The 115343-nt window shown below is 62.5% G+C and carries 98 protein-coding genes and 1 pseudogene (1 of these 99 only partly in view); 50 read left to right on the forward strand and 49 right to left on the reverse strand.

Annotation, left to right across the window (positions count from 1 at the left end):
* Positions 1–272 precede the first annotated feature (272 nt).
* Entirely contained in the window at positions 273–563 is a 291-nt protein-coding gene (locus tag AC5WNI_RS08630; RefSeq protein WP_175088793.1) for a hypothetical protein, read from the reverse strand.
* A 463-nt stretch (positions 564–1026) separates the two neighbouring features.
* On the opposite strand from AC5WNI_RS08630, the gene AC5WNI_RS08635 reads away from it, so the two are divergent.
* From AC5WNI_RS08635 to AC5WNI_RS08680, 10 genes are all read left to right on the forward strand, one after another.
* Positions 1027–3480, forward strand: a complete 2454-nt coding sequence (locus AC5WNI_RS08635) for a cache domain-containing protein (protein ID WP_495929142.1) — start codon at positions 1027–1029, stop codon at positions 3478–3480.
* A 361-nt stretch (positions 3481–3841) separates the two neighbouring features.
* A complete protein-coding gene (locus AC5WNI_RS08640; RefSeq protein ID WP_225346689.1) occupies positions 3842–4639 on the forward strand; it encodes a FadR/GntR family transcriptional regulator in 798 nt (265 codons plus the stop codon).
* 97 nt (positions 4640–4736) lie between these two features.
* Positions 4737–5885, forward strand: coding sequence for a galactonate dehydratase (gene dgoD, locus AC5WNI_RS08645; protein ID WP_175088795.1), 1149 nt, complete (start codon positions 4737–4739; stop codon positions 5883–5885).
* 96 nt (positions 5886–5981) lie between these two features.
* Entirely contained in the window at positions 5982–6779 is a 798-nt protein-coding gene (locus AC5WNI_RS08650; RefSeq protein WP_175088796.1) for an SDR family NAD(P)-dependent oxidoreductase, read from the forward strand.
* Complete coding sequence (locus tag AC5WNI_RS08655) at positions 6776–7810, forward strand: 2-dehydro-3-deoxygalactonokinase (protein ID WP_175088797.1); 1035 nt, start codon at positions 6776–6778, stop codon at positions 7808–7810. Before AC5WNI_RS08650 ends, AC5WNI_RS08655 begins: the two co-directional genes overlap by 4 nt.
* 96 nt (positions 7811–7906) lie before the next feature.
* Complete coding sequence (locus tag AC5WNI_RS08660) at positions 7907–8521, forward strand: 2-dehydro-3-deoxy-6-phosphogalactonate aldolase (RefSeq protein ID WP_175088798.1); 615 nt, start codon at positions 7907–7909, stop codon at positions 8519–8521.
* Between the two features lie 72 nt (positions 8522–8593).
* Positions 8594–9520, forward strand: coding sequence for an SMP-30/gluconolactonase/LRE family protein (locus tag AC5WNI_RS08665; protein WP_225346691.1), 927 nt, complete (start codon positions 8594–8596; stop codon positions 9518–9520).
* A gap of 44 nt (positions 9521–9564) precedes the next feature.
* The gene (locus AC5WNI_RS08670) at positions 9565–11787 is read left to right on the forward strand and encodes an alpha-galactosidase (protein ID WP_175088799.1); all 2223 of its coding nucleotides are present in this window, start codon (positions 9565–9567) and stop codon (positions 11785–11787) included.
* Between the two features lie 70 nt (positions 11788–11857).
* Complete coding sequence (locus tag AC5WNI_RS08675) at positions 11858–13846, forward strand: beta-galactosidase (RefSeq protein ID WP_175088800.1); 1989 nt, start codon at positions 11858–11860, stop codon at positions 13844–13846.
* A 506-nt stretch (positions 13847–14352) separates the two neighbouring features.
* Positions 14353–15741: a GntP family permease gene (locus AC5WNI_RS08680; protein WP_175088801.1), complete on the forward strand. Its 1389-nt coding sequence runs from the start codon at positions 14353–14355 to the stop codon at positions 15739–15741.
* Positions 15742–15873: 132 nt separating this feature from the next.
* On the opposite strand, the gene AC5WNI_RS08685 is transcribed toward AC5WNI_RS08680, so the two are convergent.
* The 7 genes from AC5WNI_RS08685 to AC5WNI_RS08715 all read right to left on the reverse strand — a co-directional run bounded on the left by AC5WNI_RS08685 (position 15874) and on the right by AC5WNI_RS08715 (position 23377).
* Positions 15874–16197, reverse strand: coding sequence for a hypothetical protein (locus AC5WNI_RS08685; RefSeq protein ID WP_175088802.1), 324 nt, complete (start codon positions 16195–16197; stop codon positions 15874–15876).
* 184 nt (positions 16198–16381) lie between these two features.
* Positions 16382–18592 carry an FUSC family protein gene (locus AC5WNI_RS08690; protein WP_495928335.1) on the reverse strand — a complete coding sequence of 737 codons (2211 nt, stop codon included), beginning with the start codon at positions 18590–18592 and terminating at the stop codon, positions 16382–16384.
* Positions 18593–18595: 3 nt separating this feature from the next.
* On the reverse strand, positions 18596–19576 hold the full coding sequence (locus AC5WNI_RS08695; protein WP_175088804.1) for an efflux RND transporter periplasmic adaptor subunit: 981 nt from the start codon (positions 19574–19576) through the stop codon (positions 18596–18598).
* Between the two features lie 105 nt (positions 19577–19681).
* Entirely contained in the window at positions 19682–19924 is a 243-nt protein-coding gene (locus AC5WNI_RS08700) for a DUF1656 domain-containing protein (RefSeq protein WP_225346692.1), read from the reverse strand.
* Between the two features lie 427 nt (positions 19925–20351).
* On the reverse strand, positions 20352–21647 hold the full coding sequence (locus tag AC5WNI_RS08705; protein ID WP_175088805.1) for a TRAP transporter large permease: 1296 nt from the start codon (positions 21645–21647) through the stop codon (positions 20352–20354).
* Positions 21637–22143, reverse strand: a complete 507-nt coding sequence (locus AC5WNI_RS08710; protein ID WP_495928336.1) for a TRAP transporter small permease — start codon at positions 22141–22143, stop codon at positions 21637–21639. The genes AC5WNI_RS08705 and AC5WNI_RS08710 overlap by 11 nt, the downstream gene beginning before the upstream one ends.
* A 244-nt stretch (positions 22144–22387) precedes the next feature.
* Positions 22388–23377, reverse strand: a complete 990-nt coding sequence (locus tag AC5WNI_RS08715; protein WP_284726058.1) for a DctP family TRAP transporter solute-binding subunit — start codon at positions 23375–23377, stop codon at positions 22388–22390.
* Positions 23378–24104: 727 nt separating this feature from the next.
* On the opposite strand from AC5WNI_RS08715, the gene AC5WNI_RS08720 reads away from it, so the two are divergent.
* Positions 24105–25706 (forward strand): MFS transporter, encoded by a 1602-nt coding sequence (locus AC5WNI_RS08720; RefSeq protein ID WP_284726057.1) that lies wholly within the window; start codon positions 24105–24107, stop codon positions 25704–25706.
* Between the two features lie 201 nt (positions 25707–25907).
* Here AC5WNI_RS08720 and AC5WNI_RS08725 read toward each other — a convergent pair whose 3' ends face one another.
* A complete protein-coding gene (locus AC5WNI_RS08725; RefSeq protein WP_279838461.1) occupies positions 25908–26666 on the reverse strand; it encodes an RNA polymerase sigma factor FliA in 759 nt (252 codons plus the stop codon).
* Positions 26667–27102: 436 nt separating this feature from the next.
* Between AC5WNI_RS08725 and AC5WNI_RS08730 the strand changes: the two genes are divergently transcribed.
* Positions 27103–28953: a flagellin N-terminal helical domain-containing protein gene (locus tag AC5WNI_RS08730; protein ID WP_284726056.1), complete on the forward strand. Its 1851-nt coding sequence runs from the start codon at positions 27103–27105 to the stop codon at positions 28951–28953.
* Positions 28954–29160: 207 nt separating this feature from the next.
* On the opposite strand, the gene fliE is transcribed toward AC5WNI_RS08730, so the two are convergent.
* Complete coding sequence (gene fliE / locus AC5WNI_RS08735; RefSeq protein ID WP_234368176.1) at positions 29161–29523, reverse strand: flagellar hook-basal body complex protein FliE; 363 nt, start codon at positions 29521–29523, stop codon at positions 29161–29163.
* Between the two features lie 269 nt (positions 29524–29792).
* Here fliE and fliF point away from each other — a divergent pair, with 269 nt between their 5' ends.
* The 13 genes from fliF to fliR all read left to right on the forward strand — a co-directional run bounded on the left by fliF (position 29793) and on the right by fliR (position 41641).
* Positions 29793–31571 carry a flagellar basal-body MS-ring/collar protein FliF gene (gene fliF, locus AC5WNI_RS08740; RefSeq protein WP_495928337.1) on the forward strand — a complete coding sequence of 593 codons (1779 nt, stop codon included), beginning with the start codon at positions 29793–29795 and terminating at the stop codon, positions 31569–31571.
* Positions 31564–32562: a flagellar motor switch protein FliG gene (fliG, locus tag AC5WNI_RS08745; protein ID WP_192838828.1), complete on the forward strand. Its 999-nt coding sequence runs from the start codon at positions 31564–31566 to the stop codon at positions 32560–32562. The genes fliF and fliG overlap by 8 nt, the downstream gene beginning before the upstream one ends.
* Positions 32555–33460 (forward strand): flagellar assembly protein FliH, encoded by a 906-nt coding sequence (locus tag AC5WNI_RS08750; RefSeq protein WP_495928338.1) that lies wholly within the window; start codon positions 32555–32557, stop codon positions 33458–33460. Before fliG ends, AC5WNI_RS08750 begins: the two co-directional genes overlap by 8 nt.
* Positions 33461–33470: 10 nt before the next feature.
* Positions 33471–34829: a flagellar protein export ATPase FliI gene (gene fliI, locus AC5WNI_RS08755; RefSeq protein WP_495928339.1), complete on the forward strand. Its 1359-nt coding sequence runs from the start codon at positions 33471–33473 to the stop codon at positions 34827–34829.
* Between the two features lie 40 nt (positions 34830–34869).
* On the forward strand, positions 34870–35319 hold the full coding sequence (gene fliJ, locus AC5WNI_RS08760) for a flagellar export protein FliJ (protein ID WP_495928340.1): 450 nt from the start codon (positions 34870–34872) through the stop codon (positions 35317–35319).
* 26 nt (positions 35320–35345) lie between these two features.
* Complete coding sequence (locus AC5WNI_RS08765) at positions 35346–36812, forward strand: flagellar hook-length control protein FliK (protein ID WP_495928341.1); 1467 nt, start codon at positions 35346–35348, stop codon at positions 36810–36812.
* Between the two features lie 178 nt (positions 36813–36990).
* A complete protein-coding gene (gene fliL / locus AC5WNI_RS08770; protein WP_495928342.1) occupies positions 36991–37479 on the forward strand; it encodes a flagellar basal body-associated protein FliL in 489 nt (162 codons plus the stop codon).
* A gap of 6 nt (positions 37480–37485) precedes the next feature.
* Positions 37486–38502: a flagellar motor switch protein FliM gene (gene fliM / locus AC5WNI_RS08775; protein ID WP_284726049.1), complete on the forward strand. Its 1017-nt coding sequence runs from the start codon at positions 37486–37488 to the stop codon at positions 38500–38502.
* Positions 38495–38965, forward strand: a complete 471-nt coding sequence (gene fliN / locus AC5WNI_RS08780) for a flagellar motor switch protein FliN (protein WP_107334750.1) — start codon at positions 38495–38497, stop codon at positions 38963–38965. Before fliM ends, fliN begins: the two co-directional genes overlap by 8 nt.
* Positions 38966–38978: 13 nt before the next feature.
* Entirely contained in the window at positions 38979–39602 is a 624-nt protein-coding gene (gene fliO / locus AC5WNI_RS08785; RefSeq protein WP_284726048.1) for a flagellar biosynthetic protein FliO, read from the forward strand.
* Between the two features lie 26 nt (positions 39603–39628).
* Positions 39629–40396 (forward strand): flagellar type III secretion system pore protein FliP, encoded by a 768-nt coding sequence (gene fliP, locus AC5WNI_RS08790; protein ID WP_378080062.1) that lies wholly within the window; start codon positions 39629–39631, stop codon positions 40394–40396.
* 117 nt (positions 40397–40513) lie between these two features.
* Positions 40514–40783, forward strand: coding sequence for a flagellar biosynthesis protein FliQ (gene fliQ, locus AC5WNI_RS08795; protein WP_284726046.1), 270 nt, complete (start codon positions 40514–40516; stop codon positions 40781–40783).
* A 60-nt stretch (positions 40784–40843) separates the two neighbouring features.
* Complete coding sequence (gene fliR / locus AC5WNI_RS08800; RefSeq protein WP_495928343.1) at positions 40844–41641, forward strand: flagellar biosynthetic protein FliR; 798 nt, start codon at positions 40844–40846, stop codon at positions 41639–41641.
* 120 nt (positions 41642–41761) lie between these two features.
* On the opposite strand, the gene flgL is transcribed toward fliR, so the two are convergent.
* From flgL to flgB, 11 genes are all read right to left on the reverse strand, one after another.
* Entirely contained in the window at positions 41762–43021 is a 1260-nt protein-coding gene (gene flgL, locus AC5WNI_RS08805; RefSeq protein WP_284726044.1) for a flagellar hook-associated protein FlgL, read from the reverse strand.
* 10 nt (positions 43022–43031) lie between these two features.
* Positions 43032–44663, reverse strand: coding sequence for a flagellar hook-associated protein FlgK (gene flgK, locus AC5WNI_RS08810; RefSeq protein WP_495928344.1), 1632 nt, complete (start codon positions 44661–44663; stop codon positions 43032–43034).
* A 167-nt stretch (positions 44664–44830) separates the two neighbouring features.
* Positions 44831–46288: a flagellar assembly peptidoglycan hydrolase FlgJ gene (gene flgJ / locus AC5WNI_RS08815; protein ID WP_495928345.1), complete on the reverse strand. Its 1458-nt coding sequence runs from the start codon at positions 46286–46288 to the stop codon at positions 44831–44833.
* Positions 46288–47427 (reverse strand): flagellar basal body P-ring protein FlgI, encoded by a 1140-nt coding sequence (locus AC5WNI_RS08820; protein ID WP_378080063.1) that lies wholly within the window; start codon positions 47425–47427, stop codon positions 46288–46290. Before AC5WNI_RS08820 ends, flgJ begins: the two co-directional genes overlap by 1 nt.
* 104 nt (positions 47428–47531) lie before the next feature.
* Positions 47532–48209: a flagellar basal body L-ring protein FlgH gene (locus AC5WNI_RS08825; protein ID WP_131433022.1), complete on the reverse strand. Its 678-nt coding sequence runs from the start codon at positions 48207–48209 to the stop codon at positions 47532–47534.
* Positions 48210–48330: 121 nt separating this feature from the next.
* A complete protein-coding gene (gene flgG, locus AC5WNI_RS08830) occupies positions 48331–49113 on the reverse strand; it encodes a flagellar basal-body rod protein FlgG (protein WP_054556613.1) in 783 nt (260 codons plus the stop codon).
* Positions 49114–49139: 26 nt separating this feature from the next.
* A complete protein-coding gene (locus tag AC5WNI_RS08835; protein ID WP_284726041.1) occupies positions 49140–49907 on the reverse strand; it encodes a flagellar basal body rod protein FlgF in 768 nt (255 codons plus the stop codon).
* A 75-nt stretch (positions 49908–49982) separates the two neighbouring features.
* A complete protein-coding gene (gene flgE, locus AC5WNI_RS08840; RefSeq protein ID WP_284726040.1) occupies positions 49983–51242 on the reverse strand; it encodes a flagellar hook protein FlgE in 1260 nt (419 codons plus the stop codon).
* 131 nt (positions 51243–51373) lie between these two features.
* Complete coding sequence (locus AC5WNI_RS08845) at positions 51374–52063, reverse strand: flagellar hook assembly protein FlgD (protein WP_495928346.1); 690 nt, start codon at positions 52061–52063, stop codon at positions 51374–51376.
* A gap of 54 nt (positions 52064–52117) precedes the next feature.
* Positions 52118–52594, reverse strand: coding sequence for a flagellar basal body rod protein FlgC (flgC, locus tag AC5WNI_RS08850; RefSeq protein ID WP_054556609.1), 477 nt, complete (start codon positions 52592–52594; stop codon positions 52118–52120).
* A complete protein-coding gene (gene flgB, locus AC5WNI_RS08855) occupies positions 52594–52989 on the reverse strand; it encodes a flagellar basal body rod protein FlgB (protein ID WP_317291991.1) in 396 nt (131 codons plus the stop codon). Before flgB ends, flgC begins: the two co-directional genes overlap by 1 nt.
* Before the next feature lie 377 nt (positions 52990–53366).
* Here flgB and flgA point away from each other — a divergent pair, with 377 nt between their 5' ends.
* From flgA to AC5WNI_RS08870, 3 genes are all read left to right on the forward strand, one after another.
* The gene (gene flgA, locus AC5WNI_RS08860) at positions 53367–54215 is read left to right on the forward strand and encodes a flagellar basal body P-ring formation chaperone FlgA (protein WP_286988142.1); all 849 of its coding nucleotides are present in this window, start codon (positions 53367–53369) and stop codon (positions 54213–54215) included.
* A 325-nt stretch (positions 54216–54540) separates the two neighbouring features.
* Entirely contained in the window at positions 54541–54819 is a 279-nt protein-coding gene (gene flgM / locus AC5WNI_RS08865; RefSeq protein WP_054556606.1) for a flagellar biosynthesis anti-sigma factor FlgM, read from the forward strand.
* Positions 54816–55289 (forward strand): flagella synthesis protein FlgN, encoded by a 474-nt coding sequence (locus AC5WNI_RS08870; RefSeq protein ID WP_284726036.1) that lies wholly within the window; start codon positions 54816–54818, stop codon positions 55287–55289. The genes flgM and AC5WNI_RS08870 overlap by 4 nt, the downstream gene beginning before the upstream one ends.
* 257 nt (positions 55290–55546) lie before the next feature.
* Here AC5WNI_RS08870 and AC5WNI_RS08875 read toward each other — a convergent pair whose 3' ends face one another.
* The 18 genes and pseudogenes from AC5WNI_RS08875 to fliD all read right to left on the reverse strand — a co-directional run bounded on the left by AC5WNI_RS08875 (position 55547) and on the right by fliD (position 77330).
* The gene (locus AC5WNI_RS08875; RefSeq protein ID WP_284726035.1) at positions 55547–55987 is read right to left on the reverse strand and encodes a flagellar protein FlhE; all 441 of its coding nucleotides are present in this window, start codon (positions 55985–55987) and stop codon (positions 55547–55549) included.
* Between the two features lie 238 nt (positions 55988–56225).
* A complete protein-coding gene (flhA, locus tag AC5WNI_RS08880; protein WP_284726034.1) occupies positions 56226–58322 on the reverse strand; it encodes a flagellar biosynthesis protein FlhA in 2097 nt (698 codons plus the stop codon).
* Between the two features lie 172 nt (positions 58323–58494).
* Entirely contained in the window at positions 58495–59835 is a 1341-nt protein-coding gene (flhB, locus tag AC5WNI_RS08885) for a flagellar biosynthesis protein FlhB (protein WP_288387957.1), read from the reverse strand.
* Between the two features lie 235 nt (positions 59836–60070).
* Positions 60071–60829 carry a protein phosphatase CheZ gene (gene cheZ / locus AC5WNI_RS08890; RefSeq protein WP_284726228.1) on the reverse strand — a complete coding sequence of 253 codons (759 nt, stop codon included), beginning with the start codon at positions 60827–60829 and terminating at the stop codon, positions 60071–60073.
* Between the two features lie 129 nt (positions 60830–60958).
* Positions 60959–61348, reverse strand: a complete 390-nt coding sequence (gene cheY, locus AC5WNI_RS08895) for a chemotaxis response regulator CheY (protein ID WP_131432094.1) — start codon at positions 61346–61348, stop codon at positions 60959–60961.
* Positions 61349–61515: 167 nt separating this feature from the next.
* Complete coding sequence (locus tag AC5WNI_RS08900) at positions 61516–62739, reverse strand: protein-glutamate methylesterase/protein-glutamine glutaminase (protein ID WP_284726227.1); 1224 nt, start codon at positions 62737–62739, stop codon at positions 61516–61518.
* Positions 62740–62915: 176 nt separating this feature from the next.
* Positions 62916–63761, reverse strand: a complete 846-nt coding sequence (locus AC5WNI_RS08905; RefSeq protein ID WP_284726226.1) for a CheR family methyltransferase — start codon at positions 63759–63761, stop codon at positions 62916–62918.
* A gap of 137 nt (positions 63762–63898) precedes the next feature.
* Positions 63899–65629, reverse strand: a pseudogene (locus tag AC5WNI_RS08910) (methyl-accepting chemotaxis protein); the annotation flags it as partial.
* A gap of 279 nt (positions 65630–65908) precedes the next feature.
* The gene (locus AC5WNI_RS08915; protein ID WP_378080065.1) at positions 65909–66442 is read right to left on the reverse strand and encodes a chemotaxis protein CheW; all 534 of its coding nucleotides are present in this window, start codon (positions 66440–66442) and stop codon (positions 65909–65911) included.
* 81 nt (positions 66443–66523) lie between these two features.
* Positions 66524–68788, reverse strand: a complete 2265-nt coding sequence (gene cheA / locus AC5WNI_RS08920; protein WP_284726031.1) for a chemotaxis protein CheA — start codon at positions 68786–68788, stop codon at positions 66524–66526.
* 82 nt (positions 68789–68870) lie between these two features.
* Complete coding sequence (gene motB, locus AC5WNI_RS08925; protein ID WP_284726030.1) at positions 68871–69845, reverse strand: flagellar motor protein MotB; 975 nt, start codon at positions 69843–69845, stop codon at positions 68871–68873.
* A 146-nt stretch (positions 69846–69991) separates the two neighbouring features.
* A complete protein-coding gene (gene motA / locus AC5WNI_RS08930) occupies positions 69992–70861 on the reverse strand; it encodes a flagellar motor stator protein MotA (protein ID WP_284726029.1) in 870 nt (289 codons plus the stop codon).
* A gap of 271 nt (positions 70862–71132) precedes the next feature.
* Positions 71133–71699 carry a flagellar transcriptional regulator FlhC gene (gene flhC / locus AC5WNI_RS08935; RefSeq protein WP_495928347.1) on the reverse strand — a complete coding sequence of 189 codons (567 nt, stop codon included), beginning with the start codon at positions 71697–71699 and terminating at the stop codon, positions 71133–71135.
* Complete coding sequence (flhD, locus tag AC5WNI_RS08940; RefSeq protein ID WP_166018115.1) at positions 71696–72028, reverse strand: flagellar transcriptional regulator FlhD; 333 nt, start codon at positions 72026–72028, stop codon at positions 71696–71698. The genes flhC and flhD overlap by 4 nt, the downstream gene beginning before the upstream one ends.
* A gap of 927 nt (positions 72029–72955) precedes the next feature.
* Complete coding sequence (locus AC5WNI_RS08945; protein WP_495928348.1) at positions 72956–74497, reverse strand: hypothetical protein; 1542 nt, start codon at positions 74495–74497, stop codon at positions 72956–72958.
* A gap of 454 nt (positions 74498–74951) precedes the next feature.
* A complete protein-coding gene (locus AC5WNI_RS08950; RefSeq protein ID WP_153635842.1) occupies positions 74952–75287 on the reverse strand; it encodes a flagellar protein FliT in 336 nt (111 codons plus the stop codon).
* 2 nt (positions 75288–75289) lie between these two features.
* Positions 75290–75691 (reverse strand): flagellar export chaperone FliS, encoded by a 402-nt coding sequence (fliS, locus tag AC5WNI_RS08955; RefSeq protein ID WP_153635843.1) that lies wholly within the window; start codon positions 75689–75691, stop codon positions 75290–75292.
* Positions 75692–75872: 181 nt separating this feature from the next.
* Positions 75873–77330, reverse strand: coding sequence for a flagellar filament capping protein FliD (gene fliD, locus AC5WNI_RS08960; protein WP_495928349.1), 1458 nt, complete (start codon positions 77328–77330; stop codon positions 75873–75875).
* Positions 77331–77505: 175 nt separating this feature from the next.
* Here fliD and rbsD point away from each other — a divergent pair, with 175 nt between their 5' ends.
* The 9 genes from rbsD (at position 77506) to AC5WNI_RS09005 (ending at position 87285) form a co-directional block, all read left to right on the forward strand.
* Positions 77506–78159: a D-ribose pyranase gene (gene rbsD, locus AC5WNI_RS08965; RefSeq protein ID WP_217485810.1), complete on the forward strand. Its 654-nt coding sequence runs from the start codon at positions 77506–77508 to the stop codon at positions 78157–78159.
* Positions 78159–79790 (forward strand): sugar ABC transporter ATP-binding protein, encoded by a 1632-nt coding sequence (locus AC5WNI_RS08970; RefSeq protein WP_153635846.1) that lies wholly within the window; start codon positions 78159–78161, stop codon positions 79788–79790. Before rbsD ends, AC5WNI_RS08970 begins: the two co-directional genes overlap by 1 nt.
* A complete protein-coding gene (gene rbsC, locus AC5WNI_RS08975) occupies positions 79790–80767 on the forward strand; it encodes a ribose ABC transporter permease (protein WP_107334720.1) in 978 nt (325 codons plus the stop codon). Before AC5WNI_RS08970 ends, rbsC begins: the two co-directional genes overlap by 1 nt.
* Before the next feature lie 122 nt (positions 80768–80889).
* Positions 80890–81792: a ribose ABC transporter substrate-binding protein RbsB gene (gene rbsB / locus AC5WNI_RS08980; protein ID WP_175088817.1), complete on the forward strand. Its 903-nt coding sequence runs from the start codon at positions 80890–80892 to the stop codon at positions 81790–81792.
* A gap of 146 nt (positions 81793–81938) precedes the next feature.
* The gene (locus AC5WNI_RS08985; RefSeq protein WP_495928350.1) at positions 81939–82964 is read left to right on the forward strand and encodes a LacI family DNA-binding transcriptional regulator; all 1026 of its coding nucleotides are present in this window, start codon (positions 81939–81941) and stop codon (positions 82962–82964) included.
* A gap of 357 nt (positions 82965–83321) precedes the next feature.
* Positions 83322–83798, forward strand: a complete 477-nt coding sequence (locus AC5WNI_RS08990) for an MFS transporter (RefSeq protein ID WP_495928351.1) — start codon at positions 83322–83324, stop codon at positions 83796–83798.
* Entirely contained in the window at positions 83780–84388 is a 609-nt protein-coding gene (locus AC5WNI_RS08995; RefSeq protein ID WP_495928352.1) for an MFS transporter, read from the forward strand. The genes AC5WNI_RS08990 and AC5WNI_RS08995 overlap by 19 nt, the downstream gene beginning before the upstream one ends.
* Before the next feature lie 298 nt (positions 84389–84686).
* Complete coding sequence (locus AC5WNI_RS09000; protein ID WP_175088820.1) at positions 84687–85898, forward strand: dicarboxylate/amino acid:cation symporter; 1212 nt, start codon at positions 84687–84689, stop codon at positions 85896–85898.
* A gap of 121 nt (positions 85899–86019) precedes the next feature.
* Entirely contained in the window at positions 86020–87285 is a 1266-nt protein-coding gene (locus tag AC5WNI_RS09005) for a hypothetical protein (RefSeq protein ID WP_175088821.1), read from the forward strand.
* Between the two features lie 121 nt (positions 87286–87406).
* Here AC5WNI_RS09005 and AC5WNI_RS09010 read toward each other — a convergent pair whose 3' ends face one another.
* The 4 genes from AC5WNI_RS09010 to AC5WNI_RS09025 all read right to left on the reverse strand — a co-directional run bounded on the left by AC5WNI_RS09010 (position 87407) and on the right by AC5WNI_RS09025 (position 92172).
* Positions 87407–87940, reverse strand: coding sequence for a hypothetical protein (locus AC5WNI_RS09010; RefSeq protein WP_175088822.1), 534 nt, complete (start codon positions 87938–87940; stop codon positions 87407–87409).
* Positions 87941–88323: 383 nt separating this feature from the next.
* The gene (locus AC5WNI_RS09015) at positions 88324–89853 is read right to left on the reverse strand and encodes a c-type cytochrome (protein WP_495928353.1); all 1530 of its coding nucleotides are present in this window, start codon (positions 89851–89853) and stop codon (positions 88324–88326) included.
* Positions 89854–89855: 2 nt separating this feature from the next.
* Positions 89856–91469: a GMC family oxidoreductase gene (locus AC5WNI_RS09020; RefSeq protein WP_175088824.1), complete on the reverse strand. Its 1614-nt coding sequence runs from the start codon at positions 91467–91469 to the stop codon at positions 89856–89858.
* A 154-nt stretch (positions 91470–91623) separates the two neighbouring features.
* Positions 91624–92172: a sugar dehydrogenase complex small subunit gene (locus AC5WNI_RS09025; protein ID WP_175088825.1), complete on the reverse strand. Its 549-nt coding sequence runs from the start codon at positions 92170–92172 to the stop codon at positions 91624–91626.
* 583 nt (positions 92173–92755) lie between these two features.
* Between AC5WNI_RS09025 and AC5WNI_RS09030 the strand changes: the two genes are divergently transcribed.
* The 4 genes from AC5WNI_RS09030 (at position 92756) to AC5WNI_RS09045 (ending at position 96551) form a co-directional block, all read left to right on the forward strand.
* Positions 92756–93217 carry a carboxypeptidase regulatory-like domain-containing protein gene (locus AC5WNI_RS09030; RefSeq protein WP_175088826.1) on the forward strand — a complete coding sequence of 154 codons (462 nt, stop codon included), beginning with the start codon at positions 92756–92758 and terminating at the stop codon, positions 93215–93217.
* 63 nt (positions 93218–93280) lie between these two features.
* Positions 93281–94015: an AraC family transcriptional regulator gene (locus tag AC5WNI_RS09035; RefSeq protein ID WP_175088827.1), complete on the forward strand. Its 735-nt coding sequence runs from the start codon at positions 93281–93283 to the stop codon at positions 94013–94015.
* 198 nt (positions 94016–94213) lie between these two features.
* Positions 94214–95395, forward strand: a complete 1182-nt coding sequence (locus AC5WNI_RS09040; RefSeq protein ID WP_175088828.1) for a DMT family transporter — start codon at positions 94214–94216, stop codon at positions 95393–95395.
* A gap of 163 nt (positions 95396–95558) precedes the next feature.
* Complete coding sequence (locus AC5WNI_RS09045; protein ID WP_175088829.1) at positions 95559–96551, forward strand: DMT family transporter; 993 nt, start codon at positions 95559–95561, stop codon at positions 96549–96551.
* A gap of 144 nt (positions 96552–96695) precedes the next feature.
* On the opposite strand, the gene AC5WNI_RS09050 is transcribed toward AC5WNI_RS09045, so the two are convergent.
* From AC5WNI_RS09050 to AC5WNI_RS09065, 4 genes are all read right to left on the reverse strand, one after another.
* A complete protein-coding gene (locus AC5WNI_RS09050; RefSeq protein WP_153635856.1) occupies positions 96696–97025 on the reverse strand; it encodes a HigA family addiction module antitoxin in 330 nt (109 codons plus the stop codon).
* A gap of 14 nt (positions 97026–97039) precedes the next feature.
* Complete coding sequence (locus AC5WNI_RS09055; protein ID WP_175088830.1) at positions 97040–97333, reverse strand: type II toxin-antitoxin system RelE/ParE family toxin; 294 nt, start codon at positions 97331–97333, stop codon at positions 97040–97042.
* 151 nt (positions 97334–97484) lie between these two features.
* Positions 97485–98747: a cytosine permease gene (codB, locus tag AC5WNI_RS09060; protein ID WP_175088868.1), complete on the reverse strand. Its 1263-nt coding sequence runs from the start codon at positions 98745–98747 to the stop codon at positions 97485–97487.
* Positions 98748–99277: 530 nt separating this feature from the next.
* Positions 99278–101716: an FdhF/YdeP family oxidoreductase gene (locus AC5WNI_RS09065; RefSeq protein WP_175088831.1), complete on the reverse strand. Its 2439-nt coding sequence runs from the start codon at positions 101714–101716 to the stop codon at positions 99278–99280.
* Between the two features lie 265 nt (positions 101717–101981).
* Here AC5WNI_RS09065 and AC5WNI_RS09070 point away from each other — a divergent pair, with 265 nt between their 5' ends.
* Complete coding sequence (locus AC5WNI_RS09070) at positions 101982–102422, forward strand: hemerythrin domain-containing protein (RefSeq protein WP_153635859.1); 441 nt, start codon at positions 101982–101984, stop codon at positions 102420–102422.
* Positions 102423–102640: 218 nt separating this feature from the next.
* Here the strand turns inward: AC5WNI_RS09070 and AC5WNI_RS09075 are convergent, their stop codons facing one another.
* Complete coding sequence (locus AC5WNI_RS09075) at positions 102641–103450, reverse strand: spermidine synthase (RefSeq protein WP_217485812.1); 810 nt, start codon at positions 103448–103450, stop codon at positions 102641–102643.
* A gap of 441 nt (positions 103451–103891) precedes the next feature.
* On the opposite strand from AC5WNI_RS09075, the gene AC5WNI_RS09080 reads away from it, so the two are divergent.
* The 7 genes from AC5WNI_RS09080 to AC5WNI_RS09110 all read left to right on the forward strand — a co-directional run bounded on the left by AC5WNI_RS09080 (position 103892) and on the right by AC5WNI_RS09110 (position 112665).
* Positions 103892–104245 carry a hypothetical protein gene (locus tag AC5WNI_RS09080; protein ID WP_285460760.1) on the forward strand — a complete coding sequence of 118 codons (354 nt, stop codon included), beginning with the start codon at positions 103892–103894 and terminating at the stop codon, positions 104243–104245.
* A 198-nt stretch (positions 104246–104443) separates the two neighbouring features.
* Positions 104444–105298: an SDR family oxidoreductase gene (locus AC5WNI_RS09085; protein ID WP_175088833.1), complete on the forward strand. Its 855-nt coding sequence runs from the start codon at positions 104444–104446 to the stop codon at positions 105296–105298.
* Between the two features lie 326 nt (positions 105299–105624).
* A complete protein-coding gene (locus AC5WNI_RS09090) occupies positions 105625–106647 on the forward strand; it encodes a patatin-like phospholipase family protein (RefSeq protein WP_175088834.1) in 1023 nt (340 codons plus the stop codon).
* A gap of 153 nt (positions 106648–106800) precedes the next feature.
* Entirely contained in the window at positions 106801–107937 is a 1137-nt protein-coding gene (locus AC5WNI_RS09095) for a hypothetical protein (RefSeq protein WP_175088835.1), read from the forward strand.
* A gap of 798 nt (positions 107938–108735) precedes the next feature.
* A complete protein-coding gene (locus AC5WNI_RS09100; RefSeq protein ID WP_175088836.1) occupies positions 108736–110232 on the forward strand; it encodes a cytochrome c in 1497 nt (498 codons plus the stop codon).
* A 10-nt stretch (positions 110233–110242) separates the two neighbouring features.
* Positions 110243–111847 (forward strand): flavin monoamine oxidase family protein, encoded by a 1605-nt coding sequence (locus tag AC5WNI_RS09105; RefSeq protein WP_175088837.1) that lies wholly within the window; start codon positions 110243–110245, stop codon positions 111845–111847.
* A 77-nt stretch (positions 111848–111924) separates the two neighbouring features.
* Positions 111925–112665 (forward strand): c-type cytochrome, encoded by a 741-nt coding sequence (locus tag AC5WNI_RS09110; RefSeq protein WP_175088838.1) that lies wholly within the window; start codon positions 111925–111927, stop codon positions 112663–112665.
* A gap of 88 nt (positions 112666–112753) precedes the next feature.
* On the opposite strand, the gene AC5WNI_RS09115 is transcribed toward AC5WNI_RS09110, so the two are convergent.
* A complete protein-coding gene (locus AC5WNI_RS09115) occupies positions 112754–114313 on the reverse strand; it encodes an aminotransferase-like domain-containing protein (RefSeq protein WP_175088839.1) in 1560 nt (519 codons plus the stop codon).
* A gap of 306 nt (positions 114314–114619) precedes the next feature.
* Here AC5WNI_RS09115 and AC5WNI_RS09120 point away from each other — a divergent pair, with 306 nt between their 5' ends.
* Positions 114620–115343, forward strand: partial view of an NAD-dependent succinate-semialdehyde dehydrogenase gene (locus AC5WNI_RS09120; RefSeq protein ID WP_175088840.1) — the start only. Its footprint extends 770 nt past the window's final position; the window shows 724 of its 1494 coding nt (coding positions 1–724); the start codon lies at positions 114620–114622; its stop codon lies beyond the right edge, outside the window.

The following is a 115343-nucleotide window of genomic DNA, read 5'->3' on the forward strand; positions in this document are numbered from 1 at the left end:
CAACAGGCTAGTGGTGTCGTCGCCAGGTCAGCAAGCCACCAAGCCAATAAGAAGACGTCAGAAGATCTATCGGGCTAGATGATCCATCGGATCCAGGTGAACCAAGCGAGAAACGCACAACGCCCAGCCTTCAGGTAGAAGTGCTGGGCGTTGTGCTTACACGCTTGCAGGCCTGATAAAGCCATCGCGACGCGCGAGCCACTGCATGACTCAGGTGATAGCTCATGGCTTGCTCAGAGCGTAGCGCAGGACAAGTCAGGCAAGACGAGGGCTTACTCTGAATCCGCTTTCCCCTTGAATGCCTCAAGCTCTCGCAGCCATGTCTGGGCGGCCTCGCGATCAAGATCGAATTCCGCGATCAGGCTTTCGAGTCGCGCCACGAACTCCTCATCACGCTTCTGGGCGCGCGCCTCGTCAGCGTCGTGGTTCGACTCGGCGGCGGGGGCAGGCTGAGAAGAGCGATCCAACGCATTCAGCTCTTCTGCCAACGCCTTTTCGAGCTCATCAAAGAGAGCACGCTGCTTGCGAGCACTGGCAATGATCTTTTCATCATGTCGGTTCATGCACGATTTCCACTTTTGATCTTGTCGACAACAAGAAGACAACGCTATGAGTTCACTGCAGGACGATGAGCGACAATTTGACTTGCAGCTTATGCACGACACCTTCAACACTCGACCGGCGCGCCTCAAATCAAGATGTTAGCGAGCCTCTTCTGGACAGCCATCGATAAATGACAGATATCTTCTTGAAAGCCATACAGAAAACTAGCTTCATCATGCCCCTTTCAACGTCTGCTCGCAAGACATCGCGCGACAGGAAAAACGTGCAATTGCCCTGAACTGGGGCTTCGCGGAGTGTTGAGTGCCCTCTCTTGGCATTGGGGCGGTAACATCGTAGCGTTGGCTGGATGACATAGAGGACTGAAACGATATCCTCTGGGTCTTGCGCTAGCCGCTATGCTCGAAACAGTGCCATCATCACCCTCCCCGGCGCCACCGCATCACTCATGGATGACGTGACTCGATGATCAAGGATAGTGATCTCTCTCGACATGGGCCAGATACCGGCCCGCCCGATCTTCGCTCCCCGGTCAGACAGCGTCCGTTGGGCAAGCCCTTGCGCCTATGGCTGGGGTTGACCGCACTCTCCTGTCTCTCACTTGGTGCCCTGCTGGTATTTCAGGAATCGCAGAGTCGCGAGCAGGATATTCTGCAGGCCCAGGCGACACAGATGCTGGTCGCCAAGGAGCGGCGTCAACAGGCCAGATTAATGGTGGAGCAGACGCTCGGCATGATCGCCTCGCGGCATCGCGATTACGAGCATCGTCTGCAACGTCTTCTCATCACCACCATGCGCTCCCCGTCACTGGGCATCAGCCATCTGAGTGGACGCGATCGCTCCTTCGTCAGTACCGAACTGTTGCGCCAGTTCCCGGACCTGCGCATCAACCCGGACTGGATCGACATCATGCAGCTCCCCACCACGCTCCACCCTGACTGGTGGAATCAGGAGCTGAATCAGCGCCTCAATGCGGGCATGCGCAAGCCACAATTCCTGCGCGGCACGGATGCCGGGCTGGTGTTTGCCGTGCCGCTGGGGCAGGAGGAAGGTAACCCCGGCGCCGTGCGCCTTGATCGACGACAACAGCCCGCCCCCTGGGCGCTGGTGCATATCGACCCGAAGATGGTGGCCTTTCTGGTCGCCAATGAGCTGAGACAGTCTCTGCACGCCAGTGTCGAGCGCGAGGAAAGCCGCTATGTCTGGATCAACGAGATCCTGGACCCGACCGGAGGTGAGGGCTATGCACGCCGGTTGATCCATCCTCTGCTGCCGGCCACCGAAGGCAAGTTGCTGTCGACCGAGTACCAGGACAGCAGTGGCCGCTTCCCGTATCGCACCGAGCTCGAGGGTGTCTTGAACGGCAGTGGCATCTACTTCGATTACCGCTTCCCCAAGCGCCCGGGCGCCGAGCAGGTCGACAAGACCGCCTACGCCGCCCTGTATCCCCCCTTCCAGTGGATCATCGCCAGCGGCGTCTATCTCGATGACATCAGTGAAGCCGCCCTCCAGGCGCACGAAGACTTGATGAACAAGAAGCACGCGCTGGAGCGTTGGCATTTCCTGATCACCCTGCTGGTGACCTTGATGCTCTGTCTGGCCTTTGGCTACGCCTTCCTGTGCCAGTATCGCGAGCGACAGCTGCAGATGCGCCAGCGCATGAATCAGCTGGAGCATGAGCTTGAGCAGCGCGGCGAAGACAGGCTCGGGGCGGTGATGCGCATGATCCGTGAGGAACGCTGTCCCGAGCGCTCGGGAGAAGACTTTCTGGCCGCCAATCTTGTCAGCGCCATCGCGACACGACTCGGGATGGACCGCCAGGAAATCGCCACGCTGGAGCGCGTTGCCATGCTGCACGATATCGGCAAGCTGGCGCTGCCTGACTCCCTGCTGCGACCGCGCGATGAACTCCATTTCGATCAGTATCACTTGCTGCGTCGCCATGTCGAGGTCGGTGCACGCATGATGGAAGATGCCCTGATGGCACCCGCGGAAGCTGACCTGTTGCGTGCCAGTCAGCAGTTCATGCTGGGGGCCTGCAGCAGGTTGACATCGTATGCAAACGGCAACGCTGCCGCGACCTCGCAAACCTCTGCAACACCTCCTGCCATGTCTCCGTCTGCTCCTCCTCGTGCAGATATCCCACAGGCAGAGCAGACCTCGGCCGATACAGCAGCGACGTCGCTCGCTGCCAGCACTCTGGCACTGGTCGTGCAGGTCATCGAGCTGGTGCGACACACCGGTGTCAGTGAGGCCCAGGCACTGAGCGAGATCGAACACCGTCTAGGCCTTATGCCACCAGAGTTGCTGCAAGCGGCGCGTGAAGTACTGACGGAGCAACCGATAGCGCCGGCACCCACCCTGCATCGACTCTGCCCGCAGCAGGTAGAGCGTGACCCGAACCGGTGGCGCGACAGCCACAGTGGCTGCTTCACCCGCGCACTGCTGGATGCCGCTCTCGAAGCGCTGGCCCGGGAGTGTCAGGACGCCATGGGGCAGCACATCACGCTGTGCCATCTTCACCTGGGCGGCATGAAAGGATCGCGCCGCAGCGCTGACGACAGACACCTTGCGCCACTCGATGCCCAGCTTGGCCCACACCTGAATGCCTGCTTCTATCCGTTGCGTGTCTTCCGCGTCAGTGAGGGCAACTTCATCGTGATGGGGCACCAATGTCGAGATATCTCGCCTGCGCAGAAAGTGACTCGCCGCCCTGAAGGCAATGAGCCACTGTTCGAGGCGCCAGCCAATGGCACTGCCTCGCCACCCACCGCCAATTCCCTGACATCGCTGCTGTCATCGCTGGAGGACACCGCGACGCTCGAGATCACGCTGCTCGATCTCTCCTGTGCCCAGACACTCAAGGAATGGCAATTGACCCTCAATGGCCATATGGCTCGCTACCCGCCATCGGCGTGATCTGATCATGGCGCCAAGCTTTCCTGGTGACCCGCTTCCCGATGACCCGCTTTGCATGTGAGCCGTCTTACCAACCGTGACAGGGGCCAGACATCGTGTCTGGCCCCGTTCGTTGTAGATGCACCCTTTTCACTCCCCCTTGTTACCCGCCTCCTCGTTGGCTGCGCCATTGTTAGCTGTGACGGGCGAACTTTTCGCGCGACCAAAGTTGAAGAGCTTGTGGCTTGTTGAAATGTCCGACATTTATTAATGTGTGTTCAGACATTTATCCTGATGCTCGGAACCTCATGCGTCAGCGCCGCGCTCGAAGGCGATGCGATGCAGTGACTCTCCTGACCATCCTCTCACGACAGGCATCTCAATGACCGACTCTCTGGCGGCAGCCTCACTCGCCACTGACAGCGCCTCGGCGAACGACGCGACCCCGCGCAGCATGGAGGCCATTGCCACCTGCATGGCGCGGGAAATTCTCGCGGGCAGCTTCGGCCCCGGTGACAGCTTTCCGCGTGAACTGGACCTCTGCCAGCGCTTCGACGCCAGCCGCAACCGTGTTCGCAACGCCCTGGCTCAGCTGGTGAGCGCCGGGCTGCTGGAACGTACCGCCGGGCGTGGCACCATCGTGCGCGAGATGAGCGAATGGCAGCTGCTGGATCCGCTGATGAGCCATTGGGTCAGCGGTCTCGACGGTATCAACCCGGACCTGATGCGCGAGATCTACGCCTTCCGCCTGTCCGTCGAGCCCTATGTCAGTGCGCTGGCCGCAATGAAGGCCAACGCCCAGGACCTCGCGCGCCTGGAGCGCGCCTTCGAAGGCATGGTCAATACCGCCAATGACAGCTCGCGTGAGGCGCACGCCGAGCACGATGTCGCCTTCCACGAAGCCATCTACCACGCCACGCACAATCTGGTGTGGACACAACTTGGCAGCCTGCTGCGCCCTGCCATCAGCCAACTGATCCACAGTACCCAGCAGTCCGCGCAGCAGCATGATCACAGCCATCATCGCGCCAGCCTCGATCGTCACCGCGCGGTGATGGAGGCCATTCGCCTGCGCCAGCCCGAGATGGCACGCACCTGTGCCGAGCGCGTGCTGGAGACCGCAGCGCGCGATCTCGGCTTCTCACCTGACCACCCACAGCTGGGACACCGCCGCTTCTGATGCTGATCGGGCGTCAGCTGATGACGACCGATTCCACCACCCGCTTCGCCTGGCGCTGAGCCTCGTTCAAACGCCCATTCTCAACAAGGATGCATCCGTGAAAATCACCCGACTCAAGACCTGGCAAGTTCCGCCGCGCTGGCTTTTTCTCAAGATCGAGACCGATGAAGGCTGCTATGGCTGGGGCGAACCGGTCATCGAGGGCCGCGCCGCGACGGTCGAGGCCGCCGTGCACGAGCTGTCCGATTATCTGGTCGGTCAGGACCCGCGCAATATCGAGCACCTGTGGAACGTGATGTACCGCGCGGGCTTCTACCGTGGTGGCCCGATCCTGATGTCTGCCATCGCCGGCATCGATCAGGCGCTGTGGGACCTGAAGGGCCGTGATCTGGGAGTGCCCGTGCATCAGCTGCTCGGCGGCCCGGTGCGCGACAAGATGCGCATGTATGCCTGGACCGGCGGTGACCGCCCGTCAGATGTCGGCGCAGGCGCCAAGGCGCTGGTCGATCAGGGCTTCACCGCCTTCAAGATGAATGGCACGCCGGAGATGCAGATCGTCGATTCGCACAAGAAGATCGATGACGCCGTGGCACGTGTCGCCGAGGCCCGTGATGCGGTCGGTGCGGATGTCGGCATCGGCATCGACTTCCATGGTCGCGTGCATCGCCCGATGGCCAAGGCGTTGCTGCGTGAGCTGGAGCAGTTCCACCCGATGTTCATCGAGGAACCGGTCGCGCCTGAGCACCTGCCGTCGCTCAAGCACATCGCCGAAGGCATCGCGACGTCCATCGCCACCGGCGAGCGCCTGCACACCCGCTTCCAGTTCCGCGATCTGCTGGCGGACGGCATGGTCGACATCATCCAGCCGGATCTTTCCCACTGTGGCGGCATCAGCGAAGGCCTGAAGATCGCCACCCTGGCCTCGGCTTACGATGTGGCGCTGGCCCCGCACTGCCCGCTCGGCCCGCTGACGCTGGCGGCCTCGCTGCAACTGGACGCGGTGTGTCACAACGCCTTCATCCAGGAACAGAGCATGGGAATCCACTACAACAAGGACAACGACGTACTGGATTACCTGGTCGACAAGGATGCGCTGGCAATCAAGGACGGCTTCTGCGCCATTCCGCAGGGCCCGGGGCTGGGCGTCGAGATCGACGAAGCCTTCGTCGAGGAGCGTGCCAAGGTCGGCCATCGCTGGCGCAACCCGCTGTGGACCCACGAAGACGGCTCCGTCGCCGAGTGGTAATGCCGAGCAAGCCGCAACGCACCCGCTGACAACCTAGACGCCATGCCAGGACAGGCCTTCCGCCGAAGGCCTGTCACGCTCAAGGAAGGATTCGACATGACTCGTACCACATCATCCACGTCTGAAGGCTCCGCCTTCGCCGACTTTCGCTACCCGGACCTCGAAGGCGCCAGCGTCTTCATCACCGGAGGTGGCTCCGGCATCGGTGCCGCGCTGACCGAAGGCTTCCTCGCCCAGGGCGCCAAGGTCGCCTTCGTCGGCCTGTCCGATGCCAGCGAATTCTGTGACGCCATGGAAGCTCGCTACGCCAATCGTCCGCTGTTCATCCCCTGCAACATCCAGGACATCGAGGCACTGCAGGCCGCCGTCGCTCAGGCGCGTGAGGCCCACGGCTTGATCAATGTACTGGTCAACAACGCCGCGCGTGACACCCGTCATACGCTGGATGAGTGGACGGTGGAACAGTGGGATGAATCCATCGCCACCAACCTGCGCCCGCAATTCTTCACTGCCCAGGCCGTCGCCCCCGACATGCGCGCGTTGGGTGGCGGCGCCATCATCAATCTGTCCTCCAACAGCTACATGCTGGGACTGGGCGGCTACCCGACCTACGTGACCGCCAAGGCCGGCATCATGGGCATGACCAAGGCACTGGCACGTGAGCTGGGCCCGGACGCCATTCGCGTCAACTGCCTGATTCCGGGCTGGGTGATGACGGAGCGTCAGCGTGAGCTGTGGGTCAACGACAAGGACCTGAACGAGTGCATTGATCAGCAGTGCCTGAAAGAGGCCATTCCGGTCGAGGACATGATCAATCCGTGCCTGTTCCTGGCCTCCAGCGCCTCGCGCATGATGACCGGCCAGCCGATGGTGGTAGACGGAGGCCGAGTGTGAGCGGCGTCAGCGTCACGCCGGCCTGGATCGCCGTCGATTGGGGCTCCAGCAATCTGCGCGCCTGGGCCGTCACTGACGAAGATGAGGTCATCGCTCAGGCCAGCAGTGCCCGCGGCATGCTGGGACTGGCGGCGGATGAGTTCGAGGATGTGCTGCGCGTGCTGATCAATGACTGGCTGCCGGATGATGCGACGGCACCCGTACCGGTACTGATCTGTGGCATGGCCGGCGCGCGTCAGGGCTGGCAGGAGGCGGCTTACCTGCCGCTGCCCGCAGACAAGACGCCTTCCCGTGATGTGCTTGCTGCCCTCGGTGAGCGACTGACCCATGTCACGACGCGCGACAGCCGCCTTGCCGTCGCCATCGTGCCGGGCCTCTGTCAGCAGCAGCCGACCTACGATGTCATGCGTGGCGAGGAGACCCAGCTGGCGGGCCTTGTCGCCGCCCAGCCCGGCTACAGCGGTGCGGTGTGCCTGCCCGGCACCCACGCCAAGTGGGCGCATCTCGTCAATGGCGACATTACCGGCTTCAGCACCTTCATGAGCGGCGAACTCTACAAGCTGCTCAGTCAGGATTCGGTGCTCAAGCACTCCGTCGCTGCTGGAGATCTCACCGACGCCACCCAGCGCGATGCCTATCTGGAGGGCATCGATACAGCGCTTGCTGCCCCGGAGCGCACCACCGCGCAACTGTTCGGCATTCGTGCCCGCGATCTGCTCGATACATCTCTGCCTCAGAGTGACGCTCGCAAGGCGATGCTCGGTGCACGCCTGTCAGGCCTGGTGCTGGGACTTGAGCTGGCGGGCGCTACTGCGGAGCTTTCAGATCACACCACCATCACCCTGATCGGCGACGCCGTGCTATGCCAGCGCTATCAGGTCGCGCTGGAGCATCTGGGCTATCAGGTCACCACCGCGGCCAACGCCGACATGATTCTGGCAGGGCTCGGACGCATCCGGCGTGGACGATCATCCACGCAGTCATCATCAGACCGTGGCTTGTCATCAAAACATGCCTCTGTGAGCCATTGATTGAGCATTTCTGGCATTGCCAGACAGCATTTCTCTCTTCACACAGCCCTTGTTCACACAGCTCCTCTTCAAATAGACCCATTTCTGGAGATTGCCATGAGCCTGCCTCTGGTCGCCATACTGCGCGGTGTGACACCGCAAGACGTCATCGCCATCGCCGACGAGATCATCGCCGCCGGCATCACCCGCATCGAAGTCCCGCTCAACTCCCCACAACCGCTGGAGAGCATCGCCGCGCTGGTCGAGCACTGCGAGCGCGCGCATGACGGCAAGATCCTGATCGGTGCCGGCACCGTGCTGATCCCACAGCAGGTACGCGATGTGCACTCCGCCGGCGGCCGTCTGATCGTCTCGCCCAATGCCGATGTCGACGTCATCCGCGAAAGCCGCCGCCTAGAGATGGTCTCGCTGCCCGGCATCGTCACGCCGACGGAAGCCTTCGCGGCTCTCACTGCCGGCGCCTCGGGCCTCAAGCTGTTCCCGGCGACTCAGGTCGGCATCGTCAACATGAAGGCCATGCTGGCCGTGTTGCCCAAGGACATCGAGCTTTATGCCGTCGGCGGCATCGGCAGTGACAACTTCGCCGAATGGCGTGCGGCGGGTGTCCACGGCGCCGGCCTCGGCACGGCCATCTACACGCCCGGCCTGAGCGCGGCCGAAGTGGGTGAACGTGCCCGCACGCTGGTCGCGGCATGGCTGGCGGCAGACTGATAGCGACAAGTCACGCCGCCGCAAGAGTGACGAGACAACGAACAGAGCACGGATATCGCAAAGGAGCAGCAGATGATGTCATCCCCATGCCTTGGCACTGCCAGTCGCCTCGTCGCCAGTGGCTGCGAGCTGGGCGAAGGGCCGGGCTGGACGCCCGCGACAAGCACCCTACCTGCCCGGGTGCGCTGGCTGAACATCCTCGCCGGCGAGCTGCATCACGCGGCCGCGGACGGCAGTGATCACGTCATCACTCAGCTGGCGCGCCGCACCTCCTACGCAGCCGTTACCCAAGACGGCGATTACCTGCTGGTCGGCCAGGGAATGCTCTCGCGCTACACCCCCGAGACCGGCGCCGTGGAGGATTTCATGCCCTTCGAGGCGGACGCGGCGCCGGCCACGCGCAGCAATGATGCGCGGGTCGATCGCCACGGCAGTCTGTGGCTGTCGAGCATGGGCTGCAACGCCGAGTCCGGCGCTGGCAGCCTCTATCGACTGCATCGCGGAGAGCTGACCCGCGTACTCGAGGGGCTGACTATTCCCAATGCGCTGTGCTTCTCGCCGGATGGCCGCTTTGCTTATTTCACCGACACCGTTACCGGTCAGGTGATGCGCTGGCAGCTGGACGCCGATGGCTGGCCACTCAAGTCAGCAGGTGAATACAACGCCCCCGAAGTCTGGGCCGATCTGCGGGATGCCGGTGGTGGCCCGGATGGCGCCGTGATCGATGCCGAAGGCCATATGTGGATCGCGCTCTGGGGGGCCGGCCGCGTGGCAAGGCTGAACCACGACGGCAAGGAAATCGCCCATGTAGCGCTGCCGGTCAGTCAGCCTTCGTGCCCACTTTTCGGTGGCGAAGGGCTGAACACGCTGTATGTCACCACGGCGCATGAAGGCATGGCCACGCCGGTTCATGCGGCGGGCGATGGTGATCTCTTCACGCTGAACCTGTCAGCACACGGCTTCAAGGGACTAGCAGAGCTACCACTGGTGCTGGGCTGACACCGCCACTCCCTCTCTGATCTTTCTTTATTTCTGGACCCCTCATGATGACCGCAGACGCCCCATCCTCCCGACCTCCGGCTGCGCCTGACGCGACCTGGTCAAGCGATCAGCAGTGGTTGAGCCTGAGTGCCGATGGCATCCAGCTACAGCTGGATCTCGCCGATGGCCTGCTCAAGCTGGCCCATTTCGGGCGCATCGCGCCCATCAATCCGGACCAGCACCGCCTGATGAGCGCTGCCGCCACGCCCCAGGCCAGCCTGGATCAGCTGCCGCCCAATACCCTGTTCAATGATGCCGGGCTCGGCTTTGCCGGCTATCCCGCGCTGATCGGTGACCGCGAAGGCCGCGACTGGCTGACGGCGATGCGCCTGAGCGATGTGGCCTGCTCGACGGATGCCTCCGGCGCTCACGCCCGCCTGACGCTTCGCGACAGCCTGAGTGAGCTGGAAGTATTGCTGGCGCTGACCGTTACCCGCGAGGGCGTATTGCGCCAGCAGACGACCCTGACCAATCAGTCATCCGCGCCCTATCGGCTCGAGTGGCTGGCGGCCGCCTGCCTGCCGCTGCCAGTCCGCTTCGAGGAGTGCCTGAGCTTCGGCGGCCGCTGGGTGCAGGAATTCACCGAGACGCGTCATCGTCTCAGCGAAGGCACCTTCACGCTCGAGAACCGTCGCGGCCGCAGCTCGCATCAACGCGTGCCGACGCTGATCACCGGCACGCCAGGTTTCAGCGAGCAGCGTGGCGAAGTCATCACCGCGCATCTGGCGTGGAGTGGCAATCATCGCGCATTGATCGAGCGTCAATTTGATGGCAGCACTCAATTGCAGATGGGTGCCCTGCTACTGCCTGGCGAGCAGATGCTGGCCGCCGGCCACAGCGTGGCCACCCCGGAAGTGGTGATGGCCTGGTCGGATAGAGGTATCAATGGCGCTAGCCAGCGCATGCATCGCACCCTGCGCGCGCGGCTTGACTGGCCGGTGGCCGACAAGCCGCGTCCGGTACACGTCAACACCTGGGAAGCACTCTATTTCGATCACGATGCGGCGCGTCTCGAGGAGTTGGTCGTTGCTGCCGGTGAGGTGGGTGCCGAGCGTTTCGTGCTCGATGATGGCTGGTTCGTCGGCCGGAGTGGCGAGCGCGCCGCCCTTGGCGACTGGTATCTGGATTCCGACAAGTACCCGCAGGGGCTGGGGCCGCTGATCGAGTCCGTGCAGGCGCACGGTATGGAATTCGGCTTGTGGGTCGAGCCCGAGATGGTCAACCCGGACAGTGAACTCTTCCGCACCCATCCGGATTGGATTCTCGGGCTGGAGGGGCGCGAGCAGCCGCTGGGACGTTATCAATGCGTGCTGGATCTGACTCGCCGCGAGGTCTGTGACTACCTGTTTGCGCGCCTCGATGCGCTGCTCAGCGACTACCCGATCAAGTATCTGAAATGGGACATGAATCGCGACCTGACCCACGCGGGCGGCCAGTCGGAGGAAGGACGCGGAAAGCCTGCCGCCCATGCCCAGGTCAGCGCGCTCTACTCGCTGCTGGCCCGCCTGCGAAAGGCGCATCCCGGCGTCGAGATCGAGAGCTGCGCCTCGGGCGGCGCGCGCACCGATCACGGCATTCTGCGGCACACCCATCGCGTCTGGACGTCTGACTGCAACGATCCCCACGAGCGCACGCATATCCAGCGCGGGGCCAGTCGCGTGCTGCCGCCGGAGCTTCTGGGTGCGCATATCGGCCCGCAACACGCCCATACCACCTCGCGACGCACGTCGCTCGCCTTCCGTGCCTCCACGGCGCTGTTCGGTCATCTGGGACTGGAGCTGGATGTCAGCCAGCTCGGCCAGGCAGAGCGCCGTGAGCTGGGCGGCTGGATAGCGCGCTACAAGGCGCTGCGTGGCCTGCTGCACAACGGTGTCAGCTGGCGTCTGGATTGCCTGGATGACGATCAGCATGCCCATGGCGTGGTCAGTCAGGATGGGCAGCAGGCCCTGTTCAGCATCAGCCAGCTGGCCATGCCACGCCACGCCGTGCCCGCCGCCCAGCCGCTGGCCGGCCTGCAAGCCGACACGGCCTACCGGCTCGAGCTGCTGGAACTGCCGGAGCACCCGGAGCGACGCATGAAACAGCTGCCCGCCTGGATCAGCCGACAACAGGCCGGCGAGCCGGTCGTCGTCTCCGGTGAGTACCTGATGCGAGAAGGCCTCGCCCTGCCGGTGCTGGACCCCGACCAGGCAATCCTGATTCACCTCCATGCGGTAGCGCCATGACGCGTGCCACGCAGGATGTCATTGCATGCGACGCGCTCGCTCCCCACTTTCAGCATCAAGGATGAACCCCATGCAGCTCGGTGTCTGTTATTACCCGGAACACTGGCCACGTGATCGCTGGCCGCAGGATGCTCGCGACATGATGGAAGCCGGCGTTCGTGTCGTGCGTATCGGAGAATTCGCCTGGAGTCGCCTGGAGCCCAGCGCGGGTGACCTGCGCTTCGAGTGGCTGGATGAGGCCGTCGAGGTTCTGGCGGCGGCTGGTCTCAAGATCGTGATGGGCACGCCCACGGCGACACCGCCCAAGTGGCTGGTGGATGCTCATCCGGAAATTCTGGCCGTCGATGAGAATGGCGACACACGCGGCTATGGCTCGCGTCGTCACTACTGCTTCTCTTCGCCGACGTTCCGCACCTTGAGCGAGCGCATCGTGCGCCTGATGGGCGAGCGCTACGCCCACCATCCCGCGGTCATCGCCTGGCAGACCGACAACGAGTACGGCTGCCATGACACCATCCTCAGTTACTCCGCAGCGGCCCGCGCCCGCTTCCCCCAATGGCTCGAGGCGCGCTATGGCACGGTCGAGGCCCTCAATGAGGCCTGGGGCACGGTGTTCTGGAGCATGGAAGTCAGCGAGTTCTCCCAGGTCGAGGCGCCCGTCGGCACCGTGACCGAGCCGCATCCGGCCATCGTGCTCGATTATCGACGCTTCTGCTCCGACATGGTGGTCGAATACAACCGCCTGCAGGTCGACACCCTGCGTGCCGCGGGTGTCAGCGGCGATATCGTGCACAACTTCATGGGCCTGTTCACCGAATTCGATCACTTCGATGTCGCCCGGGACCTGGATATCGCCAGCTGGGACAGCTACCCGCTGGGCTTTCTGGAGCGCGGCGCCCACGACGACGCCACCAAGGCCCATTATCGCCAGCAAGGTCATCCGGACTTTGCCGGCTTCCATCACGACCTCTACCGCGCCATGTGCAAGGGCCGCTGGTGGGTGATGGAGCAGCAGCCGGGCCCGGTCAACTGGGCGATCAGCAACGCCGCGCCCTTGCCCGGCATGGTGCGACTGTGGAGCCACGAAGCCTTCGCGCATGGCGCCGAAGTCGTTTCCTACTTCCGCTGGCGTCAGGCGCCCTTCGCCCAGGAGCAGATGCACGCTGGCCTGCTGCGCCCGGATGGCTCGCCCGCCTCGGCCTGGCCGGAGCTCTTGCAGGTGCGCGATGAACTGGCGACACTCGCGGAACATGACTCGGCGTCTGCCCAGCAGGCGCCCGCCGCCCTGATGTTCGATTACGCCTCCATCTGGGCCTGTCAGATCCAGCCTCACGCCGAGAACTTCAACCCGCTCGAACTGTACCTGAGCTGGTACAGCGCGCTGCGGCGGCTCGGGCTTGATGTCGATATTGTCTCACCGCGCGATGCGCTTTCTGGCTATTCACTGATTGTGCTGCCCTGTCAGGTAATTGCCGATGAGGCACTGGCGGCGCGTCTTAGCACGGCGCGCGATTCAGGCAGTCGCGTGGTGATCGGCGCACGCTCCGGCTCGCGCACGCCGGAGTTTCAGATACCCGCGCAGTTGGCACCCGGCGCACTCAGCGAGCTGGCTGGCGTCACGGTCGATCGAGTCGACGGCCTGCGGCCAGGTGCCAAGCCGGCCGTCATGTTGAGCAACGGTGCACACGGCCATGCCCTGCGCTGGCGCGACCTGCTCGACCATCAGCGCACCAGTGCCCAGGTGGTAACGCGCTTCGAGGATGGCGAACCCGCCATCCTGCATCAGCGCGGTGTCAGCTATCTGACCGCCTGGTTGAGTGAAGACACTCTGGTGGCGATTCTGCAGGCGGAGTGTCAGGCCTGCGGCATCACCACTCATGCCCTGCCCGACGGCGTGCGCCTGAGGCGGCGCGGGCCGCTGAACTTCGCCTTCAACTATGCCCCCGAGCCGCGCTGGCTGCCGGAAGGCCTCGTCAATGACAGCGGGCTGCTGGCCGGTAGCCGGGTGCTGGCACCCGCTGACGTCTGTATCTGGTTCAGTGACGAAAAGCGCCCCTGAGTGCGGCGGCTCCTGCCCACTCATTCAACGCGAAAATCGACTTTGCTTGAAAGCAGGACATCTCTCGGATTTCGCGACCGGCAGACTGTTCGATCACTTGTCGCGGCGCCTTCGGGCGCCGCTTTTTTGGATAGCTATTCTGGGTCTGCAGGCTTCATGAGTGACTACAACACGTGCTGACCCCCCCCCTGCTTACCGGATGACTGAGGCTGTCTTATCGTCAAAATAAAGCAGAATGAAGATAACGGTATATATTTTGATGTAAAACGACCTCTCTTTTCACTGCGCAAGGCCAGATGGAGTTTGCCCTTGAGTGCTTGCTGACCGCACAGCGCTGCCACTTAAGGCGCATTGTTCTCATGTCAGACAATCTCTAGTGTGCTGGATGTCTCTGTATATAAGCCAATAAATAGCAAAAACAACAGGCCACGCACCTGTAAACAGGACAACCGTCGTCAATGGCAGACGACCCACGACTACGATAACGCCAACTACGAGATACCCCCATGAGTATTCTTGCCATTCTGATATCGCTCGGGCTGCTGATGTTCCTGGCCTACCGCGGTATCACCGTTCTCTTGCTTGCCCCTCTGATGGCCGCCCTCGCCGTCGTCCTGTCAGGAGATGCAGCCGCCCTGCTGCCCAGCTACACCGTGACCTTCATGAGTCAGCTGGGCGGCTATCTGGCAAAGTTCTTCCCGCTGTTCATCCTCGGTGCCCTATTCGGTCAACTGATGGCCGATTCCGGGGCCGCGCATGCCATCTCCGAAGGCCTGGTCAAACGCCTAGGCACACGCCATGTGATCCTGACTGTGGTCCTGGCCTGTGCACTGCTCACCTATGGGGGCGTCTCGCTGTTCGTGGTCGCCTTCGCCGTCTACCCGATTGGCGCTCAGCTCTTCCAGCGCACCGGCACGCCCAAGCGACTGCTGCCCGCGGCCATCGCCCTCGGCTCCTTCACTTTCACCATGACGGCACTCCCCGGCACACCTGCCATCCAGAACGCCATCCCGATCCCCTACTTCCAGACCAACAGCTTTGCAGCGCCAGGCCTGGGCATCATCGCAGGCCTGATCATGCTAGGGCTGGGTACCTGGTGGCTGAAGGGACGTGCCAGCAAGGCTCAGGCACAGGGGGAAGGCTACGGAGTTCACAAGGACGAAGCGCTGGAGGAATCCATGGCGCCCACCGCACAGATGGGCATGATCACGGCGCTGATTCCGCTGGTGATGGTCATCGGCCTGAACGCCCTGATGACCTATCTCGTCTTCCCGCGCATCGATTTCTCCTACCTGAGCGAGGCCTTCCCGGAGCTTGACCCGGCGGGCGCCACCGGCATGTGGTCGATCCTGATCGCGCTGGCCTTGGCCTCCACCTGGCTGGTCATCTCACGTTGGAAGCAGTGGGCCGACCTGAAGACCACCGTCAACAATGGCTGCTTTGGCGCCATGCTGCCGGTCTTCAATACCGCCTCAGAGGTGGGATATGGCGCGGTGATCGCCAGCCTGGCCGGTTTCGCGATGGTCAAGGAGGCGGTGCTCGGCCTGTATCCGGGCAACCCGCTGATCTCGGAAGCGGTGGCAGTCAATGTGCTGGCCGGCATCACCGGCTCGTCATCCGGCGGCATGAGCATCGCGCTGTCGACTCTAGGCGAAACCTACCGCGAGATGGCCGTCAATGCCGGCATCGACCTGGAACTGATGCACCGCGTGGCGGCGCTGGCGGCGGGCAGCATGGACACCTTGCCGCATTCCGGAGCGGTCATCACCCTGCTGGCGATCTGCAAGCTGACTCACCGCCAATCCTACGGCCAGATGTTCATGATGACGGTCGCCTTCCCGATGCTGGCCCTGATTGCCGTCGTGACCCTGGGCAGCCTGGTCGGCAGTTTCTGAGCCGTAACAGCTTTTGAACCGTTTAAGCTACTGGCCATAAGCGGAGCAAAGTGACACCAATACAATGACAAGAAGGCCACCCATTCGGGTGGCCTTCTTGTTGAGCAATCACGCCAGCAATGCGCTGACACCTCAGTAGACGTGGTGAGCCCGCTTCGGGTTCAGCGTCTCATGACGTGCACGCGTCTTTATCCAGAGCGTAAGGTCATCGCGGTCGGTGCCTGGATTCTCGGCGACCCACTCGACGATACGCGAGGCGATGAATTCGGCATGAAACTCATCATCGAACTGCAGCAGCATGAGGTCCTCGCCCGCCTGAGAGATGCGCAACAATACCTCGCTGGTCGGCAGTACATAGAGATTCAACTCATGCAGGTATTGTGTCGTGAAGGTGACACGCCGAAAGCGTTCGGGAACATTGCGCCCGCTGTGAGTAATATCATTCATGAAAGCCATGGCTCTCTCCTGCATCAAGGCGCTCATCGTTTTTGCTCATTTTTGAGCTTTGCCACTTATCATAGCGCACAGGATGTACTTCCGGCTGATTTATGCATATATTTTAATAAAACCTGCAAACAACATCCTTCAACCGGTTATCAACTCTATATCCTGGCAAGTCACTTTCGGATAGCGGCCGTTATCACTGTTGCCGCTGAAGCAATGCATCACTTTGCAAGGTTAGCTGAACTCGCGTCAGCCAGCCCGCCAGCAGCGCCTGCTTGTGCCGACTCATGGTGCGATGTTGCTCGATCACTTCGCATAATCGATCGCCGGCCGCACGCATTCTGGTAGGGCTCTCCCCTCGGGCACAGCGCTGATAGTCATCCGCCAGCCCATGGATCAATTCGCGCAAGGCGTGCTGTACCGGGCGCGGCACATCGTTGCCCAATTCCCGCCGCACGAAGCCTATGCCGCGTCCGATATCCATCCCTGTCAGGCCCAGCGTCAGTAGCGGCATTCCGAGCACTTGCTCCTGTGCAGCATCGGGCTGGCCGTTTGCAGTTTCGCCACTGCGGCGCGCTTCCTGTTCACGACTGCGAGTCTGCTCATGCCGGGCCAGGCGCAACAGCCTGTCGCCCATACGGCCGCCGAACCAGCTGTCCAGGCGTTCGGTAGAGCGCTCCGCCAGCTCACGAATATCACTCGCCGTGGCGCGAATCAGCTGGCGCTTGTCCCAACCGGCTCCCGGCACAGGGATCAGGCGGAATCCAATGATGGTCACGATCAGACCGATCCCGGCTGCCAGACTTCGATTGAGGGTATAGGCGACATCGAAGGTCATACCGTTGTCCGGCATCACCAGCAGAATATTGAACACCACGAAGGGCAAGGCGATACCCGCCAGCGCCGGCACGACGGACCCCATCAGGCCGAGGAACAGAGGAATACTGAAGATGGTCACAAAGGGCACGAAGTGCTGGGCGTGACTGAGCATGACATTGCCGAACAGCAATACGCTCGGGACCGCCAGCAGCAAGCCCTTGAGCACCATCGGAATGATCGGCGCCGGATCACCACGGCTGACGAAGATGCCCGAGAACAAAGTCCCTAGCAGCATGGCCACCGCCCCGTTGTCCCACGCCGTCGCAAGCCAGAAGATAGCCGTGGCGCTGAAGATGGTCATCGCGCGGATCGCATCAATGGCGGCGCGTCCGTGATCGCGGTGCCAACTCATGCTTGGCTGACGCAGCTGATGACGGTCGGGATGATTGATGACCTCACGTGCCTGCAGGATGACCAGCGCATGCCCCAGCACCTCACGCAGACTGAACAGCAATCTGGCTTCCAGCGCGGTGATGCTTCGCTGACCGCGTGACAGGCGCAGACATTCCCCGCGCAGCTCCTTGAGCGTCTTGCGAGCCTGGGCCGTGCCCTGATTGTCGGCCATGCTTTGTAAAGCCGCGCCCAGACGTTGCATCAGGTCCTGGGTCGGCTGACTGAAACGCTCGGCTTCCTCTCTCTTTACCTGGTTCAACTCGTTGGGCTGTGCGCTTGCCCCACCGTCATCGTTCTGTGATGGCACAAAGAACTCGGGATGACGCAGCTGGTGCAGGGCCTTGAGTGTCGCGTAGAGACGCATGCTGCGCCGTGTGAGCAAGTGAACACCGCGAATACGTCCCTTGCCTTGGGGGCCTTCATAACGCGCCGAGTGAGCATCGATCTCGAGATTGTTGAGCGCCTCCAACCCGGTCATCATCTGCTCGAGCATCGCCATGCGTTCCTGATGTTGATCCTTTTGCCGTCCAGTTGTCTTGCCTCCCTCTAACGGCATCGAGAACGCCAGCGCCATATAGCGGAAGGTGGCATTCACCGCTGTGTCCGCCAGCTGGCCGAGATGATCCCGTACCCGTATCGGCCATAGCAGCGCACTCACGACGACAGCACACAGCGCGCCGAGACTCAGCTCACTGAGACGGGCCAGCGCCACCGAGAAGAAGTCATCCGGCGCCGAGGACGTCAGCACCACGATGATCATGCAGGCCACCGCCGCCATCACACAGCCATAGGACAGATTGTTGTGCGTCAGCGAGGCGCCATAGATACATAGCCCGATCCACAGTGTGACCGAGCCCAGCGCCAGTTCGGGTACCTGGGCAAAGCAGCCCATGATCACCACGGCCACACAGGTACCGACGAAGGTACCCGTGACCTGACAGATGCCCTTCTCGACCACCATGCCCGACATCGGACGTGTCTGCAGAAACGCCGCCGAGATCAGCGCCCAATAGGGTCGATCGAGGTCGAAGAAGAAGGCGGCGTAGAGGGCCAGCGCCATCGCCAGCACACCCTTGGTGGCGAACTTCAGGGCGAACGGCGAAGGCCTGAGAAAGGCGGCCAGAGCGGGAGACATGGATCAGTGCTTCCCGTCTGCGTCTTGGGCGGCCTGATCTATCTCGTCAGGTTCCGCCTTGGCAGGATCCGCCTTGGCATGACTGGTCTCATCCTTGCCATCCTCAGCAGTGATCAGCCTGACACTCGCCGTCATGCCGGCGGCAAGATTGACACCTGAGGCACGTACCGCCTCGATATCATCAAATTCCACCCGTACCGGAATGCGCTGCGCCAGACGCACCCAACTGAAGGTGGCGCTGACCTGAGGCAGCTGCTGGGCATTGGTCGCGGTATTGTCATCGGCGATGCCCTGACCGATCCCCACGACCCGCCCCTTGAAGTCTTCATTGCCGCTCATCAGCGTGATCTGGACCGGATCGCCCGGACGCACATGCTGCAGCTTGGTCTCCTGGAAGTAGGCGCTCAGGTAGAAGGAGTCTTCCTTGATCAGCGCCATCACCGCCGTGCCTGCCGTGACGTAATTGCCCTGACTGAGGTGCATGTTGAGAATGCTACCGTCGGCGGGTGCCACAAGACGCGTACGATCGAGATCCAGCTGCGCGGATTGCACCGCGGCTTCGGCCTGTTGCACGTCGGCGCGGGCGACTTCGGCTTCCAGACGCGCACTGTCGCGCTCTTCCTCACTGATGGCACGATTGGTCAAGCGACCACGACGATTGGCTTCATGCTCCTTCAGACTCAGGGTCGCCCTGGCACTGGCGAGACTGGCCTTGGCCTTGGCGAGCGCGGCCTCATAGCGCGCACGATCGACCTGAAGGATGACGTCCCCTTCCTTGACGCGCGTGGTATCCGCCACATTCAGCTCACGCACCCAACCGGAGACATCCGGGCTCAACGTGATCACCTCGGCGCGCACCCGGGCGTCGCGCGTCCAGGGACTGTACATGTAGGTATTCCACAGCCACACCGCACACCAGGCTGCAGCCGCCACCAGACAGAGAGTGATGATCCATTTGACGGCTTTGTGTCGCAGGTTGCGCATGCGGTTTCCTTGGGGAATAGAGGGGCTGGGGAAAATGGGTGCCACGAAACGGGGCACGGGAAGATCGGGATCACGAATGGCGTAACGCTGAAGGAATGGCGCACGTCACGTCACGAGGGCGACCACCGCCGCCAGACAGATGACAAACAGCGAGATATCGAACCAGGCCTCGAACCAGAGCTCGTGATTGGCCAACAGACGATGCAGCAGCGTGCGAATGATACCCGCCGCCAGCAAGGCGACCAGCGCATAGACCAGCATCGGGCTGATCAGGAATTCCCCGACCACCATTTCATGCAGCGCATTGAAGCCAGGCGCAACATCATTGCCTGCAGCGATTTCCTTCATCGAGATGTCCTAATCTTGTGTTATGCGAGATCTGGCTTGCGTCATGCGAGAGCTTGGTCCCACCTGACAGAATCCCGACTGACATGCGTACAATCAGCGTTCAACGATGGTGGCAGACTCGTGCGCATTCAAGGTCCGCGAGTGGACTGTTCCACCATGCGGATCTGGAGGGCAGCGTCGTCGCTGAGAATATATGCAGGCTAACATTTTTTGCCGTCGCGCACCGTTGCGTCAGAAGAATCACCCCATTCCTCGCACAGCGGGCGACCAGAATCCGCTCTCTATTTGGCTGAACGATAATTGGAACAATCAGCCTGGATGCCAAGTATTCAGGTAGTAGCAGAGTACAAGGTGCCCCGAAACGCAAGACGGCTTACCCGGAAGGCAAGCCGTCTTGTTTTTTCCACTTCCTGCTTCCTGCGGATTGCTACACCGCGTAGCCGAGCACGCGTGGCAGCCACAGGGCGAGCTCAGGGAACAACATCACCACCGCCAGCGCTGCCAGCATCGCCACCACGAAGACCATGGCCCAACCTACCGTCTTCTCGAGCCGGACCCCGGCCACGCTACTGGTCACCATCAGATTGACCGCCACTGGCGGGGTGAACTGCCCGATCGCGATATTCATCGCCAGCAGGATACCGAACCACACCGGATGCCAGCCGAAGTGCTGCATCACCGGAATCAGCACCGGCATCAGGATCAGGTAGATGGAGACCGCATCCAGCAGCATCCCGGCGATCAGCACTGCCACCATCACCAGAATCAGCAGCGTCGTTCCGCTATCCGACAGCGTGATCAGCCATTCGGCCAGATGCCGGAAGGTACCCAGCATGGTGCCCGCCCAGGCGAATATGCCCGCCAGCGCGATGATCAGCATCACCACACCGGAGATGACGGCCGCCTCTCTGAGCAGTTCCCACACCTGGGAGAGCTTGAGCTCGCGGGTGATGAATAACCCGACACACAGCCCATAGGCGGCGGCCACTACCGCCGCTTCCGTGGGCGTGAAGAGGCCTGAGCGCAGTCCGCCGAGGATGATCACCGGCGCGAGCAGGGCCGGGATCGCTGCGCGGAACGCCGGACCCAGCGCGATACGCTCTACCTGAGTCGGGTCTTCCCAGCGATAGCGACGCGAAAGGAACCAGGCCGGCAGCAGCAAGGCCACGCCCACCAGCAAGCCCGGAATCAGGCCCGCGGCAAACAGCGCACGCAGATCCACCCCCGGCACCACGATGGAATAGAGGATCAGCGCGATGGACGGCGGGATCAGGATCGCCGTGGAGGCCGAGGCCGCAATCAGCGTCGCCGAGAACGCCCTAGGGTAGCCCGCCCGAGTCATGCTGGGGATCATCACCATCGCCACCGCGGCCGCATCCGCCGGGCCGGAGCCGCTCATGCCGCCCATGATCAGGCATACCAGCACCGCCACCAGTGCGAGCCCCCCGTGACGCGGGCCGATGAGCGCCTGGGCAAAGCGCACCAGCCGCGCCGCCACACCGGCACGCTCGAACACCAGCCCCGTCAGGATGAACAGCGGAATGGCGATCAGCGGATACTTGGCGATGCTGTTGTAGGTATTGGTGCCGAGGGTGGCTAGCATGCTGACCGGCAGCCCCGCGACGATCCCCACCGCCCCCGAGAGCCCCAGCGCGAAGGCCACCGGCACGCCGAGTATCAACAGCGCGGCAAAGCTTGCGAGCAACCAGAGATCAGGACTCATGATCAGACTCCTTGTGCTCCGGCGCCGCATTCTGCCCGGGTCCCTGACCAGGCCCTTGCGCAAGACGCTCGACACACTGCTGCAACTGACGCCAGGCCATCGCCAGCGCCAATATCGGCAGCCAGATCACGTACCTCCAGTTGGGCAGGCCCAGTCCCGGTGACAGCGAGTCCCACTGATACTCCTCCAGCGCGAAGGTACCCCCGAACCACACCACCAGCCCCAACACGACCAGTACCGCCAGGGTCTGCAATACCACGACCAGTCGCCAGAGCGGCAACGGCAGCACGTCTTCCAGCAATGCGATACGAATATGTGCCTGACGGCGAATCGCCACCGAGGCGCCCGCCAGCGTCAACAACACCAGCAGGAAGACCGAGAATTCCTCGGTAAAGGCAAAGGAGGCATCGGTGGCATAGCGCACCACCACATTGGCCAGACTGATGATACCGATCAGCCCCAGCGCCAACGCCGCCAGCCAGGATTCCGGCCGCACGCGTGGCGGTGGTCTGTCCGCGGGGGCAGGCGCTCCGTTGGCGCCGTCTTGCGGCGCTCGTTGCGATGTTTGAGGTGATGCTTGTTGAGAGATTTGTTGCGACTTTTGCGACATGACACGCGATCCACAAGAACGCCGAGGCTGTCAGGCCCCGGCGTGGTTCTTCACTCAATAACGCGCACAGACCGCATTATTCCCGATGTCATCTGCTCTGTGAGCAGCGGCGATGGTGGCCCTGGCCGACTCAGCGCGAGGCCTCGACCTCGGCACGTGCCGTCTCGACCAGAGACTCGCCGATCTTGGGCGTCCAGCTGGCGTAGACCGACTGGGTGGCGTCACGGAAGGCCTGCATCGCATCCTCATCGAGCTTGACGACATTCACGCCGCGCGCCTCGATGTCCGCCAACCGCTGGGCATTGCCCTCACGACTCATGGCGATCTCCCAGGCACCCGCTTCCTTGGCAGTCTCGGTGAGCAGAGTGCGCTCCTGTTCACTGAGCGACTTCCACACGCGCTGGTTGGCGGCGAAGATCAGTGGGTCCGCCATGTAGTGCCAGAGCGTCAGGTGGGTCTGACCGACCTGATCGATGCGCGCGACATCGAACACCGACAGCGGGTTCTCCTGTCCATCCACCGCGCCGGTGGTCAGTGCCGGCTTGGCATCCGCCCAGCTCATCTGGGTCGGGTTGGCGCCCAGCGCCGTGAAGGTGTCCTGGAACAGCGGCGAGCCCACTACACGAATCTTCAGGCCCTTCAAGTCATCCGGCGAGGTGATCGATTTCGAGGAGTTGGACACCTCGCGGAAGCCGTTCTCCCCCCACGCCAGCGGCTTGATGCCCTTGGACTCGATGGCGGCGAAGACCTGCTTGCCCGACTCGCCCTGAGTCAGCGCATCAATGGCGGCGTGGTCCGGCATCAGGAATGGCAGCGAGAACAGGTTGAGCTCCGGCACCTGGGGCGACCAGTTGATGGTCGAGCCCACCGCGAGATCGATCAGCCCCTGACGCATGGCCGAGAACTCCTTGGTCTGGTCCCCCGCCACCAGCTGGGCATTCGGATAGACACGCAGGGTGAGCTCGCCACCGGAGCGCTCCTCTACCAGCTCCGCCCACTTCTCGGCCGCCTGCCCCCACGGGAAGGCATCCGACAGCACGGTGGAGACGGACAGCTCGCGCGCCTCGGCATCACTCGCCATCAGCGGTGACAGCAAGGCCAGGCCAAGCACGCCGGCCATCAGGGCAGAGCGACCCGTGGCAGCGATAGGCGGGCGCGTGGTATGGCTTTGAGAAAGAGCTGGAGAGCGGGGACGCAAGTGACGAGAGGCGGGGCCAGCGTTGGCGTGTGCAGCGGTCAGGGTCATGAATAACCTCTTGATTATGATGTTGTTGAGTGTGTCCAGAGGCAGATTCGCATCTACTTTGGTCGCTGACCATTCGACCATGCGACAGATCGGTGCTTTTTCGACGCTCACATGCTGTCTTGCTGTATTACCCATTACTGTACATGCATACACCCCACGGGTTTTCCGAGACCTCTTGCGTACGAAACGCTCGACCATGTGGTGTCATCAGCGTGTGTTGCCAAGAAGTGTACCCAGCGATGCAAGAGGGCCAACCCTCACGCAGGCCCCGCCAACAGCGAGTTTGACGATATTGTCCTTTGCAGGATGCCGGGCTTTTACAGCGCCAGCGTGTCCCGAGTCCGTGTCGGGTCAAAATTTCAGGAGATACTGTATATTCATCCATACCATTACATCCTTGAGACAAATTTCACGATATGTCGCCTTTCAACCACGCAATGGCGTACCACGGGTCGCAGACTCCGGTTTCGGTCGGTAGACTGAGCGCCGTTCCCACAAGGACCGACCACGACTGACCAACATCACGCACGCAAGTGTCGTACCTGACATCTCGTCGGCACCGCTCCCACGGTCCCGACCCTGACTGATGAGGCCCCCTTCCATGCCGCACCCCCAGCAGGAAGCCATACCCACTCCCACCTTCGAGACCGAGCCGCTCGACACCTCGCGCAAACGACTGCAGCCGACCAGCAGTCTCGGCGCAGCGGTCGTTCTGTGGTCGCTGCTGCTGGGAATGGGGATGCTGATGCTGGCCAACGGACTGCAGGGCAGTCTGTTGGGGATTCGCGCCTCCTCGGAAGGCTTCAGCAACACCATGACGGGCATCATCATGTCGGCGTACTTCGCCGGTTTCCTGCTCGGCTCGACACTTGCGCCACGCAAGCTGCGCCGGGTCGGTCATGTGCGCACCTTCGCGGCGCTGGCCTCCATCACCTCGGTGTGCATCCTGATCCACGCACTCTATGTGGTGCCCGAGGTGTGGATCGCCATGCGCTTCATCACCGGCTTCGCCTTCGCCGGCCTCTACGTGGTGGCGGAGAGCTGGCTCAACAGCCAGGCGACCAACCAGATGCGTGGCCGTCTGCTGGCCATCTACATGGTGATCACCTATCTGGGCATGGGCGGCGGTCAGTTGCTGCTCAACGTCGCCAATCCGAATACCTACCTGCTGTTCATCCTGGTCTCGGTGATCATGTCGCTGGCGTTGGTACCGATGCTGCTGTCCGCCTCGCCACAACCGGAAGGCGCGCAGCCGGAGGCGATGGGACTGGTGCGTCTGCTGCGCCTTGCCCCACTAGGGACGTTGGGCGGCTTCGCCACTGGTATCGCCAACGGCACCGTCTTCGGCATGGGCGCAGTGTACGCCGACCGCGCCGGCCTGCCGGTGCAGGAAGTCTCCTGGTTCATGGGCGCCTTCATCCTGGGTGCTGCCCTGCTGCAATGGCCGCTGGGCAAGCTCTCCGACAAGCTGTCGGCCAAGAAGGTGATTCTGGGCTGCAGTCTCGGGGCGATCGCGCTGTCCATCGGTGGCGTGCCGTTCAGTGGTGGCAGCATGCTGACCATGGCGCTGCTGGGTGCAGGCCTCGGCGGGTTGATCCTGACCCAGTACTCGCTATTCCTGGCGGCGGCCAACAACCTGCTGACCACGCCACAGATCATCTCCGCCAGCGGCACGCTGGTGCTGATGCATGGCGCGGGCGCGATTCTGGGCCCGCTCACCGCGGGTCTGCTGATGGAGCGCTTCGGGGCCGTCGGCTTCCTCTATACCCTGACCGCCATTCACGTGCTGATCGTGATTCTGGCCGCCAGTGTCACCAGCAAGCCGCGCCAGGAACTGGATGCCGAAGAAGGCGATCACCCCGGCCACTATGTGGTGGCGCCCTCCACCACCAGCCCGCTGAGCGCCGCCTGGGTCGAGGAAGCCATCACCGAGCCGGAAACCGGTCAGCTGGAATTCGACTTCGATGCCGAACCTGAGCCGGAGTTGAGCGAGGAAGAACTCGCTGCCCAGCAACAGGCAGCCGCCGCTGAAGCAGAAGAAGGCGTCGTGCAGCAGGTCGACAATGAGGAAGGCGTGATGAACGACCGCGTCACCGGCATGGAAGACGACTGGCATCTGGATGGCCATATCGACGAACAGGCCCAGCACCTCAGCGAAGAGGAGCGCCGCGTCAAGTCGGAACCGGAGCGTGAGAGCTACTGATCACGCCTGACGACATGCTCGAGTGATAAACAAGAACACCGCCTCTCAGGGCGGTGTTCTTGGTTGGGGCGGGCGAAACAGGGAAAGGAGAAACTGAGACAGGAGACACAAAGGCAGGCGGAACAGCGAGACAGTACAGCGAGAGGATAAAGTTCGGGGAAACGAAGAAGGCTCACAACGATAGAGACTCAGGATAGAGACTCAGCGACGACGCTTGCCCGCCCGTGCCACCAGATGCGGTGCCAGCACACCCTGCAGACGGCGCACGGCCTGGGAATGCAGCTGCGAGACACGCGACTCGGTGACATCGAGTACCGCGCCGATTTCCTTGAGGTTGAGCTTCTCCTGATAATAGAGCGCCATCAACAGCTTCTCGCGCTCCGGCAGCCGCGCGATGGCCTCATTCAAGGCCCGCCGCGTATCGGCCTCTTCCAGCGCATCATGCGGCAAGGCAAACGGCGTGGTGAAAGGCGTCGCTTCAGGCGAGGCATAACCGCCCGCCAGCCCGCCTTCCTCATCCATCATCTCGTCCAGCGACATCACCATGCCGTTGTTGGTATCCAGCAGCAGTCGTCGGTAATCTTCCAGCTCAAGCCCCATGGCAGCGGCGATCTGGGTCTCCTCGGGCGGATAGCCCAGGCTCTGCTCCAACTGCTGGATCACGCTCTCAAGCTCGCGCCCGGCCCGGCGCACACTGCGCGGCAACCAGTCACGCGAGCGCAGCTCATCGAGCATCGCGCCACGGATGCGCTGACTGGCATAGGTGGCAAAGCTGGCGCCGTGCCCCTGCTCATAGCGGCCCACGCATTCACACAGCCCCAGCATGCCAGCCTGAATAAGATCCTCGAGATCGACACTCGCTGGCAAGCGCACCTGCAGCTGCAGCGCGATCCGGCGCACCAGCGGCTGATACTCGGTGTAGATATCCTGCTGGGCCATGCGCCCATTGGCGGTATACATCGGCGTCCTGGTCCTCGCTTGCATCCCTCGGGGTCGTTTGACTCAGGGTCGTGCCCCCATCTCGGGACTCCTGTTCCCAGCGTATTGTCGCGCCCCCGCCACAAACCATTCGCTCGAATAGCTACCCTCAGCGACGGCTTTCCTGCCTTACGTCGCCACTCCGCCTCGGGGAGGCGAAAATGAAGGCAGACGTTAAGAGACAGTGAGTGAGCGCGAGCCATACAAACGCCCACCAGCCGGTCGACAGGATGTCACGAGGAGCGCCCGTAAGAAGAGCGCGCAAGGAAAGCCAGCGGGACAGCCGAAATGAGAAAGGTCAAAAGGCCGCAAAAAATTTCTAAAGTTCTGTCGCGCCGCGACGATAACTGAAGCAACGGCACAGGAGTCGTTACTGGCGACACGCCATCAATCTCCCCATTACGACAGGAAGTGACACATGGCTTCAGTGATCAATACCAACACCCTCTCCATGGTGACTCAGCAGAACCTGAATCAGTCCCAGAACGCCCTGAACACCTCCATGGAACGTCTGTCCTCCGGCATGCGTATCAACAGCGCCAAGGACGATGCCGCCGGCCAGGCCATCGCCAACCGCATGGACTCCCAGATCACCGGCCTGTCCCAGGCGCAGCGTAACGCCAACGACGGCATCTCTGTCGCCCAGACCGCTGAAGGTGCTTTGAATCAGGTCAACGATAACCTGCAGCGCGTTCGTGAACTGACCGTTCAGGCTGCCAATGGCACCAACAATGCGGATGATCTGACCTCCATTCAGAATGAAATTGATCTACGTCTTGAAGAAATCACTCGTATTTCTGAACAGACAAGTTTCAATGGTATTGACGTTCTTCAAGAAGACAGCACCATGAGCATCCAGGTGGGTGCCAATGATGGTGAAGTAATCGAGATTGATCTCAAGCAGATAAACGCCAAAACCTTGGGCCTGACTGGGTTCAACGTGGATGGAAGTGGTGAGGTTGACAATGATGCTGCTACTGCAGACAGCTTATCTCTTGCAGGTTTTGATGCTGCCGCAACCGCTAACGAAAACGGTTCTATTACTTACACCAAAGATACTGTCACCGCCAACAACCAGCTGACATCATCAGATTTGATGTCTCAACTTGATGACGGTGCCACCGTCTCACTTAATGCGACAGGTGCAACTGGATTCGAGGATACCTCGGATGCTGCCATAGACTTCTCAGTTAATGACTTAACATATAGCGCAACAAACGATAACTTTACTTACGATGTAGATAATGCCAGTGCTACATCAGTAGCAACACAGCTGACTCCAGCAGCAGGCGAGGGAGCTCGTGCCGCCACGATAAGTATCGGTGGAAGCACTACCGACGTTCTCATTCAAGAAAACGGGAGCATCACCAACACGAATTCTGAAGCTCTTTATATTGATGGATCTGGCAACTTAACGGCAACAACGTCAGGCGCTAATACCACTTATGCTGATGCTACAGTTGATAACCTGACAGCAGCAATGCAATCCCAAGATGCAGCACTAGCCACTGCGATAAATAGTGTTAACGGAGCAGCTCTAGATCTAACAGGCACAGATATTGAAGAAGCCACTATTACTCTGAAAGACAGTGGCACTAAATTTGCTGGGCTAGCTTCTGAAGACGGCATCGATGTCACGGGTGCCGTAGCTGACAAGACCAATGTGGGCAATATGCTCGCTGCGAACGGCGGTAGTATCACCTTGGCTGGAGCCGTGGATGTTACAGATAGTAGTGATAACACCGCATCAATCAATGATTTCGATATTGATGCTGGTGGAACAGTAAAAGCCGGAGCAACAGTTGGTGACTTGAATGACGGTGACGCCATCTATATGAACGCTGATGGCGATTTGACAGAAGCCACTGAAACTACAAAGACAACTACTTACTATGCCCAAGAAAATGGCATGGTCACCGATGATACTGGTGCACAGGTTTACGTTGGCCAGGACGATGCCCTGACGATGGACGCTGTGACTGAAGGCGAAGCAACGCCCGACCCGCTTGCCGCCTTGGATGCCGCACTCAAGGATGTCGATAGCATGCGCTCCGAACTCGGTGCCGTGCAAAACCGTTTCGATTCTGCCATCACCAACCTGGCGACAACTGAAACCAACCTGGCGTCTGCCCAGTCACGTATCCAGGATGCCGATTACGCCGAGGAAGTCTCCAGCATGACCACTGCACAGATTCTGCAGCAGGCAGGAACTTCCATGCTGACCCAGGCCAACCAGGTGCCGCAGAACGTGCTGTCACTGCTGGGCTGATCTCTGGCTCGCGTGCTGCATAGACCTGTCACTCAGCAAGAGTGGCAGGCCCGTCGCTGGCAGAGAATAGTGGCCTTGTTGATATTGGTCCTTTTAGTCAACAGCGCTCTTGCATTTCAACCTCCGCCAGCGATATCCAGCACCACCGCCAGAAAACAAAAAAGGCAGACGCATCGCGTCTGCCCTTTTTTGGAATGCGGACATGAATCACACCGCCATATTCATGATTTCCTTGTAGGCGCTGAGCAGCTTGTTGCGCACCTGTACGGTCATCTCGAATTCCAGTGAAGCTTTCTGGCCCGCCACCATGACCTGATCGAGGCTGACATCCGGGCTGCCCAGCTCAAAGGCCCTGGCCTGGCCTGCCGCGACCTGCTGTGACTGGCTGACGCGCGCCAGCGAATCCTTGAGCATGCCGGCAAAGCCCTGTGCATCAGTACCGCTGGCCTCTGACACTGCACCCGCCGACTGAGCATTGCTTCCGGCCGCCTGCGCCGCCATCTGATCGAGCTGCTGTAGACTGCCCGTCATCGCGGATGACATCGCCGCGCCGACTGCCTCAATCGCCATCCCGCCTCTCCTTTCTCAACACGCGCCATTCGTCTGCCGCTTTCAGTGGGGCTCAGACTACCAGTCAGTCGAGCGGCTGAAAGTGACTAATACCCCTGTTTTGCGACGCTATTCGTCTGATTGGATGTGCGCCCAGCTTCGATAATGGCCAGCCTACGCAAGAAGGCGCTGCGAAACGCGACATTGTTGATCCATCGTTTTCATGTTTCGCCCTGCTTGCTGGTATCACCCGCTGCGAGTTCAGACCACGGCGCTTATCGGACATCTGCATGAGTACACCCAGCCAGACAGCGCCCCAGTCGGGCACCTCGACGACGCCACAATCATCGAACAAGCCAGCCAACCCCTTGATGGCGCGCCTGGCGGCATTGCCACGTCTGCCGCTCATCATGGCGGCCGCCTTCAGCGTGGCTGTCATCGTCGCGTTGTTGCTGTGGGGCGCTGGCACCCAGTGGAGTGTGCTCTATCGTGATCTGCCCGCCAGCGAAGGCGGCGAGATCGTCGCGCAGCTGGAGCAGACCGGCGTGCCCTATCGGCTGAGCAATGAAGGCGCCACCGTCGAAGTCCCCAAGGAAGATGTCTATCGCCTGCGCCTGGCACTTGCCCAGCAGGGCCTGCCCAGCCAGGGCGGTTCCGGCTTCGAGCTGATGGATACCCAGGCCTTCGGCATCAGCCAGTTCACCGAACACGTCAATTACCAGCGCGCCCTGTCCGGCGAGCTGTCACGCACCATCGCCAGTCTCGAGCCGGTCTCCAGTGCCCGTGTGCACCTGGCACTGCCGGAAGATTCCGTCTTCGTGCGCGAACGCCGCCCAGCGACGGCGTCCGTGGTGGTTGAACTCAAGGGCGGCCAGCAGCTCAAGGCACGTCAGATCCAGGCCATCCAGCATCTGGTGGCCGGCAGCGTGCAGGGCCTGGCAAGCGAAGATATCACCGTCGTCGATCAGGACGGCAATCCGCTGTCGCGCCCGGCGGGCGATGCGCTCAACCTCGATGGCAGTGCGCTGGAATATGCCCAGGCACTGGAGCGCAGCTATCAATCGCGCATCAATGCTCTGCTGACGCCGCTGGTGGGACGCGACAACTTCCGCGCCGAGGTCAGCGCCCAGCTCGATTTCTCCCACGCCGAAGAGACCGAAGAGCACTACACGCCCAATCAGCAGCCGGGCAGCGCAGCGGTGCGCAGTGAACAGCTCAACAACACCGGCGCCGGCGAGATGCTCGGCATCGGCGGCGTGCCGGGCGCCCTCTCCAACACGCCCCCGGGAATTGCCGCCTCGCCCATCAATGCCGATGACGCGGCGAATGCTGATGGCAGCACACAGACAGACGACGCGGCCAGCGGCCTGAGCAACTATCAGCGCAGCAGCACCATCAACTATGAAGTCAACAAGCGCGTGCGCCACACCCGTGCGCGCCTGGGTCGCCTCGACAATCTCTCGGTGGCGGTGGTGATCAATCACCGTCGCAGCATGGACAGTGACGGCAACCCGGTCAGCGAGCCGCTCGCGGCTGACCAGCTGGCACAGATCGATTCGCTGGTGCGCGAGGCGATGGGCTTCAATGCCGAACGTGGCGACAGTCTGAGCGTGATCAATGCGCCCTTCATGACCGCCGAACAGCAGAACGCCGGCCCGCCGCAGCAGTGGTGGGAGAAGTGGCTCAACAATCCCGAGATGCAGGCGCTGGCCATCGAGCTTGGCCGCTACCTGATCATCGGCTTCATCGCCTGGCTGCTGTATCGCAAGTTGCTGCGCCCGCTGTTGCAGCCGCTGCTGCGTCCGCAGGAGGCCTACCAGACCATCGGTCAGCCGCCCGGCACTCAGACAGCCGGCAGCGCCGCGGGTGGCATTGCCGGCATGGAGACTGGCCTGGCGACGGCCAACGGTGAGCTGGGCAGCATGATGGCGAGCCAGACAGCACCGTACAGTGGCCCGCGCACGCCGACCACCTATCAGCAGAACCTCAAAGATGCACGTGACATGGCCCGCGATGATCCGCGCATGGTCGCCATGATCCTCAAGAACTGGATGAGTCACCATGAGTAAGACACTGACGAACATGGAACGCAGCGCTGCCCTGATCATGAGCCTCGACGAGGACAGCGCCGCAGAGGTCTTCAAGTTCCTGTCTGCCCAGGAGATCCAGCAGCTCAGTGCGACGATGACCAACATGCCGCAGGTCACCCAGGAGCAGATGGCGAAGACGCTGGAGGAATTCCACGCCGACAGCGAGCAGTTCAGCGCCGTCAATCTGCTCTCTACCGACCATATCCGCTCGGTGCTGGTGAAGGCGCTGGGGCAGGAGCGCGCCAGCTCGCTGCTCGAAGACATCTACGAGAGCTCCGGTCAGAACAATGGCATCGAGACGCTGAACCTGATGGAGCCGCCGCTGGTGGCCGAGATGATCCGCGACGAACACCCGCAGATCATCGCCACCATCATGGTGCATCTGGAGCGCCATCAGGCCTCGCAGATTCTCGAGCACTTCTCCGACACCCTGCGCAACGATGTGCTGCTGCGTATCGCCACCTTCAGTGGCGTGCAGCCGGCGGCCCTGCAGGAGCTGACCGAAGTGCTGAGCAACATGCTCAGTGGCCAGAACCTCAAGCGCAGCAAGATGGGCGGCATTCGTACCGCGGCCGAGATACTCAACCTGATGCCGGGACAGCAGGAAGAGCAGGTCCTCGAGGCGGTACGCAATCACGACGAGAGTCTGGCGCAGCAGATCATCGACGAGATGTTCGTGTTCGAGAACCTGGTCGGGCTCGAGGACCGCTCCATCCAGCTACTGCTCAAGGAAATCGACAACGAGACGCTGGTCACGGCGCTAAAGGGCTCCCCCGAGGCGATCATCCAGAAATTCCTGCAGAACATGTCGCAGCGTGCTGCCGAGATGCTGCGTGATGACATGGAGGCGCGTGGTCCGGTGCGTGTCAGCCAGGTCGAGGCCGAACAGAAGAGTATCCTGCAGACGGTACGTCGACTGGCCGACAGCGGCGAGATCGTGATCAACAGCGGTGGCGAGGACTATGTCTAGTTCTGATCCGCATCATGACGCGCCTGCCCCGAGGGCCGAGCACGACGTGGCAGGCAGCCACGACATGCATCAATGGCAGCCGCTGGAACTCGACGCGCTGGATGGCAAGCCCACAGCGTCTCAGTCGGGTGGCGGCTTTCAAGCCGGCATGCCGCACACTGCGGCGCCGGATGTCGGCCTGATTCGGCGCATGGCGCAGCGTGCCCGTTCGACCTTAGAGCAGGAGACGCTAGAGCAGCAACAGACGGCACGTGATGAAGGCTATGCCGCGGGTGAGAAAGCCGGTTATGAAGCGGGTCTGGCGCGTGCAAGGCAGGAAGCCGCCGAGCAGGCGGCGCGTCAGGCCGAGGCCGCCCAGATGGCTCTCGAACAGCAGGCTGCCCAGCTGGCACCACTGATCGAGAATCTGCAGCAATCACTGGCGTGTCTGGATGAGCAGATCAGCGATGAGCTGGCGGCACTGGCCATCAGCGTCGGTCAGCATCTGGCCCGCGAGGCATTTCGGGCCCACCCGGAGCACATCATCGACAGCGTGCGCAGCCTGCTGGCGACGGATCCGCCGCTTATCGGCCGTCCGCGCCTGTATCTGAATCCGGACGACCTGCCGCGCGTCGAGCAGGCGATGGGCGAACAACTCACCAGGCTGGGCTGGCAATGTCTGCCGGACGCCAGCCTGAGCCTCGGCGGATGTCGCGCTGAAGCCGACAGCGGCTGTCACGATGCCAGCCTCGAGAGCCGCCTGGAGATGCTGTCACGCCAGCTGCGCCATCGCGGCAGCGCCGACGGCAGCCTGCATGGCAAGGATGAGGCCAGCAGTTCGCGCATCGTGCAACGCCAGTCGTCAGGACATGTACCGCCAGATCAGGCACGCACCGAGCTGGCAGGAGATCGCGCATGAGTGACACGCCATGAGCACCTCTTCCGCACAGCAATGGCGCAGCGCGCTGGGCGCCATTCGTGAGCGCGTCGATAGCCTCGAGCCCCAGCGCAGCAATGGCCGCCTGGTACGCGCGACCGGTCTGGTGCTGGAAGCGGTCGGCCTGCGACTGCCGGTGGGCGCCAGCTGCCTGATCGAGCTGGGCGCGAAGCTGCCGCCGGCCGAGGCCGAGGTGGTCGGCTTCGCCGATCAGACCCTCTACCTGATGCCCATCGACCCGCTCAGCGGCGTCGCACCGGGCGCGCGGGTGTTCCCCCTCGGGCATGGCAATGTCGGCGAGCGACGCTATCCGGTCGGCGAAGCGCTGCTCGGGCGGGTCGTCGACGGCGTGGGTCGACCGCTGGATGGCCTCGGCCCGCTGGAAGATGTCGAACATGCGCCGCTGGAGAGCCGCCCGCTCAACCCGTTGGAGCGCGCGCCCATCGATACGCCGCTGGATGTCGGCATTCGCGCCATCAATGCCCTGCTCAGCGTCGGCCGTGGCCAGCGCATGGGGCTGTTCGCCGGTTCTGGCGTCGGCAAGAGTGTGCTGCTGGGCATGATGGCGCGCTTCACCGATGCCGATGTGATCGTGGTCGGCCTGATCGGCGAACGTGGGCGCGAGGTGCAGGAATTCATCGAGAACATTCTCGGCGAGCAAGGTCTCAAGCGCGCCGTGGTCGTGGCCACGCCGGCTGACATGACGCCGCTGCATCGACTCAAGGGCGCCAGCTACGCGACGCGCATCGCCGAATCCCTGCGTGACAAGGGCCAGAATGTGCTGCTGATCATGGATTCATTGACCCGCTACGCGATGGCCCAGCGCGAGATCGCCCTGGCCATCGGCGAGCCACCGGCCACCAAGGGCTATCCGCCCTCGGTATTCGCCAAGCTGCCGGCGCTGGTGGAACGTACCGGCAACGGTCGGCGTGGCGGCGGGTCGATCACCGCCTTCTATACCGTGCTGACCGAAGGCGATGACCAGCAGGACCCCATCGCCGACAGTGCGCGCGCGATTCTGGATGGACATATCGTGCTGTCGCGGCGTATCGCGGAAAGCGGCCACTACCCGGCCATCGATATCGAAGCCTCGATCAGCCGTGCGATGTCGGCGGTGGCGCCGGAGCGGCAGCTTACCCGCGCCCGGCGCTTCAAGCAGTTCTATTCCAGTTATCAGCGCAATCAGGACCTGATCGCCATCGGCGCCTACCAGCCCGGCAACGACAAGGTGCTCGACGCCGCGGTGCGCCTGCACGAGCCGATGGGACGTTTCCTGCAACAAGGCACTACACAGCACGCAAGTCTTGCCGATAGTACGAACATGCTCGAACAACTGCTGGCCCAGCCATGATGGCCGCCTTCACCTGTCATTGATCGGGAACCCTCACTGAATGGCCATCTCATCGTCACGTTTCGACACCCTGACCCAGCTGAGCGAGCGCCGGCGTGATGGCGCTGCGCGCCAGCTCAACAGCCAGCGTCAGCGTCAGGAAACCGCTGCCCAGCAACTGGTCACCCTCGAGCAATACCGTCTCGACTACTGCCAGCAGATGCAGGCACGCCTGACTCAGGGGCTGGACCCGGCCAGCTGGCACAACTATCAGGCCTTCATCGCCTCGCTGGACAAGGCGATTGCCCAATGTCGCGCACGGGTAGCCCTGGAACAGACCCAGACGCACCATCAGCATCAGCGGCTGGTGAAGGAACAGCAGACCCACGCGGCCTGGCAGGGCCTGGCGGATCGCGCCAGCCTGAGCGCCGCGCTGCAGGCGCGCACCGCCGAGCAACGCCAGAGCGATGAGCAAGCCACCCAGGCCTGGTTACGCCGTGCCAATGGCTGAAGACGGCCAGTCGGAGGAGTGACACCATGACAGACACTGCACGCATCTCGATGTTGTCGGCCACCTCGCCAACCAGGGCGCCGACCAGCGCCAAGGTCTCCTCTGAGGAGGCTCGCTCGCGCGACGACGTCAGCTCGGCTTCCGCAGAGAGCGCCTTCGAGGCACATCTGTCACGCGCCCAGCGCGAGGATCGCCAGCAGGACAGGCAAGCGGCGCAGGTGCAAGTGCAGACAGAAACGAAAGACGCACAGCAGCAGCGTATCGAGCGTCGCGAGGCTACCGAAGACAAGCATGCGCAGCACCTCGAGCAGGCTCAGGCAGCGTCGTCAGAGACATCGCCCACTCCGGACCCCGCCACTACCGTCCTCCAGAATGGCAACCTCCCGCCTGCCCAGTCCTCATCGGCAAGCCAGACAGCAGGACAGCCATCAGCGCAGCCACTTGAGACCTCACGACTGGATAGCAGCGTCGAGCGCGGTATCTCGCGCATGCAACAGCTGCAGCAACTCACGCAAGGCGGCAAAGGCGCTTCTGGCGGCGGCGATGAAGCGCTGAACACGACGGCGGGAACGGTAACGCTCGATGGCGCACAGGCGCTCTCTACCTCGGGCAGCATGACGCTGCAAGGTGACTGGATCGCCGCGCTGCGCAATCCTGCGGCGGCGGGACTGGATGGCGCCATTGCGGATCAGTCGCCCAGCAACAGGAGCTCCGCGACAGCGGCAGGCAGCCTGAGCACGGCTGCGCCCTCCTCGCTGACGGCTGGCGCGCTGGGCCCGCTGACCGAGGAGGCCATTGAAGGCGTCACCGCCAAGGCCGACGGCGCCCTGCTTGATGCCAACGGTTCACGCACCGGTGCCGATCAGTCCCTGCTCTCGGGTGCGTCATCTGTTGGCGTGTCAGTCGGTGCGTCGAGTTCGAGCGCTGCAGGCAGCGCCGCCATGCTCAATGGCTCGGGCAATCCAGCAGCCAATCCAGCGGGCATGGCATCACAGGCGGGAGCCTTGATCCCCGCAAGCGTCGGCACTCAGGCCTGGCAACAGGCACTCGGCGAGCAGGTGGTACGCATGCAGCTGAGCAAGTCGCCACAGGCCGAGATCGCGCTCAATCCGGCCAACCTGGGCAAGCTGACCATTCGCCTCAACATCGGCGAACAGGGCACCAGTGCGCACTTCGTCGCGGGCCACCAACAGGTGCGCTCGGCTGTCGAGTCATCCTTGAGCGAGCTGCGTCAGGCGCTGGAATCCCGGGGGCACGAGCTGACGGCGATCAGCTTCAGTGCTCAGGACGACACTCCGGGCGACACTCCGGACGGGGCGGCGGACAACTCGGCCAATCAGGGCCAGTTCGCCCAGCACCTCGAGGGTCAGCCGGCGAGTGATGCCAGCACAAGCGCTGACGTCATGGAGGGAAGCCTCGCCGCGGGCAATCTCACAAGCAATCTTGCAAGTGCATCCCAGGCAGCCTGGGGACGGCGTGAATGGCAGGCATGACGGGCCTGGCGCTTGCCAGGTGCTTGTGTCAGCGGCTCCCGTCAGGTAGCTGTCAGATGAGCCCGCCTGGCGCGTCATCATTCAAGTAAGCGCTCGCACGTGGCGTTATTCCGCCGTTCGATAATCACGCCTTCGGTCATACTGGCCCCGCTACCGACTCCAGGGACACCGCACCACGATGTCAACGATTATCACCACCCCCGCCAGTCAGCGTCGCTCCTGGCTGCTGATCGGGGTCATCAGCCTGATGAGTGCCGTGATCGCGGCACTAGTGGCCGTCTATTTCGCACTGCCGATGCTCAGTGATCAGAAGGCCGCACAGGACGCCGAGCCGGAAGTCGTGGTCGTGCCACCGCCGGTCTTCATGCCGCTGGCGCCCTTCACGGTCAACCTGGAAAGCCCGCGCGGCAATCGCCTGCTCTATATCGGCATCACGCTCAAGATGACCGATCAGGACGCGGTGGCGCGTGTGGAAGAACTCAAGCCCGAACTCAAGAGCCGTCTGCTGCTGTTGCTGTCGGGCCAGAGCCCGGATGAGCTGATCACCCAGGCCGGCAAGCAGACGCTGCAGAGCACCCTGACCGAGGCGCTTTCGCGCCCCTACAGTGAAGGCGGCCAGCCACTGGCCATCTCCGGCGTGCTGTACAACGACTTCATCGTGCAATAACTGGCCATGGCTCAAGACGATCTGCTGTCACAGGACGAAATCGATGCTCTGCTCTCCGGCGTGAACGGTGACAGCGGTGCAACGGCTGACGCCTCGAGCACGGCCGGCGAAACGCGCATTCGCCCCTTCGACCCGGCGAGCCAGCACCGCATCATCCGGGATCGCCTGCATGCCCTGGATATCATCAACTCACGCTTCAGCCGCCAGTTCCGCATGGGGCTGTTCAACCTGATCCGCCGCGGCGCCGATATCACCGCCGGGCCGGTGCAGTTCCTGAGCTACAACGAATTTTCCCGCAACGTGCCGGTGCCGACCAACATCAACCTGTTCACCATGAAGCCGCTGCGCGGTACCTCGATGCTGGTGTTTCCGCCCAGTCTCGTGTTCATGGTGGTCGACAGCCTGTTCGGTGGCGATGGCCGCTTTGTGACCAAGTCAGAGGGTCGCGAGTTCACACGTACCGAACAACGCGTCATCCAGCGCCTGATGCAGCTGGCCTTGAATGCCTACCGCGACGCCTGGTCGGCGGTCTACGCCGTGGAAACCGACTATCTGCGCAGCGAGATGCAGGTCAAGTTCGCCAATATCACCAGCTCTCCCAACGAGATCGTGGTGTGCACCAGCTTCCATCTGGAGGTCGGCAATCACAGCAGCGACTTCCAGATCTGCCTGCCCTACTCGATGATCGAGCCGCACCGCGAGCTGCTCTCGAGCCCGCTGCAGGAAACCAGCGCCGAGGGTGACAGCCGCTGGGGCGAGCGCCTGCGCAAGGAAGTGCGCGCCACCGATGTCGAGTTGCACGCCGATTTTGCCAGCATCACCACCACGCTGGGCGCCTTGGCCGAACTTGCCGTGGGCGATGTGCTGCCCATCGAGAAGCCCGAGCGCGTCAACGCCTACGTCAACAATGTGCCGGTGCTCGAAGCCGGTTTCGGTCGCGCCAATGGCCACCGCGCCCTGCGCGTGACCCGCATCATCAATCATCCGATCAACACTGCCAGCGAGGACAGCGGCGATGAGTGAGCCCAATTCGCCAGACGCGCCCGCGCCCAAGGCCACCCCGAATTCCCCGACATCCGGCACTGACGACCCCTGGGCCGACGCAATGACCGAGCAGATGGGCGACGAGTGGGCCAAGGCGCTGGAAGAACAGCAGAGCGAGGCTGCCCCGCAGGGCGGCGATATCTTCGAACCCCTCGATGGCAGCGGTGGCGGCGCACGTCCGCGTGAGCTGGACATGATCATGGACATCCCGGTCAAGATGACCGTGGAGCTGGGGCGCACGCGCCTGACCATCAAGCAGCTGCTGGAGCTTTCGCAGGGCTCGGTGATCGAGCTGGATGGCCTGGCCGGTGAGCCGATGGACATCCTGATCAACGGCTACCTGATCGCCCAGGGCGAGGTGGTCGTGGTCGAGGACAAGTACGGTATCCGCATCACGGAAATCATCACCCCCAATGAGCGGGTACAGAAGCTCAACCGCTAAGGCTGTTCCTGTCATGACCTCCGATGCCCCTGACGGCGCGATCTTGCTGCCGGATGCCAGCCCCAATACCAACACCAGCGCCAGCACTCAGGCGCCGTCACCGGCCTTTCTCGGTAGCGACGCAAATCTGACTGCCGACACAGGCCACAGCTCACCGCTGGGCGCGGCCAGCCTGGTCAATACCGGGCTGGCACTTGCCGGCGTGATCGGCGTGATCCTGCTGCTAGCATGGCTGATGAAGACACTCGGGGGTGCCCAGACACTGCGCGGCAATCGCATAGCCCTGCGCCCGCTGGCGCGTCTGGCGCTGGGTCACAAGCAGAGTCTGGTGGTGGTGGCGGTGGGCAACCAGCAATTGCTGCTGGGCGTCGGGCCGGCGGGCATCACCTCCCTCGGAGAGCTGACGGCCGAGAATGGCGGCCTGGTACCCGCAGACGCTGGCAGTACCCCGAATGACGCATCACTGGCCTCGCCTGCCTCCCCAACCGGCGGGAGCGGTGCCGCGGCCGGTTTTGCCGAGCTGCTGCGCGATCGTCTTGCCAGACGCTCGCCGACTGCCACGTCCGCCACGACGCCCTCTGATGTGACGCAAACTACTACCTCAGACAAGACAGATGACGCGGAGCCTCGCTCATGACGGGGCTGGTGAGGTTGTCGCCGGGCATGAGAGCAAGAGGATTGAAGACAGGAGAGCTGCTGACAGGGCTTCTGATCGCATTGTCAGCATGCCTGCTGACCAGCCAGGCGGCGCACGCCGATGTGCTCAGCGGCCTGACCAGCCAGCCACTGCCGGACGGCGGCGAGTCCTGGTCGCTGAATATCCAGACGCTGATCCTGCTCAGTGGCCTCGCCCTGCTGCCGGCAGCCTTGCTGATGATGAGTGCCTTCACGCGCATCATCATCGTGCTCGGCCTGCTGCGCACCGCGCTGGGCACCGCGTCTGCGCCGCCCAATCAGGTGCTGGTCGGCATTGCGCTGTTTCTGACCTTCTTCGTGATGTCGCCGGTGCTGGAGCGCATCTACGACGAGGCCTGGCAACCCTATGACAGCCAGGCCATCAGCCTGCAGGAAGCCATCGAACGCGGCGGCGATCCACTGCGCGAATTCATGCTCGGTCAGGTGCGTGAGCCGGATATCGCCCTGTTCGCGCGCCTGGCCAAGGTCGAGGAAATCCAGACCCCGCAGGACGTGCCGTGGCGAGTGCTGCTGCCGGCCTTCGTCACCAGCGAGCTGAAGACCGCCTTCCAGATCGGCTTCAGTCTGTTCGTGCCCTTCCTGATCATCGACCTGGTAGTGGCGAGTGTGCTGATGGCACTGGGGATGATGATGGTGCCACCCGCCACCATTTCGCTGCCCTTCAAGTTGATGCTGTTCGTGATGGTCGATGGCTGGCAGCTGCTGCTGGGGTCGCTGGCCGAGAGCTTCTACTGAGCCAGGCCCAGACATCACGCCGTCACCGGGCTTTCTAGTCGTGACGCGCAACCGTGCCGCGCAACCGTGCACTGCCAGCCTCGACACCTCCCATCTGCCCATCGAGAACGCGCCGCCATGACACCTGAAGTCATCACCAACCTGGCCTCGCATGCCATGTACATCACCCTGTTGGTGGCAAGCCCGCTGCTGGCCAGCGCCCTGTTCATCGGCCTGATCGTCAGCCTGTTCCAGGCCGCGACCCAGATCAACGAGATGACCCTGTCCTTCATCCCCAAGATTCTCGGCGTGTTCGGTACCCTGGTACTGGCCGGCCCCTGGTTGCTGGAGACGCTGATGCACTTCACGCGCAGCGTCTTCACCGGCTTCCCGCACCTGATCGGATGAGCAATGCAAGGATGAGCGTCACCGTAAAGCCCGACGCAAGCCCGGTGGGAGGCCGCTCCATTGCCGAATGACCTGCTGTCCCCCGAGCATCTCCAGGCCCTGCTGCTGAGCGTGATGTGGCCCTTCGCGCGCCTGTCAGGCTTCATGATCAGCGCGCCGCTGTTCGGTCACCGCAGCCTGCCCACGCCGGTGCGCCTGTTGATGGCCTTTGGCCTGGCGCTGATCATCGCGCCGCTGGTCGATAGCCCACCCCCGGTGGATGTGCTCGGCCCGACCGCCGTCTGGCAGCTGGCATTGCAGATGGGCGTCGGGCTGGCACTGGGCCTGGTGATGCGCATCACCTTCGCCATCGTCGAGGCGGCCGGGGAATTCATCGGCTTGCAGATGGGTCTGGCCTTCGCCAGCTTCTTCTCGGCCGACACCGGCACCAATACCCAGGTGCTGTCGCGTCTGCTGGGCATGCTGGTCATGCTGCTGTTTCTGGCCTTCAATGGCCATCTGCTGGTACTGGAAATCCTGGTCACCCACTTCCACGAGATTCCCCTCGACCTGCGCCGCATGGGGCCCGTCGGGCTCGAGAATCTGTTGCTGTGGAGCGCCAGCCTGTTCAGCGCCGGCCTGCTGCTGGCCTTGCCGCTGGTTGCCTCGCTGCTGGCGATCAACCTGGCGATGGGCGTACTCAACCGCTCGGCACCGCAGCTGTCGGTGTTCTCGATCGGCTTCCCGCTGACCCTGCTGCTGGGCATCGCGATGCTGTGGCTGATGATGCCGGGCATGACGGACTGGCTGTCGCTGTTGTTCCGTCAGGCGCTGGGTGCCTTCCAGGCCGTGCATGAAGGCCTGGGCACGATGCCATGACATGCAAGCACTGATCTGAAAAGCAAAGACCAGGACGCAAGAGCCGCACCGAATGCCATCGCGAGAGCGAGTATCCAGTGCGGCTTTTTCATCATTCCTCGAGCGCGGTCACGCCATCACTCAGCGCAGATAGTCGAACAGCGACATGCCCGAGATATCCGAGAACGCCTGCTGAGAGGCCTGCAGCCCCACCTGGGTCAGCGAGTAGTCGGAGATCGCCTCGTTATAGTCCAGATCGATCAGGTCGGAGCGGGTCGAGGCATAGTTGAGCTCACGGTCATCCCCGATGATATCCAGCGAATCCAGCTCGTTGAGCTTGGTGCCGACATCGGCGCGCACCGTCAGCACATTGTCGAGACTGTTGCTGAACTGGCGACTGGCGGTCGAGATGGCGTTGTTGAAGGCGGCCTGGTCGGCCTCGCTCTCGATCGGCGTGCTCAGCGCGCTGATCAGGCCATCCAGATTGGCGAACAGATCGGCGCTGGCCTCACCCTCCTCGACCACCAGCTGCGTTGCCTTGCCGGAGGTCTGAGCTTCAGCGACCTGCTGTTCATCCCCGGACAGCGTCATCGACAGGCCATTGAACGCAAGCGTCATGCCATCGCTGAACGCCATGGGCGATGGCAGCGGGTTGCCTTCGCCATCCAGGATCGAGAGATCATTGCCATCGGCATCGATGCCGCTGATCGTGACGCCAGCGGCATCAATGCTGACGCTGTAGGCCGCGCCATCGACCCTCGCCGCGGCGTCAATGACTTCCGGCCCCTTGAAGGTGATCGGTAAAGATGACTCGCTCTCGCTGGTCTGGCGGGCCAGCTGCTGATTGCCGGATGCCACGCTGCCAAAGATCTGGCTGCCGGTATGATTGACCTCCATCAGGCGTGAGCTGTCGACGCGTTGCTGGCGCTGCTCATCATCGCCGCGATAGCTGCCATCCTCGCCAAAGGGCGCAGTATCACCGCTCATGCCGCCGAACAGATAGTTGCCGTTGCCGTCGGTGCTGTTGGCCAGACCCAGCAGCACTTCGCGGCTGCCTTCAAGCTCGGTGGCCAGTGCATCACGGTCACTGTCACTGAGGGTGCCGTTGCCCGCCTGCACGATCAGGCTCTGGACACGCGTGATGGTATCGGTGACCTGATTGAGCGCGCTCTCCTCGATGGACAGGTTGTTGCGCGCCGTGGTGCGGCTGTCGCTGAACTGTTCATTGACGGCCTGGGACTGCGAGAGCGTCACCGCCTGGCTGGCCGCGCTCGGATCATCCGAGGGATTGACCACGCGCTTGCCGGTGGCCAGCTGCTCGGACACCTTGGAGAACGCCGCCTGCTGATCCAGCATCGAGGTGACACCCTGGGCATAAAGGGTTTGGGTACTGATGCGCATCACGGCCTCGTTAACGGATGTTCAGAATGGTATCCAGCACCGTCGACGCGGTCTGGATGACCTGGGCGTTGGCCTGGTAATACTGCTGATAACGGATCAGGTCCGCGGCTTCTTCATCCAGATTGACCCCAGAGATCGACTGGTCTGCCGCCGACAGCTGCTCGGTCAGGCCCTGCTGAGCCTCCAGGTTGACCTGCACCTGGCGGGTCTGCTTGCCGACCTGGCTGACCAGCGACGCGTAGTGATCATTGAAGCTGCCGGCGCTGCCCAGGGCGTCGCTGCTCTGCAGTGACTGCAGAGCGAGAATGTTGCGGTTGTCGAGGCTGGCATCGCTCGAGCCCACCGCGATCTCGGCGCCTTCGTCGATCGCGACCCCGAAGGTGTCGGCGATATTGCGCGTCGGCTGGATGGTGAAGCTGTCACCGTCCGCCATGCCGGTGGCGGTGAACACCAGGCCATCCTGGCGCATCACGCCTTCGCTGTCCGGGGTCAGGGTCTGCACGGCGCCGCTGCTGAGGTTCTCCAGCTGGTAGGTGCCGCCCTCAAGACTCAGGCGGTAGTCATCACCGGTCAGCGCGACACTGTAGAAATCGTCACCTTCCTGCTGGGTGGCGGGGGCGAATGTCACCTCAAGGTCCGCTCCGGCGGCATTGCCGCTGGCCGGCAGCACTTCCGGATCGCCGAGAGTGAAGAAGTCGCTCCCCGCGTTGCCATTGGCGTCGACACCGTCGGCGTGCTGGGCATTGAAGGTCAACGCCAGACCCGCGGTCAACTGGCCGAGCTGATTCTGGGTCGGCTCGAGGCTGTCGGCGCGGAAGCTCAACAACCCGCCCAGGGTGCCGCCTTCGAGCTGCGCCTCATCGATGGCGCTGGTCACGCCCGGCGCCACGCTGTAGGTGACCACCGAACGGCTCATGTCCTGCGGGTCTGGCTCCACGGCCAGTTCGTAATTGCTGCTGCCGTTGACCAGCAGCTGGCCATTGCCGAGGCTGACGCTCAGCCGGCCATCCTGCTCCTGCACCTCGACGCCGACCAGCGTTTGCAGGTCAGTCACCGCCTGATCGCGCTGGTCCAGCAGGCCCAGCGGCTCTTCGCCGGTACGTGCACGCGTCAGGGAAATCTGCTCGTTGAGCGAGGCGATCTGGCTGGTGGCAGTGTTGATGTCGCCGACCACATCGCCGAGCTGTGAATTGACCGCAGAATCCATGTCATCCAGATAGGCGGAGAAGGCATTGAGCTGCCCGGCCAGGCTCTCGGCGCTGCCCAGCAGGCTCTCGCGCGCCGCCGGATCACTCGGCTGACTGGCTACGCCTTCGATGGCGCCGAAGAACTCCTGCATCAACGGCGCCAGGCCCGCCTCGTCATCGGCGAGCAGATTGTCGATCTGACTGATGTTGGCTTCATGGGTCTCAAGCGCCGTGCTGGCGCTCATGGCGCTGTCCAGCTGCGCAGAGAGATAGCTGTCAGTCTGGCGGCTGATCGACGCCACACTGACACCGCCACCACTGTTGCCATTCAACTCGACCGTTTCACGGCTATAGCCCGGCGTGTAGACGTTGGCGATGTTGTTGCTGTTGGTGGCAAGCGCCGTCTGGGCGGCTTGCAGACCACTGACACCGATACTCAACATGCTGCTGGCCATGGCGTTTACCTGAAAGGAACAATGGGAAAAGGGAGAAGGTGGATGACGCCACACCGGCGTACGGATGCTGTGAATATCGGCGCGCCAGACGCCAACTTGAGGCCCTAGGCAGCAATAGTTGCCAGCAATTCATCTCATCAACACTGAATCGTCATCAGCGGCGCTCTCTAACGGATCAGCGGCTCTGAACGGCCCATCGCCAACTGGATGGCCCCTGATGCATTACTTTGACTGCCAGTACCGATCTCTTTATTCGTCGCAGACGCCACAGACGCCACAGACGCCACACCCGTCGCAGACGCCACATCCGCCGCAGACGCCAGCTCGACCAGCGGCTGAGCATCGTGCGCATCGAGGGCAAACAGCGGCGCAGAAGCCTCAAGCAGCCCGCGCAGGGAGCTTGAGTTGGCGGTTGCGACAGACGATGACCCAGGCACGGCATCGCGTGACGCCAGGCGGGTCTCCGCTGTCTCGAGAGGCCCGCTGGCCTCCAGCGGGCCGACACGACTCATGATCGAGATCAGCTTGTCGGCATAGTGCGGGTCAGTGGCGTAGCCCGCCTCCTGCAAGGCACGCGCCGCACTCTCGGCGTCCGGCGACCGGGTCACGTGGGCATAACGCTGGGCGCCGGTCAGCAGTGCGGCATGATCGCGCAGCGCACTGGCCTGATCGGGATAGACGCGGAAGCTGTCCTCGAGACGCATGCGGCGCCCATTGCGATATTCGGTGGTCAGCACCGTGGTGCTGTCGCCCTGCCAGCTGCTGCCGGCCTTGATGCCGAACAGGTTATGGCTGTCGGTGCCGGCCTTGGTGTGGATGCGACGCTCCCCCCAGCCCGTCTCCAGCGCGGCCTGCGCCAGAATCAATTCTGCGGGCAGCCCGCTTTCACGACTGGCCGCCTGAGCGGCGGGGCCAAATTCCGCCACGAAGCGCTGCACATTCTCGGGCTGGCGACGTTGTTGCTCGCTGAGCGCTGCCACGTCGGTCACTGCCACCAGGCTGACGGTGTCAGACACGTCATCCTTGCCTGTCGTCGCCATCGGCAGCTCGGCATAGACACCTCGCGCCGTGTCGCCGGGCGCCAGCGTATCGAGCATCGCCATGAAGCCAGCCACCTCGTCTGTGGCGCGTGTCTCCACCGCCGCCTGCCAGTCACCTTCGCGAGCCGCGCCCCCCTCCGGGGTCAGACCCACCGCCGACAACCAGCCGTCGGCCCCCTGTTCATCGACCGGCTCGCCCTCCACTACTGCGCTTAGGGAGATTGCGGTACTGCTATCCGTGTTCGTGCCCGTCGCCGTGCTGGAGGACAACTGCTGAATCAGGATCTTCGACAGGCCGATACCGTCACCGACACTGGCCAGTTGCTGGGAGAGCTGCTGGTCCAGCATCGAGGTCATCATCTCTTGCTGCTGGGAGCCGGTCAGCGCTGAGTTCTCGGTGGCCGAGCGCATCTGCTTGAGCATCATGTTGAGCATCAAGGCCTCGAATTGGCGCGCACTCTCCTCCAGCGCCTCCTGCTGACGCTCGCCGCCACTGCTGGCCGCCCCCTTGAGGCTCGCCAGACCCTGGGTATCGAAGGCCAGACGACCGGCATCCACATTGGCACCGCTACCAAGCACACTCATCAGATCACCTCGAGATCAGCACGCAGCGCACCGGCTGCCTTGAGCGCTTCCAGAATCGAGACCAGGTCCTGCGGCGTGGCGCCCAGCGCATTCAGGCCATCGACGACCTCCTGCAGGCTGGCAGTCCCCTCGACCATGCGCAGCGCACCGCCTTGCTGGTTCACGCTGATATCGGGGTCATTGACCACTGCCGTCTGTCCCTGGGACAGCGGCGCGGGCTGACTGATCACAGGATTGGCGTCGATCACCACCGACAGATTGCCGTGGGTAACCGCGGCACGCGCCAGGCGCACTTCGGAATTCATCACCACCGAACCGGTCCGCGCATTGACCACCACACGCGCACGCGGCACGCCCAGGGCGACCTCGATGTTCTCGAGTCTGGCGATGAACCCGACACGCTGACTGAGATCACGCGGTGCCTGCACCACGATATCGCGACTGCTGAGCGGCGAGGCCAGCGAGCCGCCGAAGTTGCGATTGATGGCACTGGCGACGTTCTGGGCATGATTGAAATCGCCCTCAAACAGATCGAGATGGATCACGCCATTCTCATCCCCGAGACGCGTCGGTACGCCGCGCTCCACCGTCGCGCCACTGGGAATGCGCCCGGCGGTCAGCTGGTTGACCTGCACGCTGGAACCGCCGGCCGAGGCACCGGCGCCACCGATGATCAGATTGCCCTGCGCCAGCGCGTAGACCTGGCCATCCACGCCCTTGAGCGGCGTCATCAACAGGGTGCCACCGCGCAGACTCTTGGCATTGCCCAGCGACGACACCACGACATCGATGGGCTGACCGGAGCTGGCAAAGGCCGGCAGGCTGGCGGTGACCATGACCGCCGCCACGTTCTTGAGCTGCATGTTGGTGCCCGACGGCACCGTCACGCCCAGCTGGGAGAGCATGTTGGTCAGACTCTGGCCAGTGAACGGCGCCTGGGTGGTCTGGTCCCCACTGCCATCCAGCCCCACCACCAGGCCGTAGCCGACCAGCGGGTTGTCGCGCACGCCGCGCACCTGGGCGAGGTCCTTGATGCGATCGGCCTGCGCCGCCTGCAACGTCAAGGTCAGGCAGCTCACCAGCATCAGGCAGGCGGCCAGCGCAGCGCGCCAGCGTGGATTAGGGAGCATCTCAGGCATCGGATAGCGACTCATGATGGGACAGCGTGGTGAGAAATCGGGGCGAAGCATTCAAAACAGGGCAAACCTCTGCAGAACAAGCCGCGGCAATCGCCACGCCAGGCTCAGAACGGCGCCAGATTGAGGAAGAAGCGCTGCATCCAGCCCATGTTCTGCGCCTCGTTGATATAGCCATCACCGACATATTCGATGCGTGCACTGGCCACCTGGGTGGACTGCACCGTATTGGCCGAGGAAATCGTGCGCGGATTGACCACTCCGGAGAAGCGAATCGACTCGGTACCCTGATTGATCGCGATGCGCTTCTCGCCGCGCACTTCCAGATTGCCGTTGGGTTGCACCTGACTGACCGTCACGGTGATGGTGCCGGTGAAACTGTTGTTGGCATTCGAGCCACCACTGCCGGTGAAGTCATTCTCGCCCTCGATATCGGCATCGGTGCCATCCAGCAGTCCCGTCATGAAATCGGGGATGGCGGTCAGCGAGAAACCGAGGCTGCCGTCGCGGCTGGCATTGCTGGCCGAGCTCTTGCTGGCGCTGACATTCTCGTCGAGCAGGATGGTGATGATGTCGCCGATGGCACGTGGGCGGCGATCCTCGAACAGCGGCTGGTTGCCATACAGCGGCTGGAAGATGGCGCCATTGGCCATCGGTTCCGGGCGCGGCTGCATCGTCGACTCCATTGGCGTGGTATCGACCAGCGGCTCGCTGGGGATATGGGCGCACCCGGCGCCTACCAGCGTCATGGCCAGCATCGCCAATCCGGCCAGCGCGCGGCGCATGCGACGCCAGCCAGGCAACGCCAATCCGGGCATCGCCAAACCAATCTGGCGTGGGCAAACAGCTGACAGGGATGGCAGCGCCACCACCGGGAGATCACGCGAAAGCGACATGCGACAACCCTTACATCTGGACCAGACGCTCCAGCATCTGATCGGTGGTGGTCACGGCCTTGGAATTGATCTCATAGGCACGCTGGTTCTGGATCATGCCCACCATCTCTTCCACCACGTTGACGTTGGAGGTCTCGACGAAGCCCTGATAGAGAGTGCCCGCACCATTGAAGCCCGGCACGTTGTCACTGCGCGGCCCCGAGGCATCGGTCTCGGAATACAGATTCTCGCCACGACTGAACAGGCCCGTCGGGTTGATGAAGGTAGACAGCTGCAGCTGACCGACCTCGGTGCTGTTGGTGGAACCGGGCTGGGTGACGCTGACCACGCCATCGGAGGCGATATCGACACTCAGGGCATTGGCCGGAATGACGATCGCCGGGTCCAGCGGGTAACCACTGGCGGTGACCATCTGGCCAGTGCTGTCGAGCTGGAAGGAGCCATCGCGGGTATAGGCATTGGTACCATCCGGCAGCATCACCGCGAAGAAGCCCTGACCATTGATCGCGACATCCTTGGAATTCTCGGTCTGCTCCAGATTGCCCTGGATATGCAGACGCTCGGTGGCCACGGTGCGCACCCCGGTGCCCACCTGCAGCCCCGAGGGCAGCTCGGTGGTGGCAGAGGAGGCAGCGCCGGGCTGGCGCATGTTCTGGTAGAGCAGATCTTCAAACACCGCGCGCGACTGCTTGAAACCATTGGTCGAGACGTTGGCCAGGTTGTTGGCCGTGACGTCCATCTGCATCTGCTGAGCTTCAAGGCCGCTCTTGGCTGTCCATAGGGCACGAATCATCAGGGGGCTCCGCCGTGATTACGGGGTCAGTCGGTACCAAGCAGGCTGTTGCCACGCTCGGCCATGCGCTCTGCCGTGTCGATGCTCTTCATCTGCATCTCGAAACTGCGCGCGTTGTTGATCATGGCGACCATCGCGTCGGTCGCCGAGACGTTGCTGCTCTCCAGGGCGCCGGAGACGACCCGTACCAGCGGGTCGGCGGCCAGCGGTGGCGCGGCCTCCCCCGCCGCAGTCGGCGGCTGACGGAAATAGCCGTCCTCGCCGCGCACAAGCGCCGGGCTGCCGGGAATGGCCTCGGGATTGACCAGCTTGAGCTGGGCCTGCAGCACCATGGTGTCAGGCGCATCCGCCGCCGAGCGCGCACTCACGCTGCCATCGGCGGAGATATGCACGATGGCGTTGAGCGGCAGCTCGATCGGCCCGCCATCGCCCATTACCGGCAAGCCGCCGGAGGTCAAAACACCATCGGCATCGATCTGCAGCGCGCCGTTGCGGGTGTAGAGCTCCCCGCCATTCGCGTCCTGCACGGCCAGCATGCCGGGGCCGTCCAGCGCGACATCCAGCGAGCGATCCGTTGTCTGGATGGTGCCCTGGGCCATCGAGGCCCCCGCGGTGGTCAGCTGACTGGAGACGCGTGTCGCCAGCCCTTCGCCCTGCACATCCACCGCCCGCGACAGCGTCAGCATCTCGCGAAAGCCGGTGGTCGAGAGGTTGGCCAGGTTATGACTGGCGACATCCTGAGCCGCCAGGCTGCGCTGGGCGCCGCTCATGGCGGTGTAGAGCATTCTGTCCATCAACCGACTCCGATCTGGTCAGATAACGCGCGCAACGCTGGCGCTGTCAGGCGACATGGCATCATTCAGCCCGGATCAACGCAGGTTAATCACGGTCTGCTGGACTTCGTCCTGCACCGAGATGGTCTGGGCATTCGACTGGTAGTTGCGCTGGGCGATGATCAGATCGACCAGCTCGGTGGTCAGGTCGACGTTGGAGGCTTCCACCGCCCCCGAGACCACATCACCGAACACTCCCTCGCCCGGCACGCCGACCAGCGGCTCACCGGATTCCGCAGTCGCCAGCCAGCTGTTGTCGCCATTGGGCTTGAGGCCCTGATCGTTGGCGAAGTTGGCCAGCGCGATGGTGCCCAGCGTCTGGGTCAGTTCATTGGAGTAGCTGCCGATCACCCGCCCGTCACCGTCGATGGAGATGCCCACTAGGCTGCCCGAGGTGTAGCCGTTCTGAGATAGCGAGGTGACCTCGTAGTCGTTGGCGTACTGGGTGCTGCCCGTCAGATCGATGCTGAAGTTCATGTCTTCGGCACCGTTCGCGAGGGTGTAGGTCATGGCGGTCTGGGTATAGTCGCTGTTCAGCTGGCCATTGGTGCCGAAGCTGATCTGCTCCACTTGGACATCGAAATCCACCGTAGGGGTTATGCCGGCATTCACATCCGACTGGTATTCGGCCGACTTGCCGGCGAAGTCCATGACATGCTGAACATCCCAGGTATTGCTGTCGGTCTTGGTATAGAACGACGTCACGACATGCTCGCTGCCCAGGCTGTCATAGACGGTCATCGACGACGCGTAGTCATAGCTGGTCGGATCCATCGGATCGAAGGTCGTGGTGGTCGGCTCGGCTTCGGAATCCAGATTGATGGATATCTGCGCGCCATAGATGCTGTTGGCAAGATTGTCCTGGGTCGCACTGGCCGCCAGGGGCGCGGTCGGCACCTGCAGCACGACGGGCTCGCCAGTGACCCGCTCGCCGGCATAGCCCGTCAGCTGGGCACCCTGCGTATTGACGATATAGCCATCGGCATCGACATTGAGCTGGCCATTGCGCGAATAGACCACCTGACCGGTGCTGTCGGCAAAGCGCAGGAAGCCTTCGCCGGAAATCGCGATATCGAGATCACGCCCGGTGGTTTCCAGCGAACCGGTCGAGAAGTCCTGGGAGATGGAGGCAACCTGGACCCCGATACCCGCCGCCTGAGAACTGGCATAAAGATCCGCGAACTGGGTCTCGGAGGACTTGAAGCCTACCGTTTCCGAGTTGGCGATGTTGTTGCCGATCACATCCAGATTGGTTGCCGCCGCACTCAAGCCGCTCAATGCCTGTGAAAACGCCATGGTCTGTCCCTTTGATCGCGATGAAGATGAAAGCCCGAGACCTGTCAGCGAGCTCGGGGCGGCCAAACGGCCTGAAACTGGTGGCCCGTCCGGCGGGCTCGCTAGCGCTATCCCGACGCCATGGGCTCAGCTCAAAGCACCTGACGCACGGCGTCCAGACTGACGACACCCAACACCGGACCCAGGTCCAGCTGGGCACCGCTGTCGGTCTGATTGACGCCACTGACCACGCCATAACTCAGCGTCTGCAGGTCGTCATAGCTCTCGCCTGCCCGCTCGGCCGTCACGACCAGCTGGTAGGAGCCATCAGCGGCTTCAGTGCCATCATCCAGCAAACCGTCCCAGACGAAGCCATGAATACCCGCCTCCAATGCGCCCAACTCGAAGGTCTTGACCACACTGCCATCCGCGCCCAGCACCTCGACGGTGGCATTGTCGACATCGTCGGCCAGCTCAAGGCCGAAGGGTGTCGAGGTCGCGTTGCCCACCAGCACCGCATTGCCGCCGACCAGCACGCCCTGATAGAGAAGACTGGCCGCCTGCAGCGCTTCACTGCTGGAAATCTGCGCCGTGATGCCCTCAAGGGTGGTGTTGAGTTCTTCGATACCACTGACGGTGCTGATCTGGGCCAGCTGCGCGGTCAGGTCGGAATTCGACACCGGGTCCATCGGGTCCTGGTTCTGCATCTGCGCCACCAGCAGGGTCATGAATTGATCATTGAGCTCCTCGGTACTGCTCACCGACTGCGTGCTGTCGGTGACGCCGGAGGACGTGGTGGTCTGGTTGATGCTGTTGAGCACACTGGTGTCTAGCGTCGCCATGCGATTACCCGAAATCAGAAGAAGCGGTCAGAAGGCCAAAGCCTCGAGCGAGGGTCATTCCCCCAGCGTCAGCGTCTTGCGCAGCAGAGACTTGGAGGTATTGAAGACCTCGACATTGGCCTCGTAGGACTTGGAAGCCGCGATCATGTCGACCATCTCGGCAACCGGATCGACATTGGAGAAGGTCACATAGCCCTGCTCGTCGGCGAGGGGATGATCGGGACGATACTCCTGGCGCGCCGGGGCATCGCTCAGCTCCACCGAGCTGACCCTGACACCCCCGAGGCCTGCACTGCGTGACGCCATCTGTGTCGCCAGACCGCCACCGGCCAGGTTGGCCGTCGCCAGCGAGGCATTGGCCTGACGCGCGAGGGGCGCGTACTCGAACACCACCTGACGCGCCTGATAGGGCTTGCCATCCGGGCCCGCCACGCTGTCGGCGTTGGCCATGTTGCTGGCCACGGCATTGATGCGCTGCGACTGGGCCGCCATCGCGGAACCCGCGACGTTGAAGATGCTGAACGCTGCCATCAACTGTTCTCCGATTGCATGGCCAGGCGCAGGCCCTGGATCTTGCCGGTCAGAAGCTCAAGGCTGGCCTCGTAATGCAGACTGTTGTCCGCGAAATTGACCCGCTCCACATCCATGTCGACGGTATTGCCGTCCAGACTCGGCTGTGTCGGCACGCGATAGAGCAGGTCCGCGCCTAGCGACAGCCCCGCCCCGCTGGCGGCCTGGTGGCCGGCCTGGGTCGTGTTCAGCGCAAGCGGCCCCGCCGCGGCATTGCCCGCCGTCGCCTTGGCCAGGGTGGCGGAGAAGTCGATATCGCGCGCCAGATAGCCCGGCGTGTCGGCATTGGCGATATTGGTGGCCAGCACCTGCTGACGCTCGGCGCGAAGGCCCAGCGCCTGCTGGTGAAAGCTCATGAGGGAATCAAGTCGATCAAACATGGAAGTGCCCCGCTGTCGGCACCTCGCCCTGATGTGAGCGAGGGAACATCCATCGATCAGCTCACGCGTAGGGGAGCATGACGGAAAGCAGGACTGAGAATAGTCAGCCAGCGCCAGGATGAAGGTAAGAACAAGCCACTTTATCGCGGCTATTTCTGGCCATGCCGGTATCAGGGGCGGCTTACAATCTCTCGCGGCACTGAACCAGCGCCCTGAACCCTGTGCCCTGAACCAGGGGCGCTTGACCCCGCCTTCCGCCCCGGACGCCACTCGCGATGAGAGACAGCATGCCGAAAATCAGCGTAGCGAAAGGCCTGACGGCGGCAAAAGCGCTGTCTGATTCAAGAAGAGTGGTGACGGCAAAAGGACTGTGGCGCACCATCGCCAGCACCGGGCTGTTGGCCCTGCTACCCGCGGGGGCCGCTGTGCATGCCAGCACCTCAGACGCGATCGGCTCTGCCATTCAGCCGTCTGCCGCCCAGGCATCAGCATCAGCATCAGCATCAGCCTCAACAACAGCGCCTTCTGTCAAAGACGCGCAGACACGCGCCGTCGAGGCCCTGCGCTGGCAATTGAGCGACTTCTTCACTGCCGAGGACAGCGGCCCCGTCAGAGTGCGCATGCCCGGCGAGCCACCACTGAGCGCGCCCAGCGAGGCCTCAGTACAACTCGAGCTGCGTCGCCTGCCCGCCCGCCTGAAAGATTGCTCGGCACCCCAGCTGAGCCTCAATGCCGCGCGCAGTGACCGCCATGCACCGGGCCTCAAACGTCTGCAGCTGCTGTGCGCCAACGGCCAGCAACACATCGTCAGCGTTCGCATGGAACGCTACGCCTGGCGCCAGAGCACGCCACAGCCGCTCGCGAGCGGCACCCCGCTGGCACCCGCGAGATTGACGCCGGTACTGACGCCACTGGGCAAGTTGCGTGGCAATGGCTTCGAGAGCGCCGCGGCACTGTCAGGTTTCGAGGTACGCCGCCGCCTGCGCGCCGGCGAGGTCATCACCCGCAACAGCGTGCGGGCCATCCCGCTGGTAAACTTCGGCGATACCGTGACCTATCAGGTCAGCGGCACAGGCTTCAGCATGCAGCGCAGTGCGCGGGCGCTGGAGGCTGGGGGGCTCGATGAGCGCATCCGCATCGAACTCGCTCCAGGCGACTGGGTGCGCGCCCGCGTCATCGGGCCGCGGCGGGTAGCGCCATGATGACTTCAGTTGACTTCAGTTGAGTTGAGTTGAGATGAGTTGAGATGAGCCGCGCCGAGCCGAGTCATCCTGTTGACTGCGCACGTCCAGCCACGACACGCTGACGCACCGGAACGAGACGCTGACGCTCAAAGTCCGAAATGCTTGATACTGACAAGCCGCCACCGGCACCAGATGCCTCATTCCTGAGGGACCATATTGCCTGTGTGGGGTAAAGCTTGTGCTGGCATGGCCGATAGTCGATTCAAGCGCGCAGATGACGCACGCAACCCATCCATTACAGGCTCGTCGTCGAGCCCGGCCCAACGGCCAGAGAGGACAGTCAATGAAGATTGAACATGGCGGCCCGATACAGCGCAGCGACACTCAAGCCCCGCGCGAACTGCGTCCCGAGACGGCCAAGGACACCACCGCCACCACGGCGGCGACCTCCACGGCCGACTCCACCCAGGTCGAGCTTTCCAGCAGCGCGATCGATGCAGGCCAGGACATCGACCAGGCACGCGTCGACAGCCTCAAGCAGGCCATCGCCGATGGCAGCATCAAGATCGATGTCGACCGCATCGCCCAAGGGCTGATCGATGCCTTCGAAGGTGACGCATGACACTCGATGACGCCTCGACGGCCTTGCTGGGCGAGATCTTTTCCGGCCTCGAGCAGGAGCTCAATGACTTCATCGCCCTGCTCGAGGAAGAACAGCGCCTGCTGGGCCAACGCCTGCCAAGCGCGGCAGACCTTGAGGCCTCGCGCGAAGCCAAGCTAGCCAACGCCGCCCGCCTGGAAGCGCTGGAGAGCCGCCGGCGCAGCTGGCTGAACAGCGCCGGGCTCACCAATGACCCACTGGAACTGCATACGGTGCTCGCCAGCCAGCCGGTATTGGCCACCCAGTGGTGGCATCTGGTGACGCTGACGCGCCGCGCCCAGGCACGCAATCGCTTGAATGGTGAGCTGATCGGTCAGCGCATGGCGCTGCACAGCAAGATTCTCGACAGCCTGCATCAACGTTCCCCCGGCCATTACGGCGCCGATGGACGCCCGGCAGCGGGGGCCTCACGCCTGAACGTCTCGGCCTGAATGTCCTGGCCTGAATGACCCGCCTTGACTGTCCTGGCCTGCGTGTCCTGACTTGAATACCTAAGGCGTGAGGCTCGCGGGCTGCACACCCCGACTGTCTTTCCTTTTACTGACCCAGAAACACGCGAGGCCCGGCATTCTGCCGAGCCTCCAGATACAGCTGATTCATTCCACTCGCCAGCCAATCAGCCAGCGATCGTCAGCCACTCATCGCCAGTCATTCAAAGACAGCCCCCTTTCGCTGACAACACCGCCAGTCACGCACCTTCCAGACTCTCGACGTCGATCACCAGCTGGATGTCATCCAGATGTGCCGCCGGCTTGAGTACGCCACGTCCATTGCGATAGACCTTCAGCGAGAATGGCGCCGTCGCCAGCTCTCGGGTGGGCAGGGTCAACTTGCCACGCCTCGCCGCGAGCATGGCGCAGCGCTCCTCCAGGCAGAGCATGACCTGCCACTCCCCCGGTGCACTCGTGAGCGAATAGCGCCAATGAATCGCGGTGACGCGCGTCCTGTCAGGCGCCATCAGCCCTGAATCACGCACGGCATCTGCCACTGCCAGAGGGCGCATATACCAATGCCCCCGCTGAGCGATGGTCAGCGACTCGACGGACATCATCACCGCCGCGCTGGCGGCCTGTACCGGCGTGGACAGCGTCGTGGCCCACAGCGCTGCTGCCGTCATCAAGGCCGCCATCGGTGCCGTCCTGTATTTTGGCTTCGCACTCAGCTTCGCTCTCGACACCACTCCCGCCCTGGATTTCCTGAATCCTGTCGCCACTCGACTCCTTCTCTGCACTGCTGACTCCTTCAGATCCATCTTGCTGCAGACGCTCGACACACCCCTTGTCGACGCCTTCCCTGTCGCACTTCTCTGCCTTTGCGGCTTATTGTCGTCGTTCACTTGCTCAGTGGTGAGTCGCACCGCCCTGACGTCACGCCGCACGCCCCCCGATCATCTGGGTGACCCGCAGCTCGCGGTCATCGGGGATTTCTGCCTGGGACAGCACCGCCAGGCTCTTGAAGCGACGACGCAGGAAGCGCCCCACCAAGGGTCGCAGCGCATGCCCGACCACCAGTACGCTGGGCTCGCCATTGGCGTCCTGCGCGGCGACGGCATTCTCGGCATGCTGCATCAAGGTATCGGCAAGGCCGGGTTCCAGCGCATTGCCGCTGCTCAAGGCTTGCATCAGCACCTGCTCGAGCTGCGCCTCCAGACCGATCACGCGCAAGACGCGCTCGGCGCCGAACCAGTACTGGGTGATGGCACGCCCGAGGGCGACGCGCACCATGGCAGTCAGGTCGTTGGGGTCCTTGCTGTGCGGGGCATGCTCCGCAAGCGCCTCGAGGATGGTACGCATGTCGCGAATCGAGACCTCCTCATCCAGCAGGTTGTGCAGGATACGCTGCAGGGTGCCCTGACTGATCAAGGCCGGCACCACCTCCTCCACCAGGCCGCCATCCTGCGGGCCCAGCTTCTCGAGCAGCTTGCTGACCTCACTGCGCCCGAGCAACTGATCGGCATGGCGGGTCATCAGATGATTGAGGTGGGTCGTGATCACGGTCGGGGTATCGACCACCGTGTAGCCATAGACCTGGGCCTGCTCGCGGGTTTCCGGCTCGATCCAGGTGGCGGCCAGGCCGAAGGCCGGCTCGGTGGTGGCCACGCCCGGCAGCTTGCCGGACACCTTGCCCGGATTGATCGCCAGCCAGCGGCCCGGATAGGCCTCGCCCCGCCCGACCTCGGCACCCTTCAGGCTGATCACATACTGATTGGGCCCAAGCTCGAGGTTGTCGCGGATATGTATCACCGGCGGCAGGAACCCGATCTCCTGGGCGTACTTGCGACGCACTCCCTTGATGCGCGCCAGCAACTCACCGCCCTGGCGCATGTCGACCATAGCAATCAGGCGATGACCGACCTCCATCGCCAGCGGCTCCACCAGTCGCACATCATCCCAGCTGGCCTCGCTGACCTCCTGTACGGCCGCCGCAGGCGCGGGCGCCGCCTCTTCCTTCGCCTCGCTGCTGACCTCCTTCTCGCGCTGGGAGGCCCACCACCCCAGCCCCGCCAGCAGCAAGGTGAAGAGAATGAAGACCATGTTGGGCATGCCCGGTACCAGACCCAGCAGACCCATCACGCCAGCCGCCAACCACAGTACCTGCGAGCTCTTGAAAAGCTGGCCAATCATCTGCTGACCGACGTCTTCATTGGTATTGACCCGCGACACCATCACGCCTGCGGCGGTCGAGATGACCAGCGACGGAATCTGGGCCACCAGGCCATCGCCGATGGTCAGCAGCGTATAGGTGCGCGCCGCATCGGACATGCTCAGGTCGTGCTGCCCGACCCCGATGATCAGCCCGCCGATGATATTGACCACCATGATCACCAGCCCCGCCACCGCATCGCCACGCACGAACTTGCTGGCACCGTCCATCGAGCCGAAGAAATCGGATTCCTGCGACACTTCCCGGCGGCGCTCGCGCGCCTGGTCTTCGCCGATCAGGCCGGCGTTGAGATCGGCATCGATCGCCATCTGCTTGCCGGGCATGGCATCCAGCGTGAAGCGTGCGCCGACCTCGGCAATACGCCCGGCACCCTTGGTGATGACCATGAAGTTGATGATGACCAGAATCGAGAACACCACCAGACCGACGGCGAAGTTGCCGCCGACCAGAAACTGACCGAAGGCCTCGATGACCTTGCCCGCCGAGTCACCGCCGTTGTGACCTTCCAGCAGCACCACCCGCGTCGAGGCGACATTGAGCGACAGGCGCAGCAAGGTCGAGAACAGCAGCACCGCGGGGAAGGCCGAGAAATCCAGCGGCTTCTGCGCAAACATGCTGACCATCAGGATCATGATCGACAGCGCGATATTGAAGGTGAACAGCAGATCGAGAATGAAGGGCGCCAGCGGCAACACCATCATCGACAGGATCATCATGATCAGCAGCGGCCCGGCCAGCACCTTCAGCTGGCTGGAGGTGTTGAGCCCCACGCGGTCAAACAGTGTCAGCAAGGTATTCATGCAAGCGGCTCATCGATCGTGGAGGGCGTTGCGCGTGCTGCGCAGCGGCCCGGGCTTGGGGAGCAGAAATGGCGGTCGGTCATGGGGTTCGGTTGGCAGCATCAGCCAGCAGGACGGTTATCAAGTTCGGGCCTCAACTTCGATCATCCAAGTCGGTCATCAACTGCGGCCATCAACTTCCGACACGAGGATCCGTCGTCGCGCCATCGTCAGGCCCGGGCTTGGCGCTGGGTTGGAAGACCGCCCCGGCATCGGCGTCATCAGAATCATGATCAGAAGACATCGCGCCTGCGGCTGAAGCCTCAGCTTCGGCTGCCGGCTCCCCGTCATCACGCTCGGCGCCTGGCGGACCAGCCTCCTCAGCCGTCCCTTGAGCCTCCTCCGGCACCTGATACTCATCGGGAACGGACAGACCTGCCGGCAGACTCGGGCGCAGCCCACCCTGCTGGCGCGCCCGCTTGAGCCGCATCGCCCAGGCCAGCACCTCGGCGATCACCTGATAGAGCGCAATGGGAATTTCCTGCTCGAGATCGACATGGGTGTGCAGGGCACGCGCCAGGGGGGGCGCACTCAGCATCGGCACCCCGTTCGCCTCGCCCACTTCACGAATGCGCAGTGCCACCTCATCACGCCCCTTGGCCACCACCCGCGGTGCGCGCATGTCGCCCTCGTGATAGACCAGCGCCACCGAGTAGTGCGTCGGATTGTTGACGATGACATCGGCAGTGGGTACGGCGCTCATCATGCGCGCACGCGCCATGGCCTGTTGCTGCTGACGGATGCGCGCCTTGATCTGCGGGTCGCCATCCGTCTCCTTGTGCTCGCGCTTGATCTCCTCGAGACTCATGCGCAGCTTCTTGGCGTGACTCCACAGCTGATACGGCACATCCATCAGCGTCGGCACGATCAGCATCAATATCGCCAGCGCCGTACAGCGCGCCACGATCGCCAGCGCATCCGCCATGGCGTTGCCCAGCGGCATCATCATCAGTGCCATCAATTCCTGGCGCTGGGCATGCAGATACATCACCACCACGCCACCGACCAGTATCGACTTGGCGATGGTCTTGAGCAGCTCGGCCAGCGCCTGGGAGGACACCATCCTGCCCAGCCCCTTGACGGGATTGAGCTTGCCCAGCGACGGCGACAGCGACTTGGTGGAGAACATCCAGCCGCCCAGCAGCACCGGGCCGACCAGCGCCAGCACCATTAGCAGGGCGAACAACGGCAACAGTGCCAGCAAGGCCTCCTGGCCCAGCATCAAGGCATTGGCCAGCATCACGCGACTGTCGAGTGCCTGAGCGCGATCAAAGCCGAACGAGGCGCCCAGTACTCGCTCCAGGGTGTCGCCAAGCGGCCCGGCCAACAGCCACAGGCCTGCCGCACCTCCGCCCAGCAACAGAAAGGTCGCCAGCTCCCGCGAGCGGGGCACCTGCCCTTCCTCGCGGGCCTTCTGTATTCGGTGGGGCGTGGCCTCTTCTGTCTTGTCGTCGCTGCTCTGCTCGTCAGCCACCGGCTACTCCGCTTGCCTGGGATCGCATCTACCTGAACTGCCGAGGAGCATGACGCTCGCTCACACTGGCGCGTACGGCGAACGCATCATGCCGAGAATGGGCCTCATTGTGCCAAGCACGGCGGGGATCAAAGCGTGGAATAGCGCCCAAAAACGCCCTTGCCCGCCTCACGGGACGTGGGCGGGCAAGGGGATGAAGAACAAGGACCAGCAGGTGCCACTACCGGGAAGTCGGCTAGAAACCGAGGCTATCCAGCAAGTCATCGACCTCATCCTGACTGGCGACTACCCCCGGTGCATCGGCTCGCACCTGGGGGCCATTGAGCAAGGCACCAGACTGGGCATCCCCGGCACTGGATGCTGCCTGCTCATCCAGCGCCGAGGCTGAAAGCTCTGCTGCCGAAAGCCCCGCAGCGGTCGCCGTGGTGGCGGCCTGCCCAGAAAACGCCATCGCCGAACGTGCATGACCCTCCGGGACATTGTCGAGCAGCAACTGCAACAGCTGCATCTCGATCTGCTGGATGACATCCATCATGCGCTTGATCACCTGACCGGTAAGGTCCTGGAAATCCTGCGCCATCATGATCTCGAGCAATTCGCTGTTGGTGGCGCTGGTCTGATCAGGCACCACGGCCAGATAGGCACGCGTGTCGATCACCAATTCACGCGCCTGATCCAGGGCCACCGGCTCGGCAAACCAGGCGTCCCAGCGCCCGCTGAGCGACTTCGCCTCACTGGCCAGGGCATCCTGCAGCGGCTGGGCCCGCTCACAGGCATTGAGGGCACGATCTGCCGCCTGCTCCGTCTTGCTGGCCACATAATTGAGGCGATCACGAGCATCGGGGATCGCCTCGGCAGCACGTTCGATCTCCCGATCCAGCCCCAGCTCACGCATGTTGTCGCGCAGCATGCGCGTCAGCTGGCCGATACGCCGAATCAGGTCTTCGCTGCTATCCCCCGTTCTGGCGAGGTTGGCTGCCCCATCGCGCGCCATCACACCAGGATCTGCGCCCGAGGATGACTGGGGTTCAGATGATGATTCCAGATGACTCATGACACCCTCCTTGATGTGACCAACGACGCTGACCGCGCCAGCCTTGCCTGACCAGCGCGGCCCGATGGCTCAGAGGCCGTGTTTCTCGAAGACCTTGCCCAGCTTCTCTTCCAGCACCGCCGCCGTGAAGGGCTTGACCACATAGCCACTGGCACCGGCCTGGGCGGCGGCGATGATGTTTTCCTTCTTGGCCTCAGCGGTGACCATCAGCACCGGCAACGTGGCCGTGGCGGGATTGGCACGCACGCGCCTGAGCATCTCGAGCCCATCGAGGTTGGGCATGTTCCAGTCGGAGATCACCAGCTCGAAGCTGCCTTGATTCAGGAACTCCAGGGCCTGTTGCCCATCTTCGGCTTCCTCCACATTGGTGAAGCCGAGCTCCTTGAGCAGGTTGCGCACGATCCGACGCATGGTGGGAAAGTCGTCGACGACGAGGATTCGCAGGTTCTTGTCGGCCATCAGCGGTCGGGCTCTCTTCCAGAATCACATGAGGGAACGGCTGAAAATTACAGCCTTGTGAGGGGGTTATCGGCCACGAGCCGGCAGACTTTACCCTCTGCGCCCATCTTCTCCTTGCCGGCAACTCACACCCACTTAACCTCCACGCCCAGGCAGATCGAAGCGGTCTAGACGCGTTGCGAACGCCCGGCCAGCTGCACCTGGTGGAGCAGATGCCCACTGATGCGACTCAACGGCAATACGCTTTGCGCGGCCCCGAGCTCGACGGCTTCCCGCGGCATGCCATAGACCACGCAGCTTTGCTCATCCTGGGCGATGGTGTGGGCGCCGGCTTCGCGCATCTGCAACAACCCCCGTGCGCCGTCGCGCCCCATGCCGGTGAGGATCACGCCCACGGCGTTGCGACCGGCCACACGCGCCACGGAATCGAACAGCACATCCACCGATGGGCGGTGACGATTGACCGGCGGACGCTGATCGAGGGTGACCACATAGTTGGCCCCGCTGCGTGACAGCGTCAGGTGGGCGTCGCCAGGCGCGATATAGGCATGCCCCGGCAGGATGCGCTCACCGTGCGCAGCTTCCTTGACGGCGATACGACACAACCCATTGAGTCGCTCGGCGAACGAGCGCGTGAAGCCCGGCGGCATGTGCTGAGTCACCAGAATGGCCGGCGCATCCGCCGGCAACGACTGCAACACCGCGCGTATTGCCTCGGTCCCGCCGGTCGAGGCCCCCACCGCGATCAGCTTCTCGCTCGACAGCAATGGCCGGCGGCTGGCAGCAGCGGTCGCAGACGGACTGACCGTGTCCTGACTGACCGCACCCTGACTGACCGAAGCGGCGACTGACCTGTCTGCCAGACTGGACTGATATGGATTGGACTGAGGCAGGCTGGACTGAGCCGGATTGGATAGGGTCGAATTGAACAGAGCCGAGCCGGCCTGTGCACCGCCAGCAGATGGCAACGTCACGGCGCGACCCGCAGGCCGCACACGCGCCCGCGCGGCGGCGCGAATCTTGTCGGCAATCGTCTCGGCATACTCGAGCATGCCGCCACGTATTCCCAGGCGCGGTTTGGAGACGAAATCCACCGCACCCAACTCCAGCGCGCGCAGCGTGATTTCCCCGCCGCGCTCGGTCAGCGAAGACACCATCACCACCGGCATCGGCCGCAGGCGCATCAGGCGCTCGAGGAAGTCCAGCCCATCCATGCGCGGCATTTCCACATCCAGCGTCAGCACATCCGGCTCGTGACGCTTGATCAGGTCTCGCGCGACCAGCGGGTCCGGCGCGGTGGCCACGACCTGCATGTCAGGCTGGGCATTGATGATTTCGGCCATCAACTCACGGATCAGCGCGGAGTCATCGACACACAGCACACGAATGATGCGCCCCGTCCCGGCCTGGGGCGTGCCTGCGCCAGCAGCTGCACTTGAGTTCGAATCTGACCTTGAACCAGCATTTGACCTAGAGACCGAGCATGACGATGAAGCGGGGGTAGGCATCCAGACACTCCTGGAGAGTGGGTAAGGGAAAGGGAATCATCACCAGCCATCACGACGCATCACGCGCCCTCCGTCCGGCGGCGAGACAGGGTATAGACCGTCTGGCCGCGCAGCGTGAAGGCATCATTGAGCCATGAGAAATTCTCGGAATGACCGGCAAACAACAGTCCATCGGGCTTGAGCATCAGCGCGAAGCGGTCCAGCAGACGTGACTGGGTCTGCTTGTCGAAGTAGATCATCACGTTGCGACAGAAGATCACGTCAAAGCCGCTACCGAGGTCCCAGTGGCTATCCAGCAGATTCAGGTGGCGATAGCGCACCAGCTGCTTGATCTCCGGGCGCACCCTCACCTGCCCCTGGCGACTGCCGCTGCCACGCAGCATGAAGCGCTTGCAGCGTTGCTCACCCAGTTTGGCGATGCGCTCGAAGGGGTAGATGCCGAGTTCGGCTTCCCGCAGCGCATCCGTGTCGATATCGGTGGCGATCAGCTCGACCTGGTTCGCCGCGGCTCCCAACACCTCGCGCAGTACCATCGCGATGGAATAGGGCTCCTCCCCGGTCGAGGCGGCCGCACACCAGATACGCAGCGGCGCTCGCTGCCCCGTCGCCTGGCGCTGCAGGCGCTCGCGCAGGAAGTTCTCGAGCATGACGAAGTGATGGGGCTCGCGAAAGAATGCGGTCAGATTGGTGGTCAGCGCATTGATGAAGGCAGGCCACTCGTCGTGATCACTGCGACTCAGGCTGGCCTCCAGCATGGTCAGATAGTCATGGAAACGCGTCAGACCATGCACTCTGAGCCGGCGTGACAGACGGCTGTAGACCATCTCACGCTTGTGACGCGCCAAGACGATTCCGGCGCGCTGATAGATGAGGCGCGCGATGCGCTCGAAGTCGTCATCGGTCATCAACAGGTCCCGTCCGAGGGCATGGGAGGCCGGTGACGAGGTGGAGGAGATGCGTGGCGGCGTGAGTTCTGTCACCGTTGCGGGCCCTGTGAGCCACCAGGCACCTGCGCTCGAGTCGCGGCCTGAGCGTGCACAGAAGAAGACTGCTCGGCTGATGCATCCCCCGGCAGGCGCGCGGGAATCTGCTCCGGGCCTTCGCCGCCAAAGCGGAAGACGTTGACCGCATGCGACAGCCCCGCGACCGACCGCTCGAGATCCTGCGCCAGATGGGCGCTGCTCATCACACGTTGGGCGTTCTGCTGGGTGGCCTGGTCCATCTCGTTGATGGCGGTGTTGATCTGCTCGATGCCGCCACTCTGCTCACGCGAGGCCGAGGAGATCTCGGCGATCAGGTCATTGACCCGCGAGATGCCGGTCACGATCGCCTCCATGGTGCCGCGCGCCGCCTCGACCTGATCACCGCCATCGCTGATCTCCCGCTGGGTGGTGTCGATCAGGGTCTTGATCTCGCGCGCCGCCTCGGCACTGCGAGAGGCCAGATTGCGCACCTCACCGGCCACCACGGCAAAGCCGCAACCATGTTCGCCGGCGCGTGCGGCCTCCACCGAGGCGTTGAGGGCCAGCAGGTTGGTCTGGAAGGCGATCGAGTCGATCACCTTGATGATGTCGGCCATCTTTTCAGAGGTAGCGGTAATCCCCTGCATGCGCGCCACCACCGCCTGCATCGCCTCGCCACCTTCATTGGAGGAGCGCGTGGCCTGATCAGCCAGTTGCGAGACCTGGATGGCATTGTCGGCATTCTGGCGCACGGTGCCGGTCATCTGCTCCATGCTGGCCGCCGTCTCCTCAAGCGATGCCGCCTGCTGCTCGACCCGCGCCGAGAATTCCTGATTGCCGTGTGCCATGTCGCCAGCGGCAGGCCTGACCACATTGATGCCCGCATTGACCTCACTGACGATGCCGACCAGCGACTTGCGCATGCTGTCCAGTGCGCGTACCAGGCGTGCCATCTCATCATTGCCCGCCAGCGTCATCGACTGGGAAAGATTGCCCGCGGCGATCTGGCGCGCGAAATCCAGGGTGCTGCGCAGCGGCCGAACCAGACTGCGGTAGGTCAGCAGCGCCAACCACAGCGATGCCACGCCCACACCAGCGAAGGCGGCCCACAATGCCCACTGCAGACGCGCATGACTTGCCTCGAGCGCTTGTTGACGCTGCTCGAGCGTCGCCAGCTGCGCCGCGGGCAGCTCGGCGGCAAGTTGGGTCAGCACGGCACGCGCATGCGCCTGGCTATCGGCCAGCACCTCCAGCAGCTCGCTGCCCATCATGGCTCCGGCCACCAGCGGCAGTGCGGCCAGCAGCGCGATACGCGGCGCCATGCGCCACTGGGTGAGGCGCTTGAAGGCCCCCATGAGGCCAGCACGCACGATACGGCCCTTGATCAAGCGATAGTCGCGCTTGCCCTGCTTGAGGCCCACGTAGACCTCCTCGGCCTGGGCGATCTGCTCGCGACTGGCCTTGACGCGCACCGAGGCAAATCCCATCACCTCGCCCTGCTCGATCAGCGGCGTCACACAGGCGTCGACCCAGTAATAGTCGCCATTCTCGCGTCGATTCTTGACCAGTCCCTGCCAGCTCTCGCCTTGCTTGAGCGTCGACCAAAGATTCTCGAAGGCGGCTTCTGGCATGTCGGGGTGGCGCACCAGATTGTGCGGTGCACCGATCAAGGCATCACGCGTGAAGCCACTGACCTCGATGAAGACAGAGTTGGCGTAGGTGATGCGTCCCTTGAGATCGGTACGCGAGATCAGGTAGTCATGCTCACCAATGGGGTATTCCTTTGCCGTCACCGGCTGATTGTTTCGCATTGCCCTTGCTTAGCCTCGTACTCGTCACAGCGTGATCGTCATTGACCCGGCGAGACCACTGACCGGCAGCATGACCGTCATTGCCCGGTACAGCCGCCCACGACCTTGTGGTGCACACCTTATCGGCCGCTGTCGGCAGTTCTTGAACGCAGAACGCCGCTGACCAGCAGGCCAGCGGCGCTCGAGACGAAACAGGTGAAAATGTTCGCGAGATCAGGCGACGCACACCACAGGCAACATGCCTCGCATTGCGTCTGATTCATGCCGCGAGACAGCAGGTCATGCCGGCTGCGCCGCGGGCTCCATCAGTGCCATTTCATCGCTGGTCATCATGTGCTCGATATCCATGATCAGCAGCATGTGATCATTGACGGTCGCCAGCCCCGCCAGGAAGTCACTGTTCATGCGCGCACCGAATTCCGGCGGCGGCAGCACCTGATCGGCCGCGAGGCTGATCACATCGGAGACGCCATCGACGACGATGCCGACCACGCGCTCACCGATATTGATCACGATCACCACCGTCTGCGCCGTGTATTCGGCCTGGCCCAGTTGAAACTTCAGCCGCAGATCGACGATCGGCACGATGACGCCACGCAGATTGGTCACGCCCTTGATGAAGGCCGGTGCATTGGCGATGCGCGTGACGTTCTCGTAGCCGCGAATCTCCTGCACCTTGAGGATATCCACGGCGTAGTGCTCCTCGCCGAGGCTGAATACCAGGTATTCGCCGCCGTCACTGGTCTTGGAGGCGTGGTCCTGCGCCAGGCCGACATTGGACGTCTGCGCCGCGGCAACTTGAGTGTGAGACATGCTCATCTCCTGTCTGTGATGGGGTAACGCTTCGCGCCGAGGCGCAAGGGGCGAGGATGCGGCCGGTGAATGGCGACCGCCTCAGCTGACAATGGCGTCCTGGGGCATGGCGGACTCAGTGACGCCCTCTGCCTGCCTCTGCACCGCTGGCATCTGGTTGGCGAGGCGATGCAGGTCCGAGACATCCAGAATCAGCGATACCCGCCCATCGCCCAGGATCGTCGCCGAAGAGACGCCCGGCACCTTGCGATAATTCCTTTCGAGATTCTTGACCACCACCTGCTGCTGACCGATCAGCTCATCCACCAGCAAGGCGTAGTGGCGCCCCTTACCCTGCACCACCACCACGATGCCCTGCTCGGGCTGCGTCTGGGCACCGGGTACCGCGAACACCTCATGCAAAGCGACCAGACTCAGGTATTCATCTCGCACCTTCAGCAGGCGATCATTGCCGACCATGCTGAACAGCATGTCGGCCTGCGGCTGCAATGATTCCACCACCACCGACAGCGGCAGGATGTAGATTTCCTCGCCGACGCGAATGGCCATGCCCTCGAGAATCGCCAGCGTCAGCGGCAGCACGATACGCGTGGTGGTGCCCTGCCCGGTCACGGAGGCAAGCTCCACCTGCCCGCCCAGCGCCTGGATGTTGCGCTTGACCACATCCATGCCGACTCCACGTCCGGAGACGTCACTGACCTGCTCGGCCGTCGAGAAGCCGGGAGCGAAGATCAGCTGCCAGACCTCGTCGTCACTCATGCCATCACTGACCGCCAGGCCGTTGCTGCGCGCCTTGGCCAGAATGCGCACACGATCAAGTCCAGCGCCGTCATCCATTACCTCGATGACGATATTGCCGCCCTGATGGCGGGCAGACAGCGTCAGGGTACCGTGGGCGCTCTTGCCGCTCGCCTCACGCTCGCTGGGCGATTCGATGCCATGGTCGAGGCTGTTGCGCACCAGATGGGTCAGCGGATCGATGATCCGCTCGATCAGGCTCTTGTCCAACTCGGTGTCATGCCCCTGACTGACCAGCTCGACCTGCTTGCCCAGCCGCGAGGCAAGGTCGCGAATCAGCCGCGGAAACCGAGAGAACACGTAGTCCATCGGCATCATGCGCACCGACATCACCGCTTCCTGCAGATCTCGTGCATTGCGCTGCAGCTGACTGATGCCACTGACCAGCGCCGCCTGATCCGGCGGTGTGGTCGCCGATGCCGTCTGCTCTAGCATCGACTGGGTGATGATCAGCTCACCGACCAGGTTGATGATGGTATCGACCTTGTCGACGCCGACGCGGATTGAGCCCTGCTCGGTGGGTGCACCTGTGGCGCGCCGCCCCGATTGACTGCGTCGCTCGCCACTCGCCTGGGCAGCGGCAGATGGCCCTTCCGCGCCAGCGGGGGACGACTCTTCCATGCCAGCGGAAGAGACATCTGCCGAAGAGCCCGCGTCGACTGTCGCTTCAGCGGGTGCTGTCTGATCGGCAAGATCGCTTGCCGCATCGGCAGACATGTCATCTGCGACTCCCTCGGCCTGCTCTGTGACCAGCGCTTCAGACAGCGCTTCAGCCTGCCCATCAGCGACGCCACCAACTGTGTCTCCCACTACCCCATCACCCCCTGCTGGTGAAGCAGGTGTCGCGGGCCCGATCAGAATCTGCTCCGGTTCGATGACGAAGCACAGCACCGCTTCGATATCCTCTGCGCTGACCGTGGTACTCACGATGACGCGACATACCTGCTCATCACCGCTGCTGGAGATGATCTCACCGAGGTTGGCCAGTTCTTCGATCAGCAGTTCACGCTCGCGGTCGGCGACGAACATCAGAGTGACCGAAAGCAACGGCACACTTGCCTCGACGCCGGCCTGTGACTCGACCGTAGGTGGCATTTCCACATCGACGACGGGTCCAGACGCTTCGCCTGGCGGTACTGGTGCGCTCAGGGCATCCATCATCGACGACTCCTCGCCCAGCTGCTTGAGCACCGCGACGATATGCGCGTAGGCCTCAGGGTCGGGGGACTGGGCATTGCGATAGGCCGCCAACTGGTCGTCGAGCATGTCCTTTGTCTCCAGAAAGCGATCGATATGCTGAATGCTCAACCGCAACTCGCCACGGCGGGCACGGTCCAGCAGGTTCTCGAGGTGATGGGTGGTGTCCTGCAAGACCGTGAAGCCGAAGGTCGCGGCGCCGCCCTTGATGGAGTGGGCCGCACGAAAGATGGCGTTGAGCTGCTCGGCATCCGGCGCCTCGACATCCAGCGCCAGCAGCAGGCGCTCCATCTCGGCCAGCAGCTCCTGCGCCTCCTCGAAGAAGGTGTCGTAAAACTCACTGATATCCATGCATGTTCTCGCTGGCTGTCATTGCGCTATCACACGGGAAGCGGCGCCACTTAAGTTCTGACATGAGGCGCCTTGAGCGCACTCAGCTGTCCAGCCCGGAGGCGACGGGGCTGTCGGTGACAGGACTGCCAGCGACGTGATTCGTCACGCGTACCGGGCTTGCCAGCTGCTCGAGACGCTCGCGCAGGCTGTTGATGTCCTCGGCGGGCCGGGGATTGACGCCGTTGCTGTCGGTGATATCGCGATAGGCCGACTGGCTGAGTACCATCAGGCTGATGCGACGATTGATGGCGGCCTCGGGGTTCTGGCTGTCGAGGCTGATGCGCGAGCCCATGCCGACCACGCGCACGATGCGCTCATAGGGCAGACCACTGTTGCCGAGCACACGGCGGGCGGCATTGGCGCGATCGGTGGAGAGCTCCCAGTTGCCGTAGCCGCCTTCACCGACGAAGGGACGATTGTCGGTATGCCCGGTGATGCTCAGATGATTGGGCAGTCGCTTGAGAATCGGCGCCAGCAAGCCAAGCAGCTGCGACAGTTGTGGCGAGGGTTGCTTGCTGCCCAACGCGAACATCGGGTGCTGGTCGCTATCGGTGATCTGGATGCGCAGGCCTTCGGAGGTCAGCTCGATCTGCAGCTGCTCGCGCAGTTCGGCCAGGTCCGCATCATCGGCCATGCGCTGCGTCATGGTGGCGCCGATCTCGTCGCGAATGGCGGCCATGCGGGAATCATCGGCCAGCGCCTGGCGCTGCAGGCGTTGCAGATCAGCGCCCTTCTCGCCCTGGGTCTGCTCGGCCATGAAGCCGCCACCGGGAATGGCACTGCTGGAGGCCGAATTGCGATCACCCCCCAGCAGCGAGACTTCCAGCGGTGCACCGAAGTAGTCGGAGATTTCCCGCAGGTCGTCATCCGAGGCATTCGAGATCACCCACATCACCAGGAAGAAGGCCATCATCGCGGTCATGAAGTCGGCGTAGGCGATCTTCCAGCCACCGCCGTGATGCCCTTTGACGATACGCGGCCGCTTGATGACGATGGGTCTGCGCTCTTCACTCATCGAGACCTCCGAGCTTCAGTCCAGAGACACCCACTGCCTCGACCATGACAGCCAGCGACACCTGTGCCACTGACACGCAGGTGACGGACGCGCTTGCGAGTGACGCACTTGCGAGAGACGCACTTGCGAGAGACAGCAACGCCATATCAGCCCGCACCCTTGTTCTTGATCTCGCGCACATGCTCTTCCAGCTCGTTGAAGCTGGGACGCTCGGCGGTGAACAACGCCTTGCGGCCGAATTCCACCGCGACCTGCGGAGCGTAGCCATTGAGCGAGCCGATCAGGATGACGCGGATGCACTGCATCATCTTCACGGCTTCATGCACCTCGTGCTGGATCTTGTTGGCGACCGGCGTGACGAAGCCATAGGCCAGCAGGATGCCGAGGAAGGTGCCGACCATGGCATTGGCGATCAACACGCCCAGCTGGGCGGCGCCCTGGTCTGCCGAGGCCAGCGCATGCACCACCCCCATCACGGCGGCGACGATCCCGAAGGCCGGCAGACCATCGGCCACCGCCGAGAGGGAATGCACCGGAATCTCGGTCTCGTGCTTGAAGGTCTCGATCTCGTGCTCCATCAGCGACTCGAGCTCGAAGGGGTCCATGTTGCCGCTGACCATCAGGCGCAGGTAGTCGGTGATGAAATTCATCAGAATGGGGTCGGAGAGCAGGCGAGGATACTCGGCGAACAAGGCGCTTTCCTGCGGGTTGTCGATGTCCTGCTCGATCGCCAGCATGCCCTGCTGACGGGCACGCGACAGCAGCAGATACAGCAGTCCGATGACTTCCATGTACAGGGACTTGTTGTAGCCACGCGTGCGCTTCAACTTCGAGAATGCCTTGCCGGTGGCCTTGATGGCCTTGCCGTTATTGCCGGCCAGAAAGGCGCCGACGGCAGAGCCACAGATGATGAGCAATTCCGCTGGCTGCAACAGCACCGCCAGGTGCCCGCCCACCATCAGATACCCGCCCAGGGTGGACCCGATGACCACTAGATAGCCTATGAACAACAACACAATAACCCCCTTGGCATTCGGTCAACGTCGCTTGAATCTGACTATCGGCGTCACTGAGCATGTCTTTAGGATCACGGCGGAATATTCGTTGAGGCCGCCGCTGTAGCAAGGGCCGTTGTTGAAACAGTCATGGTCGAAACAGTCGGCATCGAGACAGGCGAGCGATCAATGGTGCACAACGCAAGAAGGCTTGCCCGGGATGGGCAAGCCTTCTGGTCTTTGCACGTTCGCCTGGCGCAATCTCAGCGCCTTCACTGACACGAGACAGCTATCAGCCGAGACTGGCGACGGCTGCCGACTGCTCCAATGCCAGTTCTTCACGGGCCTTGCGGCGGGCTGCCGTCTTGCCGGCACGCGATGGCGGCTGACAGATGCCACACACGTAATCATGTGATGGCGTATGGGCGTGCACCACGAAATGGCCGCTGCAGGTCTTGCAGCTGGCCACTTCCAGCAGATCACTTTCGAAAAAGCGCACCAGTGTCCAGGCGCGCGTCAGCGCCAGCACCGGCTCATCTTCGCCGACATGCTCCAGATAGAAGCGATAGGCCTTGACGAAGGCATTCATGCGCGACGCGCCCTGCGCCTTTAGTCGACGATAGAAACCGTGGAACAGCGATGCATGCAGATTGGGCTGCCAGGTCATGAACCAGTCGGTGGAAAACGGCAGCATGCCCTTGGGCGGCGAGACGCCCCGAACTTCCTTGTACAGCTTGACCAGACGCGCGCGGCTGATCTCCGTTTCCGTCTCGAGCACCTGCAGGCGGGCACCCAGTTCGATCAACTCTACTGCCAACTGCAGCTGCTGCAGTTCATCGACGAGACTTTTCTGGCTCATCCGCTGACTCCCCCCTGCCGGAGTCCAGCGTCGTTCTGGCGCGCGTTCAGCAACATGGCAGTGTGCATCGCACTGAAATCCTGGTCGCGCCCGCCCTGCAAGACTCCCTTGAGTTGTGAGGCATCATCCAATGCCAGCTCGCACAACAGTTGATTGCAGGACGATAACGACACCAGCTGACTGACACTCATGCCAGACAAAAGATCCGCCATCTCTTGATCGAGACCCAGGCGTACCAGCGCCATTTCCGTATCTTCGACCAACAAGCGCTGCACAAGCAGAAGATACGACAGATTGACACTCTGTATATCATTGAGCAGTGAGGACATCATGATTCCCTGAGTGGTCTGATCGTCCCGAGCTACCGCCAACCCTGGCGCTCGACCGTCATTCCTTATGGCTTTGATGTGATGAAACGCAATACTCACGGCGCCGGACCAGTGGCGCCATGCGGGGCAGTGACTTCATGACCAGATGAGCCACCCACATTAAGATGGCGATTCTAATACTTAATCACGTAATGGACCAGACTCTTCATCAACATTTTTTTACATACCGCTACGCTATATGCACAAAAACTGCATCAAGCCGCCGAAATGGCAGCAAGGTGTGTCAGAAAAGCTCTCAATCTTGTCTTCAAGACGACTTGCATAATCACGATGCACCAGATTTGTCATACAAAGCAATAGCAAGCGGATAGTGCGCACAGTGTGTGGCATTTTCGTGAAAGGCAGCCCTGCCTCTTACCCGACACCGAGGGCATACCTTGTACAATATCGAGCAATGGCCCCGAACGGGCCGGCAACAGGCAGCAAGCTATCCCTGCGTAAAAGCGAGAGATAATGAAATGGCAGCACTTGACCAAGACGGGCCAACTGCTATTTCAACGCAATGAGAGACCCCACCAGCGACTCACCGAAATGGGCTTCTCTCGCCGCTTGAACAGAATAAAAACACAGGATATGAGGGTCATGACACAAACAACATGCAGGATCGAGCCGCATCTCCATGTTGACTCTCGGCGGAGTTACAATACTGCCTCCACGCAAGCAGTGCGCCTGAGTGACGATTTATTTAAATTTTATAAATAAATTATATTTCTCGATATCATGGACTAAGGCGTGACGCCTGAAATGTCATTTCATACCCCCATAGTCATCATGCTGGGGCATGCCAAAAAAACATTCGCCAAGGCTCAATGAGCAAGAATCGTACAAGGATGAACATCATCCTGCAGGGCAGGACATTCGAGGATTTCACTCGGAAGGCGTCTTCCGTGAGCGATGCCTCTCTGCCCATAGCTCGGCGATCTTGACGACGACCTGCATCAAGGCTGTAGGCAATTCCTTGCGTGCCGGCAGGCCGGTGGCCAGCATTTCGACCAGCTCGGGCATTTCATGCACGCTCAGACCCAGCGCCCTGGCCCGCTGCTGGATGCGCTGCCCCAGCCTCTCACCCTGGGTATGCATGAAATCCATCGCTTGCTCTGCTGTGGCCCGGGGGGCATCGACAGGAGTGTCATCAGAAGGCGCGGGCGAGTCATGATCACGCACTGAATCGATGGGACGCACGTGCACCCTGGGCGCCATCCCGGCCAGACCTTGCGCGAGCACATGCTGCATCTCGCGCAAGGCGGCTTCATGATCGCCAACGTTGCTGGAAGGTTGCGTCAGTCGCTCGATCTCGACCACCAATGCCACAGGCGCAGCGAGCTGATACCAGGTCAGGTTCAGTGCGAGCGTTGCCCGCGCGGCAGTATCACCGCTCTCACTGCTCTTGCTCTCCTCACCACCCTCACTTTCCGCACTACCGGACGCTGGCGCCTGCCCTTCGCCCTGTTCTGCATTGTCCTTCGCGGCAAGGTTTTCCTGCTCGGAAGTCACCTGTGGCTTGCGATCGCTGCTCTCCTCGTCATCGCTGCCGCCTGCAACCAATGTCAGCAACATCTTCCACTGTTGAGCCTCGCCGTGATCACTGCGGCGGCTGTCGGGTGTGGCGTCATGCGCAGACATGGGCGTCACGGCCAATGGCGCTGTACGTCGCTCCTCCTCATCCCGCGAGCGATGCCGATAAGGCGGCCCCGGGAAATAGAGACTGAAGAAGACATGCAGGCCGGGCATCAACAAGCCCTGCCAATTGAAGGGCTGACCCAGAATCAACAACAGCTGTTGCTGCACCAGCCCGCTGGCGATCGCATCCGAACGAGACACTTCAGAGGCGGCAGGTTGAGCGACGCCCAATTGCATGTTGTCGCGATAGGCACCCAGCGCACTGGCTTCATGGGCGCTGACGCCCTGTCGGGCCACGTCCACACTACCTGGCGGCAACAGCATGTCACTGCGCGGCCGTGCCATGCCTGCGCGCGCCTCACGGCGCAGCTCTTCTCGCATGTCTCGCATGCGCCAGACAAAGGCGTCCTCGCGCGTCTCTTCCCAGGGGGTGAAGCGCGCCTCCGCAAGCACCGGCCATTGCCGCCAGGCCAACAGAGCCTCCAACCTGGCATTGGCAAGCTGAGGGTGCCCGGCGAGGTCAGCCAAACCCAGGCGATTGTCGACCCAGGCGAGCAGGTCCGCCTCGTAGAAGAGCCCGCTCTGGTGCATCTGCTGGCTCAAGGCCGCCGACAGGCTCAGAAGCGATGCGTTGGGCAGCGCAATGGGGGCCAGAAAGCCGGGCAAGGGATGGCCGCTGGCAAGTAGAGAAGCTAGCGTCTGCCCTTCCGGCAGCGCCAACCCGACCCGCGCAGAGGCTGAGCCGCTGGCTACCAGCTGCGACAGGGCGTCGAGCAAACGCGATATCATCTGAGTCTGCGTCGTCAGTTCGACGGAAGCACCAGACGATGCAAGAGAAGAGGAAGATGACGCGGGGACGCCGATTGGAGAAGTGGAAGCTTGCGAGGCTGACAGCAATGCTGCGCTGGCATTCGATGACGAAGACGCAGGCCTTGCGCCTGCTCCTGTGCCTGTCTGGAAAAGCTGTTGGGTGCCATCCTGACCCCTGCTGCCCTTGCCATCTTCCGCCCCCAGCCCTTGACGCGACTGGAGAGCGGAGGTCGGGAAGACGACACCGGCGTCCGCCGGCGGCGGGCGTTGTGCCGCCCTGCCCAACACCTGATGGAGCAGACTATCGATCAAGGGATTGATGCCGCTCATGTCGTGCAGTCCTCATTGCCCAAGTGGGACGTCTGGGAGCTATGCGCGCAGCCTCGGCGACCCGGCCCTGATCGCAGCTTCCTCGGGCTTTTCTGTGCTGGCTTCAGCTGCCCTGGCCATAGCTGCGGGCCAGCTTGCGGCGCGTACTCACGTCCCCGAGCACTTCCTGCAACTGGCTCTGACGCGCCTTGAGCTGGACGGTCAGCTCTGACTCCAGCGTAGTCAGCGTGCGCAGGCGTTGTTCCAGCGCCCTGCGCGTCTCGGCGTTGCCACCTCGCGGCATGCGCAGCTGCTGCATCTTCTCGATATAGCTGGCCTGCCCGCCGAGTACCGCGGGCCAGTCACCCAGGCGCGCTGAGCGCAGCATGGCATTCATCTGCTCCAACAGCTCATCGCATTGCTGGAAGGTGTCATCGGCGAGCATTGCATTGCTGTCCATGGTCAGCCCATTCCCTTGTCGTGTACGGCAATCTGACGCCAGGCGTCTCCCAGCTCGTTGAGCAGGCGACGTGCCTCGTCGAGCTTTTCTAGGTCGTTGCCCAGATTGGCCTGCATGATCAGGCGCGCGATGTAGTCATACATGCGATCGAGATTGGTCGCGACCTCGTTGCCCTGCTCATGATCCAGGCAGGCACGCAGGCCTTCGGTGACGATGCTGGTCGCCTTGGCCAGCGACTGCCCCTTGGCGGCCACGTCGCCGGCCTCCATCTGCAGACGCGCCGCCGCCAGCGCGCGGTCTGCTCCTTCGAACAACATCACGATCAACTGGTGCGGGCTGGCGGAAAGCACACCGGATTCCACGCCGACACGGGCATAGGCATTGGCGCCACGATAGCGACTCATGGTGATTGGGTTCCCTTGTTCATGACGTTTGTCAGTATCTCTGTCAGATGTGGAGCCGTCGGCGGCACGTGGCCTCGACTGCGGGCATGGCCGGACTCATCGAATCTCGCAGGCGCATGGCGGATGGTCCGGGCCTGGGCCCAGTGGCCAAAGACCAATGTCTCAGGGCATCAGCCGCCGATCAGCCCGTCATGTCCCAGCTGTTTTCCAGCGTTTCCAGCTGACTGGTCAGGTAATCACTGGTGGATGTCAGGTTGGCCACCAGAATGTCGAGTTCCGTGAACTGCTCACGATAGCGCTCGATGGTGGCCTCGATGGTGTCTTCGGTCTGCTCATACTGGCTGGCGAGACTCTCCAGCGACCCTTCGATGCCTTCCTTAGTGCTTTCCAGCGTGCCATCTTCCCCGACCACCTCTTCCAGCAGACTGGACATCTGGCTGGCGAAACCACTGGTACCCGCCTTATCATCGGAGATGAAGAATCCCGACATCGCCGCCAGCTGCTCACTGTCGGCGGCCTCGATCACGGCGCTGTCGAATTCGAGCTTGCCATCGTTGGTACGGCTCACTCCCAGCGAGGAGAGCGCATAGACATCGCCCTCACTGGTGAAATTCAGCGCCGAGGTCAGGCGGCTCTCGATGGTGCGCAGCGTCGAGTCCCCCAGCAGTTCCCCCGCGGTCCCTTCATCGGCATTGAAGGCGGTGTAATTGTCGATGGTGTCCTGAAGATCGTTGTAGGCATTGACGAAGGTCTCCATCGCCTTGCTCACCGACTCGGCGTTCTCCTTGACGGTGACCACGCTCGCAGTCGTATTGGTCTCGCTCAGCGTCAGGGTCAAACCATCCACGGCATCATCGATGACATTGGAGGTGGCTTGCATGCTGATGCCGTTGACGCTGAATTCGGCATTGCGCGCCGCGACGACTTGCTCCATCCCGCTGGCGGCCGGGTCACTGCTTGTCGCGTCATAGCTCGCCGGGTCATGGCTGAGCAGGCTCTCGAGCTCTGCCACCTCGCCGCTGGTCGCGAGGCTCATCACCGCCTCGTTGCCCGTCTCATCCGAGGTCATCACCAGGCGATACGGCGTGTCGGAGCCATCATTGACGATCGAGGCCGTGACCCCGAGGCCCGCCTCATTGATGGCATCACGAATGCCTTCCAGGGTGTTGTTGCTCTCGTCGATGACGATGCTGGCGCTGCGCTCGGCATCCGCCGCATAGCTGCCGTCAGTGGCCAGCGTGCCCAATGACAGCGTCAGCGTGGTCGCGGTGCCATCACCGATGGCCTCATCGCGGCTCGCCTGCCCCGCCGTCGCCAGACTCTGCGCCTGTGCCAGCTGGGTGACAGCCACCGAATAACTGCCCGCACTCACTTCCGAAGTTGCCGTGGCACTGACGCCCGAGCCACTGGCGGTGGTCGTCATGCCGGCATAGGTCTCGGCATCGGCCAGCGCCGCGGCAGCGGTATCCAGGGATTCCAGGCGACTTTGAATCGTGCCCCAGGCCGACAACTCGGCTTCGTAACTTGCCTGCTGGTTCTCGATCGGCGTGAGCTTCTGACGCTCTGCCGTCTCCAGATCCGTCAGCAGACTGTTGAGGTCGAGCCCAGAGCCAATCCCCAGCGATGAAATCGTCGCCATATGCACCTCTCGATAGGGTGAAGGTATTTTCACATGCCCGCTGAGCCGCCATCAGGCGAAAAAGCACGCATACCGGGCGTATTTGTCTGTCTGAGTGTTGGGGCTATCGGCACGGGCCTGGTGAACTTGAGGGCTTTCTTGTTCAGATGTTCTCTTGTGTGAGCGCCGTCTTTTCATGGTCACCCGCTTCTTTCGATTCCCCTCTTTTTGGATCGCCTTCTCTTTTAAGCTCACCTTCCGAGCGCACCCCGCACTAGACCTCAGACTACAGAAAGGTAGTCACCCTACAGCGCCTACGACGTATCGCTTACCGCACCGCAAACGTTTGCGGTTCATAATTGGCGCCATTGTGAACCAGCGGATTCAGATACTGGATCGACTCATTCCTGCTTTACCCAAGGACTGCGACGTGAAACGACACGGCATCTTGAACGGACCTCTCAGTGGCCACCTCGCCCGTCTCGGCCATACCCACACCGTGGTGATCGCCGACGCAGGCCTGCCGATTCCCGAGGGCGTGCCCTGTGTCGACCTCGCGGTGGTTCCCGGCCTGCCCGCCATGCTGCCGGTACTGGACGCCCTGCTGGCCGAGCTGTGCATCGAGGCCACGACCCTGGCCGAGGAGCTGCCGGTCAAGAGCCCCTCCTTCCATGACGCCATCGTCGAACGTCTGGATACACTGGATCGTCTGTCACTCACGCCGATCGCTCGCCAGCAACTCAGTCATGAAGCCTTCAAGGCGGCGCTACCCGAGGCGAGCGTCATCGTGCGCACGGGCGAGTGCACGCCGTACGCCAACGTGATCCTGCACTGTGGGGTGCCCTTCTGATGCAGAGCCATGCACAACCGAGAGTGCTGATGGCGCTCAAGGGCATCGACAAGGGCTTCTCAGGGGTCAGCGTGCTCAAGGGTGTCGATCTGACCCTACGCGCGGGGCGCGTGCATGCGCTGGCCGGTGAGAATGGCGCGGGCAAGTCGACTCTGATGAAGATTCTCTCCGGCGTCTATCGCTATGACGCCGGCACGCTGTGGCTGCGTGACGAGGAAGTGGTCTTCACCACTCCACGTCAGGCGATGGACAGCCGCATCGCCATCATCCACCAGGAACTCAATCTGGTGCCGGGCCTGTCCGCCGGCGAGAACATCTTCCTCGGCCGTGAGCCACGCACCACGCTGGGCACCGTCGACTGGAAGCGTCTGCATCGCGATGCCCGCCAGCTGCTCGACCGCCTGCGTCAATCGCTGGATTCCCGCACCGCCGTCAGCGAGCTGAGCATCGGTCAGCAGCAGATGGTCGAGATCGCGCGTGCGCTGTCGCTGGACGCCGAGATCATCATCATGGACGAGCCCACCGATGCGCTGACCGACATCGAGACCGAGATTCTCGCCGAGGTCGTGGCCGAACTGCGCGCCGAGGGCCGCTCGCTGGTCCTGATCACCCACCGCCTGAACGAGATCTTCAGCATGTGCGATGAAGTCGCCGTGCTGCGCGATGGCCAGATGATCCACCAGGGCCCGACGGCGGAACTGGATGAGGATGGCCTGATTCGCCTGATGGTCGGCCGCGAGCTGGCCGAGCGCTACCCTTATACGCCCGCCACCCCTGATGGCGAAGCGATGCTCGAGGTCGAGGATCTCGAGGCGCCGGGCGTCAAGGGCATCAGCTTCTCGGCCCGTCGTGGGGAAGTGCTCGGCTTTGGCGGCCTGATGGGCGCCGGGCGTACCGAACTGGCCCGCGCCCTGTGTGGCGATACCCGTATCAGCGCCGGCAGCGTGAAGCTGCATGGCCAGCCGGTGCGCTTCGCCTCGCCGGCCGAGGCATTGGCCGCGGGTCTGGTGTATGTGCCGGAAGACCGCAAGCAGGCGGGCCTGATTCTCCCTCACTCGGTGGCCAGCAACATGTCGTTGAGCGCCCTGCCCAGCTTCTGTGGCGCGTTCGGGCGTATTCGCCATGGCGAGGAAGCCGCCGCCGTCGAAAGCTTCGTCAAGAGCATGCAGATCAAGGTCAGCAATACCGACCAGCCGGTCGATACACTGTCCGGCGGCAACCAGCAGAAGGTGTCGCTGGCCAAGGCATTGATGCCGGCGCCGGAGCTGGTGATTCTCGATGAACCGACCCGTGGCGTGGATGTCGGCGCCAAGCGCGAGATCTACCTGCTGATCAACGAGCTCAAGCGCCAGGGCAAGTGCGTACTGCTGATCTCCTCGGAGATGCCCGAACTGCTCGGCCTGGCCGATCGCATTCTGGTGGTCGCCGACGGGCGCATCTCCGGCGAGTTCAGCCGAGAGAACGCGACCCAGGAAGCGATCATGACCGCGGCCTCCGGCCTTGAGAGCCCCCTCAGCAGTGGCAACGACGCCGCGAACGGCACGTCAACGTCCAGCGCTGCATCACGCGGCGCCACCCGCCCGTCTTCTACCCCCGATTCCTCCGCTTCCCGCCACGAGATGCCGAACTGATGTCTACTCCTTCTTCCTCTGCCGCCAGCGGCCGCCGCCTCGACGTCATGCGTCTGCTGGTCGACAACAAGGCGCTGATCGCGCTGGCCCTGTTGATCGCCGTGAGTGCCGGCCTGTCCGACAACTTCCTGTCTTCCGACAACCTGCTCAACGTGCTCCGTCAGACCAGCATCAATGCCATCATCGCCATGGGCGTGACCTTCGTCATTCTCACTGCGGGCATCGATCTGTCCGTTGGCGCGGTACTGGCGCTGACCGGCGCCTTCGCGGCCTCGATGACCGCCGCCGGCCTCTCCCCCTGGCTGAGCGTGCCGGGCACCATCATCGCCGGTGCCGGCCTGGGCGCCATTTCCGGCCTGTTCGTCGCCTTCGGTCGCATCCAGGCCTTCATCGTCACGCTGGTGGCGATGACGGTGCTGCGCGGTGCCACGCTCGTCTACACCGATGGCCGTCCGGTCTCCATCGGCGTCAGCGAAGCCGCGGACAGTTTCTGGAATCTGGGCGGCGGTTACTGGCTCGGCGTGCCGATTCCGATCTACATGATGTTCTTCGTCTACGTGCTGTGCTGGGGCGTGCTGCATCACACCCGCTTCGGACGCCACGTCTATGCGGTCGGGGGTGGTGAGAAGGTCGCGCGCCTGTCCGGCATCAACGTCAATCGCATCAAGATCAGCGTCTATGCCATCGCGGGTGCCTTCGCGGCACTGGCCGGTGCCATACTCGCCGCTCGCCTGGGTTCGGCACAGCCGAATGCCGGCACCGGTTACGAGCTGGACGCCATCGCGGCAGTCGTCATCGGCGGCACCAGCCTGATGGGTGGCCGCGGGCGCATCTTCGGCACCTTGATCGGGGCACTGGTGATCGGCGTGCTGAACAATGCGCTGAACATCATGGGCGTCTCCAGCTACTACCAGATGATCGCCAAGGGCGCTGTCATACTGCTTGCGGTACTGATCGACAGCCGTGCGCAGAAATAGAAGCGCAAGTTCGTAAGACACGACACGATTTCATTCCCTGCAGCATCGAAGACCCTCGCCCCCGTGCGCCAACCACGGGGGCCCTCCAGCGGGTCACCGACAACAATGAAAGGACCATCGCCATGAAGAAGAACGGAAAACTGCTCACCTCCACGCTGACCACCGCCATCACTGCCGCAGGCCTGAGCTTGATGCCGGTGCAATCCGCCATGGCCGACAAGATCGCGCTGGTGGTCTCGACGCTGAACAACCCGTTCTTCGTCAGCCTCCAGCAGGGCGCCAAGGACAAGGCCGAGGAATTGGGCCACGAGCTGATCGTGCTGGATTCCGGTGATGACGCCGCGCGTGAGCTGTCCAACGTCGAGGATGCTCTGTCCCGCGGTGTCGATCTGCTGCTGATCAACCCGACCGACTCCGATGCCGTGGTCTCCAGCGTGCGCACCGCCAATGGCCGTGATGTGCCGGTGGTGACACTGGATCGCAGCGCCAACGGCGGTCGGGTCGCGGCGCACGTCGCCTCCGACAACGTCGCCGGTGGTGAACTGGCGGGCAATTTCATCGCCGAAAAGCTCGCAGGCAAGGGTGAGATCGTGCAGCTGGAAGGTGTCGCCGGCGCCTCGGCCACGCGCGATCGCGGTGAAGGCTTCATGAAGGCCATCGACGGCCAGTCAGGCCTAAGCCTGGTGGCCACTCAGCCGGCCAACTTCAACCGCACCCAGGGGCTGAACGTGATGGAGAACCTGCTGCAGGCGCACCCGGGCGTGAATGCCGTCTTTGCCCAGAACGATGAGATGGCGCTCGGCGCACAGCGTGCCCTGCAGGCCGCCGGCAAGGACATTCTGCTGGTCGGCTTCGATGGTACCGACGAAGGCATCAAGGCCGTGCAGGCCGGCAAGATGGACGCCACCGTCGCCCAGCAACCGGCACTGATCGGTAGCCTCGGCGTCGATACCGCCGACAAGCTGCTCAAGGATGAAGACGTCGAGAAGACCATTTCCGTGCCACTCAAGCTGATCACCGAATAAGCGACCGCACGGCTCGCACCCTCTTCATCGCAAGATAGGACGCCGGCCACTGGCCGGCGTTTTTCCGTCTTTCCTTCAATGGCGTGTATTGCTTGCCTCGCAGGGCCAGTGACGCCCGCTCGACTTTCACCACCAGGGACAGAGATGTGATTCGACTCAAGGATGTGGCGGCACACGCCGGAGTTTCCGTGACCACGGTGTCGCATGTCGTGAATGCCACCCGCCCGGTGGCCAGTGCGACCGAGGCCCGAGTACGCGAATCAATCGCCGCACTCGGCTATCGACCGGACAGCGTCGCCCGCGCGCTGAAATCCAACCGTAGCCACACCCTCGGGATGATCGTCACCAATGCGCACAATCCCTTCTTCGCCGAGGTGATCCGCGGCGTCGAGGACCGCTGCTACCAGGCAGGCTACAGCTTGATTCTGTGCAACAGCGACGATATCGACGCCAAGCAGCTCAGCTATCTCGAGACACTGCGGGACCGACGCATCGATGGACTGGTGGTGATGACCGCCGAGAACGGTGCCGGCTTTCTCGAGGCGCTCAGCGCCCTGCCACTGCCCACGGTGATGATGGACGCCGAGCCCCAGCCTGGCTGGGACATGACGGTGGTCAATGATGATTCACGCCTGGGGGGCAGGCTCGCCATCGAACACCTGCTGACGCAGGGGATCGAACGCATCGCCCTGCTGACCGGGCCTCGCGATCATGCCCGTTCCCGCGAGCGACTGAGCGGAGCACTGGACGCTCTGCGCGCCGCCGGCCTGGGGCTTGCCGAGGACTGGCAGATCGAGACCCAGCTGATGCTGGCCGACGGTCATCGCGCAGCCCATCTGCTGCTGGCCGATCCGGCCGACAGGCCCGATGCCATCTTTGCCTTCAATGATCTGCTGGCACTGGGCTGTCTGCGCGCCGCTCGGGACCTGGGCCTTGAGGTACCCACGCAGCTCTCGATCATCGGCTACGACGATATCGAGATCAGTGCCTACCTCTCACCCGCCCTGACCACCATCCGCCAGCCGATCTATGCGCTGGGCACCACGGCCGTCGATCAGCTGATCGCGCGCCTGGAGGGCACCCCCTTCCCGGGCCAGACCCAACTGGCCCCGAGGTTGGTGGAACGCGACAGTGTCGCGCGGCCAGACCAGCGCCTTCAGGGCCAGGCTTGAGCGCAGCCGTGTTTGAGCACAGCCACGCTTGAACACAGTAAGTATTGAGCGCCTCCAGGATAGATCACAGATCTATACCGGTAGAGCATCAAACATATCAAACACCAACATTTCTCTTATAGGTGAACACTGCCTACCCTGCCCCTCGTGAATCACCGCTGCCACGGCTGGCAGCACGCACATGAGGACACCCAGGTGACAGGCACTCCCCCTTCCAGCACTTCCCGATCGGGCACAGTCCGATCAGTTACTGTCCAGTCAGATACTGGCCGATCAGATACTGTCCAGTCAGGCACAGCCTCACCGACATCGGACGCCGACAGCACGCCCGCCATTGGGCGTGGTCTGCTGTTGCTGATGGCGATCGCGGTCGCTGCAACTGCCGCCAATCTGTACTACAACCAGCCGCTGCTGGCAGAGATGGCCCGCTCACTGGGCGTGAGCCAGGGCATGATCGGCCTGATTCCCTCCGCGACCCAATTCGGCTACGCCGCCGCCATCCTGCTGATCTCGCCGCTGGGCGACACCATGGACAGGCGCCAACTTATCCGCAATCTGTCCATCACCCTGGCACTGGCCTCACTGGGCATCTTCCTGGCCCCCAGCTTCTGGCCGCTGTTGCTGGCAAGCTTCGTGGCCGGGCTGGGCGCCAACATCACCCAGCAACTGATTCCGCTGACCGCCTCGCTGTCCACCCCCGAGGCGCGCGGCAAGAACATCGCCACCCTGATGACGGGGTTGCCCATCGGCATACTGCTGTCACGCACCCTGAGCGGCAGCATCGTCACCTGCCCAGTCGCGCGCCTGCCGTGCAGATGGCCTACCCCAGACTGATCCTCTCGATGGGCACGCTGTTCAAGCAACATGCCCTGCTGCGAGAGTCAGCACTGACCGGCGCACTGTGGTTCGCGGCCTTCAATGCCATGTGGGCGACGCTGGCCATTCACGTCACCGATGCGCCGTTTGACTACAGCGTCCAGCAGGCGGGGCTGTTCGGTATCATCGGGCTGGCCGGCATCTTCGGGGCCAAGGCGGCGGGCCGTCTGGTCAATCGTGTCGGCGCAGGGCGCCTGATCAGCTTCGCCCTGGTGATGGTGCTGGCGTCCTTCGCGGTGCTCGGCCTCTGGGGAAACAGCCTGGCCGGACTGATCGTCGGCATCATCCTGCTGGACCTGGGCGTCTTCGCGGCCCAGATTCCCAACCAGGTGCGCGTGTTCTCGATCGACCCCAAGGCACAGAGCCGCATGAACGCCGTCTACATGCTGTGCTACTACCTCGGTGCGGCAGCCGGTTCCGCCATCGGCGTCAAGATGATGAGCGTCTACGGCTGGCAGGGCATGTCGCTGTTCGGGCTGGTACTGGCAGCGGTGGCACTGGTGCATCATGGTGTAAAGCAGCGTCGCTCGGCCTCTTCATCACAGTGAGATCAGGACAGTGAAACGAGAGCGCAAGCGAAGCGTTGGGTGGGCAAGCGAGGCGCGAAAGAGAGACAACGCGAAAGTGATGAAAGCGAAGCGATGAACGGCTGAGAGCCTGAGATGGCGCCTGGTCAACACGTCGAGTCATGGGCATTCACACCCCATGCCACGGCAGCTGGCCAGGCGCCTGAAATGGTGGCGCAATTCAGGTAAACTCTGCGCGCCATTTCGGTGCGTCGCCGAGGTGGTACGCGATTCACGACCCGTTATCGGGGCAAGAACCCGTCAAACCCTCGAGATCCACATGAAGCTCATCGTCAAACTTATCCTCGGCATCATTGCCGGCCTGCTGATCGGCCTGATGGCCCCGGATGCCCTCGTACGTGCCGCGCTGACCGCCAAGGTCATCATCGGCCAGCTGATCAACTTCACCATCCCGTTGATCATCCTGTTCTACGTCATGAGCGGCATCGCGTCGCTGCCGAAGAATTCCGGCGCCATGCTGGGTCGCACCGTCGGCATGGCCTACGGGTCGACGATTCTGGCCGGCATCTTCGCCTTCCTGGTGGCCAGCAACCTGCTGCCCGGCATGCTGTCCGGCATGGCGCCGGTCACTGAAGGCCGCGATGCCCTGACTCCCTTTCTCGATCTCGAAATCCCCGCGGCACTGCCGGTGATGACGGCATTGGTGCTGGCCTTCGTCTTCGGTGTGGTCATCAGCCGCCGCGAACTGCCGACCCTGAAAAGCGCCGTCTTCGAATCGCGTGAAGTGGTCGAGGTGTTCCTCAATCGCGTCATCATCCCGCTGCTGCCACTGTTCATCGCCGGCACCTTTGCCGAGATGGCCTACGAGGGCAAGGCGCTGTCGACACTGGATACCTTCTGGAAGGTGCTGGTGCTGGCGATCGTGATGCACTGGATCTGGCTCAGCACGGCCTACATGATCACCGGTCTGATCCAGCGTCGTTCTCCGTTGGGCCTGTTGCGCAACATGCTGCCGGCCTACTTGACGGCGCTGGGCACCATGTCGTCGGCGGCGACAATCCCGGTCAGCCTGCGTCAGACCAAGGCCAACGGCGTCAGCGATGAAGTGGCCAACTTCAGCGTGCCGCTGTGCGCCACCATCCACCTTTCCGGTTCAACCATCACCATCGTCACCTGTGCTACTGCCGTGATGATGATGAGCCCAAATCTGGCGCTGGCAAGCCTCGGCGAAGTGATTCCGTTCTTGATCATGCTGGGCCTGACCATGATCGCTGCGCCCGGGGCGCCGGGTGGTGCGGTGATGGCGGCACTTGGCGTGCTGGGCAGCATGCTCGGCTTTGGAGAGGCGGAACTCGGCCTGATGATCGCGCTATATCTGGCCCAGGACAGCTTCGGCACCGCCACCAACGTCACCGGCGATGGCGTGATCGCGCTGTGGGTCGATCACTTCGCACGCCGCGATGGTGTGGTGGCTACGCCGGGGCCAGCTGCCGCGACCGGCGAAGCACCGGTGGCACGCTCACAGCCGTGAGCTTCCATATGTGCTGAGCCGTGAGCTGCCGTTGTGCTCAGCCGTGCGCTGAATTGGACTGAGCCACCTGCGCGGATAGTCGTCAAAAGCCCCGTCTTCTCTCGGAGACGGGGCTTTTTTCATGCCCGCATGCAACCTTACGATCGTCTCCACGGTCTTCCTCACGGTCGTGCTCGCGATCATCCTCTCAGCCACCCCGCAGGATGGCGTGCCTAGCAGCGAGGTGAGACATGACGCCGCGCCGTGCCTGACACCCACAGACCAAACAGCTACCATTGGCGCGCGCGAGCTGTCATTGCTGCCGTACGCCATCACCCTGTTACCGTTGTCGGAGTGCCAGATGTTCCTGCTTTCCCCTGCACTGTCCTGTCGTTTGATATCGCTACCGATATCTCGCCCGCGTCTGGCACGCATGTTCGCCACCCTGTCGCTCACCACTGCCAGCCTGACCCTTGCCCAGCACGCCAGCGCGCTGGAGATCGGCATGCCTGCCGATGGCGGCGTCAGCGTCAGTCCCGCCGTGATGCTCGAGGCCGAGGGCACCCTCGACGACCAACTGAGCAGCCCGCTGATGCTCAAGCAGTTCTCAAGCTACGAAGCCGTGGAGCAAGGGCTGAGCGATGGCAGCCTCGACGCCGCCTACCTGACACCGCAGATGCTCAAGGCACTGGCCGACAGCGGCATGTCACTGCGAGTGCTGGACGGCGCGGATCTCGACGATGTCAGCCTGGTCGCGCGCGATGAACTGATCCGCTACACCGAATTGTTCGAGCCGCAGGAGCTACTGATCCGCTTCCTCAATGACACCACGCGTGCCGTGCGAGTGGTGATGCGCCATGACGATGCACGCTCGCATCTGGCGCTGAAGCAGTGGGTCGAGGTCAAGGTCGGCTCCAGCATGCAGCTGGTCAGCCCGCGCTCGCTGGAAGAGCTGGAAGGCGATGAATATGTCGGGGATGCGCCTCAGGCACTGATCAACAGCCGCAAGATGCACGCCGCCTTCCTCAACGGCGATGACGCGACGCGTCTGGTGGCGCTGCATCCGCTGTCCAAGGACTGGCTGCCGCGCGCCAACATGCTCGACTTGCCGCGCATGCTGCTGGTCAGTCGTGCCGATATCGAGGATGCGAGCCTTGAGGCCGAGCTCGAGTTGCTGGCCGTTGAGCACGCTCGTATGCAACAGAGCCTGCACGGCGAGGAGCCGATGAAGCTCGCCTTCACGCTCAAGCAGGCCTGGCCGGCGGATGCCGGTGAGGCGCCGAGTCTCCCCAAGGTGGTGCATGCGCTGAACGGGCGCGCTATCCCGAGCGCCGACATGCGCACCGCCCTCAAGGACTGGCTGGGCGAGCAGCAGTCAGCGGTCAGCTGGCCTGCTATTCAGAAGTAGCTACAGCAGTAGACCCAGGTGAAGACCCGGCTGTAGGCCCAACAGTCATGCCCGCCACAGGGCAAATGACAGACACAAAAAAACCCGCCGATTGGCGGGTTTTTTCGATCAAGGGCAACGATCAGGCGTCGAGGGCTTCAGCGATCTGGGACTGAGCCTTCGGGCCGATGCCCTTGACTTCAGAGATCACGCCATCAGCGTGAGCCTTGCGAACCTTGGCAACATCGTCGTAGCCAGCGTCAGTCAGGGCACGGATAGCGGCAGCGTTGAGGCCGAGGTCTTCCAGAGAGGTCGCATCGGCTTCTTCGGTCGCTTCCTCGACGGCTGCGCCCATCGGCATCATGCGAGACTGGGCGATGGCCTGTTCGCGTGCCAGACGTGCTTTGTACTGCACCAGCTTCTGGTTGAACTCGTGTTCGACCTGCTTGCGGTGCTTGTCAGAGGCTGCGGCTTTCTCGCTCAGGCGTTCGTTGCGAGCGCGCAGGTCTTCGACTTCCTTCTTTGCCTTGTCACGGGCATTGCGGAGCTTGTCGGCTTCTTTGCTGGCTTCACGCAGCTGACGCTCCAGCTCCTTGATGCGGGCGTTCTGGTCCTGCTTGGTGTCCTGCTCCTGAAACAGGGATGCAAGCTGGTCGTCAAGATTAGCGTCGGTCATACTGCTATGTTGCCTCGAATAATTGATAAAGAGCTAAAGTCTGGGCGCACATTCTACCGCAGTTCTTCAGTTTGTGCTGCATTTGAGCGCAACCCGAGCGGGATGAATGTGAATCGGGGGGCCTGCATGGGGCAATATTACCCCAACTGTGTGACATCGCCAGCCACGGATGAACCAGTCATGGACGATCCAGTCATGGACGATCCAGTCGTGGAGGATACCGAGCGCGGGATGAGACGGCACTGAACGCACACGACAATCGCATGTCGGCGCCGTGGCGCAGGTCACGGAAAAGACAGCCCGCTTTCATGGGCTGTCTTTTTACTCGGCGACCCAGCACTTGCGCAGGCCTGTCAGCACAGATCTCAGAGCCTGCACCGGACTCAGTGCTTGCGCCAGTCCTCGAGCTTGTCGCTCAGCTGCTGACGACGTGCTTCGGGCGATGCCAGCGTCTCGGATTGATGGCCTTCCCCGAAGCGATTCTCGAGATAGTCCATCAGATTGATCAGCTCATCATCGGTCAGGCTGTCATCGAAGGCCGGCATGAAGACACTGTGACCATTGTTCTCACGCTGCACGCCATTGAGGATCGCCTGGGCCAGATTGTCCGGATAGACACTGCCGGTCACGCTGTTGTGGAACAGCGATGGGTAGTAGCCATCCTGGGTGCCGGCACCATCCGCGCCGTGACACATGGCGCAGTGGCCCAGATACAGACGCACGCCCGGCGTGGCATCGGTCAGCTGGCCGATCAGATCTTCATCGTCGGGACGCTTGTCCAGCGGCTGACCGCGCAGCAACAGCACATCATCGGCCGGTGCCCCCTGATTGAAGCGCGTGGCGACCTGCGGCTCGCTTTCGGCCTCGCGATCACCATCATTGACCGCCTCGCCCTGCTCGCCCTTGCCATCCACCGCCGGAATCGACTTCAGATAGACCGCGATGGCGCGCAGGTCGTCTTCACTCATGTAACGCATGGAGTGCTCGACCACATCCGCCATCGGGCCGCCAGCCTGCGCCTTGCCCTTGAGGTTGCCGGTCGCCAGATAGGTCTGGATATCCTGCTCGCTCCAGCTGCCCAGACCATCCTGCATGTCCGGCGTGAGGTTGAAGGCGCGCCAGCCTTCGACCATCGCCCCGCCCAGATAGCCTTCTTCATCACCGGTCAGCGCCGTTTCCTGGAAGGCGAAGCCACGCTCGGTGTGACAGCTGCCACAGTGGCCCGGCCCCTGGACGAGATAGGCGCCACGGTTCCAGTCGGCACTCTTGTCCTCGTGGTCCTGCCACGGCTCCAGCGGCGAGAAGATCTCTTCCCACAGCGCCATCGGCCAACGCATGTTGAGCGGGAACGGAATCTCGCTTTCGCGGTTGGGCGTGCTGCTCGGCGTCACCTCATGCATGTTCCAGGCATAGAGCGCCTTGATGTCCTCATCCGTCAGACGAGCGTAGGACGGGAACGGCATCGCCGGATAGAGGTTGTGACCATCGGCAGCCTCGCCCTCGCGCAGCACACGGGTGTACTCCTCGAGGGTGTAGTTGCCGATGCCGTGCTCGGTGTCCGGGGTGATGTTGGTGGCGTATATCTCGCCCACCGGGGTCTCGAAGCCGAGGCCACCGGCATATTCATCGCCGTCCTCGGTGCTGTGACAGGCCGCGCAATCACTGGCGCGCGCCATGTACAGGCCCTTCTCGATCAGCGCGGGGTCATCGGTGGCGGCCTTGTCGGCTTGTACCTGTCTGGCGTGCTCATCCTCGCCGCTGCCGCAGGCGCTGAGCAACATGGCACTGGTGCCCGCAATGGCGGCCAGGCGGACGGCACGGGTCAGGCGTGCGGGGCGAAGGGTCGGGCGGGCACCGCGACCTTTCTCATCAATGGCATCACGGGTGCCAGCAGTACGGACGTGCGGGACCATGCTTATATTTCCTGTTCGAGCAGATCGGCAATACGCAGAGACAACGCCGCGATGGTCAGGGTGCAATTGACCGACCCGACGGTGGGCATGCTGCCGGAGCTGGCGACAAACAGGTTGTCATGGCCATGCACTCGGCAATCGCGATCCACCACGGAGTCTTTGGGGTTGTCTCCCATCAGGGTCGTACCGCAGATATGCTGGTTGTTGGAGAACTCATCACGGAACGCGATGTCGGTGCCTCCCATCAGCTGAGCGATACGCGCATATTGTTCACGGGTATGCGCGGCGCTGCGCTTGACGTAATCATCGATAGCATAACGGAATTCCGGGCGCGGCAGGCCGAGAGCGTCACGTTTTTTTGACGGCGTGATGCGATTGGCGGCCTCTGGCAACAGCTCGTGGAAGCTGTCGAACTGCACATAGCGGCTGGCCCGATTATCGATTTGCGCCTGCAGATCCGCGCCGAGCCTGAGCGGTGTTTCCGACAGCACCTCCGTGGTCATCTGCTGCGTGCGGGCAATGTTGGACAGATGCAGCTTCTTGGATGCGAAGCCCTTGCGGAAGTCGCCGTCACGCCAGGTGATGATCGAGGTCATCTCCTGAGGGCCACGCCCCGCCCACAGCGGCTCATCGGCCAGAAAGCTCACCCCGGTACCGGGGTGATCCATGAGATGCCGGCCGACCATGTCGTTCTGGTTACCCACCCCATCGGGGGTATGGGCGTTGACCGACATCTGCATCAGCTTGGGGGTCTCGATGCCATTGGCCGCCAGCACCACCCGCGCCGCACTCAGGCGATGCTGCTTGCCGTCGGGGTCCAGATAGCGCACCTCGCGAATCTTGCCGCTGGCGTCGCTTTCCAGATGATGCACGATGGCATTGTCGATCAATCTGGCACCGGCACGTTCGGCCTTCTCGACATGGATGATGCCGGAATACATCGCACCGATCGGGCAGATGGGCATGCAGTTGTTGTTGCCGCAGCAGGTCGGGCGCTCATCATAGGGGCGGCTGTTGCGCGCCACCGGCTCGGTGACCATGTCAAATCCATGGGGATTGATACGCTCGCTGACCCGCCGCTCGTTCCACGACAGCGGCAGCGGTGCCATCGGATACTCGGCGCTGCGCGGGCTGCCCAGATCGACATCATTCGGCCCCCAGACACCCAGCGCGACCTCGGCACGGAAGTAATAGTCTTCCAGTTCGTCATAGCCGATCGGCCAGTCGCGCCCGACGCCATACTCGCTCTTGAGCACGAAATCGCTGGGCAGAAAACGCCAGGCAGACGCCGCCCAGTGCCAGGTAGTGCCGCCGACGGCACGAATGTACTGGGCGTCGTAGGGTTGCTCCCCCTTCTGTACCAGATAGTCGGCATTCTCGCCGTAGAGCATCGGATGGGGCGCTGCGTTGCTGGCAGGATAAGGCCCCATGAAGTCCATCTTGTTGGCCTGGTTGCGGAAGCGCTCGACGATCTGCCAGCGCTGCATGCGCGGGCCTGCTTCCAGCATGATGACCGACTTGCCGGCCTCGGCCAGGCGATGTGCGATCAGGGCGCCGGCGACACCAGACCCGACCACGATCACATCGGCATCATACGAACGGGATTCCTCGGCCATGCAGGATTCTCCTCGGGAAATTGGGAACAGCAACAGGAGCGGTCAGGACGCCCCTGGAAGGTCTGGCACGCGGGCGATATCAGAAGCGGAGGTCTCAGCACGAACCCGAGGCCCTACCATCCGTCACGCGCAGATCTGAAGAAGGCGTGACCAGTCAGGCCTTGGGTGCCTCAGCCCAGAACCCCGGACGGTTGGGGCAATAGGTACGCACCACCTGCACATCGCGCGGCCCGGCATACATGCCAGCGCGCTCGAAGGCGATGACCTCGGCGTCAGGGTCACTGATCGACTTGCCGACCGTGCCGAGCATCCAGGCCTGCAGCAGACGGCGCACCAGCGCCATCTCACCGTCGCTCAGGTCTTCCTTTGTCACGTACTCTCGCGACTCGCCCAGGGCCAGCAGGCGGGTCTTGAGGGCTGGCAAGCTGCCGACGCCGGGTACACCCTCGGCCGGAATTCTCGCCAGCGCCTCGAAGTAGCGCTGGCCCAGCCACTCATCCAGGGTCTTGTCGCTGAGCAGCCAGCGCGACAGGACCATGAACGTCGCGAAGGCACTGTCATCCTGCGTCTGTTGATCGTCAGCGACCGTCTCGGCCAGGGCCTGAAGGGACAGGCCGCCGAACACGGCCATGCCTGCTCCACCGAGTCCCAGCTTCAATAGCTGGCGACGTGAAGGATCAGTAGCACTCTGGGATGTCGACATGCGGCCCTCCCGGACAATGAATGGTTCACCCGACGCCAGTGCACAAGGCAGTATTGACGCCTGTGTGCTGCACTCGAATAGCGCTCTAACAGCACACAAGCAGACCTCGAGCGGTTTCGAACAGCTCTTGCGTAGCCCTTGCACAGGGTTTGATGAGCAGCATGGTAACAAGCGCCATCACGTTATAGACAAACGTATAATGAACAAGGAGTTCCTGTTTAAGCAACTCCAGAGGCGTGCTTTGCGCAACCCAGCCCGCTAGCGGGCAAACGCTTGCTGCTGGCCTACCGACAAGGGTCGGTCGAAACCGCGAGAGTTACCAGCGGATGCCAGCGAATGCCGATGCCTGACGGGGGAGTCACCCTCGCCTGCCTCCCGCCCACCGGCAGTTCCCTGGCCGTGCTCAGCGCAGTAGGATGTGGGGCAAGAGCAATAGATGTGGTCAGACTGATTCGCTCTCAAGCCGCACGCGCCACCCATCACTCGACTTCAGGGAAGACTCGCCATGCTTCGTCACTTGCGTACTCCGCTCGCTCTGCTCATGTGTACCGCCGTTCTTGCCGGGTGTGAAAGCGCCTCGCGCATGGCCGACAGCATTTCGCTGCCGGACTTCGGCTCTTCACAGCCCGAACAGGGCGAGCAGCGCGTCCAGCGTACCGTCGCCTTCCCGGAGGCGGAGTACGCCAGGCTCGACAAGACCGGCACCTCGGTGATCAAGGGCCGCATGTCCTATGAGTGGCAGGGCCAGACGATCTACGCCAACCGGGCGGGCATCTCGATCGCCCCGGTCACCACCTACTCCGCGGAAGCCGCGGAACTGGCACTGGCAGGCAAGACGGCGTCTCGCGCCGACCCGCGCGCCCAGGCCTACACCCACAGCGTGCGCACTGACAGCAATGGCTACTTCAATGCCACTGGCCTGCCATCCGGCACCTTCTATGTCGCCGGTGTCGTCCAGTTGCCGGACGGCACACGCAGCCCGTTGATCCTCAGTCAGGTTCAGGTCGGCCGTGGCCAGACCCGCAGCATCGAGCTGAGCCGATGACAGGCGCATGTCTCTCTTGCTCTCCATGCTGCCCTTGCATCGCCGGATGATGGCCACCGCACCATGACGACACTCTCGCTGCGCGCCTATACGCCACAGGCGACGGTCCATGATCACGACCACCACCAGCTGGTGCTGCCGATCCGCGGCCATCTCGATATCCAGGTCGGCAACCATCACGGCACCGTGGTCACCGGCGAGTGCGTCATCATTCGCCCCGGGGAGTCACATCTGTTTCATGCCAAGGACGCCGCGCGCTTCATCGTCGCTGACCTGGACTACCTGCCCGACAACCTTACGGCGTCGCAACGCGTGGTGTTCTCGATCAGCACCCTGCTGATGAACTACCTGCTGTTTCTCGAAGCGCAGCTGCAAGGTGAGGTCGACAAGCACATCGATCAGCTCTCCATCGCGCTGTTTCTCGGCCTGCTGGAGAAGCAGACCTGTGATCAACGCGTCGACCGTCGTCTGCTCAGGGTGCTCGATGTCATGAACGCGCAGCTTGAGCAGCCCCACGACGTGGCATCACTGGCCCGACTCGCCCACCTGAGCCCGACCCAGTTTCACAAGGTGTTCCGCGACAATCTGGGCGTCAGCGTCAAGCAGTACCTGACTGCCAGACGCATGGAGCGCGCGCGGGCGCAGTTGATCCATACCGATCTCAGCGTCCAGCAGGTCGCCGAGGCCGTCGGCTATCAGAACCTCTCCGCCTTCTCGCGGCGCTTTTCCTGCTACTTCGGCCAGTCGCCACGCGAGATGACGCGCCAGTATTCGAGCCTCACTCCCCCGAATGACTGAATGACTGAATGACCGACTGATTCGATCATCTGAACAACCGATTGAGCATCCGAACCAGCAGTCCACCACCGCACTCTGGCGGTATATGACGTTTTGCTTCTCCTGGCAGATCAGAGCGTAGTTTCAGCACAATATATTTCTCGCGATGAGGCGTAATCTCGTGCACACCGAGACACACTTCATTGCGAGCCATCCACCATGCAGCACTCCTTCTCCCGGACGCCCTTCCGCCCAGCGCTGGAACGCCAGATCGGCAACCTTTCCGTCCTCACGGCCGCCCTGCTATGGGGCACGACCGGCACCGCCGCCCACTTCAATCAGGATGTCAGTCCGCTGGCCACCGGCGCCTTCGCCATGGGCTTTGGCGGCATTCTGCAGGCAGTGCTGTCGCGACGAATCCTTCATGAGGAGCTGGCCGCCCTGCTGGTTCACAAGCATCTCGTGCTGTGGGCAGCGCTGTTCATCATCGTCTACCCGCTGGCATTCTATTCGGCCATGGAATACACCGGCGTGGCGATGGGCACCGTGATCACCATCGCCACGGCGCCGTTGGCGGCAGCGGTGCTGGAATATGTGCTGGACCGCAAGCGCGTCAGTGTGCGCTGGTACGCAGCGCTGATGCTGGGCATGGCTGGCGTGGGGCTGATGGCAGTGGGCGAGACACGTCTGGCGGATACGGCAGCGCAAGCCACTGCCAGCGGCGTTGCCAGCGAAAGCCGCAAGCTCATCGGTATCGGGCTGGGCGTGCTGGCCGGCGCGAGCTACGCCACCTATTCGCTGCTTGCCAGACGCATGATGCTGCTGGGCGTGCATCGCCGTGCAGCCATGGGGACAATGTTCGGCTGTGCCGGCGTCATACTGTTGATCGGCCTGGCCATCAGCTGCCTGTTCCTCGATCCGCGCCTGTTTGCCACGCCGGTGAATTCGGCGGTCGCCATCTACATGGCGCTGATCCCGATGCTGCTGGCCAGCCTCATCTTCGGACGCGGGCTCGCCAGCGCGCCCATCAGCCGGGTGACAGTCCTGACCATGTTCGAGCCACTGGTGGCGGGACTGTTGGCCGTCATCGTGGTCGGCGAGCAGTTCACGCTGATGGGCGCCATCGGCATGGTGCTGATCATGACCTGTCTGATGCTGCAATTGCGGCCGCAGGCAACGCAGGCGCCGATGGCCAGCCCGCAGGCAGACCTCGCGGCCTGGACGACGCCCGACACGGCCTCCGACGCTCTGGTTGAGCCACAAGACGACGCTGCCCATTGGGGTGAGCGTGATTCGTGGCGTGACCCGTGGAGCGGAACCGAGCATGGCCGCGATGCCAAGCAAGGGTCGGAGCAAGGGGCTGAGCAAGGGTTGGCGCCATGGCAGCATCACGACGCCTGACGGCCATGAGCGAATTGTTGGCAAGTTGGAGTGCGCGCCCTGAGCGGTAGTCAGCCGGCAACGGCGACTCACTTGACCGAAAGTGGTTTCAGCACACTTTCGCAGGACTCATGCTGCGACTGAAATAGGCCGCGGGATTGGCAAGACACGCAAGGACATCACCATGACAACCAATCGCTCTGATATCGCGGCCTCTTCACTGTCGACCGACATGGGTAGCCTGGCCGTGCTGTTTGCCGCGCTGCTGTGGGGCACCACCGGCACGGCGGCCCACTTCAACCAGGATGTCAGTCCGCTGGCAACCGGCGCCTTCGCCATGGGTATCGGCGGCCTGCTTCAGGCAATGATCGCACGACCCAATATCATGGGCTGTCTGAGCCTGCTGTTGGCGCAGAAGCGCTGGGTATTGCTCGGTGCCGTGTGTGTCGTCATCTACCCGCTGGCTTTCTACTCCTCGTTGCATCTGGCCGGTGTCGCCATCGGCACGGTGATCACCATCGCCACGTCGCCACTGGCAGCGGCGATTCTGGAGCGCCTGTTCGGCCACCACCGACTCACGCTGAGCTGGTATCTCAGCCTCGCGCTGGGCATTGCCGGTGTGGTGATGATGGCGGTGGGCGAAACGGCCACTCATGGAGGAGATATTGCCGCCATCAGCGCCGGCGGCGACACGATGGGGACAGGGTCAGGGAGCGTGTCTGACGCTCACTGGCAACGCCTGACCGGCATCTTGCTGGGCATCATCGCCGGCACGACCTACGCCGCCTATTCGCTGATCGCCCGGCGCATGATGGACCACGGCACCCACGCCCGCGCTGCCATGGGCAGCCTGTTCGGCGTCGCCGGTATCGCGCTGATCGCCGGCCTGGGTCTCAGCATGCTGGTGGCCGACCCGCGCCTGTTCGCCACCCCCGGCAACACATCGGTCGCACTCTACATGGCGCTGGTACCGATGTTCCTTGGCTATATTGCATTCGGCTACGGCCTGAAGACCGTTGCCGCCAGCAAGGCCACCCTGCTCACCCTGTTCGAACCGCTGGTCGCCGCCCTGCTCGCCGTCACCATCGTCGGGGAACATATTGCTCCGCTCGGCTGGCTCGGCATGGCGCTGATCGCCGTCTGTCTAGTAATTCAGGTGAAGCCAGCGACCGCTTGATCAATGTGAGCGGCACGACGAGGCGTTACCAAATGCGCAAAGCACAAAGCCCCAGCCTGAGTTTCAGGCTGGGGCTTTGCATTGCTGGGCATAAGCTCTCGGGCTCACGCCATCTCAATCACTCGCCGTGAAGAGCGCGCGCCGTCAATGCGAGGCAAGCTCGCCGGCATCCACTTGCGGTGTTATCCGACGTACGCCCTTGGCATCCTGCGCGTAGGCACGATGTCGCACATCCCAAAGCTCCACGGCATGCTGGATGTTGAGCCAGAACTCCGGCGTATTGCCTAGCGCAGCCGCCAGCTTGATGGCCATCGGTGCCGTCAAGGTGCCCTTGTCATGCACGATACGGCTCAGGGTATTTCTGTGCACTCCCATCGCCTCGGCCAGGGTGCGGATATCGATGTTCATCGGCTCCAGAAACTCTGCCGTCAACATCTCTCCTACCGTCAGCGGGCGTCGCTGGGTGTTTCTCATCACTGCTACCTCCTCTAGCCCTTGTAAGCATGCGGGTCTAGATATGTTTGATGGGCGACCCCCGCCTCCCACCGGAAGATGAGTCGATACTGCTTGTTGACACGAATCGAGCAATAACCTGCGAGATTGCCCTGCAGATGCTCGAACCGATTGCTCGGTGGAACCCTCAGATCAGACTCCTGACTTGCGGCATCGAGAATCTGCAACTTTCGGTAGAGCGAACTGGAGAGCGCCGCAGGTATCTTGCGGTGGCCAACATCATGCTCATAGAAGCGCTCGAGCCACACATCCCTGAATTCCACCGCCATGGCAGCACCTTTTTTCCTCATTCTATGCACAACCACGTTGTGCATCAAGTGGTTCTCCCCTGACGCTACCCCCCAGGAAAAACGCCCAACGAGTCCAGGACTCGTTGGGCGTTTCATATTCCTCTGCCCTTCACACCAGACGCTCAACCACTCACGCCGCCGTCTTGCTGGCCAGTTCTACCTTGGCAAGCTTGATCAGCCCGCCGTAGACGACGAAGGCGACCACGACACCCACGACCGGCGGCATGAAGGGTGAGCTCCAGGCGCACAGGCAGGCGATGGCGTAGGCGGCGAGCCCCGGCCAGTGGTAATCCACCTTGGGCATCTCGGCGAGGCGCGGATACTGTCCTTTGTGGCCTAGCCAGAAGTTGGCCATGATCACGCCGCCGATCGGCGGGATGAAGGTACCGAGCAGAATCAGGAACGGAATCAGCCACTCATACATGCCGAGTACCGCCAGCACTGTGCCGATGGCCGCGCCCCCCAGGGTGACACGCTGACGATGCGGGGTACGCAGCAGATTGCAGCCGGCGATCGCGAAGTTGTAGATGGTGTTGTCCTGGGTAGTCCAGATATTGAGGAACAGCATCAGGACGGCGAGGCTGACCAGCCCCTGGGCGATCATCACGTCAACGATATCGGCTTGCTGGTAGATCATCGCGCCGAGCGCGCCGGTGAGCACCATCAGGCCATTGCCAACGAAGAAGGCCGCCAGGGTGGCAATGACGGCGATCTTCGGCGAACGCGCGAAGCGGCTCCAATTGGTTGCCTGGGTGCCACCGCTGATGAAGGTGCCGATCACCGCGGTGATGGCGGCCGTCCAGCTCATGGAATCCTTCGGCGTCAGTGACGCAAGGCCTGCCACGCCACCGACATCGACCATGCCGGTGTAGAGACTGAACAGGATGAACAGCAGCATGGCCGGCACGGCGATGCGCGAGAGAATGTCCAGCCCGCGATAGCCGATCATCGCCGTCAGACAGAAGGCGAAACCGAAGATGATCATCAGCGGCGTGGTCAGCCACTCGGGCAAGCCGAGTGTCTTGACCAGCACGATGGCGATGGTCGCGGTGCCCCAGGCGTACCAGCCGATCTGGGTGAACCCGAGCACGAAGTCAGACAGGCGACTGCCCTTCTCGCCAAAGCACAGCCGTCCCATCAGCACTGAATTCAGACCACTCTTGCAGGCGATATAGGCCAAGGCAGCGGCGTAACCGCCGAGCAGCAGATTGCCGATCATGATGATCCACAGCAGTTCATTGAGCGCGAACGCGGCACCCAATGACCCACCCGCCCACATGGTGGCGGTAAAGAAGGTGAAGCCGAGCAGCACCATCGAGGTGGAAAGCAGCCCACGTCGTGCCGAAGCGGGGACTTCGCTCAAGGGATAGTCATTGCCGGATTCGCCTGTCATCGATTGCTGATCTGAGGTGCGGTCTGAGGCGTGCGGTGAGGAGTGTTCTGCCATGAGTGCCTTCCTGGAGCTCGGTCGTGAGTCGTCGAGTCTTGTGGTGGTGTCAGCCTGCCTGAACGCCGACCACCGCCCCCTGCGCGCAAGGTGGTGGTCAGAGCGGCGGTCGCTACCCTACCACCACGCAAGATTCACGCCACCCATCCTCAAACCGTGCAAGACGCCAGCTCGTCGTCTGCCTCATGAAGCTGACACAGGCGTCAGAATCTGGCCTGTCAGCAGACGCGATCGGGCGCAAGACCGCCTCCAGAAATGATTTCGCGGCTAGTCCGGCGCAGTACCTACAAACCCCTCAATTACGCCGACGTTGGCATCAACTTGAGCGCCAGACACCAGAACGCCCCGCAGCGCACTCTTTCAGTGCAGCGCGTGGCGTGGCTCGAGGCGTCCTGCACTGACATCGAAACCTGACGCCGAGCACAGGATGCAATTTTTTTCAGCCTTTCCTTGTTTAGCGGTTCATGCTGAACCCTTCAGCTGCTCGCCAACACCCCTTCGCTGGCATTGACCTCTTCAGTGTCCATCAGGCGCAGTCTGACCGGCACCGATTTCGAGGCGGGCGTATTGCTGCGCGCATCGCGGTGATCCAGCGGAATCAGGTCATTGGTTTCCGGGTAGTACGCTGCCAGACAGCCGGTCGGGATGTCGTATTCCTTGAGCTTGAAGCCCGCCATGCTGCGCTCGACGCCGTCTTCGCTGACCGTTTCCAGCGTCACGCGCTGCCCCTCGCTAAGCCCCAGCGTCTCGAGATCCTGCGGGCTGATCATCACCACCATGCGCGTGCCATAGACGTCGCGATAGCGATCATCATTGGAGTAGACGGTGGTATTGAACTGGTCATGCCCGCGCATGGTGATGAGCAGGAAGGTGCTATCCATGTTCAGTGTCTCGTGGGTCACCTTGTCGAGACCCTCCTCATCCGTGCCCAACCCCTCGGGGAACAGGAAGTTGGCACGCCCCGAGTCGGTATGCCAGATACGCTCGCGCGGCGCGATGCGGATGTGGAAGCCGCCCTGAGCCAGGCGCGCATTGTAGTCGGGGAAGATCTGCGGAAAGACCTCTTCGATGCGGTCACGAATCCGTGCGTAATCCGCCTGCAGCCAATCCCAATCCACGGTGGGGTGCGGCGGCAACGTCGCCTTGGCCAGCTGACAGGTGATGGCGATCTCGGAGTGCAGGCTTGGGTCCGCCGGTGCCATCACGCCGCGCGACGGCGCCACGTTGCACATACCGTCCTCGGCACTGGAGACCTGCTCCGCGCCCTTGCCATCGGCGCCCGCCTGCAGGTCACGTTCACTGTGGCCAATCGTGGGCAGCACCCAACCATGCTTGCCGGGGTGCAGGTGACTGCGATTGAGCTTGGTGGCGACATGCACCGTCATGTCGAGATCGTGCACCTTCTCGACCACGCGCTTCTGATCAGGAATCGCGCGGAAGAAGTTGCCCCCCATGCCGATGAAGGCGCGGACCTCGCCGCGCAGAATCGCCTCGCAGCATTCGGCGACATCATGGCCATTCTCGCGCGGGCACTTGATATCGAAGACCCGATCGAAGGCATCCAGCATCGCGTCATTGGGCAGGTTCTCGATGCCGACGGTGCGGTCGCCCTGCACATTGGAATGGCCGCGTATCGGGCAGGCGCCCGCGCCGGGCTTGCCGATATTGCCGCGCAGCAGCAACAGATTGATGATCTGCTGGATGGTGTCGCCGCCGCGCGCATGCTGGGTGATGCCCATGCCCCAGCAGCAGATCACGCGCTCAGCCTCCAGATAGGTCTGCCCCGCCTGTTCCAGCGATTCGCGTGACAGGCCGGACATGGCGACCAGGTCCTGCCACTCGAGCTTGCGGCAATGCTCGGCGAAGGCATCAAAGCCGTGGGTATGCTGGGCGATGAAGTCGTGATCCAGATAGCCCACCGCATGCGGATTGCGCTCGCGCAGCGCATCGTCGGCCTCGATCACGTACTTGCACATCGCCTGCACGGCGGCGAGGTCCCCGCCGATGCGCAGCTGATGATACTGACTGCTGATCTCGACGCCCTTGCCGCTCAGCATGTCCTTGGGCGACTGCGGATCGGCAAAGCTGACCAGCGCCCGCTCGCGCAGCGGGTTGAAGCTGACCACTTCGGCCCCGCGGCCACGCGCCTCGTGGAGATCCCCCATCATGCGCGGGCTGTTGGTACCGCTGTTCTGGCCGAAGATGAAGATGGCATCGGCCTGCTTGAAGTCCTCGAGATTGACCGTCGCCTTGCCGATGCCGATGGACTCCGGCAGCGCCCGCGAGGTGGTCTCGTGGCACATGTTCGAGCAGTCCGGGAAGTTGTTGGTGCCGTACATGCGCCCGAACAGGGAAAACAGGAACGCCGCCTCGTTGGAGGTACGCCCCGAGGTGTAGAACTCGACCTGATTCGGGTCCTCATAGCGTTTGAGGCGCTGGCCGATCTCGGCGTAGGCCGCTTCCCAACTGGTGATCTCGTAGCGGTCCGTCTGGGCGTTGTAGCGCAGGGGGCGCGTCAAGCGCCCTTCCTTCTCCAGATGGTGATCCGACCATTCACGCAACTCGCTGAGCGTATTGTTGGCGAACAGCTCATCACTGACACGTTCACGTGTCGCCTCCCACGCCAGCGCCTTGGCACCGTTTTCGCAGAAGTTGGCCCCCTTGGGTTTGTCACCATTCGGCCAGGCGCAGCTCGGGCAGTAGAAGCCATCGGGCTTGTTCATCTTCATCAGGCTGCGATGGCCCTCGATGGGTAGATGCTCCTGCCAGATGAACTTCTCGACCGCCTTGATCGACGGCCAGCCACCGCCCGGCGGCCGGTCCAGCTGACTGCCTGACAGCGACGCCGATAACGCCGGCGCGTGGGACCCCTTGGGGCTGAAGGAATCGACTGGCGTGGTCTGGTCTTGGGACATGTCGGGGCTCCTGACGGTGGCGGCCGGCGGCTGGCATAGATCAGACACCGCTGCGGGCACGCCACCGAACAAAGAATTCAAGGGTCACCCTTGCTTCCTTGACTCGCGCCAAGCCTTTTTCAAGGCCGATCGCCGTTGCGCACTTGAACTTCCGCCGATCCGCCACCAGAGTTGTACAGACCTGACACAAGCAAGATCGCACTTGAGCAAGACCACACAAGCAGACCCGCCACTCAACACGCCAGACATGATGAGGAGCTGGAACATGACCGTATTTGAAGCCCTGCGCGAGACCCACGACGAACAACGCCGCCTGCTGGACATGCTGCTGCAGACCGAAGGTGACAGCGAGCCGCGCGATGACCTGTTCAAGCGTCTCAAGGAATCGCTGACCAATCACGCCGGTGCTGAGGAACGCGCGCTCTACATGCCGATGATGGAGCACGACATGACGCAGGAGAAGGCGCGTCACAGTGTCGCCGAGCACCATGAGATCGATGAGCTGGTCGAGAAGCTCGAGGCGACCGACTACAGCTCGCCGGGCTGGCTGGCCACCGCCAAGCAGCTCGAGCACCTGGTGACCCACCATCTGGATGAGGAAGAGCAGGAAGTCTTCCAGCTGGCAGGCCGCGTCTTCGATGACGCCACCAAGAAACGCCTCGCCGAGGAATATCATCAGGACATGAAGGCGCGCGAAGCGGCCTGAGCCAGAATTCAGGCCGAAAGCGCTTGGCGCTTCAACAGGCTGAACGCTATCGATAGCCGCCGATGACGTACACCAAAACGGGCTGACCACATCATGTGGCCAGCCCGTTTTGTCATGCGTTCAACTAGCCGCGAAGGCGCTGCTGTCTCTCACAGCGTGTGTCATAGCGAATGAGGCGAAGAGTCATCCATCACGTCATCAGCCACGACGCACTCGGGTTACTTGCGGCGCGATGGCCGTGCGGTACCTTTCGCTGCCGGCTTTCTACTTGGGCTGCCTGAGCGCTTGCCCTTGCCTTTCCCAGCCTTCGGCCTGGCATCAAGTGCCTCGGAGCGCCCCACGTAACGCGCGATCCAGATGGTGTGCTTGGCCCCGGAGGTGCCATGTGCGTAGACCTGACGCGCTTCGGCCTTGAAACCGGCCCGCGACAGGCGCTGCGAGAAACGCGCATCGGCCGTGGCCGACCACACCGCCAGAATGCCGGCCGGGCGCAACGCCCTGGCGCATACCACCAGCCCCTCCGCACTGTAGAGCCAGTCGTTGTCATCCGCGGTCAGGCCTTCCGGGCCATTGTCCACATCCAGCATGATGGCATCGAAGCCGCCAGGCGCTTCACGCAGCACCTCGGCGACATCGCGATTCTCGACTGTCGTGCGCGGGTCCCGAATCGGATAGCCCGCCTTGGCCCCCAGCGGGCCGTCATTCCAGGCCACCACTCCCGGCACCAGCTCGGCGACGACCACCTCGGCATCTGGCTTGAAGTGCTTGAGCGCGGCAGCCAGCGTGAAGCCCATCCCCAGGCCGCCGATCAGAACGCGCTGTGGCGCCGCCGACGTGCCGCGACTATTGAGCAGGCCGGCAGGAATCTCGGCCAGCGCATCTTCCGAGCCATGCATGCGGGTGTTCATCAGCTGCCCGCCCTTGCCGCTCTCGATCTTGATGACAAAGTCCTCGCCATACTCGAACAGACACAACGAATCCGACGTGCCGGGGATCGGCGCGGTATCGAGCAGCACAAAGCGTTTCATGGCACATCCATAGAAGGAAAAATGATCATCTGTCAGGTGGCTTCGTGGCCATCCTGACTATATTCAACATGACGGACATCTGTACGACATGGGGGGAGCGTTAGTCTAACAGTCAGAACCCCATGGCAGGTATCCGCCTGCGCGAAGGCATGAAGTTTCGCGAAAGCACGAGAAAAATGAGAGCATGCGCGCATCAAGGCTGGAAGATATTCGCGAATTCTCTAATACTAGTTTTTGTAGAACGCAACACCGTCGTAAACCAGACACACTCAGAACGAACACTCTCAGTAGCAACTGTCACTTGCCTGATGGCTGGCGCGCAATGAAAAGCGCGTGGGTCTCGCCGGCAGATGGGCTAGCCTCACCGCCGACGAAGCAGCGTGACACCTAGAGAATCACTCAAGATTCCGACTCATCGGAACCCGAAAAGAGGATATTTCGATGCCGCATACTCATCCGGAGCGACTCGCGACGATCAGCGCCAGCCAGGTCGAGGAACACTTTCGCGATCTCCATCCCATCGTGGCATTGGTTTCTGCCACTCGGCTGCTGCAATTCCTCGAGCGGGAAGGTCTGATTTTGCATGAACATCGTGTGCTATGCGCGAGCATCATTCGCAAGGCCCTGCCCAGCCTCGAAAACGGCCCCGGGCATGACCCTGCCAATCTGCCAAGCCTGCATGGCATAGAACAGACCAAGGAAAGTGAGCCGCGTGTTCCGCTTGCCCAGTCCATGGCAGCGGGTGCCAGTACGCCAGCCACCGTGCATGACAAGCATGAGGATGCGCTCTCCTGACCACCGCCAGGCGTACCGAAACGAGACAACCCGACGCCCAGTTCTGCTCATGCAGGACTGGGCGTTTTAACATTACTAAACAAGAAAATTATGATGGAGGGGTTTAATCCGACGGGATCGTCCACAGGTCCATTGGCAGACGTTCAGCGTCTGAAGGCGCATCAGCGCATTCACGATCAACGAACCGGAGGTGACGGCATGACTCAGCAACAGCCCCCACAGCATCAGAACCAGCAACCGGGCGATGAACATCGCATGGACCCCAAGCCCGAATATATCCGCGAGAGCTATCGCGGCAGCGGCAAGCTCCTGGGCAAGGTGGCAGTCATCACCGGTGGTGACAGCGGTATCGGCCGCGCCGCCGCCGTGCACTTCGCACGCGAGGGAGCCGATTGTCTGATCACGCACCTGGGCAGTGAAGAAGTCGATGCGCAGGAGACCATCCGTCTGATCGAAGCCGAAGGCAGACGCGGACGCCGCATCGCAGGGGATATCGGTGACCCGGCCTTCTGCCGCAAGGTTGTCGAGGGCGCGCTGGAGGAATTCGGTCAGCTGAATATCCTGGTCAACAATGCTGCAGAACAGTACGACTGGGACGACGTCACCGAGATCGATGACGAACAGATCGAGCGCACCTTCAAGACCAATCTGTTCAGCCACTTCTACATGATCAAGGCCGCCGTGCCGCATCTCTCCAAAGGCGATTCCATCATCGCCACCTCGTCCGTCAACGCCTTCAAGGGCAACGACAGCCTGATCGATTACAGCGCCACCAAGGGCGCCATCCAGGGGCTGGTACGCTCACTTTCCGGCACGCTGATGGACCGCGGCATTCGCGTCAATGCGGTTGCACCCGGCCCGGTCTGGACTCCCTTGATCCCCGCCAGCTTCGAGGACGAAAAGGTCGCCAACTTCGGCCAGCAAGTACCGATGGAGCGCCCCGGTCAGCCTAGCGAGATGGGCCCGGCCTACGTCTATCTGGCCAGCGAAGATTCAAGCTACATGACAGGCCAGACGATTCACCTCAACGGCGGCGTCGTGCTCAACACCTGATCGCCCTGCTTTTTCAGGCGCCCACTGCGCCTGATGCTTGAGGGCAGTACCGCTGCAAACGGCGAGGAACAACCGCGCAGAAAACGCAAGGCCACCCGATCCGGGTGGCCTTCTTGCATAGGGGACGGTTCATGGAAGATGCGCCGCACCTCAGCGCCTGCTCCGCGTTCATGCCGCCTTTACTCTCCCTGGAAGTATCAGGTCCTCCTGTCTGTCCGTATCAGTCTTTTCAGTCGGCTGAAAGCCAGTGGCCTCTCTATTCTGGTAGCAGCCACAGACGTTGCCGTGGACAGGACTGAGCATTACCCGCTCTGCAGGAGGCAAGCATGTCCAAGCTGATTCTTTCACTGGATGGCGGCGGAATACGCGGGGCGGCCACCGCGCAGTTCCTGATGCGTGTCGATGCGACACTCAGAAATGACCACCAGACCAGCCTACGTGAGCGGGTCGATTTCTATGCGGGCACCAGCACCGGCAGTCTGATCGCGCTGGCGCTGGCCACCACCGACATGAGCCTCGAGGACATCAATGGGCTCTACAGCGCGACCAGCGCCAGGCAGATCTTCGCCGACAACCGCGGCTGGTTCGAACTCGATGGCATCAATGCGCCCAAGTACGAGGCCAAGGGCAAGAGCACGATGCTCAAGAAGCACCTCGGCCAGGCCAGGCTCAGGGATGTCCCCGCTGGCAAGCAGGTGCTTGTCGTCACCTACGGCATCGAGAGACGCCGCCCGCATGTCCTGAAGTCGAGCAAGCGCGAGCATCACAAGCTGCTGGCCTGGCAGGCCGCGGACGCCTCCAGCGCGGCGCCGACCTACTTCCCGACCCGCGACATGAAGCTCGGGCCGGACAACGAGCAGACCTGGCTGATCGATGGCGGCGTCATCGCCAACAACCCCACCATGTGCGCCATCGCCGAAGCCTGTCGCCTGTGGCCGCATGAGCCGCGTCGCGTGCTGTCGATCGGCACCGGAACACGCACGCGCAAGATCAATGGCCCGGATTCGCAGCACTGGGGCGCAGTGCAGTGGGTGCTGGAAGGCAGCCTGATCGACGTGCTCTCCGATGAGAAGGTGGTCGGCTATCAGGCCATCACCATCTCGCCGCCGGGCAGCTATATCCGCGTCAATGCCGAGATGCGCCCGCAACCGGGAATGCTCAAGGCGCCTGATGACGCGATGGACGACATCAGCACCACCAACATCAAGCATCTGAAGGCCATGGGCGATTTCTGGTTCGAGCAATATGGTGACGCTGTGGTGGCCCTGATCACCGACCGCTACCAAGGGCCCTCGCTTGACCGCATCGATCCCCTCACCGGCCGGCCGCAAGCCTATCAACCGCACTGAGCAAGCCTTCCCCACATTGCACTCGGAGACGTCTGTCAGCGATTTTGCTACTCTGCGCTGCCGTGCTTCACGCCGACCCGAGTTCATTCAATGACACATGGCACACCGCAAGACACTCGCATTCGCCCCGCCAACTCAACATGGCGAATGCTGGTGACTCTCACTTTATCTCTGGCGATTCTCGTACCCACTACAGCGCAGTCAGACGACGATATGCGCTTTGACCAGCCGGAAGCCTTCGCCACCCTGAAGAAGGCGGTCAGCTATTTCGATGAAATGGACACCTTGCCGGAAGAGGCATGGATCAGCCGCGATCAAGCGTCGGCGCGCAGCGATATGGACGAGATGATAGAGGAAGCCATGCAGGCCCTCGACGTCCCGCAGCTCTCGACATTGCGCAGCACCTATCGCCAGGTCGAGGACAAGATACGCGAGTCGCGTAGCGAAATTTCCGAGCTGAAGGAAAAGCGCATCCTTGCGCCTGACACCGATGTCTCGACGCTGACGCGCCTCACGCCCACCGACACCCTGCGCGAATTCACCGCCAGTACGCGCGGCGATTATGATCTGCTGATCGCCGCGCATGAGAAGAACATCGCCGCCTATCAGGGCGAGCTGACCACGCTGGAAGGCAAGCTGGCCGCGCGACTCGAGGAGATCGGCATCACCCTGACGCCAGACCAGGTCCAGGTATGGCTGTCCTCGGTGGTCGGCGATGATGTGCTGACCATGAGTGTCGTGTTCGCCAGCATCAAGTCGGTGGCCCAGCAGCTCGCGGAGCTGACCCGCGACAGCGGCGAGAACCTCGACTACGCGCGTCGTTATTACGGCATGGTCGTCATGCTTCACCGCATGATCGTGACCATGCAGCAGGACTTCATCACGCGCGTGAATGATGAGGTATTGCCGCAACTGCAAGGCTTCGCCGACGAAGCCGAGGCCACCACGCGAGAAGCCCGCACGCTGATCAAGCAAGGCGGGTCACGCGAGAGCCTGGAGAACAACATCCGCGCCAATGCGCTGACGCTCAAGACGATCAACCTGTATCGCTCGCTGGTCACCGAGCAGCGCGACCGCGTCACGACCTCTCTGACCAAGAGCCAGCGCGAGCTTGCGGTGGCGACCAATACCTATCGCACCGTCAAGCTCAGCGCTCACGTTGCCGACCTGATCCGCCAGGGTGTCAAGACCTTCGACACCCTCGCCGGACTGCAGGTGCCGGTCGCCACCAGCTTCGAGAACAGCGCCATGCGCGAGGAATTCCGCAAGCTGACCGAGCGCATGCGCTAGCAGTCCACGTCCCTCTGAACCAGATGCAGGAAGCATGGTTTAGAGGGCATTTATCGTCTCTCTTAGACAGGTTGCGCACGGCTTTCAGTTATCGTCCACCTCTATGGGCTTGAGACATACAGACTGAGAAGATATACAACCTGAGACATGGCACTTGAGATGTAGCACTTGAGATCTAGCACTTGAGAAACAGGGCTTCAGGCACGAAGCTTGAGATTCACGCTGTTTCGCTCGCTGCTCCCACTGCACTTCGCGAATCACACCGCTGCCCGTTTCGTTCCTGACTCCCCCTTTATTCCAACCTGATCATTCCATCCTGATGAGAGTCTCTTCTGCTCTCAGCCCTGCTTTCCGCTGTACCCTCTCACTCAGGCCGTCCCCGTATCCTCTGTCAATCTTCCCTTGGCGACTTCGCCTGACCTCCTCCTCGCGACTGCTCTTTCTGATTACTCTTGAAGACTGCTCTTGACGGTAGAGGTTTTCCGTTAATTCAACTATCCAACTCCAGCTTCAGTGGCCCCTGCTCTCGAGACGCCCACCATTAACTTGCGGAAAATCTCTAAACTTTAGAATAATCGAAGAACCTGAACTAACATGAAAACATGTCAGACTAGCAGGTGGCAGAACATCACCTGATGAGAAATACGTTCTTGACCCTGGATAGCCGGATTGAAGAGCGACAAGGCTTGTTCAGAGGAATCACACAGGAATGTCAGTCCTTTGACCGGAAGATTGATAGTCATTATCCAGGTCAGGACGCCACGATTTGCCTTCGTTACCCATGACAGGACGTGACTCATGCGCAAGCAATCGTTACGGACAACGGGACTGCTGGTACTGGGCAGTGTGGTAGGGATCGCCACCGCTCATGCCAGTGAAGCAACCGAGACCACATCTCCCAGGGCCGAGATCGAGCATGGGAAATACATCGCCCTGGCGGCTGACTGCGCGGCTTGTCACATGGGCCCTGATGGCACGCCCTACGCTGGGGGCCGGCCGATCAGCACGCCGATGGGCGACGTGGTCGCCACCAATATCACATCATCAAAGGAATACGGTATCGGCGATTATTCGCTGGAAGACCTCACCAACGTGTTGCGCCATGGCAAGACGCCCGACGGCAGCCATCTGTATCCCGCCATGCCTTACCCTTCCTATCGTGGCATGAAGCAAGACGATATCGCGGCACTATACGCCTATCTGCAAAGTATTCCCGCAGTGGATCGCGAACCCGAGGCCCACACCGACATGGACTTCCCATTCAATTTCCGGATATTGATGGCGATGTGGAATACGCTCGAACTTGAAGATGATCCTGCCTCACAGGGACAGGATGGGGCGGTGAGTCGTGGGCAATACCTCGTGGATCATCTGGCACATTGTGGTACCTGCCATACCCCTCGCGATGATTTCATGGCCAGTGACTCGACGCGTTATCTGAGTGGTGCACGGTTGGGAATCTGGTCGGCCCCCAACATAACCTCCGATGAGACGTCGGGTATCGGTGCCTGGCAAGACCAGCAACTGGCGGATTATTTCAAACATGGCATGGCAGGCTATGTCGCCCAGGCAGCCGGCCCCATGGGCGAGGCTGTCCATCAGAGCCTGCAATATCTGAGTGAGAAGGATCGTCTGGCGATCGCCGCTTATCTGAAGACGGTGCCAGCAATTGAGGATGACGCCCAGCAACAGCCCGTGTTCGATCAGATGGCCAATCAGGCACTGCTCGGCCATGAGCCGGTGGTGAGCCCCGCCACCCGCCACCGCGAAGACACGCTGGCAACGCAAGGCCTCAGGCCAGACGATATCGCGCAACCAGACACCGGACAGGGGCTCTACCTCACCCATTGTGCAGCCTGCCACGCGGCAGATGGCAATGGTCAGCCGGTCTCCTTCTACCCGAGTCTGAACGGGAACACCACCCTGCGGCGCGCCGACCCGCGCAACCTCATCGCGGTGATCACCCAGGGTGTCGCCTATCAAGGCGCGACGCCACTGCCTCAGATGCCGGGCTTTGCTGAAGTGTTGAGCCATGCCGAGATCGCCAAGGTGGCCAACCATGTCAGAACCGAGTTTGGCGGGCACAACGAGAGTCAGCTCACGGCGCAGGACGTCAATGAGCTGATCACGGGCGAGCGCCCGGTGCCGGCACTGATACGCCACGCCGGTACCCTCGCCTGGCTGGGCATTATCGTGGCCGTGACACTGGCGGGCCTCGCGGGTTGGTGGCTATGGCGGCGCCATGATCGCCGCCAGCCCGCCAGTGCCACGTCCAATACCCATCACTCGCCATAAGGGTGTTCTCATGCCTACGCCTCCTTTCATGACACGTCGCGACCTGCTGACCATGATCGGCAGAACCGCTGGTGCGAGCGCACTGTATTCCGCCATGTCCTCCATGGGCCTTGCCAAGGCCTCGACCTTCATCGGTGAATTGAATCTCTCACAGGCCCCCAAGGGTGACAGCGTTCTGGTGCTGGGGGCCGGCCTCGGGGGCATGACGGCGGCCTACGAATTGCGCAAGGCGGGTTACGACGTCAGCGTACTGGAATACAGCGAGCGGGCCGGCGGGCGCTGCTTCACGCTCCACGCCGGGGATACGGTCACTGATCTTTCCGGCGAGACACAGCACTGCAACTTCTCGCCTGGCAACTACATCAATGTCGGCCCGTGGCGGGTGCCTTATCACCACTACGGTGTGCTGCATTACTGCAAGAAATTCGGGGTCAAGCTAGAACCCTTCATCCAGCTCAACTACAACGCCTATGTGCACGCGCAGAACGCTTTTGAGGGCAAGCCACAGCGGATACGGGAAGTGCTGACCGACATCCACGGCTACACCTCGGAGCTGCTGGCCAAGGCCACCGACCAACGTGCACTGGACGAAGTACTGACGAAGGAAGACTGCGAGGCTCTGCTCGACCAGCTGGATGACTGGGGGCGCCTGACCGGCGATCACCAGTATCAGCAAAGTCTCAAGGCCAGCCGCTTCCGAGGCTACGAGCATTGGCCTGCCGGCGGCCTGATGCCAAGGCCGTCGCCCAGCAAGCCACTGGATTTCAAGGAGCTGCTGCACTCCGGGCTGTGGGGACTGCTGCTGGATTACTTCAACAACGAGTACCAGCACACCATCTTCGAGCCGGTGGGCGGCATGGATCAGATCGCCAAGGGCTTCGCGCGCGAGGTCGGGGACCTGATTGAATATCGCGCCCAGGTGGTGCGCATCGAACAGTCCGAGACTCAGGTCACCGTGCACTACATCGACCCGAGCCGGCCGTACGACATCAAGACGCGCAGCGCCGACTGGTGCGTGTGCAACATTCCGCTGTCGATCCTCAGCCAGATTCCGGTGGATGCCTCGCCGGCCTTGCGTCAGGCCATCGCCGCAGTGCCCTATGGCAGCTCCACCAAGACAGGTCTCGAGTTCAAGCGTCGCTTCTGGGAACAGGACGAGAGCATCTTCGGGGGTATTACCTTCACCGACCTGCCAATCACCACCATCTCCTATCCGGCCTACGACTACTTCAGTGATGGCCCGGCGGTCCTGCTGGCTGCCTACACCTTCGATGATCCCAACAGCTACACGATGTCCACGCTGACCGCCAGGGAACGCATCAAGGCAGCGCTGGCCTACGGCAAACAGATCCACCCCCAGTATGAAGAGGAATTCTTGAGCGGGGTCTCGTGGTCCTGGCATCGCAGCCCCTGGTCGCTGGGCTGCTACGGCCTGTGGACCGATGAACTGCGTGCGGCACACTACGAGACACTGTGCGAGATCGATCATCGACTGGTGCTGGCCGGCGAGCACTGCTCCTACATCCCTGCCTGGCAGGAAGGCGCCATTCTGTCGGGCATGGATGCCAGCCAACGTCTGCACGAGAAAGCCACCAAGCACAAGGCAAGCGCCTGAGGGGGGCCAAGTTGATCTTCCACGACACCGGTTCATCGGCGAAGGGCGCAACCAGGCAAGCAACGAAATTCGCCACCATGGGATGGCGTAGTAGCGTGATGGCCTGTGCTCTGGGCGCGGTGAGTCTGACCACCACGGCCCTGACGGTATCGGCCGCCGCAGCGACGAACGACAGCATGCAACATCACCGTCTCACGCCGCCGTGGGTAGTGAGTCAGGCAGACTCCCGCCAGGACACCACGGCACCCCCGGACCAGAAGCCTGAACAAGGGGCGAAAAAGACACCCGAAAGCGGTGCTGGCGGGCCTTCCCGAGAAGGCGCCAGCAACTCGACTGACAAGACCGCCGAGGACAGCTCCAGGCCAGGCGCCAGCAAGGGCACCCTGAAAGCCACCGGCGAGGCAACGGGGAAGACAGGCACTATCAGTGCGCCCGTCACGTCCGGCAGCCAGGAGGTAGACCCGCGCTGGGAGGAGTGGTTTGCCGACACCAAGGGGTATTCCGCCAGCAGCGGCAAGGCAGTCTATGAGACCTTGTGTCAGGCCTGCCACATGGCAGATGGTCAGGGCGCTCAGAGCGCCGGCACCTTCCCGTCCTTCGTCGGCAATGAACGACTGCGCACGCCCTACTATGCCGTTGATGTGGTGCTCAATGGCCTGCGCGGCATGCCTGGCTTCGGCGACACATTGAGTGACAAGCAGATCGCCGATGTGGTGAATCACCTGCGTAGCCATTTCGGCAACCAGCTCGAGGCGACGCTGAGTGCCGAGGATGTCGCGCGCATGCGTCCCGATCACGGCAAGGCCGAACCTCGCTGAAGCCGGGCGTGCCTATCCTGTGGTCAGCAATCACGCCCGTCCGCAGGCCACAGGATCACGACAGCGAGTGTCGTCACACTCGTCAGGGCTAGCGTAGCGGGGTGCCGCCCAGCGGGGTGCCGCCCAGCGGGGTGCCGCCCAGCGGAGTGCCGCCCAGCGGAGTGCCGCCCAAACGGATGTCGCGCATGCTCAGGATGCTCTCCAGCGTGCGCCGTAGGCGCGCCACCTCGTTGACAAGGCTATCTCCCGCCAACATACCCACTCCGAGCACCAGGCCACGACGCGAATCATTGGCACTACACACCGGACTTAACGGCCGCACGATCAGATGCTCCTTGACCATCAGTTGCGCGACGCGCTTGTCGTCGACCTCGGGGGCAAACTGCACGCACAGGCTGATAGCGCGTGATGGCGGCGAGACACTGATCACGCCCTTCACCTGACACAGCTGGTCATGCACCACCTGCTGCCGGCCCAGATAATCGCGCTGGATGCGCTGATACCAGGCATCGAGATCCCCATCGGCGATGAACTGCGCCAACACCGCCTGATCGAGCATTCGCCCCTCGCGGAACACCTCACTGCGCAGACGGTTCATCGGCCCGGCCAGCGCGCGCGGTACCACCAGGTAGCCCAGCCGCAGCCCGGGAAACATCAGTTTGGAGAACGAGCCCACCAGCAGGCGATTGCCGGAATCGGGATCAAACAGCAACTCGCCATGATCATCACCGCTGAACTCGTAATCATCCTCGAGGATATAGGCGGGCTGACAGGCCTCGCAGAGCGCCAGCTTGTCACGCCGCGAGGTGGGCACACTCAGCGGATAGTGATGCGAGCCGGTGAAATAGGCGATCTGCACCGGCCCCTCGCCAAGCGAGGTGAGGTCGTGTCCTGACTCATTAGTCGTATCACTCGTCGTGTCGTTCACCGGCCGCCAGGGAATCTGCCGGGTCTCGAGTCCGGCAGCCAGAAAGACATTGCGTGCCCCCCAGTAGCAGGGAGACTCCATCACCACCTGCTGGCCGGCGTCCGCCAGCGCCAGCGCGCACAGCTCGATGCCGTGGTGGGTGCCCTCGGTGATGATGATCTGCTGAGTATCGCAATCGATGTTGCGCCAACGGCGCAGAAAGTCCCGAATCTCCCGCTTGAGCGGGCCATAGCCACCGCTGGAATACGACAGCAGGAGCGCGTTGTGGGGCACCGTGACGCTGGCATATAGCTGACGCCACTTGCGCATCGGAAAGCGCGCGATATCCGGAATGCCCGGCACGAAGGCGCCACTCTGGATCAGGCTGGCACCCTGCCCGCCCAGCACCCGACGTGCGCGAGTGGAGAGCGGCAGTGGCGCAGGTGCCTCGGGCGAGGCGCTGCCGGGTCTCGCGGCATGCGGGCGGCGCGTCCAGGTGCCCTGGCCCTGCCCGGTGTGCAGATAGCCCTCCTCGATCAGCGACTTGATCGCCAAGGCCAGCGTATTGCGCGCTACACCCAGGGCCTCGCATAGCTTGCGATGCGGAGGCAGCCGTACCCCCACCGGCCACTGGTCACGAATCATCTCGAGCAACGCCTGCTCCAGCCTCACCTGCTTGCCCAGCGTCTCGGACTGGCGGCGGTAACATTCGATCAGCGGCTCCAGCGCGGCCAGTTCCATCCCGGTCTCCCGTTGTCGCTGTCTTTGTCTTTGTCTTTGTCTTTGTCTTTGTCGATATGGTGTCACGCAGCTCCTCGAGGCTGTCCCACTCCCGTCAGCCACGCGCTTCAAGGCCGGTGCGCAACGCCCATTCAGCCCTGATTATCCGCAGCCTCAGCTGATTGGTCCAGTCAAACGCGCAATTGGTCTATTCGCCTGAACAGTGGGCGCTGATAGCGTGTGTTTCATCAATCAGGCGGGTAGCGCAACCAATCTCCGCAGCCCGTATTCGTGTCCAACGACCATCGTCAGCAGCAGGAGCTTCACATGTCCCGTTCCGCCCTCCCGATCAGCGACTTCCTGAAGCGCTACGTCAACTCGGAAACCAGCAGCGACGTCTTCGTCCCGGCGCTCATCGGTACCGAGCACCGCGAGACCGGCACCACCTTCAACGTGACCAATCCGGCCACCGGCGAGCAGCTGGCCCGTGTCGCCGAGGTCAGCGCCGATGACACCCGTGACGCCGTCGCCGCGGCCGAGGCCGCCGGCAACGCCTGGAAGAAGGTGCCGGTGAAGGAGCGATCCGCACTGCTGCGTCGCTGGTTCGATCTGGTGCTGGCGCATCGTGAGGATCTCGCCCAGCTGATGACGCTGGAACAAGGCAAGCCGATGGCGGAGTCGCGTGGCGAGGTGACCTATGGCGCCTCCTTCATCGAATTCTTCGCCGAAGAAGCCAAGCGCATGGCCGGAGAGACCCTGCCGTCCCACGGTGCCGACAAGCGTCTGATGGTACTGCGCGAGCCGATCGGAGTAGTGGCCGCGATCACGCCGTGGAACTTCCCGCTGGCGATGATCACCCGCAAGTGCGCCCCGGCGATCGCCGCAGGTTGTGCCGTGGTCATCAAACCGGCTGAAGCCACGCCGCTGACCGCATTGGCACTGGCGGACCTGGCGCTGGAAGCCGGCCTGCCGAAGGGGCTGATCAGTGTCGTCACCGCCATGAAGCCGATCGCCATCGGCGAAGTGCTGACCACCGATCCGCGCATCCGCA

The sequence above is a fragment of the Cobetia sp. PDI-12MA genome (assembly GCF_059507695.1).

Coding starts and splice junctions, on each gene's coding strand:
- codB (WP_175088868.1), bottom strand. CDS start 98,747: ATGACAGGCGAATCCGGCAATGACTATCCCTTGAGCGAAGTCCCCGCT.
- AC5WNI_RS09115 (WP_175088839.1), bottom strand. CDS start 114,313: ATGGAACTGGCCGCGCTGGAGCCGCTGATCGAATGTTACCGCCGCCAG.
- AC5WNI_RS08705 (WP_175088805.1), bottom strand. CDS start 21,647: ATGAGTCCTGATCTCTGGTTGCTCGCAAGCTTTGCCGCGCTGTTGATA.
- fliO (WP_284726048.1), top strand. CDS start 38,979: ATGACCTCCGATGCCCCTGACGGCGCGATCTTGCTGCCGGATGCCAGC.
- AC5WNI_RS08820 (WP_378080063.1), bottom strand. CDS start 47,427: ATGCCTGAGATGCTCCCTAATCCACGCTGGCGCGCTGCGCTGGCCGCC.
- AC5WNI_RS08665 (WP_225346691.1), top strand. CDS start 8,594: ATGATGTCATCCCCATGCCTTGGCACTGCCAGTCGCCTCGTCGCCAGT.
- flgG (WP_054556613.1), bottom strand. CDS start 49,113: ATGATTCGTGCCCTATGGACAGCCAAGAGCGGCCTTGAAGCTCAGCAG.
- AC5WNI_RS08950 (WP_153635842.1), bottom strand. CDS start 75,287: ATGGACAGCAATGCAATGCTCGCCGATGACACCTTCCAGCAATGCGAT.
- flgL (WP_284726044.1), bottom strand. CDS start 43,021: ATGCGCATCAGTACCCAAACCCTTTATGCCCAGGGTGTCACCTCGATG.
- flhC (WP_495928347.1), bottom strand. CDS start 71,699: ATGAGCCAGAAAAGTCTCGTCGATGAACTGCAGCAGCTGCAGTTGGCA.
- fliQ (WP_284726046.1), top strand. CDS start 40,514: ATGACACCTGAAGTCATCACCAACCTGGCCTCGCATGCCATGTACATC.
- AC5WNI_RS08635 (WP_495929142.1), top strand. CDS start 1,027: ATGATCAAGGATAGTGATCTCTCTCGACATGGGCCAGATACCGGCCCG.
- AC5WNI_RS09030 (WP_175088826.1), top strand. CDS start 92,756: ATGGCCGACAGCATTTCGCTGCCGGACTTCGGCTCTTCACAGCCCGAA.
- AC5WNI_RS09010 (WP_175088822.1), bottom strand. CDS start 87,940: ATGACCGACGCTAATCTTGACGACCAGCTTGCATCCCTGTTTCAGGAG.
- AC5WNI_RS09110 (WP_175088838.1), top strand. CDS start 111,925: ATGGGATGGCGTAGTAGCGTGATGGCCTGTGCTCTGGGCGCGGTGAGT.
- rbsB (WP_175088817.1), top strand. CDS start 80,890: ATGAAGAAGAACGGAAAACTGCTCACCTCCACGCTGACCACCGCCATC.
- AC5WNI_RS08690 (WP_495928335.1), bottom strand. CDS start 18,592: ATGTCTCCCGCTCTGGCCGCCTTTCTCAGGCCTTCGCCGTTCGCCCTG.
- AC5WNI_RS09080 (WP_285460760.1), top strand. CDS start 103,892: ATGCCGCATACTCATCCGGAGCGACTCGCGACGATCAGCGCCAGCCAG.
- AC5WNI_RS09100 (WP_175088836.1), top strand. CDS start 108,736: ATGCGCAAGCAATCGTTACGGACAACGGGACTGCTGGTACTGGGCAGT.
- AC5WNI_RS08725 (WP_279838461.1), bottom strand. CDS start 26,666: ATGTATACCGCCAATGGGCGCATGGCCCAGCAGGATATCTACACCGAG.
- fliN (WP_107334750.1), top strand. CDS start 38,495: ATGAGTGAGCCCAATTCGCCAGACGCGCCCGCGCCCAAGGCCACCCCG.
- AC5WNI_RS09090 (WP_175088834.1), top strand. CDS start 105,625: ATGTCCAAGCTGATTCTTTCACTGGATGGCGGCGGAATACGCGGGGCG.
- AC5WNI_RS08970 (WP_153635846.1), top strand. CDS start 78,159: ATGCAGAGCCATGCACAACCGAGAGTGCTGATGGCGCTCAAGGGCATC.
- AC5WNI_RS08700 (WP_225346692.1), bottom strand. CDS start 19,924: ATGAAGGAAATCGCTGCAGGCAATGATGTTGCGCCTGGCTTCAATGCG.
- AC5WNI_RS09025 (WP_175088825.1), bottom strand. CDS start 92,172: ATGTCGACATCCCAGAGTGCTACTGATCCTTCACGTCGCCAGCTATTG.
- AC5WNI_RS08750 (WP_495928338.1), top strand. CDS start 32,555: ATGTCTAGTTCTGATCCGCATCATGACGCGCCTGCCCCGAGGGCCGAG.
- fliS (WP_153635843.1), bottom strand. CDS start 75,691: ATGAGTCGCTATCGTGGCGCCAATGCCTATGCCCGTGTCGGCGTGGAA.
- AC5WNI_RS08650 (WP_175088796.1), top strand. CDS start 5,982: ATGACTCGTACCACATCATCCACGTCTGAAGGCTCCGCCTTCGCCGAC.
- rbsD (WP_217485810.1), top strand. CDS start 77,506: ATGGTCACCCGCTTCTTTCGATTCCCCTCTTTTTGGATCGCCTTCTCT.
- fliE (WP_234368176.1), bottom strand. CDS start 29,523: ATGGCGATTGAGGCAGTCGGCGCGGCGATGTCATCCGCGATGACGGGC.
- flgJ (WP_495928345.1), bottom strand. CDS start 46,288: ATGAGTGTGCTTGGTAGCGGTGCCAATGTGGATGCCGGTCGTCTGGCC.
- AC5WNI_RS08680 (WP_175088801.1), top strand. CDS start 14,353: ATGAGTATTCTTGCCATTCTGATATCGCTCGGGCTGCTGATGTTCCTG.
- fliP (WP_378080062.1), top strand. CDS start 39,629: ATGAGAGCAAGAGGATTGAAGACAGGAGAGCTGCTGACAGGGCTTCTG.
- AC5WNI_RS09105 (WP_175088837.1), top strand. CDS start 110,243: ATGCCTACGCCTCCTTTCATGACACGTCGCGACCTGCTGACCATGATC.
- flhD (WP_166018115.1), bottom strand. CDS start 72,028: ATGTCCTCACTGCTCAATGATATACAGAGTGTCAATCTGTCGTATCTT.
- AC5WNI_RS08685 (WP_175088802.1), bottom strand. CDS start 16,197: ATGGCTTTCATGAATGATATTACTCACAGCGGGCGCAATGTTCCCGAA.
- AC5WNI_RS09085 (WP_175088833.1), top strand. CDS start 104,444: ATGACTCAGCAACAGCCCCCACAGCATCAGAACCAGCAACCGGGCGAT.
- fliF (WP_495928337.1), top strand. CDS start 29,793: ATGAGTACACCCAGCCAGACAGCGCCCCAGTCGGGCACCTCGACGACG.
- AC5WNI_RS08875 (WP_284726035.1), bottom strand. CDS start 55,987: ATGGCGGCCTTGATGACGGCAGCAGCGCTGTGGGCCACGACGCTGTCC.
- AC5WNI_RS09035 (WP_175088827.1), top strand. CDS start 93,281: ATGACGACACTCTCGCTGCGCGCCTATACGCCACAGGCGACGGTCCAT.
- AC5WNI_RS08695 (WP_175088804.1), bottom strand. CDS start 19,576: ATGCGCAACCTGCGACACAAAGCCGTCAAATGGATCATCACTCTCTGT.
- AC5WNI_RS08640 (WP_225346689.1), top strand. CDS start 3,842: ATGACCGACTCTCTGGCGGCAGCCTCACTCGCCACTGACAGCGCCTCG.
- AC5WNI_RS08825 (WP_131433022.1), bottom strand. CDS start 48,209: ATGCGCCGCGCGCTGGCCGGATTGGCGATGCTGGCCATGACGCTGGTA.
- AC5WNI_RS09065 (WP_175088831.1), bottom strand. CDS start 101,716: ATGTCCCAAGACCAGACCACGCCAGTCGATTCCTTCAGCCCCAAGGGG.
- AC5WNI_RS09020 (WP_175088824.1), bottom strand. CDS start 91,469: ATGGCCGAGGAATCCCGTTCGTATGATGCCGATGTGATCGTGGTCGGG.
- flhA (WP_284726034.1), bottom strand. CDS start 58,322: ATGAATACCTTGCTGACACTGTTTGACCGCGTGGGGCTCAACACCTCC.
- AC5WNI_RS08675 (WP_175088800.1), top strand. CDS start 11,858: ATGCAGCTCGGTGTCTGTTATTACCCGGAACACTGGCCACGTGATCGC.
- AC5WNI_RS09075 (WP_217485812.1), bottom strand. CDS start 103,450: ATGAAACGCTTTGTGCTGCTCGATACCGCGCCGATCCCCGGCACGTCG.
- AC5WNI_RS08670 (WP_175088799.1), top strand. CDS start 9,565: ATGATGACCGCAGACGCCCCATCCTCCCGACCTCCGGCTGCGCCTGAC.
- motB (WP_284726030.1), bottom strand. CDS start 69,845: ATGAGTGAAGAGCGCAGACCCATCGTCATCAAGCGGCCGCGTATCGTC.
- AC5WNI_RS08630 (WP_175088793.1), bottom strand. CDS start 563: ATGAACCGACATGATGAAAAGATCATTGCCAGTGCTCGCAAGCAGCGT.
- AC5WNI_RS08945 (WP_495928348.1), bottom strand. CDS start 74,497: ATGATATCGCGTTTGCTCGACGCCCTGTCGCAGCTGGTAGCCAGCGGC.
- AC5WNI_RS09070 (WP_153635859.1), top strand. CDS start 101,982: ATGACCGTATTTGAAGCCCTGCGCGAGACCCACGACGAACAACGCCGC.
- AC5WNI_RS08870 (WP_284726036.1), top strand. CDS start 54,816: ATGACACTCGATGACGCCTCGACGGCCTTGCTGGGCGAGATCTTTTCC.
- AC5WNI_RS08990 (WP_495928351.1), top strand. CDS start 83,322: ATGGCGATCGCGGTCGCTGCAACTGCCGCCAATCTGTACTACAACCAG.
- cheA (WP_284726031.1), bottom strand. CDS start 68,788: ATGGATATCAGTGAGTTTTACGACACCTTCTTCGAGGAGGCGCAGGAG.
- fliG (WP_192838828.1), top strand. CDS start 31,564: ATGAGTAAGACACTGACGAACATGGAACGCAGCGCTGCCCTGATCATG.
- fliM (WP_284726049.1), top strand. CDS start 37,486: ATGGCTCAAGACGATCTGCTGTCACAGGACGAAATCGATGCTCTGCTC.
- rbsC (WP_107334720.1), top strand. CDS start 79,790: ATGTCTACTCCTTCTTCCTCTGCCGCCAGCGGCCGCCGCCTCGACGTC.
- cheY (WP_131432094.1), bottom strand. CDS start 61,348: ATGGCCGACAAGAACCTGCGAATCCTCGTCGTCGACGACTTTCCCACC.
- AC5WNI_RS08720 (WP_284726057.1), top strand. CDS start 24,105: ATGCCGCACCCCCAGCAGGAAGCCATACCCACTCCCACCTTCGAGACC.
- AC5WNI_RS09050 (WP_153635856.1), bottom strand. CDS start 97,025: ATGAGAAACACCCAGCGACGCCCGCTGACGGTAGGAGAGATGTTGACG.
- AC5WNI_RS08845 (WP_495928346.1), bottom strand. CDS start 52,063: ATGGCGACGCTAGACACCAGTGTGCTCAACAGCATCAACCAGACCACC.
- flgK (WP_495928344.1), bottom strand. CDS start 44,663: ATGGCCAGCAGCATGTTGAGTATCGGTGTCAGTGGTCTGCAAGCCGCC.
- AC5WNI_RS08915 (WP_378080065.1), bottom strand. CDS start 66,442: ATGTCTCACACTCAAGTTGCCGCGGCGCAGACGTCCAATGTCGGCCTG.
- AC5WNI_RS08835 (WP_284726041.1), bottom strand. CDS start 49,907: ATGGACAGAATGCTCTACACCGCCATGAGCGGCGCCCAGCGCAGCCTG.
- flgE (WP_284726040.1), bottom strand. CDS start 51,242: ATGGCGTTTTCACAGGCATTGAGCGGCTTGAGTGCGGCGGCAACCAAT.
- AC5WNI_RS08765 (WP_495928341.1), top strand. CDS start 35,346: ATGACAGACACTGCACGCATCTCGATGTTGTCGGCCACCTCGCCAACC.
- cheZ (WP_284726228.1), bottom strand. CDS start 60,829: ATGGCGCGCGATGGGGCAGCCAACCTCGCCAGAACGGGGGATAGCAGC.
- flgM (WP_054556606.1), top strand. CDS start 54,541: ATGAAGATTGAACATGGCGGCCCGATACAGCGCAGCGACACTCAAGCC.
- AC5WNI_RS09000 (WP_175088820.1), top strand. CDS start 84,687: ATGAAGCTCATCGTCAAACTTATCCTCGGCATCATTGCCGGCCTGCTG.
- AC5WNI_RS08905 (WP_284726226.1), bottom strand. CDS start 63,761: ATGACCGATGACGACTTCGAGCGCATCGCGCGCCTCATCTATCAGCGC.
- AC5WNI_RS08715 (WP_284726058.1), bottom strand. CDS start 23,377: ATGGCCGGCGTGCTTGGCCTGGCCTTGCTGTCACCGCTGATGGCGAGT.
- AC5WNI_RS08660 (WP_175088798.1), top strand. CDS start 7,907: ATGAGCCTGCCTCTGGTCGCCATACTGCGCGGTGTGACACCGCAAGAC.
- flgC (WP_054556609.1), bottom strand. CDS start 52,594: ATGGCAGCGTTCAGCATCTTCAACGTCGCGGGTTCCGCGATGGCGGCC.
- fliD (WP_495928349.1), bottom strand. CDS start 77,330: ATGGCGACGATTTCATCGCTGGGGATTGGCTCTGGGCTCGACCTCAAC.
- fliL (WP_495928342.1), top strand. CDS start 36,991: ATGTCAACGATTATCACCACCCCCGCCAGTCAGCGTCGCTCCTGGCTG.
- AC5WNI_RS08730 (WP_284726056.1), top strand. CDS start 27,103: ATGGCTTCAGTGATCAATACCAACACCCTCTCCATGGTGACTCAGCAG.
- AC5WNI_RS09005 (WP_175088821.1), top strand. CDS start 86,020: ATGCCCGCATGCAACCTTACGATCGTCTCCACGGTCTTCCTCACGGTC.
- AC5WNI_RS08995 (WP_495928352.1), top strand. CDS start 83,780: ATGGCCTACCCCAGACTGATCCTCTCGATGGGCACGCTGTTCAAGCAA.
- fliI (WP_495928339.1), top strand. CDS start 33,471: ATGAGCACCTCTTCCGCACAGCAATGGCGCAGCGCGCTGGGCGCCATT.
- flgB (WP_317291991.1), bottom strand. CDS start 52,989: ATGAGCTTTCACCAGCAGGCGCTGGGCCTTCGCGCCGAGCGTCAGCAG.
- AC5WNI_RS09045 (WP_175088829.1), top strand. CDS start 95,559: ATGACAACCAATCGCTCTGATATCGCGGCCTCTTCACTGTCGACCGAC.
- AC5WNI_RS09055 (WP_175088830.1), bottom strand. CDS start 97,333: ATGGCGGTGGAATTCAGGGATGTGTGGCTCGAGCGCTTCTATGAGCAT.
- fliJ (WP_495928340.1), top strand. CDS start 34,870: ATGGCCATCTCATCGTCACGTTTCGACACCCTGACCCAGCTGAGCGAG.
- AC5WNI_RS09015 (WP_495928353.1), bottom strand. CDS start 89,853: ATGGTCCCGCACGTCCGTACTGCTGGCACCCGTGATGCCATTGATGAG.
- AC5WNI_RS09040 (WP_175088828.1), top strand. CDS start 94,214: ATGCAGCACTCCTTCTCCCGGACGCCCTTCCGCCCAGCGCTGGAACGC.